The sequence below is a fragment of the Streptomyces sp. col6 genome, assembly GCF_008042035.1.
In the GTDB taxonomy this organism is placed as follows: Bacteria; Actinomycetota; Actinomycetes; order Streptomycetales; family Streptomycetaceae; genus Streptomyces.
The window spans coordinates 890,572-991,495 of sequence record NZ_RDBL01000006.1; the positions used below are offsets into that span (position 1 = coordinate 890,572).

General features: G+C 72.5%; 93 protein-coding genes, 2 tRNA genes and 1 pseudogene. 54 read left to right on the forward strand and 42 right to left on the reverse strand.

Annotated features, from left to right (window positions below):
* Positions 1–331: 331 nt before the first annotated feature.
* Positions 332–964, forward strand: coding sequence for a class I SAM-dependent DNA methyltransferase (locus EAO73_RS08125; protein ID WP_147970727.1), 633 nt, complete (start codon positions 332–334; stop codon positions 962–964).
* 65 nt (positions 965–1,029) lie between these two features.
* Here EAO73_RS08125 and EAO73_RS08130 read toward each other — a convergent pair whose 3' ends face one another.
* Both EAO73_RS08130 and EAO73_RS08135 read right to left on the reverse strand, forming a co-directional pair.
* Positions 1,030–1,572, reverse strand: coding sequence for a TetR/AcrR family transcriptional regulator (locus EAO73_RS08130; RefSeq protein ID WP_147970728.1), 543 nt, complete (start codon positions 1,570–1,572; stop codon positions 1,030–1,032).
* Between the two features lie 14 nt (positions 1,573–1,586).
* A complete protein-coding gene (locus EAO73_RS08135) occupies positions 1,587–2,165 on the reverse strand; it encodes a sugar O-acetyltransferase (protein WP_147970729.1) in 579 nt (192 codons plus the stop codon).
* Positions 2,166–2,249: 84 nt separating this feature from the next.
* On the opposite strand from EAO73_RS08135, the gene EAO73_RS08140 reads away from it, so the two are divergent.
* Complete coding sequence (locus tag EAO73_RS08140; RefSeq protein WP_147970730.1) at positions 2,250–3,467, forward strand: MFS transporter; 1,218 nt, start codon at positions 2,250–2,252, stop codon at positions 3,465–3,467.
* Positions 3,468–3,481: 14 nt separating this feature from the next.
* On the opposite strand, the gene thrS is transcribed toward EAO73_RS08140, so the two are convergent.
* From thrS to EAO73_RS08165, 5 genes are all read right to left on the reverse strand, one after another.
* Positions 3,482–4,789, reverse strand: a complete 1,308-nt coding sequence (gene thrS / locus EAO73_RS08145) for a threonine--tRNA ligase (protein ID WP_318153258.1) — start codon at positions 4,787–4,789, stop codon at positions 3,482–3,484.
* Between the two features lie 128 nt (positions 4,790–4,917).
* Positions 4,918–5,625 carry a class F sortase gene (locus EAO73_RS08150; RefSeq protein ID WP_147970732.1) on the reverse strand — a complete coding sequence of 236 codons (708 nt, stop codon included), beginning with the start codon at positions 5,623–5,625 and terminating at the stop codon, positions 4,918–4,920.
* A 119-nt stretch (positions 5,626–5,744) separates the two neighbouring features.
* On the reverse strand, positions 5,745–6,506 hold the full coding sequence (locus tag EAO73_RS08155; protein WP_147970733.1) for a hypothetical protein: 762 nt from the start codon (positions 6,504–6,506) through the stop codon (positions 5,745–5,747).
* A 231-nt stretch (positions 6,507–6,737) separates the two neighbouring features.
* A complete protein-coding gene (locus EAO73_RS08160; protein WP_147970734.1) occupies positions 6,738–7,577 on the reverse strand; it encodes a transglutaminase-like domain-containing protein in 840 nt (279 codons plus the stop codon).
* A gap of 3 nt (positions 7,578–7,580) precedes the next feature.
* A complete protein-coding gene (locus EAO73_RS08165) occupies positions 7,581–8,579 on the reverse strand; it encodes a GNAT family N-acetyltransferase (protein WP_191133968.1) in 999 nt (332 codons plus the stop codon).
* A 117-nt stretch (positions 8,580–8,696) separates the two neighbouring features.
* Here EAO73_RS08165 and fdxA point away from each other — a divergent pair, with 117 nt between their 5' ends.
* Both fdxA and EAO73_RS08175 read left to right on the forward strand, forming a co-directional pair.
* Positions 8,697–9,017, forward strand: a complete 321-nt coding sequence (gene fdxA / locus EAO73_RS08170; protein ID WP_018105475.1) for a ferredoxin — start codon at positions 8,697–8,699, stop codon at positions 9,015–9,017.
* 120 nt (positions 9,018–9,137) lie between these two features.
* On the forward strand, positions 9,138–10,232 hold the full coding sequence (locus EAO73_RS08175) for a bifunctional succinyldiaminopimelate transaminase/glutamate-prephenate aminotransferase (protein ID WP_147970736.1): 1,095 nt from the start codon (positions 9,138–9,140) through the stop codon (positions 10,230–10,232).
* A gap of 70 nt (positions 10,233–10,302) precedes the next feature.
* Here the strand turns inward: EAO73_RS08175 and EAO73_RS08180 are convergent, their stop codons facing one another.
* Both EAO73_RS08180 and EAO73_RS08185 read right to left on the reverse strand, forming a co-directional pair.
* The gene (locus EAO73_RS08180; RefSeq protein ID WP_147970737.1) at positions 10,303–10,716 is read right to left on the reverse strand and encodes an ATP-binding protein; all 414 of its coding nucleotides are present in this window, start codon (positions 10,714–10,716) and stop codon (positions 10,303–10,305) included.
* Between the two features lie 311 nt (positions 10,717–11,027).
* Entirely contained in the window at positions 11,028–11,894 is an 867-nt protein-coding gene (locus EAO73_RS08185; RefSeq protein ID WP_147971458.1) for a hypothetical protein, read from the reverse strand.
* 95 nt (positions 11,895–11,989) lie between these two features.
* Between EAO73_RS08185 and dapE the strand changes: the two genes are divergently transcribed.
* Together dapE and EAO73_RS08195 are read left to right on the forward strand one after the other, a co-directional pair.
* Complete coding sequence (gene dapE / locus EAO73_RS08190; protein WP_147970738.1) at positions 11,990–13,069, forward strand: succinyl-diaminopimelate desuccinylase; 1,080 nt, start codon at positions 11,990–11,992, stop codon at positions 13,067–13,069.
* Positions 13,070–13,165: 96 nt separating this feature from the next.
* Positions 13,166–13,951, forward strand: coding sequence for a TIGR00730 family Rossman fold protein (locus tag EAO73_RS08195; RefSeq protein ID WP_147970739.1), 786 nt, complete (start codon positions 13,166–13,168; stop codon positions 13,949–13,951).
* A gap of 148 nt (positions 13,952–14,099) precedes the next feature.
* Here EAO73_RS08195 and folP read toward each other — a convergent pair whose 3' ends face one another.
* Entirely contained in the window at positions 14,100–14,960 is an 861-nt protein-coding gene (folP, locus tag EAO73_RS08200; RefSeq protein WP_191134018.1) for a dihydropteroate synthase, read from the reverse strand.
* 133 nt (positions 14,961–15,093) lie between these two features.
* On the opposite strand from folP, the gene EAO73_RS08205 reads away from it, so the two are divergent.
* A complete protein-coding gene (locus EAO73_RS08205; protein WP_147970741.1) occupies positions 15,094–15,519 on the forward strand; it encodes a hypothetical protein in 426 nt (141 codons plus the stop codon).
* Positions 15,516–16,103, forward strand: a complete 588-nt coding sequence (locus EAO73_RS08210; protein ID WP_147970742.1) for a DNA-3-methyladenine glycosylase I — start codon at positions 15,516–15,518, stop codon at positions 16,101–16,103. Before EAO73_RS08205 ends, EAO73_RS08210 begins: the two co-directional genes overlap by 4 nt.
* Before the next feature lie 30 nt (positions 16,104–16,133).
* Here EAO73_RS08210 and EAO73_RS08215 read toward each other — a convergent pair whose 3' ends face one another.
* Complete coding sequence (locus EAO73_RS08215; protein ID WP_147970743.1) at positions 16,134–16,946, reverse strand: enoyl-CoA hydratase/isomerase family protein; 813 nt, start codon at positions 16,944–16,946, stop codon at positions 16,134–16,136.
* A 314-nt stretch (positions 16,947–17,260) separates the two neighbouring features.
* Between EAO73_RS08215 and EAO73_RS08220 the strand changes: the two genes are divergently transcribed.
* Positions 17,261–17,428 (forward strand): DUF3117 domain-containing protein, encoded by a 168-nt coding sequence (locus EAO73_RS08220; protein WP_018105485.1) that lies wholly within the window; start codon positions 17,261–17,263, stop codon positions 17,426–17,428.
* Between the two features lie 136 nt (positions 17,429–17,564).
* Here the strand turns inward: EAO73_RS08220 and EAO73_RS08225 are convergent, their stop codons facing one another.
* The gene (locus EAO73_RS08225) at positions 17,565–18,230 is read right to left on the reverse strand and encodes an O-methyltransferase (protein WP_147970744.1); all 666 of its coding nucleotides are present in this window, start codon (positions 18,228–18,230) and stop codon (positions 17,565–17,567) included.
* Positions 18,231–18,521: 291 nt separating this feature from the next.
* On the opposite strand from EAO73_RS08225, the gene sigE reads away from it, so the two are divergent.
* The 5 genes from sigE (at position 18,522) to EAO73_RS08250 (ending at position 23,510) form a co-directional block, all read left to right on the forward strand.
* Positions 18,522–19,169 carry an RNA polymerase sigma factor SigE gene (gene sigE / locus EAO73_RS08230; RefSeq protein ID WP_147970745.1) on the forward strand — a complete coding sequence of 216 codons (648 nt, stop codon included), beginning with the start codon at positions 18,522–18,524 and terminating at the stop codon, positions 19,167–19,169.
* On the forward strand, positions 19,166–20,182 hold the full coding sequence (locus tag EAO73_RS08235; RefSeq protein ID WP_147970746.1) for a zf-HC2 domain-containing protein: 1,017 nt from the start codon (positions 19,166–19,168) through the stop codon (positions 20,180–20,182). Before sigE ends, EAO73_RS08235 begins: the two co-directional genes overlap by 4 nt.
* A 122-nt stretch (positions 20,183–20,304) precedes the next feature.
* A complete protein-coding gene (locus tag EAO73_RS08240) occupies positions 20,305–22,161 on the forward strand; it encodes a S1C family serine protease (protein WP_147970747.1) in 1,857 nt (618 codons plus the stop codon).
* 99 nt (positions 22,162–22,260) lie between these two features.
* Positions 22,261–22,737 (forward strand): sec-independent translocase, encoded by a 477-nt coding sequence (locus EAO73_RS08245; RefSeq protein WP_147970748.1) that lies wholly within the window; start codon positions 22,261–22,263, stop codon positions 22,735–22,737.
* Positions 22,738–22,853: 116 nt separating this feature from the next.
* A complete protein-coding gene (locus tag EAO73_RS08250) occupies positions 22,854–23,510 on the forward strand; it encodes a hypothetical protein (RefSeq protein WP_191133969.1) in 657 nt (218 codons plus the stop codon).
* 64 nt (positions 23,511–23,574) lie between these two features.
* On the opposite strand, the gene EAO73_RS08255 is transcribed toward EAO73_RS08250, so the two are convergent.
* From EAO73_RS08255 to EAO73_RS08265, 3 genes are read right to left on the reverse strand one after another with little or no spacing between them, the layout of a single operon-like run.
* Complete coding sequence (locus EAO73_RS08255) at positions 23,575–24,708, reverse strand: Mrp/NBP35 family ATP-binding protein (RefSeq protein ID WP_191133970.1); 1,134 nt, start codon at positions 24,706–24,708, stop codon at positions 23,575–23,577.
* Positions 24,709–24,752: 44 nt separating this feature from the next.
* Positions 24,753–25,307, reverse strand: a complete 555-nt coding sequence (locus EAO73_RS08260) for a DUF1003 domain-containing protein (protein ID WP_147970749.1) — start codon at positions 25,305–25,307, stop codon at positions 24,753–24,755.
* Complete coding sequence (locus EAO73_RS08265) at positions 25,297–26,571, reverse strand: magnesium transporter MgtE N-terminal domain-containing protein (RefSeq protein ID WP_147970750.1); 1,275 nt, start codon at positions 26,569–26,571, stop codon at positions 25,297–25,299. Before EAO73_RS08265 ends, EAO73_RS08260 begins: the two co-directional genes overlap by 11 nt.
* Before the next feature lie 208 nt (positions 26,572–26,779).
* Here EAO73_RS08265 and EAO73_RS08270 point away from each other — a divergent pair, with 208 nt between their 5' ends.
* A complete protein-coding gene (locus tag EAO73_RS08270; RefSeq protein ID WP_147970751.1) occupies positions 26,780–27,547 on the forward strand; it encodes a hypothetical protein in 768 nt (255 codons plus the stop codon).
* Positions 27,548–27,604: 57 nt separating this feature from the next.
* Here the strand turns inward: EAO73_RS08270 and EAO73_RS08275 are convergent, their stop codons facing one another.
* Complete coding sequence (locus EAO73_RS08275; protein ID WP_147970752.1) at positions 27,605–28,120, reverse strand: hypothetical protein; 516 nt, start codon at positions 28,118–28,120, stop codon at positions 27,605–27,607.
* Between the two features lie 35 nt (positions 28,121–28,155).
* Complete coding sequence (locus tag EAO73_RS08280) at positions 28,156–29,277, reverse strand: magnesium and cobalt transport protein CorA (protein WP_147970753.1); 1,122 nt, start codon at positions 29,275–29,277, stop codon at positions 28,156–28,158.
* Between the two features lie 402 nt (positions 29,278–29,679).
* On the opposite strand from EAO73_RS08280, the gene EAO73_RS08285 reads away from it, so the two are divergent.
* The gene (locus EAO73_RS08285) at positions 29,680–30,315 is read left to right on the forward strand and encodes a suppressor of fused domain protein (RefSeq protein ID WP_147970754.1); all 636 of its coding nucleotides are present in this window, start codon (positions 29,680–29,682) and stop codon (positions 30,313–30,315) included.
* 5 nt (positions 30,316–30,320) lie between these two features.
* Here EAO73_RS08285 and EAO73_RS08290 read toward each other — a convergent pair whose 3' ends face one another.
* Positions 30,321–31,568, reverse strand: a complete 1,248-nt coding sequence (locus tag EAO73_RS08290; protein ID WP_147970755.1) for an MFS transporter — start codon at positions 31,566–31,568, stop codon at positions 30,321–30,323.
* A 197-nt stretch (positions 31,569–31,765) separates the two neighbouring features.
* Between EAO73_RS08290 and EAO73_RS08295 the strand changes: the two genes are divergently transcribed.
* The 3 genes from EAO73_RS08295 (at position 31,766) to EAO73_RS08305 (ending at position 34,103) form a co-directional block, all read left to right on the forward strand.
* Positions 31,766–32,410 (forward strand): DUF6758 family protein, encoded by a 645-nt coding sequence (locus EAO73_RS08295; protein WP_147970756.1) that lies wholly within the window; start codon positions 31,766–31,768, stop codon positions 32,408–32,410.
* 88 nt (positions 32,411–32,498) lie between these two features.
* On the forward strand, positions 32,499–33,365 hold the full coding sequence (locus tag EAO73_RS08300) for a PHP domain-containing protein (RefSeq protein WP_147970757.1): 867 nt from the start codon (positions 32,499–32,501) through the stop codon (positions 33,363–33,365).
* 132 nt (positions 33,366–33,497) lie between these two features.
* Positions 33,498–34,103 (forward strand): MarC family protein, encoded by a 606-nt coding sequence (locus tag EAO73_RS08305; RefSeq protein WP_147970758.1) that lies wholly within the window; start codon positions 33,498–33,500, stop codon positions 34,101–34,103.
* A gap of 91 nt (positions 34,104–34,194) precedes the next feature.
* Here EAO73_RS08305 and EAO73_RS35865 read toward each other — a convergent pair whose 3' ends face one another.
* Positions 34,195–34,347, reverse strand: coding sequence for a hypothetical protein (locus EAO73_RS35865; protein WP_018520873.1), 153 nt, complete (start codon positions 34,345–34,347; stop codon positions 34,195–34,197).
* 221 nt (positions 34,348–34,568) lie between these two features.
* Here EAO73_RS35865 and EAO73_RS08315 point away from each other — a divergent pair, with 221 nt between their 5' ends.
* Positions 34,569–35,456: an NYN domain-containing protein gene (locus tag EAO73_RS08315; RefSeq protein WP_147970759.1), complete on the forward strand. Its 888-nt coding sequence runs from the start codon at positions 34,569–34,571 to the stop codon at positions 35,454–35,456.
* A gap of 30 nt (positions 35,457–35,486) precedes the next feature.
* Here the strand turns inward: EAO73_RS08315 and EAO73_RS08320 are convergent, their stop codons facing one another.
* Positions 35,487–36,326 (reverse strand): alpha/beta fold hydrolase, encoded by an 840-nt coding sequence (locus EAO73_RS08320; protein ID WP_147970760.1) that lies wholly within the window; start codon positions 36,324–36,326, stop codon positions 35,487–35,489.
* Between the two features lie 137 nt (positions 36,327–36,463).
* A complete protein-coding gene (locus EAO73_RS08325; protein ID WP_191134019.1) occupies positions 36,464–38,389 on the reverse strand; it encodes a DEAD/DEAH box helicase in 1,926 nt (641 codons plus the stop codon).
* A 445-nt stretch (positions 38,390–38,834) separates the two neighbouring features.
* On the opposite strand from EAO73_RS08325, the gene EAO73_RS08330 reads away from it, so the two are divergent.
* On the forward strand, positions 38,835–39,569 hold the full coding sequence (locus tag EAO73_RS08330; RefSeq protein WP_147970762.1) for a ferritin-like fold-containing protein: 735 nt from the start codon (positions 38,835–38,837) through the stop codon (positions 39,567–39,569).
* Between the two features lie 12 nt (positions 39,570–39,581).
* Here the strand turns inward: EAO73_RS08330 and EAO73_RS08335 are convergent, their stop codons facing one another.
* The 4 genes from EAO73_RS08335 to EAO73_RS08355 form a co-directional block, all read right to left on the reverse strand.
* Positions 39,582–39,851, reverse strand: a complete 270-nt coding sequence (locus EAO73_RS08335; RefSeq protein WP_147970763.1) for a hypothetical protein — start codon at positions 39,849–39,851, stop codon at positions 39,582–39,584.
* Positions 39,852–40,053: 202 nt separating this feature from the next.
* Positions 40,054–40,281, reverse strand: coding sequence for a DUF3107 domain-containing protein (locus tag EAO73_RS08340; RefSeq protein WP_024490505.1), 228 nt, complete (start codon positions 40,279–40,281; stop codon positions 40,054–40,056).
* A 131-nt stretch (positions 40,282–40,412) separates the two neighbouring features.
* Entirely contained in the window at positions 40,413–41,054 is a 642-nt protein-coding gene (locus EAO73_RS08345) for a TetR/AcrR family transcriptional regulator (RefSeq protein WP_018105511.1), read from the reverse strand.
* A 168-nt stretch (positions 41,055–41,222) separates the two neighbouring features.
* Positions 41,223–41,438 (reverse strand): hypothetical protein, encoded by a 216-nt coding sequence (locus EAO73_RS08355; RefSeq protein ID WP_147970764.1) that lies wholly within the window; start codon positions 41,436–41,438, stop codon positions 41,223–41,225.
* Between the two features lie 110 nt (positions 41,439–41,548).
* Between EAO73_RS08355 and EAO73_RS08360 the strand changes: the two genes are divergently transcribed.
* From EAO73_RS08360 to moeZ, 7 genes are all read left to right on the forward strand, one after another.
* Positions 41,549–42,514: an alpha/beta fold hydrolase gene (locus tag EAO73_RS08360; protein ID WP_147970765.1), complete on the forward strand. Its 966-nt coding sequence runs from the start codon at positions 41,549–41,551 to the stop codon at positions 42,512–42,514.
* Positions 42,499–43,836, forward strand: coding sequence for a DUF3152 domain-containing protein (locus tag EAO73_RS08365; RefSeq protein ID WP_147970766.1), 1,338 nt, complete (start codon positions 42,499–42,501; stop codon positions 43,834–43,836). The genes EAO73_RS08360 and EAO73_RS08365 overlap by 16 nt, the downstream gene beginning before the upstream one ends.
* A gap of 220 nt (positions 43,837–44,056) precedes the next feature.
* Positions 44,057–45,799: a glycosyltransferase gene (locus tag EAO73_RS08370; RefSeq protein ID WP_147970767.1), complete on the forward strand. Its 1,743-nt coding sequence runs from the start codon at positions 44,057–44,059 to the stop codon at positions 45,797–45,799.
* 52 nt (positions 45,800–45,851) lie between these two features.
* A complete protein-coding gene (locus EAO73_RS08375) occupies positions 45,852–47,204 on the forward strand; it encodes a hypothetical protein (protein WP_412074583.1) in 1,353 nt (450 codons plus the stop codon).
* 151 nt (positions 47,205–47,355) lie between these two features.
* Positions 47,356–48,321 (forward strand): NAD-dependent epimerase/dehydratase family protein, encoded by a 966-nt coding sequence (locus EAO73_RS08380; protein ID WP_147970768.1) that lies wholly within the window; start codon positions 47,356–47,358, stop codon positions 48,319–48,321.
* Entirely contained in the window at positions 48,309–49,136 is an 828-nt protein-coding gene (locus EAO73_RS08385; RefSeq protein ID WP_147970769.1) for a spherulation-specific family 4 protein, read from the forward strand. Before EAO73_RS08380 ends, EAO73_RS08385 begins: the two co-directional genes overlap by 13 nt.
* Positions 49,137–49,221: 85 nt before the next feature.
* Positions 49,222–50,400 (forward strand): adenylyltransferase/sulfurtransferase MoeZ, encoded by a 1,179-nt coding sequence (moeZ, locus tag EAO73_RS08390; protein ID WP_147970770.1) that lies wholly within the window; start codon positions 49,222–49,224, stop codon positions 50,398–50,400.
* Positions 50,401–50,459: 59 nt separating this feature from the next.
* On the opposite strand, the gene EAO73_RS08395 is transcribed toward moeZ, so the two are convergent.
* The 3 genes from EAO73_RS08395 to EAO73_RS08405 all read right to left on the reverse strand — a co-directional run bounded on the left by EAO73_RS08395 (position 50,460) and on the right by EAO73_RS08405 (position 56,505).
* Positions 50,460–52,004, reverse strand: coding sequence for an alpha/beta hydrolase (locus tag EAO73_RS08395; RefSeq protein ID WP_147970771.1), 1,545 nt, complete (start codon positions 52,002–52,004; stop codon positions 50,460–50,462).
* A gap of 73 nt (positions 52,005–52,077) precedes the next feature.
* Positions 52,078–53,682 carry an alpha/beta hydrolase gene (locus EAO73_RS08400; RefSeq protein WP_147970772.1) on the reverse strand — a complete coding sequence of 535 codons (1,605 nt, stop codon included), beginning with the start codon at positions 53,680–53,682 and terminating at the stop codon, positions 52,078–52,080.
* Positions 53,683–53,778: 96 nt separating this feature from the next.
* Positions 53,779–56,505 (reverse strand): lysylphosphatidylglycerol synthase domain-containing protein, encoded by a 2,727-nt coding sequence (locus EAO73_RS08405; RefSeq protein ID WP_147970773.1) that lies wholly within the window; start codon positions 56,503–56,505, stop codon positions 53,779–53,781.
* Between the two features lie 221 nt (positions 56,506–56,726).
* Between EAO73_RS08405 and EAO73_RS08410 the strand changes: the two genes are divergently transcribed.
* Positions 56,727–57,116, forward strand: a complete 390-nt coding sequence (locus EAO73_RS08410; protein ID WP_147971463.1) for an MGMT family protein — start codon at positions 56,727–56,729, stop codon at positions 57,114–57,116.
* A gap of 300 nt (positions 57,117–57,416) precedes the next feature.
* Positions 57,417–60,743, forward strand: coding sequence for an ATP-dependent helicase (locus EAO73_RS08415; RefSeq protein WP_147970774.1), 3,327 nt, complete (start codon positions 57,417–57,419; stop codon positions 60,741–60,743).
* A gap of 9 nt (positions 60,744–60,752) precedes the next feature.
* Here the strand turns inward: EAO73_RS08415 and EAO73_RS08420 are convergent, their stop codons facing one another.
* On the reverse strand, positions 60,753–61,658 hold the full coding sequence (locus tag EAO73_RS08420; protein WP_147970775.1) for an SAM-dependent methyltransferase: 906 nt from the start codon (positions 61,656–61,658) through the stop codon (positions 60,753–60,755).
* A gap of 142 nt (positions 61,659–61,800) precedes the next feature.
* On the opposite strand from EAO73_RS08420, the pseudogene EAO73_RS08425 reads away from it, so the two are divergent.
* The 3 genes and pseudogenes from EAO73_RS08425 (at position 61,801) to nudC (ending at position 67,597) form a co-directional block, all read left to right on the forward strand.
* Positions 61,801–65,201 (forward strand): annotated as a pseudogene (locus EAO73_RS08425) (UvrD-helicase domain-containing protein).
* 10 nt (positions 65,202–65,211) lie between these two features.
* Positions 65,212–66,606, forward strand: a complete 1,395-nt coding sequence (locus EAO73_RS08430; protein WP_147970776.1) for a dipeptidase — start codon at positions 65,212–65,214, stop codon at positions 66,604–66,606.
* Between the two features lie 43 nt (positions 66,607–66,649).
* A complete protein-coding gene (gene nudC, locus EAO73_RS08435) occupies positions 66,650–67,597 on the forward strand; it encodes an NAD(+) diphosphatase (protein ID WP_147970777.1) in 948 nt (315 codons plus the stop codon).
* Positions 67,598–67,672: 75 nt separating this feature from the next.
* Here nudC and EAO73_RS08440 read toward each other — a convergent pair whose 3' ends face one another.
* Positions 67,673–67,930, reverse strand: coding sequence for a mycoredoxin (locus EAO73_RS08440; RefSeq protein WP_147970778.1), 258 nt, complete (start codon positions 67,928–67,930; stop codon positions 67,673–67,675).
* A 267-nt stretch (positions 67,931–68,197) separates the two neighbouring features.
* On the opposite strand from EAO73_RS08440, the gene EAO73_RS08445 reads away from it, so the two are divergent.
* The 4 genes from EAO73_RS08445 (at position 68,198) to EAO73_RS08460 (ending at position 71,852) form a co-directional block, all read left to right on the forward strand.
* Positions 68,198–70,450 (forward strand): ATP-dependent DNA helicase UvrD2, encoded by a 2,253-nt coding sequence (locus tag EAO73_RS08445; protein ID WP_147970779.1) that lies wholly within the window; start codon positions 68,198–68,200, stop codon positions 70,448–70,450.
* Between the two features lie 165 nt (positions 70,451–70,615).
* The gene (locus EAO73_RS08450; protein WP_147970780.1) at positions 70,616–70,954 is read left to right on the forward strand and encodes a hypothetical protein; all 339 of its coding nucleotides are present in this window, start codon (positions 70,616–70,618) and stop codon (positions 70,952–70,954) included.
* A 173-nt stretch (positions 70,955–71,127) separates the two neighbouring features.
* Positions 71,128–71,496 (forward strand): WhiB family transcriptional regulator, encoded by a 369-nt coding sequence (locus tag EAO73_RS08455; RefSeq protein WP_147970781.1) that lies wholly within the window; start codon positions 71,128–71,130, stop codon positions 71,494–71,496.
* Between the two features lie 32 nt (positions 71,497–71,528).
* Positions 71,529–71,852, forward strand: a complete 324-nt coding sequence (locus EAO73_RS08460; RefSeq protein WP_147971464.1) for a hypothetical protein — start codon at positions 71,529–71,531, stop codon at positions 71,850–71,852.
* A gap of 254 nt (positions 71,853–72,106) precedes the next feature.
* Here EAO73_RS08460 and EAO73_RS08465 read toward each other — a convergent pair whose 3' ends face one another.
* The gene (locus EAO73_RS08465) at positions 72,107–73,582 is read right to left on the reverse strand and encodes an ABC1 kinase family protein (RefSeq protein WP_147970782.1); all 1,476 of its coding nucleotides are present in this window, start codon (positions 73,580–73,582) and stop codon (positions 72,107–72,109) included.
* A 41-nt stretch (positions 73,583–73,623) separates the two neighbouring features.
* Positions 73,624–74,772 carry a ThiF family adenylyltransferase gene (locus EAO73_RS08470; protein ID WP_147970783.1) on the reverse strand — a complete coding sequence of 383 codons (1,149 nt, stop codon included), beginning with the start codon at positions 74,770–74,772 and terminating at the stop codon, positions 73,624–73,626.
* Between the two features lie 196 nt (positions 74,773–74,968).
* On the opposite strand from EAO73_RS08470, the gene EAO73_RS08475 reads away from it, so the two are divergent.
* The 4 genes from EAO73_RS08475 to EAO73_RS08490 all read left to right on the forward strand — a co-directional run bounded on the left by EAO73_RS08475 (position 74,969) and on the right by EAO73_RS08490 (position 78,815).
* Entirely contained in the window at positions 74,969–75,589 is a 621-nt protein-coding gene (locus EAO73_RS08475) for a M48 family metallopeptidase (protein ID WP_147970784.1), read from the forward strand.
* Positions 75,590–75,720: 131 nt separating this feature from the next.
* Positions 75,721–77,346 (forward strand): TerD family protein, encoded by a 1,626-nt coding sequence (locus tag EAO73_RS08480; protein ID WP_147970785.1) that lies wholly within the window; start codon positions 75,721–75,723, stop codon positions 77,344–77,346.
* An 11-nt stretch (positions 77,347–77,357) separates the two neighbouring features.
* A complete protein-coding gene (locus tag EAO73_RS08485; protein WP_093706427.1) occupies positions 77,358–78,038 on the forward strand; it encodes an AIM24 family protein in 681 nt (226 codons plus the stop codon).
* 21 nt (positions 78,039–78,059) lie between these two features.
* The gene (locus tag EAO73_RS08490; protein ID WP_147970786.1) at positions 78,060–78,815 is read left to right on the forward strand and encodes an AIM24 family protein; all 756 of its coding nucleotides are present in this window, start codon (positions 78,060–78,062) and stop codon (positions 78,813–78,815) included.
* A gap of 75 nt (positions 78,816–78,890) precedes the next feature.
* Here the strand turns inward: EAO73_RS08490 and EAO73_RS08495 are convergent, their stop codons facing one another.
* Together EAO73_RS08495 and EAO73_RS08500 are read right to left on the reverse strand one after the other, a co-directional pair.
* Positions 78,891–79,439 (reverse strand): NUDIX hydrolase, encoded by a 549-nt coding sequence (locus EAO73_RS08495; RefSeq protein ID WP_147970787.1) that lies wholly within the window; start codon positions 79,437–79,439, stop codon positions 78,891–78,893.
* Positions 79,436–80,884 (reverse strand): zinc-dependent metalloprotease, encoded by a 1,449-nt coding sequence (locus EAO73_RS08500; protein ID WP_147970788.1) that lies wholly within the window; start codon positions 80,882–80,884, stop codon positions 79,436–79,438. Before EAO73_RS08500 ends, EAO73_RS08495 begins: the two co-directional genes overlap by 4 nt.
* A gap of 190 nt (positions 80,885–81,074) precedes the next feature.
* Between EAO73_RS08500 and EAO73_RS08505 the strand changes: the two genes are divergently transcribed.
* The 4 genes from EAO73_RS08505 to EAO73_RS08520 all read left to right on the forward strand — a co-directional run bounded on the left by EAO73_RS08505 (position 81,075) and on the right by EAO73_RS08520 (position 84,305).
* On the forward strand, positions 81,075–82,217 hold the full coding sequence (locus EAO73_RS08505) for an SDR family oxidoreductase (RefSeq protein ID WP_147970789.1): 1,143 nt from the start codon (positions 81,075–81,077) through the stop codon (positions 82,215–82,217).
* Between the two features lie 126 nt (positions 82,218–82,343).
* Positions 82,344–82,805, forward strand: a complete 462-nt coding sequence (locus EAO73_RS08510) for a molybdenum cofactor biosynthesis protein MoaE (RefSeq protein ID WP_147970790.1) — start codon at positions 82,344–82,346, stop codon at positions 82,803–82,805.
* A gap of 128 nt (positions 82,806–82,933) precedes the next feature.
* On the forward strand, positions 82,934–83,122 hold the full coding sequence (locus tag EAO73_RS08515; protein WP_147970791.1) for a hypothetical protein: 189 nt from the start codon (positions 82,934–82,936) through the stop codon (positions 83,120–83,122).
* Positions 83,123–83,216: 94 nt separating this feature from the next.
* Positions 83,217–84,305: a PDZ domain-containing protein gene (locus tag EAO73_RS08520; protein WP_147970792.1), complete on the forward strand. Its 1,089-nt coding sequence runs from the start codon at positions 83,217–83,219 to the stop codon at positions 84,303–84,305.
* Positions 84,306–84,331: 26 nt separating this feature from the next.
* Here the strand turns inward: EAO73_RS08520 and EAO73_RS08525 are convergent, their stop codons facing one another.
* Entirely contained in the window at positions 84,332–84,898 is a 567-nt protein-coding gene (locus EAO73_RS08525; RefSeq protein ID WP_263576297.1) for a PPA1309 family protein, read from the reverse strand.
* 128 nt (positions 84,899–85,026) lie between these two features.
* Here EAO73_RS08525 and EAO73_RS08530 point away from each other — a divergent pair, with 128 nt between their 5' ends.
* The 4 genes from EAO73_RS08530 to EAO73_RS08555 all read left to right on the forward strand — a co-directional run bounded on the left by EAO73_RS08530 (position 85,027) and on the right by EAO73_RS08555 (position 90,825).
* Complete coding sequence (locus EAO73_RS08530) at positions 85,027–88,002, forward strand: UPF0182 family protein (protein ID WP_191134020.1); 2,976 nt, start codon at positions 85,027–85,029, stop codon at positions 88,000–88,002.
* Positions 88,003–88,054: 52 nt separating this feature from the next.
* Positions 88,055–88,128: transfer RNA gene (locus EAO73_RS08535), tRNA-Met, on the forward strand.
* Positions 88,129–88,419: 291 nt separating this feature from the next.
* On the forward strand, positions 88,420–90,543 hold the full coding sequence (locus EAO73_RS08540) for a tetratricopeptide repeat protein (RefSeq protein ID WP_224756212.1): 2,124 nt from the start codon (positions 88,420–88,422) through the stop codon (positions 90,541–90,543).
* Positions 90,544–90,751: 208 nt separating this feature from the next.
* A tRNA-Met gene (locus EAO73_RS08555) sits at positions 90,752–90,825 on the forward strand.
* A 100-nt stretch (positions 90,826–90,925) separates the two neighbouring features.
* Here EAO73_RS08555 and EAO73_RS08560 read toward each other — a convergent pair.
* Entirely contained in the window at positions 90,926–91,345 is a 420-nt protein-coding gene (locus EAO73_RS08560) for a Fur family transcriptional regulator (protein ID WP_147970794.1), read from the reverse strand.
* Positions 91,346–91,521: 176 nt separating this feature from the next.
* Here EAO73_RS08560 and EAO73_RS08565 point away from each other — a divergent pair, with 176 nt between their 5' ends.
* Positions 91,522–92,973, forward strand: a complete 1,452-nt coding sequence (locus EAO73_RS08565) for a catalase (RefSeq protein WP_147970795.1) — start codon at positions 91,522–91,524, stop codon at positions 92,971–92,973.
* A gap of 66 nt (positions 92,974–93,039) precedes the next feature.
* On the opposite strand, the gene EAO73_RS08570 is transcribed toward EAO73_RS08565, so the two are convergent.
* From EAO73_RS08570 to EAO73_RS08595, 6 genes are all read right to left on the reverse strand, one after another.
* The gene (locus tag EAO73_RS08570; protein WP_147970796.1) at positions 93,040–93,441 is read right to left on the reverse strand and encodes a cyclic nucleotide-binding/CBS domain-containing protein; all 402 of its coding nucleotides are present in this window, start codon (positions 93,439–93,441) and stop codon (positions 93,040–93,042) included.
* A gap of 185 nt (positions 93,442–93,626) precedes the next feature.
* On the reverse strand, positions 93,627–94,427 hold the full coding sequence (gene hisN, locus EAO73_RS08575; RefSeq protein ID WP_147970797.1) for a histidinol-phosphatase: 801 nt from the start codon (positions 94,425–94,427) through the stop codon (positions 93,627–93,629).
* A 53-nt stretch (positions 94,428–94,480) separates the two neighbouring features.
* Entirely contained in the window at positions 94,481–94,804 is a 324-nt protein-coding gene (locus tag EAO73_RS08580; protein ID WP_147970798.1) for a DMT family transporter, read from the reverse strand.
* Between the two features lie 138 nt (positions 94,805–94,942).
* The gene (gene rsgA / locus EAO73_RS08585; RefSeq protein WP_147970799.1) at positions 94,943–95,959 is read right to left on the reverse strand and encodes a ribosome small subunit-dependent GTPase A; all 1,017 of its coding nucleotides are present in this window, start codon (positions 95,957–95,959) and stop codon (positions 94,943–94,945) included.
* A gap of 3 nt (positions 95,960–95,962) precedes the next feature.
* Positions 95,963–97,312, reverse strand: coding sequence for a 3-phosphoshikimate 1-carboxyvinyltransferase (gene aroA / locus EAO73_RS08590; protein WP_147970800.1), 1,350 nt, complete (start codon positions 97,310–97,312; stop codon positions 95,963–95,965).
* A 37-nt stretch (positions 97,313–97,349) separates the two neighbouring features.
* Positions 97,350–98,063 (reverse strand): M50 family metallopeptidase, encoded by a 714-nt coding sequence (locus EAO73_RS08595; protein WP_147970801.1) that lies wholly within the window; start codon positions 98,061–98,063, stop codon positions 97,350–97,352.
* A gap of 65 nt (positions 98,064–98,128) precedes the next feature.
* Between EAO73_RS08595 and EAO73_RS08600 the strand changes: the two genes are divergently transcribed.
* From EAO73_RS08600 to rsrA, 4 genes are all read left to right on the forward strand, one after another.
* Complete coding sequence (locus EAO73_RS08600; RefSeq protein ID WP_147970802.1) at positions 98,129–98,944, forward strand: SOS response-associated peptidase; 816 nt, start codon at positions 98,129–98,131, stop codon at positions 98,942–98,944.
* Between the two features lie 50 nt (positions 98,945–98,994).
* A complete protein-coding gene (locus EAO73_RS08605) occupies positions 98,995–99,645 on the forward strand; it encodes an alpha/beta family hydrolase (protein ID WP_147970803.1) in 651 nt (216 codons plus the stop codon).
* A 284-nt stretch (positions 99,646–99,929) separates the two neighbouring features.
* A complete protein-coding gene (locus tag EAO73_RS08610) occupies positions 99,930–100,586 on the forward strand; it encodes a sigma-70 family RNA polymerase sigma factor (RefSeq protein WP_191133971.1) in 657 nt (218 codons plus the stop codon).
* Positions 100,583–100,903: a mycothiol system anti-sigma-R factor gene (gene rsrA / locus EAO73_RS08615; RefSeq protein WP_147970805.1), complete on the forward strand. Its 321-nt coding sequence runs from the start codon at positions 100,583–100,585 to the stop codon at positions 100,901–100,903. Before EAO73_RS08610 ends, rsrA begins: the two co-directional genes overlap by 4 nt.
* The last annotated feature ends 21 nt before the right edge of the window (positions 100,904–100,924 follow it).

Genomic DNA, 100,924 nt, shown 5'->3' on the forward strand with positions numbered 1-100,924 from the left:
AGTGGTGGGGTCTTCCGTGGGGGGAAGGTGCATGGACGTACGTCTCCTGAGTCGTGGTACGGGTGACACGACGTGCTGTCCGGCGAAACACTCAGAGAGCGCTCTCCGGTGGGTGTTGATGGTTCCGCCGTTACCCTGGACACGTCAAGAGGTGTGCATCAGAAGCCTCACCCGAACCGCCCCGAGCGCAATAATCAATGTCGGCCGGGCGGCAATTGGCCCCTTCTGTTGCTAGTTCGGGGTGCCCTTGAGTTCAGGATCTGACGGTGCGGGGTGGGACGTACCGGAGCGCCGGGGCCGGTCCGGCGGGCCCGGCCGTAAGCTCGTACGGATGACCGAACTCGCCGCCACCCGCGCCTATTACGACACCGTCGCCGAGGAGTACGCCGCGCGCGTCCCCGGTCTCTTCGCCGAGGACGTGCCGGGGCGGGCGCTGATCGGCGCGTTCGCGGAGGAGGTGCGCGCGGACGGCGGGCTGCCCGTCGCCGATCTCGGCTGCGGCCCAGGCCATGTGACGGCCCATCTGGCCGGCCTCGGACTCGACGCCCACGGCGTGGACGTGTCGCCGCGCATGGTGGAGCTCGCCCGGCGCCGCCACCCGGAACTCCGCTTCGCGGCCGGGGAGATGGACGCGCTCACCCTGCCGGACGGCGGTCTCGGCGGGATCGTCGCCTGGTGGTCGATCCTGCACACCCCGCCGGACCGTCTCCCGGCGCTCTTCGCGGAGTTCCGTCGTGTGCTGGCCCCCGGCGGCCGGCTGCTGCTGGGCTTCCACGCGGGGAACGGGGAGCCCTACACCTCACAGAAGCGTGCCGGCGGCTTCGCGTACGCCATCCATCTGCTCGCGCCGGACGAGGTCGGCCGGCAGCTGGAGCGGGCGGGCTTCGCCGTCACCGCCCGGCTGACCACCCCGGGCGCGCGATGGCCCCAGGTGTGCCTGCTGGCCCGTGCCGCCGGTGCGTGACGTGAGCAGTGTCCTGGCCGGCACCTTGGTCAGGTGGGGTGCCGGCCAGGAGCCGGGGGCGCGCCTCAGGCGCGCGTGATGCGGGCGATGGCCTCGACGGTCAGGGCGCGGTCGTGCGGTTCGGTTTCCAGGGCGCGGTGGATGGAAAGGCCCTCGATCAGCGCGTCCAGCTGACGGGCCGTCGCCGGGTCGAAGTGCCACTCCAGGGCGACCCGGCTGCGGCGCATCCACTCCCGGGTCAGCTCGCGGTAGACGGGTTTGCGGGCGGCGAGGGTGTACAGCTCGTGCGTGAGGACCAGTTCGCGCTGGTTGCCGCCGGACAGATGGTGCACCAGGTCGGCGACCGCCTCCCGGGCCTCGTCCTGCGTGGTGGCGGCGCCCAGCCTCTCCTCGAAGACGGCGACGATGCCGCTGGAGAAGCGGGTGAACGCCTCCCGCAGCAGCTCGTCCATGCCGGCGAAGTGGTACGTCATCGAGCCGAGCGGCACCCCGGCGCGGGCGGCGACCTTGCGGTGCGAGGTCCCGGCGACCCCCTCGGCCGCGATCAGGTCGAGCGCGGCGGTGATGATGCGCTCCCGCCGCTCGGGGTCGTTCTGTCCGGTCGCCACGCTGTGTCCCTCGTCTAGATCGAACGGATCACCCGGGCCGGATTGCCCACGGCGACCACATTGGCGGGGATGTCCTTGGTGACGACGGCTCCCGCGCCGATGACGCTGTTGTCCCCGATGGTCACCCCGGCCAGCACGATCGCCCCGCCGCCGAGCCAGACATTGTCGCCGATGGTGATGGGCCGCGCCGCCTCCAGCTTGTCCCGGCGCGGTTCCGGCTCCACCGGGTGGGTGGGCGTCAGCAGCTGGACGTTCGGCCCGATCTGGCAGTCGCGGCCGATGGTGATCGGCGCGACGTCCAGGGCGGTGAGGTTGTAGTTGATGAACGTGTCCTCGCCGACCGTGATGTACGAGCCGTAGTCGACGTACAGCGGCGGCCGGATGTGCGCCCCCGCGCCGAGCCCGCCGAGGAGTTCGGCGACGACCGGCTGTGCGGCGTCCGGGTCCTCGGCGTAGGCGGCGAGATAGCGGGCGGCCAGCCGCACAGCCCGCTTCTGGGCCTCGACGATCTGCGGGTCGTCCGCGATGTAGAGGTCTCCGGCGAGCATCCGCTCGTGGTTCGTACGCGGATCGCCCGCGAAGTAGTCCGTCATGGGTACGAGCGTACACTCTAGGCGTACGATCGTACGCTCGTGGCGTCCGCCACTTCTCCCGACCATCGGACGAGGCCCCACCGCATGGATGCCGTCACACGCCGCTGGCGTGCCGCCCTGTTCCTCTTCATGCTCGCCGCCGGTACCGGTATGGCCTCCTGGGTCGCGCGCACCCCGGCCGTCCGGGACGGGCTCGACGTGTCCACCGGCGCGATGGGCCTGGTCCTGTTCGGGCTGTCCACCGGTTCGATGGCCGGTGTCATGGCGTCCGGGCCGCTGGTGCGGCGCCGCGGCGGCCGGACGACGATCCTCGGCGGGGTGGCCCTGATCGTCGCCGGGCTGCTGGTCGTCGCCGCCGGCACCGCCCTCTCGCTCGCGGCCGTGGTCTTCGCCGGACTGGCCCTGTTCGGCGGCGGGATGGGGATGAGCGAGGTGGCGTTCAACATCGAGGGCGCCGCCGTCGAGAGCGCCATCGGCCGGCCCGTCCTGCCGGTGCTGCACGGCTGCTTCAGCCTGGGCACCGTCCTCGGGGCGCTCCTCGGCATGGCGCTGACGGCGGCCGCGTTCCCCGTCGGATGGCATCTGACACTCGTCGCGGGGCTGATAGCCGCGGCCGGCACGCGGGCGGTCCTTGCCATCCCGCACGGCACGGGCAAGGACGACGCCCCCGCCGCCGGGTCCGGGCAGGGCGGCCTGCGCGGCCAGCTGCACGTGTGGCGCGACCGGCAGCTCGTCCTCATCGGTGTGATCGTCCTTGCGATGGCCTTCGCGGAGGGCGCCGCCAACGACTGGCTGCCGCTGCTCATGGTCGACGGGTACGACGTGAGTCCCACGGCGGGCTCGCTGACCTTCCTGGTCTTCGCCGCCTCGATGACGCTGGGCCGGCTCGCCGGCGGCCCCTTCCTGGAGCGGTTCGGCCGGGCGAAGGTCGTGCGGATCAGCGGCCTGACCGCCGCACTGGGCCTGGCGGTGGTCATCGTCGCGCCGAGCCCGCTGATGGCCGGCGCCGCCACGGTGCTGTGGGGGCTCGGCGCCTCGCTCGGCTTCCCGGTCACCGTGTCCGCCGCCGGCGACCACCCGACCGACGCCGCCGCACGGGTGGCCGCGGTGTCCACGGCGGGCTACGGCGCCTTCCTGGTCGGCCCGCCCGCACTCGGCTTCCTCGCCGACCACATCGGCCTGCGGCTCACGATGACCGTGGTGCTCGCGCTGGTGGCCGTGGCGGCCCTGCTGGCCGGGGCGCTGGGCCCCGGCCCCGACCGCGACGCCACCGGTACGGAGGCGGCGCCGGCCGCGCCCTGAGGGGGCCCGCTCCCTCAGGCCTCCTCGTCCCACAGCGCGGTACTGTGCGCGGCGGTCAGCGCGGCGATCCGGGCCAGTGCCTCCCCGACGGGCATCGGGTCCAGGCGCCGGCCGTCGCGCAGCCGCAGGGCGACGAGCCCGTCGGCCGCCTCCTTCGCGCCGATCACCGCCTGGTACGGCACCAGCCTGGCCTCGCGGATGCGGGCCCCCAGGCTGCCGCGCTCCCGGCCGCTGATCTCCGCGCGCAGCCCCAGCCCGGCGCATCGCCCGGCCAGTGCCTCGGCGTCCGGCAGTTCGGCGCCGGACACCGGCAGGATCGCCAGCTGGTTCGGGGCGAGCCAGGCGGGGAAGGCGCCGCCGTGCTGCTCGATGAGATGGGCGACGGCCCGCTCGACGCTGCCGATGATGCTGCGGTGCACCATGACCGGGCGGTGCTTCGCCCCGTCGGCGCCGATGTAGTGGAGGTCGAAGCGCTCCGGCTGGTGGAAGTCGACCTGCACGGTCGACAGGGTGAACTCGCGGCCCGCCGCGTCCTCGACCTGGACGTCGATCTTCGGCCCGTAGAACGCGGCTTCGCCCTCCGCCGCCTCGTACGGCAGCCCCGACGCGTCCAGCACCTCGGTCAGCAGGGCGGTGGAGCGCCGCCACAGCTCCGGCGCGGCGACGTACTTCCCGCCCGCGCCCGGCAGCGAGAGCCGGAAGCGGGCCGGGCGGATGCCCAGTGCCTCGTACGCCCGCCGGATCATGTCCAGCGCGCCCCGCGCCTCACCGGCCACCTGGTCCACGGTGCAGAAGATGTGCGCGTCGTTCAGCTGGATGGAGCGCACCCGGGTCAGCCCGCCGAGGACCCCGGACAGCTCCGCGCGGTACATCCCGCCCAGCTCCGCCATCCGCAGCGGCAGTTCGCGGTAGCTGTGCGAGCGGGAGCGATAGATCACCGCGTGGTGCGGGCACAGGCTCGGCCGCAGCACCACCTGTCCGTCGCCCAGGTCCATCGGCGGGAACATGTCGTCGCTGTAGTGCGCCCAGTGCCCCGAGCGCTCGTAGAGCTCCCGTTTGCCGAGCACCGGGGAGTACACGTGGCGGTAGCCGGCCCGGCGCTCGGCGGCGCGGATGTACTCCTCCAGGGTGTGCCGCAGCTCGGCCCCGTCCGGCAGCCAGTAGGGCAGGCCCGCGCCGATCAGCGGGTCGGTGTCGAACAGTTCCAGCTCGCGGCCGAGTTTCCGGTGGTCGTGCATGGCGGTCTCCTCGCGTGGGAAGGGCGAGCGACCCCACGCGAAAGCCCCGGGGCACTCGCCCCGGGGCTTCGGACTGGTCAGCAGTCAGCGCGCCGGGACACTCTCCGGCGTCGTCGTGTTCATGGCGGCACGCTGCATGGCGCCGACGCTAACAGCGCCCCGCGCCCGTCCGCATCCGGTTTTCCCGCCCGCACGCGGCGGAAGACCGCTGCTCACCCCTTCTTCACCGAGTCCAGGTGGGCGAAGACCACCACGTTGTCCTCGTAGTCCTTCACCTTCCGGTCGTAGTTGCCGCCGCAGGTGATCAGCCGCAACTGGGCGTCCGGGGTGTCGGCGTACACCTTCTTGTCGGGGAAGTCCGCCTTGCTGAACGTCTCCACGGTGTCGACGGCGAACGAGGCCACCGTCCCGTCGGCACGGGTGATGTCGACGGTCGCGCCGGGTTTCAGGAAACGCAGCTGGAGGAAGACGGCCGGGCCGGTCGTGGTGTCGACATGGCCCGCCACGATCGACGCACCCCGCTCGCCGGGCGTCACCCCGTCCTTGAACCAGCCGACGAGGTTCTTGTCGTTCGGCGGCGGCGCGTCGAGCCGGCCCGAAGCGCCGATCGACAGCGGGGTGAACGGCGCGTCCACCGCGATGGCCGGGATGCGCAGCCGCGTCGGCACCGAGCGCGGCAGCGACGGCGAGGCGCTCGGGGTGGCCTTCGAGGTGGCCGCGGCCGACGGGGAGGCGGCAGCCGGCGCGGCGGCCGCGGGCGGGGCCGGGGGCTTGTCGTCGGCCGGCGAGCCGATGGAGTGGTAGATCAGGGTCATGCCGAGCCCGGCCGCCGCGAGGGGCCAGAACAGGGCCCGGCCGAGCGAGCCGGCGGGGGCCGCGGCCCCCTGGGAGGGGGTTTCGGTGGTCTGCGGGGCGGCCATGGGAAACGTGCCTTTCGTCCGTGCGGTGCGGTACGCGAGGGGGGCCCGGGGGGAAACGCGGGCGCCGCGGCCGCCGTCCGGAGGGACGGCGACCGCGACGACAGAGGGCCCGGGGCCGGTCAGGCCATCGCACCGCCGGACGCCTGGCGGCGGCGGAGCCGGTACGCGGCCACGCCGGCGCCACCGAGCAGCAGCAGCGAACCGGCCGCCAGACCGCTGCCGGTCATCGCCATCGCGCCGCCACCGGTGTGCATGCCACCGCTGGGCTTGTCCTTCTTCCAGCCCTCGTCCTCGGACTTCGACGCGGAGCCGGTCTTGTCGCTCTCGTCGCTGTCCGGCTGCCACTCCTTGGCGACCGTGTTGGCGAGGGCGCCACCGCCGGTGTGCACGCCGCCGTGGGGCTTGTCCTCGTCCTTGTACTTGCCGCCCTCGTCACCGGGCTGCCACTCCTTGGCGACCGTGCTCGCGAGCGCGCCGCCGCCGGTGTGGACGCCGCCGTGGGGCTTGTCCTCGTCCTTGTACTTGCCGCCCTCGTCACCGGGCTCCCAGCCCTCGGCGACCGACTTGGCGAGCGCGCCGCCGCCGGTGTGGACGCCGCCGTGGGGCTTGTCGGCGTCGTCCTTCTTGTACTTGCCGCCCTCGTCGCCCGGCTGCCACTCCTTGGCGACCGTGCTCGCGAGCGCGCCGCCGCCGGTGTGGACGCCGCCGTGCGGCTTGTCCTTCTTCCAGCCGTCGTCGGACGAGGAGTGCTCGTGGTCGGAGGCGGACGAGCCGCCGTGGTCCTGGTCGGCGGCCACGGTCATGGCGTAGGCCGAGGGAGCGGTGATGGTGAGGACCGCCGTGACGGCGGCCGAAGCGAACAGCGTGCGGGCAGAGCGCATCTGTACACATTTCCTTTCGTCGCCCCTGCGAGGAGTGACGGCGTGTCGGCTCCTGGTGACGCAGCGGCTACGTGATCCACCGTCAGTCCGAACCCGGCGGCGCGCCATCGGAGAGCCACGCATGGGGGCTACGGCATGGGCCCATCGAGTGGCGGGGCACGGATAATCACCCGTTGGACGGCATGCCACGCCCCCGCGAGGTTTGGGCGCCGCACGGAACCTCCCGCTCCGTCAGTTCAGGAGCGCCCGCGCCGCCCGCGCGCTGTGCCGCACCGCCTCCGCCACGGCCGGCTCCACGTCCTCGACGACCCGCGCGTACTCCTCCATCTCGGCCGCCCCACGCAGGAACTCACCGGCCCGCACCAGCAGCTGGGCGCGCTCGTAGCGCAGGGTGGCCGGGTGCGACGGCAGCAGCAGGGACAGCTCCACCGCCCACAGCGCCACAGCCATCTGCTCCGGGCGGGCCGCGGCCCAGGCCCGGATGTTGTTCAGGATGCGCAGCACGATCTCCAGCGGCCGCGCCGGCTCCAGCGACGAGGGCTCCCAGCGCTCCCCGGTCGCACTCGTCACCATCAGTTCCGCGTCCTGGTCCGTCAGCGGCCGCCCGCCCGCGAACGGATCGGCGAGCACCCGCTCGTCCGGGTCGCCGAAGCCGACCACGAAATGACCGGGCAGGGCCACCCCGTACACCGGGGCGCCCGCCCGCCGGGCGACCTCGATCCACACCACCGACAGCAGGATCGGCAGCCCGCGCCGCCGCCGCAGCACCTCGTGCAGCAGGGACGACTCCAGGCGCCGGTAGTCCGCCGTCGAGCCCTCGAACCCGCACCGCTCACCGAGCAGTTCGGCCAGCGCCGACGCCCAGGCGTGGCCGCCGCGCAGCCCGTACGGGAGCAGACCGGCCAGCCGGTCCAGCTCGATCTGGGCCTCGTCGATGCCCCGCGCGTCCAGCGCCGGGTCCGCCTCCGCCGCCACCAGCAGGCACAGCAGCGCCAGGTCGGGCCGCTCGGCCCTGGCCTCCTCCGCGAACCGGCGGCGCAGCTCCTCGCGGTCGTCGCTCTCCGGGGGCAACGGTCACACCGGCCGGAAGTGGTGGTAGAGGTGGTGCGTCGCGAAGCCCATCCCGTCGTACAGCGCGCGGGCGCCCTCGTTGTCCGCCTCCACCTGGAGCCAGGCGGCGGACGCGCCCTCGTCCATCGCCTGCCGGGCCAGTGCGGTCATCACGGCGGTCGCGAGGCCCCGGCGGCGGTGCTCGGGAGCCACCTCGACGGCCATGAAACCGGCCCACCGCCCGTCCACCACGCACCGCCCGATCGCGGCGGGCGCCTCGCCCGCCTCGCCGGGCACGGTCGCGAACCACACCGAAGGCCCACTGTGCAGCACCGACGACACCTCGGGGCCCGGGGTCCCGACGCGCTGGTAGCGGGAGAGCCACGCCGCGTCGGCCGCACGCTCCAGCCGGACCCGGGTCACCTCGGCCGGCAGGTCACCGACCGGGGCGAGCGCGGCGATCCGTACCTCCGCCGTCACCTCGCGCCGCCAGCCGTGCTCCTCCAGCGCCGCGCACAGCTCCTCCTGCGCGTCCTCGGCACCGGTCGCCGTCTGCACGTACGGGGGCAGGCCCCGGTCCGCGTACCACTGCCGGACACGCCCGAGCGCCACGCCGAGCGGGACGCCCGGATCGCCGAGCGGCAGCACCGAGTTGGCGCGCCGGGTGAATCCGCCGGCGGCGCGCAGCAGCCAGTCGCCCAGCGGCTCGCTCTCCACCGGCTGCCAGGCGCGCGCGTACACGGGGGCCAGTTCCTCGTAGGAGGCGGCGGGACCGCGCCGCCGGGCCGGAGCGGACGGCACGACCTTGCCCGCGACCAGCGAGGACTCCGCGATGCGCACGGACTCGCCGTTCTTGGGTGTGAGGGACAGCACACCGTCGTCCCACGATGTGAGAACACCGACCGTGTCGGTGAATTTCGGACCCTCGGCACCGTCTCCGGTCAAACGCCGGACTGATACCCGTTTGCCCACGTCAGCCGGTGCAATTCGGACCTCAAGCCGTCCGCCGATGGTGAATTCCACAGCTCTGTCCGCCCCTCCTGTTCGGTTCGTGCCCGCGAACGGAGATACTAGGGGCGGGCATCGACGACGCCGCGCTCCCGCGCGAGAGCCAACGCCCTACCGAGGAGGAACGACAGCGTGACCTACGTCATCGCGCAGCCTTGTGTCGACGTCAAGGACAAGGCCTGCATCGAAGAGTGCCCCGTCGACTGCATCTACGAGGGCCAGCGGTCCTTGTACATCCACCCGGACGAGTGCGTCGACTGCGGAGCCTGCGAGCCGGTCTGCCCGGTGGAAGCGATCTTCTACGAGGACGACACCCCGGACGAGTGGAAGGACTACTACAAGGCGAACGTCGAGTTCTTCGACGACCTCGGGTCGCCCGGTGGTGCCTCCAAGCTCGGCCTGATCGAGCGCGACCACGCGTTCATCGCCGCGCTGCCGCCGCAGAACCAGTAACAGCGCCCCGGCACGTGCGCCGCCCCGGTCCCGTACGGCTCGCCGCCGTGCGGGGCCGCGGTGTTTCCCGCGGTCCTTCCGGGCCGCCCGCGTGAACCCCGTACGAGAAAGCAGAGAGCCGTGTCCGCAGTCTCCTCCCGCCTCCCGGTCTTCCCCTGGGACAAGCTGGCGCCCTTCAAGTCGACGGCCGAGGCCCACCCGGACGGCATCGTGGACCTGTCCGTCGGCACGCCCGTCGACCCGGTGCCCGAGCTGATCCAGCAGGCGCTCGTCGCGGCCGCGGACAGCCCCGGCTATCCGACGGTGTGGGGGACGGCCGCCCTGCGGGACGCGCTCACCGGCTGGGTGGAGCGGCGCCTCGGCGCGGTCGCGCCGGCCCACGAGAACGTGCTGCCCGTCGTCGGCTCCAAGGAACTGGTGGCCTGGCTGCCGACCCAGCTCGGCCTCGGCGCCGGCGACAAGGTCGCCTACCCGCGCCTCGCCTACCCGACGTACGAGGTCGGCGCCCGGCTCTGCGGCGCGGAGCCCGTGGTCTACGACGACCCGACCGAGCTGGACCCGACGGGCCTCAAGCTGCTCTGGCTCAACTCCCCGTCCAACCCGACCGGCAAGGTGCTCTCCAAGGACGAGCTGATCCGGATCGTCGCCTGGGCGCGCGAGCACGGTGTGCTGGTCTTCAGCGACGAGTGCTACCTGGAGCTGGGCTGGGAGGCCGAGCCGGTCTCCGTGCTCCACCCGGACGTCTGCGGCGGTACGTACGAGGGCGTTGTCGCCGTCCACTCGCTGTCCAAGCGGTCCAACCTCGCCGGCTACCGCGCCGCGTTCATCGCGGGCGACGCGGCCGTGCTCGGCGAGCTGCTCCAGATCCGCAAGCACGGCGGGATGATGACGGCCGCACCCGTCCAGGCCGCGACCGTCGCCGCGCTCGGCGACGACACGCACGTGGCCGAGCAGCGCACCCGCTACGCAGGCCGGCGCGCCGCCCTGCGGACGGCCCTGGAGGCCCACGGCTTCCGCATCGAGCACAGCGAGGCGAGCCTCTACCTCTGGGCGACCCGTGACGAGCCGTGCTGGGACACCGTGGCGTACCTGGCGGAGCTGGGCATCCTGGTGGCGCCCGGCGACTTCTACGGGCCGGCCGGCGACCGCTTCGTCCGTGTGGCGTTCACGGCCACCGACGAGCGCGTGGCGGCGGCGGTCAAGCGCCTGGGCTGAGCATCCGCGTACGCGAGGGCCCCGGGGAGTGCGCACTCCCCGGGGCCCTCGCGCGTCACGACGGGGTGCGTCAGCCGAGCGGCAGGCCCTTGGTGAGGCCGTCGGTGGGCAGACCGCCCTTGGCCGCGCCGGTCAGAGTGCTGGTGACGTCGCCGCCCTTGGTCGCGCCCTTGGTGGTGCCGGAGACCTTCTTCGCCGCGGGGGCGGCCTTGCCGCCGACGTCGCTGAGCGTCTTGCCCGCCACCGGCAGCGTGGTGCCGACGACCTTGCCGCCGGTCTGGGCCGCCGTGGCGCCGGCCGGCTTGGCGGCGCCGTCGACCGTCTTGCCGAGACCGGAACCCTCGACGCTGGTGAGGCCGCCGAGGTCCGGGGTCTGCGGGAGCTCCGCGGCACCGGCGGCGCCGGCCGCACCGACCACGGGGGCCGCACCCGCCGCGATCAGCAGCGCGGTACGGGCGATCCGACGGGTCAGGGGGAGGGACATGATGCTCCTTCGACGGGAGAGGAAAACGGGCTGTCCGTGGGCCGGACGCCATGACAACCGTCCTGGGGGCGGGTGAGGTTGCGGTGCGACGACGTAAAGACTGAGCAATGCGTCGGATAATCCTCAGCGGAGGAACCCGGGCAAACGGTGCGCGCCACCGTGGTCCGCCGAACCGTCACTCCCCTTGTGGCGCAAGGCTTGCGGGAGGCGCGGAGAGGCCCCGTGACCTGCTGTTCAGGGGGCGCCGGGGGCGCACGACGGTACGCCTGTACGGGCGACTCCTCGCACGCGTGCGCGGTGCCGCCGGAGCCCTACCGCACGAGGCGGAGGCGTACCTCGTCCGTGTCGGACTCCTCGCGCCGCGCCCCCTCGCGTTCCGTGCTCCAGCCCGATCCGGCGGCCCACCGCCGGCCCCCGTACGCGACCTCGTCGATGCCCAGGGCCTCCGACTGGGCCACCGCCCAGTGCGCCAGCTCCCAGCCCCGCTGCGGCACCCCGTCCCGGTCGGCGCGGCGGTCCGCGCGCACGGGGACCGCGAGCGCGTCCGAGGACGCCGGGCCCGCGGAGGGGGCCGCCCCGGCCGGCAGCACGCCCTTGCCGAACGCGCCCACCAGCGCCGCCCGCACCTTCGCGGCATCGCCCGTCCCGGCCGTGGTCCGCGGCGGCTCGCAGTCCAGCGCACCGGGGGTGCGCCCGGTCAGCGCGGCGGCCAGCAGCGCCGCGTCCGGCTCGTGCTTCGCGTACGCCTGCGGGAAGCCGCTGCGCTGGACGCGCTGTGCGGCCTCGGTGAGCGGGAGCCGCGAGTAGCCGGGGATCTTCGCGAGGTGCGCGTAGAACTTCCCGGCCGCGTACACCGGGTCCATGACCTGCTTCGCGGTGCCCCAGCCCTGCGAGGGCCGCTGCTGGAACAGCCCCAGCGAATCCCGGTCCCCGTAGTCGATGTTGCGCAGCCCGGACTCCTGCAACGCCGTGGCCAGCGCGATGGTCACCGCGCGCTCCGGCATCCCGCGCGTGGTGCCGACCGCCGAGATCGTGGCGGCGTTCGCGGCCTGCTCGGGCGTCAGCCGGTACGAGCCGTCGGCCGACCGCACCGTGCACTGGTCGGACCCGCGCCCGCCCGAGACGTACTGGACGGTCAGATAGCCGGCCACCGCCGCGAGCACGCCGACGGCCGCCACGATCCGCAGCCGGCGACTGCGGCCGGGACGTCGGGGAGCAGCGGAAACGGTCTCGGGCACGGGGTCACCGTACGACAGGCACTAGGCTCCTAGCCATGGCCGAAAGCACGCTTGACCTCACCCTTGACGGGCCCGCCCTCACCGCCGCGCTGGTCGACTTCCCCTCGGTCAGCGGGGACGAGAAGGACCTCGCCGACGCCATCGAGTCGGCGCTGCGCGTGCTGCCGCACCTGACCGTCGAGCGGTACGGGAACAACGTCGTGGCCAGGACGGATCTCGGCCGCTCCGAACGCGTCATCCTGGCCGGGCACATCGACACCGTGCCGATCGCCGACAACGTGCCCTCCCGGCTCGACGCGGACGGCCTCCTCTGGGGCTGCGGCACCTCCGACATGAAGTCGGGCGTCGCCGTCCAGCTGCGCATCGCCGCCACCGTGCCCGAGCCCAACCGCGACCTCACCTTCGTCTTCTACGACCAGGAGGAGGTCGCCGCCCACCTCAACGGCCTCGGCCGCATCGCCGACGCCCACCCCGACTGGCTGAAGGGCGACTTCGCCATCCTGCTGGAGGGCTCCAACGGAGAGGTCGAGGGCGGCTGCCAGGGCACCCTGCGCGTCTTCCTGCACCTGGAGGGCGAGCGGGCGCACTCCGCGCGCAGCTGGATGGGGTCCAACGCCATCCACGCCGCCGCCCCGGTCCTCGCCCGCCTCGCCGCGTACGAACCGCGCCGGCCGGTGATCGACGGCCTGGAGTACCACGAGGGCCTGAACGCCGTACGCATCGAGGGCGGCGTCGCCAACAACGTCATCCCCGACGCCTGCACGGTCGTCGTCAACTACCGCTACGCGCCCGACCTCGGCCAGGAGGAGGCCCTGGCCCACGTCCGCGAGGTCTTCGCGGACTGCGGCGTCGCGGAGTTCACCGTCGACGACCACTCCGGAGCGGCCATGCCCGGCCTCTCCCACCCGGCGGCCAAGGCGTTCATGGACGCGGTCGGCGGCGTCGCCCGCCCCAAGTTCGGCTGGACGGACGTGGCCCGCTTCGGCCCGCTCGGCGTCCCCGCGGTCAACTACGGCCCCGGCGACCCGGTCCTCGCCCACAAGCGCGACGAGCACGTCAAGGTCGAGCGCATCACCCACTGCGAGGAGCGCCTGCGCTCCTGGCTCACGATCTGACCTCCCGCATTCCCCTGTCCGTAACCCGCGGCGATCTACGCTGGCGTAGACGGCGGCGTCGCAGGACGTCTCCGACGTCGGCGGAGGGAGCAGGACATGGGCAACCGCGAGGACGCGCGCATCCCCGAGGGTGCGGAGATTCCCGAAGGCGCGGTACGACCCGAGGAACAGCGCCTCGGACCCGTGCTGCGCCGCAGGGACCAGGTACAGCCCGGCACGACCGATCAGCGGCTGCTGGACTCCGAGGACGACTCCGAGTGGGTGCACACCGACCCGTGGCGGGTGATGCGCATCCAGTCGGAGTTCGTCGAGGGCTTCGGCGCCCTCGCCGAACTGCCGAGCGCCATCAGCGTCTTCGGCTCTGCCCGTACGGCCGCCGGGGCGCCGGAGTACGAGGCGGGCGTACGGATCGGCCGGGCGCTGGTCGACGCGGGCTTCGCGGTCATCACCGGGGGCGGCCCGGGAGCGATGGAGGCGGCGAACCGGGGGGCGCGCGAGGCGAAGGGCGTCTCGGTCGGCCTCGGCATCGAGCTGCCCTTCGAGTCCGGGCTCAACCCGCACGTCGACATCGGCGTCAACTTCCGCTACTTCTTCGTCCGCAAGACGATGTTCGTGAAGTACGCCCAGGGCTTCGTCGTCCTGCCCGGCGGCCTCGGCACGCTGGACGAACTCTTCGAGGCGCTGACCCTCGTCCAGACGGGCAAGGTCACCCGCTTCCCGATCGTCCTCTTCGGCACGGCGTACTGGGGCGGCCTGGTCGACTGGCTCCGCGACACGGTGGTGGCCCAGGGCAAGGCGTCGGCGAAGGACCTCCTGCTGTTCCACGTCACGGATGACGTGGACGAGGCGGTGGCGCTGGTGACGAAGGAAGTGGGCCGCTGAGGGGTGCGGGGCGCGGGCCTTGCGGGGGCGCTGCCCCCGTACCCCCGCTCCTCAATCGCCGGAGGGGCTCGATCCTGCCGCGCGGCCACTTCAGCCTCGCCGGCGTTTGAGGCGCGGGGTCCGGGGCGGAGCCCCGGAAACCTCACCCCTACGCCAGCCCCCGCCGCGCGACCGCCGGCGCCCGCCACCCCGCGACGGACGCCACCATGTCCAGGACATCCCGCGTCTCGGCCACCTCGTGCACCCGGTACACCCGCGCCCCCAGCCACGCCGACACCGCCGTCGTCGCCAGCGTCCCGAGCAACCGCTCCTTCACCGGCCGGTCCAGCGTCTCGCCCACGAAGTCCTTGTTGGAGAGCGAGACCAGCACCGGCCACCCCGTCTCCGCCATCTCGCCGAGCCGGCGCGTCGCCTCCAGCGAGTGCCGGGTGTTCTTCCCGAAGTCGTGCCCGGGGTCGATCATGATCCCGTCCGGCCGGACCCCCAGGGACACGGCCCGCTCGGCCAGCCCCACGGTCACCCGCAGGATGTCGGCCATCACGTCCTCGTACCCCACCCGGTGCGGCCGGGTCCGCGGCTCCGCGCCGCCGGCATGGGTGCACACGAGTCCCGCCCCGTACCGCGCGGCGACCTCCGCCAGCTTCGGGTCCACCCCGCCCCACGCGTCGTTCAGCACGTCCGCCCCGGCCTCGCAGACCGCCTCGCCGACCTCGTGGCGCCAGGTGTCGACGCTGATCACCACGTCCGGGTGACGGCGGCGCACCTCGGCGACGAACCCCACCGTGCGGCGGGCCTCCTCCTCGGCGGTGACCTCCTCGCCGGGACCGGCCTTGACGCCGCCGATGTCGATGATCGCCGCGCCGTCGGCCACGGCCCGCTCGACCCGGGCCAGCGCCGGCTCGTCCTGGAAGGTGGCGCCCCGGTCGTAGAAGGAGTCGGGGGTGCGGTTCACGATCGCCATGACCACCTGCTCGTGCGCCCCGAACTCACGCCGCCCCAGCCGGAGCACACCGCTTGCCATCCGTGTCCCTTCCTGTGAATCCGGCCCCCGCATCACCCGCCGAAGCCAACAGCCGACCCTAGCTGTCAGTACCTCATGGCACGATCGGACCCGGACGAATTCCGCTCCCGGGGAGATACGCGTGTTCTGGTTCTTGCTGCTGGCGATGGTGGTGGTGGTTGCCGCGGTCACCCTCGCGGTGGTCGGTGGAGGCAGGAGCGCCGTCCTGCAGGACGTGGCGCCCGAGCAGCTGACCGACCCGCTGCCCGTCTCGCGCCCGCTCGGCCGGGCGGACGTCGACGCGCTCCGGCTGCCCGTGGCCCCCCGGGGCTACCGGATGGCGGACGTGGACGACGCCCTGAGCCGGCTCGGCGCCGAGCTCGCCGAGCGGGACGCGCGGATCGCGGAGCTGGAGGCGGCGCTCGCCGGTGCGCAGGCGACCCGCCCCGGCCGCCCCGACCTGCTCAAGGCCGGGCAGGACCAGCAGGACCGTCCCTGGCAGCCGCCGCGGGAGAGCGACGGCCCGGCCGGCGAGCCGGCGGACCACGACGAGGAGCCCGGCCGATGACCGGCGACGCCGTGGCGGCGGCGGACGGCGGACTGCGCTGCCCGTGGGGCCTGTCCACCGAGGACTACCTCTGGTACCACGACACGGAGTGGGGCCGCCCGGTTCACGGCGACGACGCCCTGTTCGAGCGGCTGTGCCTGGAGGCGTTCCAGTCCGGTCTGTCCTGGCTGACGATCCTGCGCCGCCGCGAGGGCTTCCGCAGCGCCTTCGCCGGGTTCAGCATCCCCGCGGTGGCGGCGTTCACGGAGGCGGACCGGGAGCGGCTGCTGGCCGACGAGGGCATCATCCGCAACCGCGCGAAGGTCGACGCGACCATGGCCAACGCCCAGGTGCTGGCCGGCTGGGACCCCGGTGAGCTGGACGAGCTGATCTGGTCGTACGCCCCCGACCCGCTGGGCCGCCCGGCCCCGAAGACCCTCGGGGACGTACCGGCGGTCACCCCCGAGTCCACGGCCCTGGCGAAGGACCTGAAGAAGCGGGGGCTGCGGTTCATCGCGCCGACGACGGCCTACGCCCTGATGCAGGCGTGCGGCCTGGTCGACGACCACCTCGCCGACTGCGTCTCCCGTCCCACACCGGTGTAGCCATTCGGGGCCCGGTCCGCCACACGGGTCCTACCGCCCGAGGTACTTCGGCTTCTCCTTGGCGAGGAATGCCCGCACCGCGATCGCGTGGTCCTCGGAGGCGCCCGCCGCGGTCTGGAGCTCGTCCTCCTTCTCCAGGGCCTCGGCCAGGGTGTGCCCGGCCCCGAAGGCGAGCGACTCCTTGAGCGCCGCGTACGCCACGGTGGGCCCGTCGGCCAGGGTGCGGGCCACGGCGGCCGCCTCGGCGGCGAGGTCGGCGGCGGGCACCAGCTTGTTGACGATGCCCAGCTCATGGGCGTCCCGCGCCGAGATGGACCGCGGGAAGAGCAGCAGGTCCGCGGCGCGGCTCTGGCCGATGAGCCGGGGCAGCGTCCAGGAGACACCCGAGTCGGCGGTCAGGGCCACCCCGGCGAACGAGGTGTTGAAGGAGGCGGTGTCGGCGGCCACCCGGTAGTCGCAGGCCAGGGCGAAGCCGAAGCCCGCGCCGGCGGCGGCGCCGTTGATCCCGGCCACGACCGGCTTCGGCATCTCGGTGAGCGCCCGCACGATCGGGTTGTAGTGCTCCTGGACGGTGCTGAGCGCGTTGCCGCCGACCTGCTCCTGGGCCTCGGCGAGCTTGCCCAGGTGTTCCTTGAGGTCCTGCCCCACACAGAAGGCCCGCCCGCCGGCCGCGGTCAGCAGCACCGCCCGTACGTCGCTGTCGGCTGCGGCCGACCGCAGGGCGTCACGGAGCGCGACCTTGGCCGCGGTGTTCATGGCGTTCATCGCGTCGGGGCGGTTGATCGTGATCGTCGCGAGCCCGTCGCTGATGTCGTAGAGCACCGCGTCGTCGTGATCGGCCATGAATGGTCCCCTTTGCGTGTCGTTCACCAGCCCTGTCCACGCAAGCATGGCCGATTTCGCCGGAGGCGGACATGTGACCTGCGTCAAACATTTCCGGGCCGGGGAGGGGCCGAAGGGGCGGGAGTATCCCAGTGAGGTCCCCGAATTGGGTGGTTTTGAGTGAGCGCGTTGCCCAAGCGATGCAGAGCGATGTTGGTCATCGGGGTCGGTGATGCGGGATAATGACGTGGAAGCACTGTGTTCGATGCCGGTGAGGCAGCGCCTGTCATGGGGCCGCCGGTTGCGATGAGCTGGTTTCAGGAAGGGGAACGAGCATGGCGGCCATGAAGCCGCGGACGGGCGACGGCCCGCTCGAGGTGACAAAGGAGGGGCGGGGCATCGTCATGCGAGTTCCGCTCGAAGGCGGCGGTCGGCTTGTCGTGGAGCTGACGCCGGACGAGGCCGATGCCCTCGGCGACGCCCTCAAGCAGGTCGTCGGCTGAGCGGAGGCGCTCACTACTTCACCGCTGCCCCGGCATGGTTTCCATGCCGGGGCAGCGGTGCGTCCGGGACCGGTGCGTCCGGGACCGGTGCGGCCGCACGCAGGGGTGCGGTACGCGTACGGGGGAGGCGTATGCCTCAGCCGCGCCGGACCGCGCAGAGCAGACCGTCACCGACCGGCAGCAGAGTCGCCATCAGCTCCTGGCTCTCACGGACCGCGCGCAGCAGCTCGCGGACCCGCAGCACCTCGGCGGGCTGGGCCGCCGAGTCGACCGTACGGCCGTTCGCGAAGACGCCCTCGAAGCAGACGAGACCCCCAGGTCGCAGCAGGCGCAACGATTCAGCGAGACAGTCCAGGCTCTCCATCCGGTCGCCGTCGCAGAACACGAGGTCGTAGCCGCCGTCCGCCAGCCGGGGGAGCACATCGAGCGCGCGCCCGGGGATGAAACGGGACCGGTTGGCCGCGAAGCCGGCCGCCCGGAACGCCTCCCGCGCGAACTGCTGGCGCTCGGGCTCCGGGTCGACCGTGGTGAGTACCCCGTCCGGCCGCATGCCGTGCAGCAGATAGATGCCGGACACGCCGGTGCCGGTACCGATTTCCGCCACGGCCTTGGCGTCCGTGGTGGCAGCGAGCAGGCGCAGCGCTGCGCCGGTGCCTGGAGACACCGAGCGGAGCCCTGCCTCGCGGGCCCGGTCCCGGGCCCAGCGCAGTGCTTCGTCCTCGGCGACAAAGGCGTCGGCGAACGCCCAGCTCGTCTGCCGGTTGGCGGTAATGACCCTCTCCTGTCCCCTTAGTTGGCGCAACGGTGACTGTATCCGCTGGACCCGGGAACCCGCAGATGGGACCGGGCGTTGTGAGAGGGCGGGGGAAAGCCCGCGGACCAGGCCCGCCGATCGGGTCCGGTGCGCGGCCGAGGTTCCGGGGAGATCCCCGGCCCCAGCTGGAAAAAGGCTTATCCGGAGCTAACGGGCGAGGTGGCTATGGTAGGGGCTCCACTGGACACCACCAGAGCCGATAGGGGAGGTGCGGCTGCGCCTGTGGATCGGGGAGGAGTGCTGCGGCGCCTTCTCAGGTCGGCGGGTGAGCCGAAATCCGTGACCGACATCGCTGACCGTTCTTCCAACGACTCCGCACCGACCGCGACCTTCGCCTCAGATGCGGAATCCCAGGCGTGGACCCCGCCCACATGGGAAGAGATCGTCAGCACGCACAGCGGCCGCGTCTACCGCCTCGCCTACCGGCTGACGGGAAACCAGCACGACGCGGAGGACCTCACGCAGGAGGTCTTCGTCCGCGTCTTCCGTTCGCTGTCGACCTACACGCCCGGCACCTTCGAGGGCTGGCTGCACCGCATCACGACCAACCTCTTCCTGGACATGGTCCGCCGCAAGCAGCGCATCCGCTTCGACTCCCTCGGGGACGACGCCGCCGAGCGGCTGCCCAGCCGCGAGCCGTCGCCCCAGCAGGTCTTCAACGACACCCACTTCGACGCGGACGTCCAGCAGGCGCTGGACACCCTCGCGCCCGAGTTCCGGGCCGCCGTCGTGCTCTGCGACATCGAGGGACTCTCGTACGAGGAGATCGCCGCGACGCTCGGCGTGAAGCTCGGCACGGTGCGCAGCCGTATCCACCGCGGACGCTCGCACCTGCGCAAGGCGCTGCGGCACCGCTCGCCCGAGGCGCGCGCCGAGCAGCGCTCGCTGGCGGGCGCCCTCCTGACAGGGGAGGGCGGCACGGCGTGAGCCAAACGGATCCGACCCCCGCGGAACAACACCTGGGGGACCGACTCGCCGCGCTCGTCGACGGCGAGCTGAAGCACGACGCCCGCGACCGGGTGCTCGCCCATCTCGCGACCTGCGCCAGGTGCGCGGCCGAGGCGGCCGCCCAGCGGCGCCTGAAGAGCGTGTTCGCGACGGCCGCCCCTCCCTCGCCCTCCGAGGGCTTCCTGGCCCGTCTCCAGGGACTTCCGGGCGGACCTCCGGGGGGTGACGACGACCGGCAGGGAAGACCCGTGGGCGGCTCCGGACGGTTCGGTGACGGACTGTTCCCGGGGACGCGTCCGCCGGGCGGCCGGGCGGACCTCACCCTGGGCCCGGGGCCCCTCGACGGCTTCGGCTACCTCCCCACCGTGCACGGCGGGGCCACCGCGCTGCCCGCCTCCCCGGCCCGCTCGGGCTTCCGCATACACGAGGTGGGGCGCGAGGCCGACCGCTCGCCGTGGCGGGGCCGACGGTTCGCCTTCGCCGCCGCCAGCGCGGTCTCGCTGGCGGCCATCGCGCTCGGTGGCGCCCTGCCGACGAGTGCGGGCTCCGACGGGCCCAACCGCGCCTCCGGCTCGGGCAACAGCGTGACCCCGGTGGGCAGCGACGCGCGTACCGGCGGCGGCGCCACGGCCGGCCGCAGGAACGGATCCGGCCAGGGCTCGCGCGCCACGTCCGGCCAGGGGAACGGGAACGGACCGGTGGGGAACGGCACGGTCTCCCTCGCGGTGAACACGGCGTCGGCGGGGTTCGCCCCGGCCGCCTCGCTGCTCGGCACCGGCCGACTCACGGGCACTCCGTACGGCCTGTCCCTCCGCTCCGACGTCTCCGCGCCGATACGTCCCGGCGGGGCCGGTCCCCTGCTCGCCCGCAGCCTGGGCAGCGGACTCCACCCGGTCTCGGCCGCCGCCCCCGAGCCCTCCCTGCCGCCCACCTCGGCCGCCGCGAAGCCGGCTTCCGCCGACCACGGGCTGCCTCTCGCCCCCCGCCGCTGATCCAGCACCCCGCAGGGGCTGCGCAGCTCCGGCTCAAACCTGGTTGAATTCCGGCAGGATTTCGGGAGGGACGCCCCTGCGGGGGCGTGCGGAGGGCCGGTTGCGGCAGTTGCGGGGAGAGCATGGACGACGGGAAGCCGACCGGGCCGAAGGCGAAGTGGTGGAGCCGGCCCACACCGGGACGTGGCACACACACCGAGCCTTCGGTGCAGGACGCGGTCGAGCCTTCGCCGGCCTCGGACGAGGTGGCGGATGCTCCGGGCGAGGCCCCGGACCCCGCACCGGTGACCGACCGGACGCCCGCGGCGACTGAGCCCCCGGCGGAGCCCACGCCCCCGGCGGCGCCCGAGCACCCCGCGCCCGAGCCCCTCGCGGCACCCGACGATGCCGCCCCCGCCCCGCAGCCGCTGCACGAGCCGGACCCGTACGGCACCCCGCCCTACGGCGGCCCCGGCCCGTGGGCGCCCGCCCCTCCCGTACAGCGTCCGACGCCGGCGCACGGTACCCCCGTGCCCCCGGCGTACGCGGGGACCAACGGTGCGGGTCTGTCCGTGGTGCCCGAGCCCGGAGCATCCGCCACCTCGTCCGAGGCCGGCGAAGGCTCGACCGCGTCCTGCACCGAAGGCTCGGTGTGTGTGCCACGTCCCGGTGTGGGCCGGCTCCACCACTTCGCCTTCGGCCCGGTCGGCTTCCCGTCGTCCATGCTCTCCCCGCAACTGCCGCAACCGGCCCTCCGCACGCCGCCGCAGGAGAGCGCGCCCGCCCCCGCCGCGCACCCGCCGGCCCCGCAGTGGCAGAGCTATGACCCCTGGGGCGCGCCCCGGCAGCCCCTCGTCACCCAGCCGGGCCCGCCGCTCCCGGACGGACGGCGCGGGAAGCGGCGCGGCACCGCGCTGGTCGGCGCCCTGCTGCTGGCCCTGGTCGCCGGCGGCATCGGCGGCGGGATAGGCGCGTACATCGAGCGCAACGGCGGCCTCACCAGCGTCGAGCTGCCCCAGGACGAGCGGGACGGCGGCGGCCGCGCCCCGGACAGCGTGGCCGGCATAGCGGCCAGCGCCCTGCCCAGCGTGGTCACCCTGCACGTCAGCGGCTCCACCGAGTCCGGCACGGGCACCGGCTTCGTCCTCGACGACCGGGGCCACATCCTCACCAACAACCACGTGGTCGCCCCGGCGGGCTCCTCCGGCGAGATCACCGTCACGTTCAGCGGGGGCGAGACCGCCACCGCCGAGGTCGTCGGCAAGGACAGCGGATACGACCTGGCCGTGGTGAAGGTCAGCGGTGTCTCCGGCCTGAAGCCGTTGCCGCTGGGCAACTCCGACAACGTCCGGGTCGGCGACCCGGTCGTGGCCATCGGCGCGCCGTTCGACCTGTCCAACACCGTCACCTCCGGCATCATCAGCGCCAAGGACCGGCCGATCACCGCGGGCGGCGAGAAGGGCGACGGCAGCGACGTCAGCTACGTCAACGCGCTCCAGACCGACGCCCCGATCAACCCGGGCAACTCCGGCGGTCCGCTGGTGGACACCGACGCCCATGTCATCGGCATCAACAGCGCCATCCGCGCAGCCGACAGCGGCTCGGCCGCCGAGGGCGGGCAGTCCGGGTCGATCGGACTCGGCTTCGCCATCCCGATCAACCAGGGCAAGCTCGTCGCCGAGGAGCTGATCAACACCGGCAAGGCGACCCACCCCGTGATCGGCGTCACCCTCGACATGAAGTACACCGGTGACGGCGCCAAGGTCGGGTCGAGCGCCCAGGGCACCTCGCCCGTCACGGCGGACGGCCCGGCGGACAAGGCCGGTGTCGAGCCGGAGGACATCATCACCGAGGTGGACGGAGAACGGGTGCACAGCGGCGAGGAACTGATCGTCAAGATCCGCTCGCACCGGCCGGGGGACCGTCTCGAACTGACCGTGACCCGCGGTGGTAAAGACCTGTCCATAACTTTGACACTGGGCTCGGCAACCGGCACGTGAGCGCCACGGGAAGCTACCGTCCGGACAGATTCGCCGGGTACCGTGGTCGATGTCCGGACCTCATCCGAGCTGGTCGCGGAGAAGACGAGGAGCCGCAAGGTGTTCAACGACATAGGTGCACTCGAGCTGCTGACGCTCGCGATTCTCGGCGTGCTGGTCTTCGGCCCGGAGAAGCTGCCCAAGGTCATCCAGGACGCCTCCCGCTTCATCCGCAAGATCCGTGAGTTCTCGGAGAGCGCCAAGGAGGACATCCGCACGGAGCTGGGCCCGGATTTCAAGGACTTCGAGTTCGAGGACCTCAACCCCAAGACGTTCGTCCGCAAGCAGCTGATGGACGGCAACGACGACCTGGGGCTGAAGGAGATCCGCGAGAGCTTCGACCTCCGCAAGGAGGTCACGGAGATCACCGACGTGGTGAACGGGCGCGGCCCGGCGGCCGTCGAGGCGAAGACCGGCGTGTCGGGCGGCGCGGCGGTCACCGCCGCGAACGGCTCGAAGGGCGCTCCCGACCTGCTCAAGAAGGGCGAGCAGCCCCCGAAGGACACCCCGCCGCCGTTCGACGCGGACGCCACCTGAGGACCGCCAATCCCGGGTCGTCCGGACGGTATGGCTATTCTCCATCTGTCCGGTTGTGAGACGCCCGCGGGGGGCGGGCCGCTCCGGACCCATGGATCGAGGAGGCGGCCGGGCTGATGGAGACGACGAGTCGGGTGGGCGCACAGGACGCGCCGGACACGGTGGAGGCGGTCCCGGCGGCCCGGCTCATGGTGGTCGACGGCTACCTGAAGGCCCCGTTCCCCTGGTACGCGCTGGACGAGGCGTTCACCGGCCCGCGCCGGCTGATGCCCCTGGGCACCGCCGCCGACGGCGAGGTGCAGCACGGTTCCATCGGCCACGGCGACGAGCCCCTGGTACGGGGCGACGCCGCTGCCGACAAGCAGCGGTTCGCGGTCGTGGTGACCGTCGCCAGCAGCCCCGTACGGCGCAGCGGTGACGGCACGGGGGTCCTGGAGGCGACGACGGTCTCCTCGGCGGCCTGGCTGGCAGGTTCCGGCCTGCTGTCCTGCACCTGGCCCCCGCAGCTCGACCACACCCTGCGCGACGACTGGCTGGACCAGCAGACGGAGACGGCGTTCGAGCTCGCCGACGACCTGGAGGGCCCCGCCTGGTCGGCGCTGTCCCTGCCGGTCGACGGGGTGCCGGTGCCCTTCCACTACCGCGAGTCCGAGTTCGGCTGGGTGCTGGCCGGCTCCGCGCCCGGCGGGGTGCACATCGGGGCCTACGGGCGCGGGATGAGCGCGTACGGGCTGGGCTTCTCGGTGGTCAAGGACATCGAGTCGTACGCCTGACGCACGCGGATACGGGGAAGGCCGGGGCCCTCGGGCCCCGGCCTTCCCCGTATCCGCGCGGAGGTCAGAACTTGTTGCGCGGGGTGATGCCCAGCGACATGCCCGACAGGCCGCGCTGACGGCCGCTCAGCTTGCCCGCGATGGTGCGCAGCGCCTTGCCGGCGGGGGAGTCGGGGTCGGACAGCACGACGGGCTTGCCCTCGTCGCCGCCCTCGCGCAGCCGTACGTCGATCGGGATGGCGCCCAGCACCGGCACCTCGGCGCCGACCGTCCGGGTCAGCCCCTCGGCGACCTTGGCGCCGCCGCCCGAGCCGAAGACGTCGACCATCTCGTCGCAGTGCGGGCACGGCATGCCCGACATGTTCTCGACGACGCCGACGATCTTCTGGTGGGTCTGGACGGCGATGGAGCCGGCCCGCTCGGCGACCTCGGCGGCGGCCTGCTGCGGGGTCGTGACGACCAGGATCTCCGCGTTCGGCACCAGCTGGGCCACCGAGATCGCGATGTCACCGGTGCCCGGCGGCAGGTCGAGCAGCAGGACGTCCAGGTCGCCCCAGAACACGTCGGCCAGGAACTGCTGGAGCGCGCGGTGCAGCATCGGGCCGCGCCACACGACCGGGGCGTTGCCCGGGGTGAACATGCCGATGGAGATGACCTTCACGCCGTGCGAGGACGGCGGCATGATCATGTTCTCGACCTGGGTCGGCCGGCCGTCCACACCGAGCATCCGCGGCACGCTGTGACCGTAGATGTCCGCGTCCACGACACCGACCTTGAGCCCGTCCGCCGCCATCGCCGCGGCCAGGTTCACCGTCACCGAGGACTTGCCGACGCCGCCCTTGCCGGAGGCGACCGCGTACACCCGGGTCAGCGAGCCGGGCTTCGCGAAGGGCACCTCGCGCTCCGCCGTACCGCCGCGCAGCGACGCCGCGAGGTCCTTGCGCTGCTCGTCGCTCATGACGTCGAGGGTGACGTCGACCCGCGAGACGCCCTCGACGCGGGCCACCGCGTCGGTCACGTTCCGGGTGATGGTCTCGCGCATGGGACAGCCGGAGACGGTGAGGTACACCGTGACAGCGACCACACCGTCAGGATCGATGTCGACCGATTTTACCATGCCCAGCTCGGTGATCGGACGGTGGATCTCCGGGTCGTTCACTGTCGCCAGTGCCTCAAGCACCGCGTCTTCCGTAGCCATACGGACGATGGTACGGCGCCGTACCGTACGCGTGGGTAGCCCCGTCAGCGGTCTTCGTCACTCTCGGCGGACAGCAGCGCCCGCCGGTCGTCCAGGTCCTTCACCAGGTCCTCCAGCTCGGAGCGGATCCAGTCCCGGGTCGCGACCTCGCCGAGGCCCATCCGCAGCGCCGCGATCTCCCTGGTCAGGTACTCGGTGTCGGCGATGGAGCGCTCGTTCTGCTTGCGGTCCTGCTCGTGCGTGACCCGGTCCCGGTCGTCCTGCCGGTTCTGCGCGAGCAGGATCAGCGGGGCGGCGTACGAGGCCTGGAGCGAGAGCATCAGGGTCAGGAAGATGAAGGGGTACTCGTCGAAGCGCACGTTCGGCGGCGCGAAGATGTTCCACGCCACCCACACGATGATGATCAGCGTCATCCAGACGATGAACCGGCCGGTGCCCAGGAAGCGCGCGATGCGCTCCGAGAACCGGCCGAACGCCTCCGGGTCGTACTCGGGCAGCAGCCTGCGGCGCGGGGCCTTCGGCTGGTCCAGGCGGTTCCTCGGCGTGCGGGTCAGCGCCGTCGAGCCGTTCGACGCGCGGGCGCGGTCCTCACCGGTCACGAAGCACCCCCTCGCGGCCGTGGAAGTCGGTCTCCCGCCAGTCCTCCGGCAGCAGGTGGTCCAGCACGTCGTCGACGGTCACCGCACCGAGCAGCGACCCGCTCTCGTCCACCACCGGCACCGACACCAGGTTGTACGCCGCCAGGTAGCTGGTCACCACCGACAGCGGGGTGTCCGGCGGGAGCGGCACCAGATCGCTGTCCAGGAGCGAGCTGACCAGGGTGAACGGGGGGTCCCGCAGCAGCCGCTGGAAGTGCACGGTGCCCAGGTACTTGCCCGTCGGCGTCTCGTCGGGCGACCGGCACACGTACACCTGCGCGGCGAGCGCCGGTGACAGGTCCGACTGACGAACCCGGGCGAGCGCGTCGGCGACCGTGGCGTCCGGGCGCAGGATGACCGGCTCCGTCGTCATCAGGCCGCCCGCGGTGCGCTCCTCGTACGACATGAGCCGCCGCACGTCCGCCGCGTCGCCGGGGCGCATCAGCGTCAGCAGCCGTTCCTTGTCCTCCTCCGGCAGCTCGGAGAGCAGGTCGGCCGCGTCGTCCGGGTCCATCGCCTCCAGGACGTCCGCCGCGCGCTCCTCCTGGAGCTTGCCGATGATCTCCACCTGGTCGTCCTCGGGCAGCTCCTCCAGGACGTCGGCGAGCCGGTCGTCGTCCAGCGCGGCCGCGACCTCCGCCCGCCGCTTGGGCGTCAGATGGTGCAGGGCGTTGGCGACGTCGGCGGGGCGCAGCCGCTCGAAGGTCGCCACCAGGGACTCGGCGCCCTGGCCGTGCTCCTCCAGGGAGAACCCCGTCACCGCGGACCACTCGACGGTCAGCGTCTCGCCCTTGCGGCGCAGCGCCCCGCCCCGGCCCTTGCGGACGAAGTACTTGTCGATCTCCCAGTCCCGGCGGGCGGGCAGCTGCTGGATCGCCACGTCCAGGATGGTGACCTCCTCGTCCGTCTCCACCAGGCGCACCCGGCGGTCGAGGAACTCGCCGAGCACCAGGCGTTCGGTGGGCCGCTGCTCGAAGCGACGCATGTTGACCACGCCGGTGGTGATCACCTGCCCCGACTCGACGCCCGTCACCCGGGTCATCGGCAGGAAGATCCGCCGTCGGCTCACCACCTCGACGACCATGCCCAGCAGCCGGGGAGGACGGCCGCCCACGCGCAGCATCGCGACCAGGTCGCGCACGCGGCCCACCTGGTCGCCGTTGGGATCGAAGACCGGCACACCCGACAGGTGCGAGACGAAGACCCGGGGCGTGACCGGTGTCATCCCTGATCCTCCTCGCTGGACCCCCCGGACCGTGCCCGGCCGCCCGCTTCCGACAGTTATTGCACTGTTATGACGTGATCAGGCTAGCCCGTGCGGTCGCGGACCGCCCCGGCGGACCGTCCGTACGGCTCTGGGTCCATTGGCGTAGGCCACCCGGGTACGCTGCCGTCTGCCACCCCCCACCATGGAGACGAGAGGCAGTGCGCCTGTGACCTCTTCCGCCCCGGCCGTCCGCGCCCGCCGCCGGACCGCGTCCCTCGCCCTCGTGCTCTGCGCGGGGCTGACCGCGGCCCTGACCGCGTGCGGGGGCGAGGACCCGGACCAGGGAACCAACGGCGTCGGCAAGCTCTCGGCAGCGGAGATCGAGAAGAAGGCGCGGACCGCGGCGGACTCCGCCGACGCGGTGCACCTCGCCGGGACGCTGGTCAGCAAGGGCGGCACGTACAAGATCGACATGCGGCTCAGGAACAAGGGCGGCGCGGGCTCCGTCACCTCGAAGAACAGCACCTTCACGCTGCTGCGGATCGATGACGAGCTCTACCTCAAGGCCGACGCCGGCTTCTGGAGCCACGACGAGGGCAAGGCGGACACGGGCGAGGACGGCGCGGCGGCCGCGGACAAGCTGGAGGACAAGTACGTCAGGGTTCCCGAGGGCGACCCCACGTACAAGCAGCTCAGCGGCTTCACCGACAAGAAGGTGCTGCTCGGCGGGATGCTCACGCTGCACGGCGAGCTGACCAAGGGCGACCGCGACAAGGTCGCCGGGGTGCGCACCGTACGCATCATGGGCGGCGAGGGCACCGGCGGCGCGCTCGACGTGTCGCTGGAGGGCAAGCCGTATCCGCTGCGCTTCGCCCGGGGCGGCGGCGGGGGCGTGATCACGCTCGCCGACTGGGGCAAGGACTTCGCGCTGAAGGCCCCGTCCGAGGACGAGACCGTCGACTACGGCAAGCAGCTCCCGAGGACGTCTTCCTAGGGCGCGTCCGCGAAGTCCCGTCCGGCCGACGCCTGGCACACGCCCCAGCCGTGCCCGCTACGCGCGCAGCGAGCGCTTCAGGAGGCGCGGCAGGCCCGCCGGGACCGGCAGCCGGGTCGTCGCCGGAGTCGGCAGCGGCGCGGCCGCCCCGGAGGTGTCCGGCAGCTCGGTGCGCGCGTCGAGGGGCGTGAGCCGTACGACCCGGCACTCGCGCGCCCACCGCTCCGGCATCCGCTCCGCGTCCGGCGCGTTCAGCCGTTTGCCCTTCAGCTCGGCGACGGCGGCCTCCCACGCCTCGGAGTGCGGGGCGAGTACGGCCACCGCGGCCGACCAGGCGACGAGGCGGCCGCCCTTGTCCTTGCTGCGGACGGTCACCTCGGCGGTGGCCCCGTCGGTGAGACCGGCGGGCAGCGGCTGCTCGCCGGGGCCGTCGCCGACGAGGTGGGCGGCGCCCTCGTGCCATACGTGCCACAGTGCCCGCGCCGGACCGGTGCCGCGCACCCAGATGAGGCCCGACTTCTTCGTGGCCTCCTCGACGAGGGCCGGCCCGAGCAGCGTGTCAGCAGCAGTCATGGGGCAGAGCTTAGAACGTCCGTGAACGGGGAGCCTCAGAGCCAGCCGTTGCGCTTGAGCATGCGGTGGATGGAGAAGCAGACCACGCCGATGAAGCCCATCACCATCGGGTAGCCGTACGTCCAGCGCAGCTCCGGCATGTGCTTGAAGTTCATGCCGTAGACCCCGCAGATCATCGTCGGCACGGCCACGATCGCCGCCCAGGACGTGATCTTGCGCATGTCCTCGTTCTGAGCGACGGTCGCCTGCGCCAGGTTGGCCTGGAGGATGGAGTTCAGCAGCTCGTCGAAGCCGATGACCTCCTCCTGGACGCGTACGAGGTGGTCGGCGACGTCCCGGAAGTACTTCTGGATGTCCGGGTCGATCAGCCGCATCGGCCGCTCGCTCAGCAGCTGCATCGGACGCAGCAGCGGGGAGACGGCCCGCTTGAACTCCAGCACCTCGCGCTTGAGCTGGTAGATCCGTCCGGCGTCCGAGCCGCGCGAACTGCCCTTGTCCGGCGTGGAGAAGACCTCGATCTCCACCTCGTCGATGTCGTCCTGCACCGCGCCCGCCACCGCGATGTAGCCGTCGACGACGTGGTCGGCGATGGAGTGCAGCACCGCCGACGGGCCCTTCGCGAGCAGCTCCGGGTCGTCCTCCAGACGGTGGCGCAGGGCGCGCAGCGAGCCCTGGCCGCCGTGCCGCACGGTGATGACGAAGTCCCGGCCGGTGAAGCACATGACCTCGCCGGTCTCCACGACCTCGCTGGTCGCGGTCAGCTCGGCGTGCTCGACGTAGTGGATGGTCTTGAAGACGGTGAACAGCGTGTCGTCGTACCGCTCCAGCTTCGGGCGCTGGTGGGCGTGGACGGCGTCCTCCACGGCCAGCGGGTGCAGCCCGAACTCCCGGGCGATGCCCGCGAATTCCTCCTCGGTCGGCTCGTGCAGGCCGATCCAGGCGAACCCGCCGTCCTCGCGCACCCGGAGCATCGCCTCGCGCGGGGTGGCGCAGGTGCCCTCCACCTCGGCGAGGCGGCGGCCGTCGCGGTAGACCGCGCAGTCGACGACCGCGCTGGAGGCGGACGGGTCGCGGGTGGTGTCGTAGCTGTTGTGCAGGGCGGGGGTCTTGCGCAGGGACGGGCGCACCACGGCGCGCAGGTCACGGATCATCGACATGGCTGGCTCCTTCACGGAGGGCCGTCGTCGAGGGCCTGGAACAGCCCGGAATGGGGACGTGGTCTCACATCCGCAAAGCGGGCGGCACCGCGGCGGCACGATGACGGCGTTCGCTACAGACAGGCAAAAAGGTGTGCTCTTCCGCCGTGCGACATGCCGTGGCCTCGGCCGCGTGTCAGATCACGCGGAGAGGCGCCGAGCGGAGGAGCGGTTGGTACTGCACGGTCGACTTGGATCCACCGCAGCCCCACCTCCTCCGGTCGGTCCCCCGTGGGGGATGACGTTGCGCCGGGACTGAGAGCGACGCTTCTGCGTGCTGTCCCGGCCGGCACCCCAGGCTAGCAGCCGGTACAGGGCCAATCCCTTACTTTGCCCGTTCCATACGCGTCCTATGCTCGCCGCATGGCAGAAATTCTTGCTCTGGTCGAGGCGCGTCTGCGGACGGCCCTGGGTGAACCGGACGCACGCGCGGCAGTGACGTTTCTCGGGACGGACCGGATCGAGGTACTCCGGTTCATCGACGGCGACCTCGTGCGGTACGCCACGCTCGGCATGTCCGCCCAGCCGATGTCCGACCCGACCGCCGTCCTGGCCGACCCGGTGAAGGGCCCGCGCGCCGAGCTGGTGCTCTCGGTACGGGGCGGGCTCGCCGACACCGACCAGGTGCTGCGCAAGCTCGCCGTGCTGGCGGCCTCGCCCCAGGTGGAGGGGCTGGTCGTGGCCCCGGGGGCCTCGCTGGACGTGGGCGAACCGCTGTGGCCGGGTGCGCCGTTCACCTCGGTGCTGGTCGCGGAGAGCGGGGGGCTGGTGGAGGACCTGGAGCTGGATGAAGCTGTGCTGCGCAGCGGCTCCGTGGGGGGTGGCGGTCGGGAGACGGGCGGGCCCCTGGAGCCGGTGCGCTTTCTGCCGCTGCTGCCGATGACGCCCAACGAGGCCGCCTGGAAGCGGGTCCGGGGCGCGCAGGAACTCCAGGAGAAATGGCTGTCGCAGGGGACCGACCTGCGCGATCCCCTGCGGCATTCCGTGACGCTGGACTGACGGCGTCAGTTGGCGAAGACCGTGACGCCGTCCTCCGTCGCGTGCTTCGGCTCCAGCTCCTCCGCCTCGTGGGTCAGCGCGGAGCGCCGGACCCAGACCACGACCGCGCCCAGCAGCGAGGCGACGGCGGCGACCACGAACGGGATGTGGATGTCGCTCCACTCCTCGATCTTCGGGGCCAGGTAGGGCGCCGCGGCGGCGGCGAACCAGCGCACGAAGTTGTAGCCCGCGCTGGCCACCGGGCGCGGCGCGTCCGAGACGCCGAGCGCCAGCTCCGTGTACACGGTGTTGTTCATGCCGATGAGGGCGCCGGAGACGATCGTGCAGACGATGGCCGTGGTGTGGCTGCCGTAGCCCAGGACGACGAGGTCGGCGGCGAGCAGCACCAGGGAGGCGCCGAGCACCTTGAGCGAGCCGAACCGCTTCTGCAGCCGGGGCGCGACGAGCACCGAGAACACCGCGAGCAGCAGGCCCCAGGCGAAGAAGACGGCGCCGGACTTGTACGGCGTCATGTTCAGCACGAACGGGGTGAACGCCAGGATCGTGAAGAACGCGTAGTTGTAGAAGAACGCGGAGGCCGCGACGGAGGCGAGGCCGCCGTGTCCGAGCGCCTTGACCGGGTCGAGCAGTGACGTCTTGCGGGCGGGCTTCGGCTGCTCCTTCAGGAACGCCGTGATGCAGACGAAGCCGATCGCCATCAGCGCGGCCGTCCCGAAGAACGGGTAGCGCCAGCTGGCGTCACCCAGCAGGGCACCGAGCAGCGGTCCGCACGCCATACCGAGGCCGAGCGCCGACTCGTACAGCAGGATCGCCGCCGAGCTGCCGCCGGCTGCCGCGCCGACGATCACCGCGAGCGCGGTCGAGACGAACAGCGCGTTGCCGAGGCCCCAGCCGGCCCGGAAGCCGACCAGCTCGCCGACGGACGAGGAGGTGCCGGAGAGCGCCGCGAAGACCACCACCAGCGCGAGCCCGGCCAGCAGCGTCCTGCGGCCGCCGATGCGGCTGGAGACGAAGCCGGTCACCAGCATCGCGACGGCGGTGATCAGGAAGTACGAGGTGAAGAGCAGCGACACCTGGCTCGGCGTGGCCTCCAGGCCCTTGGCGATGGACGGCAGGATCGGGTCCACCAGGCCGATGCCCATGAACGCGACGACGGAAGCGCCCGCCGTGGCCCACACGGCCTTCGGCTGGCGCAGGATGCTGACCGGCTCCTGGTTGAACGGATCCTCTCCCGGTGCGGCCTCTGACGGCATGGGGCCTCTCCCTCTCCACTGGATCGATGTGTTATGCACATAATAAGTTAGAGAACCTAATGAATGCAAGTTACATCTAAATCGGCCGATGGGGCCCCGGTGGCCCGGACGGTACCGGGGTAGAGGGTTCTGGGTGCGCGCCGCGCGAGGGTGATCGTCCTTGACGCGGTGACGGCCGGAGAGGACCGTTGGAAGCTATGAGGGGCGAACCAAGTTGCCCGAAGTGCGGAGGCCGGGTCAGGGCACCCGGGCTCTTCGCCGACTCCTGGCAGTGCGATGTCCACGGCAGCGTGCATCCGCTCCAGCCGGTCGTCCCGCCGAGCGTCGAGGCGCTCGGCGTGGTGGTGCACCGCGCCCAGGTGCCCGTGTGGATGCCCTGGCCGCTGCCGGTGGGCTGGCTGTTCACGGGCGTGGCCTGCGCCGGAGACGACCGCACCGGCGGACGCGCCACCGCCGTCGCCTGCTCCGGACCCGGACCGCTCGGCGGCATGGGCGAGCTGCTGCTCGTGGCGGAGGAGCTGGGCGTCGGGCTCGGCGCGCGGTACGCCGGGATCGACGGGCCGGACCCGGGGCCCTCGCTGCGGGTGGACGGCCCCCCGGACTCCAAGGTGCTCGCCGCCGGCCGCCCCACGCCGCTCTGGCACGTCAAGGACGCCCCCGCCGACCGGGCCGTCTTCGCGGGCGAGGCGCGCGGACTGTGGCTCTGGGCCATCGTGTGGCCCGAGCAGTCCGGGCTCCTGATGTACGACGAGCTGGTGCTGACGGACCTGCGCGACGCCGGGGGAGAGGTCGACCTGGTGCCCTGCGGCGCGCTGACCCCCCGCCTGCTGACGGGCCCCTGACGGGGCCTCTCGCACCGTCCGGATCAAGCCCGCGCGCCGGTTATCCTTGGGTGTCCCCCCGTCCGCCGTGAGCACTGGAGTCCGTGTCGTGCGCATCGACCTGCACACCCACTCCACCGCGTCGGACGGCACGGACACCCCCGCCGAGCTGGTGCGCAATGCCGCCGCCGCGGGCCTGGACGTCGTCGCCCTCACCGATCACGACACCGTGCGCGGGCACGCCGAGGCCGCCGCCGCGCTCCCCGACGGGCTGACGCTCGTCACGGGCGCCGAACTCTCCTGCCGCATCGACGGCGTGGGCATGCACATGCTGGCGTACCTCTTCGACCCGGAGGAGCCCGCGTTCGCGGCCGAGCGCGAGCTGGTGCGCGACGACCGGGTGCCGCGCGCCCGGACCATGGTCCGCAAGCTCCGCGAGCTGGGCGTCCCGGTCACCTGGGAGCAGGTCGCCCGGATCGCCGGCGACGGCTCGGTCGGCCGGCCGCACGTCGCCACCGCCCTCGTCGAGCTCGGCGTCGTCGCGACCGTGTCCGACGCCTTCACGCCCGACTGGCTCGGTGACGGCGGACGCGCGTACGCCGACAAGCACGAGCTGGACCCCTTCGACGCGATCCGGCTCGTCAAGGCCGCCGGCGGCGTCACCGTCTTCGCCCACCCGGCCGCCGTCAAGCGCGGCCGTACGGTCCCCGAGGCCAGGATCGCCGAGCTGGCCGCCGCCGGGCTCGACGGCATCGAGGTCGACCACATGGACCACGACGAGCCCACCCGGACCCGGCTCCGCTCGCTCGCCCGCGAGCTGGGGCTGCTGACGACCGGCTCCAGCGATTACCACGGCAGCCGCAAGACCGTGGAGCTCGGCGCGTACACCACCGACCCCGAGATCTACGGCGAGATCACCCGGCGCGCCACGGGAGCCTTCCCGGTGCCGGGAGCCGGCGGACCCGCCGCGCTGTAACGGCACCGGGTCCTCACCCGCTCGTTTCCCTGTACATCCCACCGCCGTCCGGCACGTCCGGGCGGCGGTGCGGTGCGCCTCTTCCCCGCGGCCACCCACCGCATGCCCGCTCTCTCCCCGCAAGGCTCACCCGTGTTCGACGTCGCTGTCTTCGGATCCCTTTTTCTCACGCTTTTCGTGATTATGGATCCGCCCGGAATCACTCCGATCTTCCTCGCCCTCACCGCGGGCCGCCCCGCCAAGGTGCAGCGCCGGATGGCGCTCCAGGCCGTCGCCGTCGCCTTCGGCGTGATCGCCGTCTTCGGCGTGCTCGGCCAGCAGATCCTGGACTATCTGCACGTCTCCGTCCCGGCGCTGATGATCGCCGGCGGTCTGCTCCTGCTGCTCATCGCGCTCGACCTGCTGACCGGCAAGACCGACGAGCCGACGCAGACCAAGGACGTCAACGTCGCCCTCGTACCGCTCGGCATGCCGCTGCTGGCCGGTCCCGGCGCGATCGTCTCGGTGATCCTCGCCGTGCAGCACGCCGACAGCGTGGCGAGCCAGGTCTCCGTCTGGACGGCGATCGTCGCCATGCACGTCGTGCTCTGGCTGACCATGCGCTACTCGCTGCTGATCATCCGCGTCATCAAGGACGGCGGCGTCGTGCTCGTCACCAGGCTGGCGGGCATGATGCTGTCCGCCATCGCCGTGCAGCAGATCATCAACGGCGTCACCCAGGTCATCCAGGGCACCTGAGACCGGCCCGCACACCACAGCGCCCCCGCACGGATGTTCCGTGCGGGGGCGCTTCGTCTTCGTTACGTCGACAACTCACATCGGCAAGGTGTTATGAAGCCGGACTTTCGGCCGGTCGGATATAGATGCGCTGGCCCGTGGCGGCGGCCTGCTGCACGATCCGGTTGACGGAGGCGGCGTCCACGACGGTGCTGTCCACGGCGGTACCGTCGACATCGTCGAGTCGCATGATCTCGAAGCGCATAAGGCTTCCCTTCGTCTGATCCTCCTGCTGGAGAACTACTGGGAGGACGGTGTCCCGTCCGCAAGGATGAGGAGCGCCAGGCATGTCTGTCGTGCGCCCCACGAACGGTTCAACGGCTTGCCCCCTGCAAACATTCCCTACGCTAAGGAAATTTTTTGGATGTCTAAGTACCGGCTGGTAATCAAGGGTCCACGGACGACCGGCAGCGCGACGGGACGCGCATGAACGACGCGGAGATCGGCGAGCGGCTCGACCGCACCAACGCACTGCTCGAACGCGTACTCGCCGAGGTCTCGAAGACCCCCTCGACCCACGCGATCTTCGTGGACGCGGGCTATGTGTACGCCGCCGCGGGGCTGCTCGTCACCGGCACCGAGGACCGGCGCTCCTTCGACCTCGACGCCGAAGGGCTGATCGAGGCCTTCATCGACAAGGCCCGCACCATCTTCGCGGACAGCAGACTGCTGCGCGTGTACTGGTACGACGGGGCCAGGCGCCGCATCCACACCACCGAGCAGCAGACCATCGCCGAACTCCCCGACGTCAAGGTCAGACTCGGCAACCTCAACGCCAACAACCAGCAGAAGGGCGTCGACTCCCTCATCCGCACCGACCTGGAGTCGCTCGCCCGCCACCGGGCCATCAGCGACGCCGCGCTCGTCGGCGGCGACGAGGACCTGGTGTCGGCCGTCGAGGCCGCGCAGGGCTACGGCGCCCGGGTCCACCTGTGGGGCATCGAGGCGGGCGAGGGGCGCAACCAGGCGGAGCCGCTGCTCTGGGAGGTGGACAGCCAGCGCACCTTCGACCTGGACTTCTGCCGCCCGTACGTGACCAGACGCGCCGTCACCACCTACGAGGAGGACGGCCCCGCGCCCTCGCGCGAGGACGTCCGTTTCGTCGGCGCCCAGATCGCCGCCGCCTGGCTCGCCGCGCGCGGCCGCGAATCCCTGGCCGACCTGCTGCCCGGCCACCCGTACCTGCCGGGCTCGGTCGACCAGGACCTGCTGCACGAGGCCGAACGCCTCCTCCAGCGTTCCCTGCGCGGCCACCCACCGCTGCGGCGGGCGCTGCGCGACGGCTTCTGGCAGCACCTCCAGGCCCAGTACTGATACCGCTGTCGCGGGGGTTACGGGGAGCCGTTACAGGCCCTCCCAGAACGCGACGAGGGCCTCGGCGGTCTCCTGCGGCCGGTCCGTGTTGGGGGAGTGCTCGGCGCCCTCGATACGGGTCCGGAGCGCGCCGAGGCGTACGGCCATCTCGTCGAGCACCGGCACCGGCCAGACGTCGTCGGCCTCACCGGAGATGACGTGCACCGGCAGACCTGCCGCCACGACCTCGGCCACCCGGTCCGGCTCGGTGGCCAGCTGACGGCCCGTCGCGATCAGCTGGGCCGGATGGTGGAGAAGCCAGCGCCGCCGCAGGTCCTCGCCGTCCGTGTCCGCCTCGGCCGGCGGGTCGAAGGCGCGCATTGCGGCCCAGACGTCGGCCATGGTCATGGTCGCCAGCGCGTCACCGAGGATCTTCAGCTTGACCTGCTGCTCCTCGACGACCTCGGCGGGCCCCGAGGACATCAGAGTCAGGGAACGGAACGGCGCGGCGTCCAGCAGGACGGCCGCCCGGCCGATCTGCCCGCCGAGCGAGTGCCCCACCAGGTGCACCGCGCCCTCACCGAGCGCGGCCGCCTGGGAGAGCACGTCACGGGCCAGCTGGTCCTGGGCGTACACCCCGGGGTCGTCGCTCCCGGAGCTCTCGAACTGCCCGCGGCCGTCGACGGCGACGGCACGGTATCCGGCGTCCGCGAGCGGTTGCAGCAGGGCGATGAAGTCCTCCTTGCTGCCGGTGTATCCGGGCACCAGAAGGGCGGTGCCGCGCGGTGCCCCGGAAGGGGCGGCGTCCAGCACGGCGAACTCCCCGCGCGCGGTGGGCAGCGCACGCGCCCGTGCGCAGGAGGGCGGGATGAAGGTGGGTGGCCTGCTCATGGAACGAGGTTAAGTCGTGGCGCGGAGGACGGCGCTCGGGGATGCCTGGAGGACCGCACCGGCCCGGGACACGAACGACGGGCGGCCCCGGGGAAAGATCCCCGGGGCCGCCCGTCGGGTGGTGGTGCCTGGTCCGCTCAGCTCTCGGCCTTCGCGGCGGCGCGCGGCGCGCGGCGGCGGCGCGGCTTGGCCTCGCCCCCGTCGGTCGCGGTCTCCGCCACGGCCTCCGCCTTGGGCTTGGCGGCCGTACGCGTACGGCGGCGCACCGGCTCGGGCTCGGAGATCGGCGCGATCTGGAAGTCGACCTCGTCCTCTGCCGGCTTGATCACGCGGGGACGGCGGCGCGGCCGGGTGACGGCGGGCGCCTCCGGCTCGGCCACGGGCGCGGTCTGGAAGCCCGCGTCCTCGGTCACCGGCTTGGCCACCCGGGCGCGGCGGCGACGCGGCTTGGCCTCCTCGGTCACCGTCTCGGCCACGGCCTCGGCGGCGACGACCTCGGCGACGGCCTCCGTCTTCGGCTTGGCGGCCCGGCTCCGGGTGCGCTTCTTCGGCGCGGCCTCGGCCTCCGGCTCGCTCGCCACGGCCACGGGGGCCTCGGCCACGGCGACCGCGGCCTCGGCGGCGGCCTCCGCGGCGCCGACCCGGGTGCGACGGCGGCGGCGCGGGGTGCGCGGGCCGTCGGCCACCGGCTCGGAACCGGCCTCGGCGGCCGGCGCGGGCACGGTCGCCGCGTCCTCGGTGAGCGTCGTGCCACCACGGGTGCGCCGGCGCTGACGCGGGGTGCGCGGAGCACGCTCCTCACGGGCGGCGGGCGCCGGGGCGGCGGACCTGCGGCCACGGCCGCCCGTCTCGCCCAGGTCCTCGATCTCCTCGGCCCCCAGACCGGCACGGGTGCGCTCGGCACGCGGCAGGACACCCTTGGTGCCGGCCGGGATGGCGAGGTCCTCGTACAGGTGCGGGGAGGTCGAGTACGTCTCGACCGGGTCCGGGAAGTTCAGGTCCAGGGCCTTGTTGATCAGCTGCCAGCGCGGGATGTCGTCCCAGTCGACCAGCGTGATCGCGATGCCCTTGGCGCCCGCGCGGCCGGTCCGGCCGATGCGGTGCAGGTAGGTCTTCTCGTCCTCGGGCGACTGGTAGTTGATGACGTGGGTGACACCCTCGACATCGATACCGCGGGCGGCGACGTCGGTGCAGACCAGCACGTCGACCTTGCCGTTGCGGAAGGCCCGCAGCGCCTGCTCGCGGGCTCCCTGGCCGAGGTCGCCGTGGACGGCGCCGGAGGCGAAGCCGCGCCGCTCCAGCTGCTCGGCGATGTCGGCCGCGGTGCGCTTGGTGCGGCAGAAGATCATCGCGAGCCCGCGGCCCTCGGCCTGGAGGATGCGCGAGACCATCTCGGGCTTGTCCATCGAGTGGGCGCGGTACACGTACTGCGCCGTGTTCTTGACGGTCGTGCCCTCGTCGTCGGGCGAGGTGGCGTTGATGTGCGTCGGCTGCGACATGTAGCGGCGCGCGAGCGAGATGACCGCGCCCGGCATGGTGGCCGAGAACAGCATGGTCTGGCGCTTGGCCGGCAGCATCGTGATGATGCGCTCGACGTCGGGCAGGAAGCCCAGGTCCAGCATCTCGTCGGCCTCGTCGAGGACGAGCGCGCGGACCTTGGAGAGGTCCAGCTTGCGCTGGCCCGCGAGGTCGAGCAGCCGGCCGGGGGTGCCGACGATCACGTCGACGCCCTTCTTGAGGGCCTCGACCTGGGGCTCGTAGGCGCGGCCGCCGTAGATCGCGAGGACCCGGACGTTGCGCACCTTGCCGGCGGTGAGCAGGTCGTTGGTGACCTGCTGGCACAGCTCGCGGGTGGGAACGACGATCAGGGCCTGCGGGGAGTCCGTCAGCTCCTCCGGCTTCGCGCGGCCCGCCTCGACGTCGGCGAGGACGGTGACGCGCTCCAGCAGCGGGAGGCCGAAGCCGAGCGTCTTGCCGGTGCCGGTCTTGGCCTGGCCGATGACGTCGGACCCGGAGAGGGCGACGGGGAGCGTGAGCTCCTGGATGGGGAAGGGGGACGTGATGCCGACGGCCTCAAGGGCCTCGGCCGTCTCGGAAAGAATCCCGAGGTCTCGGAACGTAGTCAGGGTGCTGCCTCTTCTGTGAGACGCGGTCCGAGGCGAACGAAGGGGGTCGTACCGTGCCGGGGTTGGTCATCCGGCGGGATAAGCCGGGTGGCGCGGGACCACTGCCGTCGCTCGAGCGCTCGTGCCGCTGAGGGGGCCCCTCATCTGCGGTCGTACGTGTGCACGCACCGCGTGGAGGGCTGTCGGGTCGGAGCCGATCGGGCCACCGACCGGGCATCCTCATTCAATTTCGCGCTACGAGCAGATGCAAAGTGCTCAGTAAGCGCATTACCACTGTACCCCGGATCCGCGCATCTGTGTTGGGTGAATTCGTCGGATCGGTGTGACATGGGTCGACGGGCGGACCCTTCCGCCTCCGCTCGGGCGGGCTATTCTGCGCTGCATGGAGACGCCTGACAACGCCACTGACACCCCCGCGACGACCAGAATCGCCGACCAGGACTGGGCCACCGCGTCCGCGCAGCCGCAGTACCGGGCGGCCGTCGTCGATCTGCTGGGCGCACTCGCCTACGGGGAGCTCGCGGCCTTCGAGCGGCTCGCCGAGGACGCCAAGCTCGCGCCGACCCTGGCCGACAAGGCGGAGCTGGCGAAGATGGCGTCCGCCGAGTTCCACCACTTCGAGCAGCTCACCGAGCGGCTGACGGCCATCGAGGTCGAGCCGACCGCCGCCATGGAGCCGTTCGCCCGCGCGCTCGACGACTTCCACCGCCAGACCGCCCCCTCCGACTGGCTGGAGGGCCTGGTCAAGGCGTACGTCGGCGACTCGATCGCCAGCGACTTCTACCGGGAGGTCGCGGCCCGGCTCGACTCCGACACCCGCTCCCTGGTCCTCGCCGTGCTCGACGACACGGGCCACGGCAACTTCGCCGTCGAGAAGGTGCGCGCGGCGATCGAGGCGGAGCCGAGGGTCGGCGGCCGGCTGGCGCTGTGGGCGCGGCGGCTCATGGGCGAGGCGCTCTCGCAGGCGCAGCGCGTGGTCGCGGACCGTGACGCGCTGTCGACGATGCTGGTCGGCGGGGTCGCCGACGGCTTCGACCTGGCGGAGGTCGGCCGGATGTTCTCCCGGATCACCGAGGCGCACACCAAGCGCATGGCCGCCCTGGGGCTCGCGGCGTAGGGAGAGCCGGCGTCAGGCGGCGGCCGACCGGCTCAGCCGGCGGCTGCGCGGCCTGATCAGCAGCGACACCGTCACGGCGGCGATCAGCACGGCACCCACCACCGCGGCCGCCGCGTGGCCCCCGCCGAGCACCGAGTGCATGAGGGACGCGCCGAACACGGCGCCGAGCGTCCCCGTGCCGAACACGGTCCGGCGGGCCGGGAGGCGGCCCGGCAGCGAGCGCAGTGCCGCCCAGGAGAGGACTGCTCCGAGCACGACGGCGCTCAACGTTTCCAGGATCACGGACGATCACCTCGCAGATACGGAACGGACGCTTCGGTCCTGGTCGTACTACCCGTGAGCGGCCGGTCACAACCCTCCCGCGCACAGGCTTCGCCCAGCCGTCGCGCAGGGAAGCGGAATGCGCGGACGGGAGCAACGCGAAGCGGCCCGGCGGGGAATCCCCGACCGGGCCGCTTCGTGCGGTCTTCGCGTCCGTGCGCCTCTACAGCGCGCCGAACCCCACCCGTCGCGTGCTGGGCTCGCCGATCTCCACATAGGCGATCCGGTCGGCCGGCACGAGGACCTTGCGGCCCTTCTCGTCCGTGAGGCTGAGCAGCTGCGCCTTGCCGGCGAGAGCCTCGGACACCGCGCTCTCGACCTCTTCGGCGGAAAGCCCGCTCTCCAGAACGATCTCCCGGGGCGTGTGCTGCACCCCGATCTTGACCTCCACGGCTATGTCCCTCCGACGGTCAGTCCCTGCGCGGTGAACCGCGCCGTACGCAGCACACATTAGCCCGCTGAGGGGACTCGTCAGGGCGCCCCCGGCCACGCCCGCAGCGAACACGGGCGCCCGCCGGGCGGTCAGTGCTGATCGATGCCGTGCAGGGGGAAGCCCGCGATGCCCCGCCAGGCCAGCGAGGTGAGCAGCTGGACCGCCGTGTCGCGCGGAATGGCCGACCGGCTGGAGAGCCAGTACCGGGCGACCACCTGGGACACCCCGCCGAGGCCCACCGCGAGCAGCATGGACTCGTCCTTGGACAGGCCCGTGTCGCCCGCGATCACGTCGGAGATCGCCTCGGCGCACTGGAGCGAGACCCGGTCCACGCGCTCGCGCACGGCGGGCTCGTTGGTCAGGTCGGACTCGAAGACCAGCCGGAAGGCGCCGCCCTCGTCCTCGACGTACGCGAAGTACGCGTCCATCGTCGCGGCCACGCGCAGCTTGTTGTCGGTGGTCGACGCCAGGGCCGTACGCACCGCCTGCAGCAGCGACTCGCAGTGCTGGTCGAGAAGGGCCAGGTAGAGCTCCAGCTTGCCCGGGAAGTGCTGGTAGAGCACCGGCTTGCTGACGCCGGCGCGCTCCGCGATGTCGTCCATCGCCGCGGAGTGGTACCCCTGCGCGACGAACACCTCCTGCGCGGCTCCCAGCAGCTGGTTGCGTCGGGCGCGGCGGGGCAGGCGAGTGCCCCGCGGGCGCGCCGCCTCGGTCTGCTCGATGGCTGTCACGCCGCCTCCCAAATTCGTGGTCCGACACAGCCGTTCCGTACGTGCCGCGCCATACCGACATCGTACTTTTGGGTAACCCCGGTATGCGCGGCGCGGACGCAGAATTTCACGGACCGGACGGCTGCGGAAGCCGCAGGTTGTCCGGTCGGAGGCGCAGAGCGGGACGTATCAGCGGTAATCGTCCTCGTCCTGGGGGACGACGCGGGCCTGCTCCGCCGCGTCGGCCTCGCTGGCGTCGCCGCGTTCGAAGTCCGTGAGCGGTTCGTCGCTCTCCGGGCGCAGGTCCGTCCGCTGCTCGGCGGCGTCCGCGTCGGGCGTCTCCTGGTCGGGTTCGTCCGGCTGGACGTCCTCGAAGGTCTCCGGGTCCCTCGGGTCGACCGTCATGGTGACTCCCTTCCTCGGTTCGAGCCTATGAGGTACCCCGTAATGCCGCTATGCGATCGTGTGACGGCGAACACATGAACCCCGGTGTGATCATCTCGTAACATTGCCGCATGTCTTCGACCGAGCTGCCGGGAATCCGCGCCGCCGCCGCAGCGGTGGCACCCACGGTGAGCGCCGTCAGGGTCGCGGCGGGGGAGCGGCTGCGCTCCGTCGAGCTGGCCGGTCTGACGCTCACCCTCCGTTCGCGGCCGTCCCGGGGGCCCGGACTGCCTCCCGCGCTGTTCGTGCACGGCCTCGGCGGCTCCTCGCAGAACTGGACGGCCCTGATGCCGCTCCTGGAGGAGCTGGTCGACTGCGAGGCCGTCGACCTGCCCGGCTTCGGCGACTCGCCGCCCCCGGACGACGGCAACTACTCGGTCACCGGGCACGCCCGCGCGGTCATCCGGCTCCTGGACGCCCAGGAGCGCGGCCCCGTCCACCTGTTCGGCAACTCGCTGGGCGGCGCGGTGGCCACCAGGGTCGCCGCGGTCCGCCCCGACCTGGTGCGCACGCTCACCCTGGTCTCGCCGGCGCTCCCCGAGATCCGGGTGCAGCGCTCGGCCGCCCCGACCGCGCTGCTCGCACTCCCGGGCGTCGCCTCCCTGTTCGCCCGGCTGACCCGCGACTGGACCGCGGAGGAACGCACCCGCGGAGTCATGGCACTCTGTTACGGCGATCCGGCACGGGTCTCCGACACGGGCTTCCGCGACGCGGTGGCCGAAATGGAGCGACGGCTGGAACTGCCGTACTTCTGGGACGCCATGGCGCGTTCCGCCCGTGGCATCGTCGACGCGTACACGCTGGGCGGACAGCACGGGCTGTGGCGCCAGGCCGAGCGGGTGCTCGCGCCGACCCAGCTGGTGTACGGCGGACGGGACCAGCTCGTCTCGTTCCGGATGGCCCGCAGGGCGTCCGCGGCCTTCCGCGACGCGCGCCTGCTGACACTGCCCGACGCCGGGCACGTGGCGATGATGGAGTACCCGGAGGCGGTCGCCCAGGCGTTCCGGGAATTGCTCGACGAATGCGGCGGGAGCTGATCCAGGGCGTGGGACGACACAGCCGGAAGGGCCCTGCGCCCAGCGCGCCCGGGACCGGGCAGACCGAGGCGAACGAGGCGGGGCGCGAGGCCGCCCGGCCCGCCGCCGGCACCGGACGGCGCAGACGGCAGGCGGGGCCCGCGGGCCCCGGTCCGTTCCCGGGGGCGCCCGAGGCGCGCGGCGGCCACCCCGAACAGCGTGAACCCGGCGGCGGCTGGGGCACCGGCCCGATGCGCGCCCCCGGCGGACCCGGTCTCCGGGCGCCCGCTCCCGGCGCCCGCCCCGGCGTCCCGCACCCCGCGCACCAGCAGCAGGCCACCGGCGCACGGCCGTTCATACCGGGCCCCCGGCGCGAGTTCGTCGAGGCGTTCGACAACCCGCAGTCCGCACCGACCGCGCCGCGCCGGCGGAGCGCGGCGCCCTCCGACCCGTACGGCTCGGTCACCGACCGGGAGACGCGCGCGCCGGAGGTCCGGCGCGACGAGGACCCGGTCCCGGCCAAGGAACCCCGGGGCGGCAAGGGGAGGACGTTCACGGGTATCGCCGCCGCCGCGGTGACCACCGTGCTCGCGGTGGTCGTGGCCGGCCAGGTCGCCCACGACCGCACCTCCGGGAGCGGCGCCGCGCAGGCGGCGGGGGTCGACCGGGACGCGGCGGACGACGCCTCGCGTTCGGAGAGCCGGACGACGCCGTCCCCCGAGGCGGCGGCCGTCAAGCCTCTTACGTACGCACAGAAAATGGCCAAGCCCTATCCGCTGTCGCCGGCGCTGACGGGCTCGGGGAAGTTCGAGACCGTGCCCGGTTTCGCGAAGGCGCCCGGCAAGGGGACGAAGCACCGCTACCGGATCGATGTCGAGAAGGGGCTCGGGCTCGACGCGCAGTTGTTCGCGCAGGCCGTCCAGAAGACCCTCAACGACGACCGGAGCTGGGCGCACGACGGTGACATGACCTTCGAACGGATCTCCGAGGGCGAGCCGGACTTCGTCATCACGCTGGCCAGCCCCGGCACCACCGGCAAGTGGTGCGAGAAGTCGGGCCTGGACACCATGGAGGACAACGTCTCCTGCGACTCGGCCGCCACCGAGCGCGTGATGATCAACGCCTACCGCTGGGCCCAGGGCTCGGCCACCTTCGGTCCGGACAAGCTGTACGCGTACCGGCAGATGCTCATCAACCACGAGGTCGGCCACCGGCTCGGCCACAACCATGTGAGCTGCCGGACGAAGGGCGCCCTCGCGCCGGTCATGCAGCAGCAGACCAAGACGCTGGACCTCGACGGCATCAAGTGCCGTCCCAACCCCTGGGTGTATCCCGAGGGCTGAGTGGGTATCAGGCTCCCTTTCCGAGCCCCCGCGCGGTGACCCTCCGCCTCTATAGCGCGACAGAACGCTACAGAGGTGGGAAAGTTACGCCGGTTCACCCCTTTCGGTGGCGCGACGGACAACCGTCCGTCGCGCCACCGGCGTATCCGCTTACGGTCGTCCCGCCGCGAGTCGCCGAATCCAACGGCGGCCGCTCACAAGGGAGATCGGGGGTGCGCTCGTGCGGATCGGACTGCTCACCGACGGTGGCTATCCGTACGCGACCGGTGAGTCCAGACTCTGGTGCGACCGTCTGGTACGCGGGCTCGCGCAGCACGAGTTCGACCTCTTCGCGCTCAGCCGTTCCGCCGAGCAGGAGGCGCAGGGCTGGGTCCGGCTCCCCGACCAGGTCGGCAGCGTACGCACGGCACCCCTGTGGACCACCGACGAGGAGACCCTCGGCCTGCACGCGCCGCGGGGAGCGCTGGCCCGGCTGCTGACCGGAGGGGGCGCGCGGACCTACGCCCGGCGCGAACGACGCCTCTTCGCCACCCACTTCGCCGACCTCGCGGCGGCGGTCTGCGGTGCGGCGGGCCGCGAGCCGGGCGCCCGCGCGCAGGACGGCGCCGACGCCCGGCTCGCGGACGAGCGGTTCACGCGCGGCCTCTACGGCCTCGCCGAACTCGCCGCCGAGCACGGCGGACTGCCCGCCGCCCTGCGCTCCGAGACGGCCGTGCGCATCCTGGAGGCCGCCTGCCGCGCGCCCGGCACCGGACGCACCGTGCAGACGGCCACCGTTGCCGACCTCCTCGCCTTCACCGCCGAGCTGGACCGGGTGCTGCGTCCCCTCTCCGTCGACTGGTACGACGAGGACGGCCTCGGCGCCGTGGACCTCTGCCACGCCACGGCGGGCGGTGTCGCCGCCCTGCCGGGGCTGCTGGCCAAACGCTTCTTCGGGGTGCCACTGCTGGTCACCGAGCACGCCGTACGGGTCCGGGCGCACTACCTCGCGTCGGGCGGTGCGCCGGTCAGCGCGCCGGTGCGCGCGCTCCTCGCGCACTTCCACGGGCTGCTCGCCTCCGAGGTGTACCGGCAGGCCGCGCTCATCACCCCGGGCAACACCCACGCCCGCCGCTGGCAGGAGCGGTGCGGCGCCGACCCCGCGAAGCTGCGGACCGTGTACCCGGGGATGGAGTCGGCCCGGTTCGCCGCGCTCGGCGAGAGCGAGGACGACGGCGGTCCGGACACGCTCGTCTGGGTCGGCCGCATCGAGCCCGCCAAGGACCTGGTCGCCCTCCTGCACGCCTTCGCCGAGGTGCGCCTCGCCGAGCCGGAGGCCCGGCTGCGGATCATCGGCGCCCCGGCCCCGGGCCCGGCGGGCGCCGCCTATCTGGCGCGCTGCCGGACCCTGGCCGCCCAGCTCCTCCCCGACGAGGGCGCCGTCTCCTTCGAAGAGATCGGCGGCCCCGAGGTCCCCGACCTCGCCCAGGCGTACGCGGCCGGCGGTGTCGTGGTGCTCTCCAGCGTGGTCGAGGGCTTCCCGATCAGCCTGGTCGAGGCGATGTTCTGCGGCCGGGCCACCGTGTCGACGGACGTCGGCGCGGTCGTCGAGGTCATCGGCGGTACGGGACTCGTGGTCCCACCGCGCAACCACCGGGCGCTCGCGGACGCCTGCCTTGCGCTCCTGCGCGACCCGGAGCGCCGTGCGCGCCTGGGTGCGGCGGCGCGCGCCCGAGCGCTCGAACTCTTCACCGTCGAACAGAACCTCGCGGCGTTCCACGGGATCTACCTGGAGCTGATCGCGCGGGCGCCGCTGCGCGAGAGGCCGCTGCCGGCCGGCAGCGACGGGCCGCGCCCCTTCGCCACCCCGCCGGAGGCCCATGTCCTGGGCCACTGGCCGGACTCGGTGCCGCCGTCGTCCCCCGCACCGGAGCGCGCCGACCGCACCCCGAGCTGGGTGGGCGCGGGAGGCGGCGATGCGTAACCACGGGACGGCGGGCCCCTTCCCGGCCGAACAGCAGCACGGAGGACCGACGATGAGGCGCGAGGGCCACCAGGGGGACGCCACCGCGGCGGCCGACGCCGGGGTGCGGGGCGCGCCGGGCGAACCCGTGCCCGGGTCCGGAGGGCTCGCGCCCACGGACGCGCCCGTACCCGCCGCGGGCGTACCGGACGCTCCCGCGCACGCCCCGGAGCCGGCACCGGCCGAGGCGCCCGCGCCCGCCCTCGCTCCCGAGGGCCCCGCACGCCCCCCCGAGGTCGCGCACACCGCGCATCCGTACCCGGCCCGCAACGCCGCCGTCCGCAAGGCCGTCGCCGGGCGGCGGGGGACCGCCGACCCGGTGCGCTCGCTCATGCACCGCCACCGCGAGCTGTGCGAACGGGCCGTCGACCCGCTGGAGATCGCCGCAGGTCTGGAGGCCCACGGGGTCACCGACCGCACCGCCGCCCGCTACCGGCACCGCGATGTGTTCTCGCTCGCCGAGGAACTCTTCGCACGGGTACCGGCGGTCGCACGGGAGCCCTTCACGCCGGGGCCCGCTCCGGCGCGCGACAGCGGAACGCGCGCCGCCTGGTCGCTGCGGGCCCTGCTGCCGGGCGCCGCCTGCGTGGCGACCCTGGTCACGCTGCGGCTCACCGACGGGGTGCTCGGCGGCGACACCCGGCTCGCCATCGGCGCCGGCGGCTCGCTGCTCACCCTCGTCGCCCTTCTCCTCGCCCTGCGCACCGGCCCGCTCGCCACCGAGGTCCGCTCCTCCGGCGCCACCGCCCTCTGCGTCTGCTGGCTGCTCGGCTACGTCCTGTACGGCGACGCCCTGCTCCACCAGGTGCTCAGCGGCGGCCCCGAGGGCCCCTGGACGCTGACCCCGGGCCCCCTGTCGGCGCTCGCCCTCGCGGTGCTGCCCGCCGCCTGGTGCGCCCACCTCTTCGCCCGGTACGCGCACCGCAGGCTGCACGGCAGCCACGCGCTGGAGGAGTTCGCCGCCGGTGCGCGCCCCCTGGTGTTCGGCGTCGTCGCCCTCTTCGTCTGCGCCCTCGCCGCGCTGCTGTTCCTGACCCGGCCGCTGTTCGGCACCGGCGGCGCACCGGCCGGGACCGCCGCCCTCGGGGTGCTGCTCCTGCTGGCCCGGCTCCTGACCGTCCACGGCTTCCCCGAACCCGCCGCCACCGGACTCGCCGCCGCCTGCGCCGTCGAGGCCGCAGCCCCCGCCCTGATCCTGGCCGGCCGGCTGCCCGGACTCCATCCGGTGGCCCGCCCCGTCGACGCCCTCGTCGAGGCGGCGGGGGCCGGGGCGGTGCCCGCGCTCGCCTGCGGCGCGGCCGCGCTCGGCCTGCTGATCACCGCCACCCTCGCCCTCTCCCGGGCGTCCGCCCACACCGCCCCCTGAGGCGGCGGCCCCCAGAGCCCGCCCACGGAGCCGACGCCGTGGGCCGTCACCACCCGAACCGTACGAACCTTCCCCAAGGAGACACCGACATGACCCGCCAATCCCCCGCACCGGCAGCCCGCCGTCGGCCCTCAGGCCTGGGCGGTGCGCGATGAGGGTGCTGCTGCTCGGAGCCAACGGATTCATCGGCCGGTTCGTGGCCGACCGGCTGCTCGCCGACCCCGCCGTCCACCTCACGGCACTCGGCCGCGGCGACGACGCCGACGTACGGTTCGACCTCGCGAACGGCAGCCCCGGAGCGCTCACCCGCTTCCTGGACGCCGTCCACCCCGGGGTCGTCGTCAACTGCGCCGGCGCGACCCGGGGCGGCGCCCGCGACCTCACCCGGCACAACACCGTCGCCGTCGCCACCGTGTGCGAGGCGATGCGCCGCAGCCGCTGCACCGCCCGCCTGGTCCAGGTCGGCTGCGCCTCGGAGTACGGGCCCTCACAGCCCGGTTCCTCCACCGCCGAGGACGCCATTCCGCGCCCCGGCGGCCCGTACGGCGTCAGCAAGCTCGCCGCCACCGAGCTCGTCCTCGGCTCCGGCCTCGACGCGGTCGTGCTGCGGGTCTTCTCGCCGGTCGGCCCCGGCACCCCGGCCGGCTCACCGCTCGGCCGGCTCGCCGAGGCCATGCGCCGCACCATGCAGTCCGGCGACGGCGAGCTGAAGCTCAGCGGCCTCGGCGTGCAGCGCGACTTCGTCGACGTACGCGATGTGGCGCGGGCCGTCCACGCCGCCTCGCTCTCCGCCGCGCAGGGCGTCGTCAACATCGGCACCGGCCGGGCCGTCCGGCTGCGCGACGCGGCGGCCGTCCTCGCCAAGGTCGCCGGATACGCCGGCGCGCTCCACGAGCTGGACACGCCTCCCGCACGCCTCCCCATCGGCGCCCCCCGCACCTCCTCCGAGTCGGTCATCGAGCACCTCTCGGCCACTCCGTCCCCGTACCCGGACGGCTGCGGTGCCTGGCAGCAGGCCGACGTCCGCACCGCCCGCGACCGGCTCGGCTGGCGTCCACGGATCAACCTGGAGGAGTCCCTCGCCGACATCTGGATGGAGGCGGCGTGCCGTATCTGACCAGTACCGGCACCGCCCGGCGCACCAGCGGCGCCGACCGGCTCGGCTTCGGCGTCCCCGGCTACGCGCACCCGCTGCTCGCTCCGGCCGAGTGGGCCGAGCTGTCCCGCCCCGGCACCCCGCTGCACTGGGCGGTCCTCAACATCGACAACGGCCCCGGCAGCAGGCCCGACCCGCACTGCCTGGAGGCGGCGGGCCGACTGCGCAACGCCCGCGTCCGCGCGCTGCACGGCGGGGAGCCCATCGACACCGTGCGGGCGGCGGGCGGCCGATTGCTCGGGCAGCTCGACCTCGCCCACGGCGAGCGGCCCTTCGGGGAACTGCTCGCCGACGCCCGGTCCTTCCTGGAGTGGTACCGGGTGGACGGCTTCTACCTCGACCGCTGTCCGGCCGGCCGTGCCGAGCTGCCGGCCGTCCGCCGTCTCACCGGCACCCTGCGGGCCTTCCTGGGCCAGGACGACGGGCACCTCGTCCTGGGGCACGACACCCATCCGTACCCCGGGTACGCGGAGACGGGCGACCAGCTCGTCACGTTCCGCGGCGCGTGGAGCGACTACCGCTGGTCGCAGGTGGCCGAGTGGACCGCGGCCTACCCGCCAGGCCGGTTCGCCCACTTCGTGCACGGCGTCCCGCGCACCCATCTGGAGGAGGCGATGCGCATCGCCCGCTGGCAGGGCGCGGGGACGATCTTCTTCACCGACCGCGGCGGGCGGTCGGGGCCGGGGAACGGTCGCGGACAAAGCGACCCATTCGCGGCACTGCCCAGGTACTGGGACGAAATCGTCTCGCGGATCGGACCTGGTATCTCGGAATGAGAGGGGGCGTGGCAGTGTTACGGCAAGAACAACCGTACGTAGTCGAAGTACGTAGAAACCGACCACCTGCATTGTTGAGGTTCCTGTGTCGCTGCCACCCCTGGTCGAGCCAGCTGCTGAGCTCACCGTCGACGAGGTCCGCAGGTACTCCCGCCACCTGATCATCCCGGATGTCGGGATGGACGGGCAGAAGCGGCTGAAGAACGCGAAGGTGCTCGTCGTGGGCGCCGGCGGCCTCGGTTCGCCGGCCCTGATGTACCTGGCCGCAGCCGGTGTCGGCACGCTCGGCATCGTGGAGTTCGACGAGGTCGACGAGTCGAACCTGCAGCGCCAGATCATCCACAGCCAGTCCGACATCGGCAAGTCCAAGGCCCTGTCGGCCAAGGAGACCGTCGAGGGCATCAACCCCCTGGTCAACGTGGTCCTTCACGAGGAGCGGCTCGAAGCCGAGAACGTGAAGGAGATCTTCGCCGCGTACGACCTGATCGTGGACGGCACGGACAACTTCGCCACCCGCTATCTCGTCAACGACGCCGCGGTCCTGCTGAACAAGCCGTACGTCTGGGGCTCGATCTACCGCTTCGACGGCCAGGCGTCCGTGTTCTGGTCCGAGCACGGCCCCTGCTACCGCTGCCTGTACCCGGAGCCGCCCCCGCCGGGCATGGTTCCGTCCTGCGCCGAGGGCGGCGTCCTCGGCGTGCTCTGCGCCTCCATCGGCTCGATCCAGGTCAACGAGGCCATCAAGCTGCTCGCCGGCATCGGCGACCCGCTGGTCGGCCGGCTGATGATCTACGACGCCCTGGAGATGCAGTACCGCCAGGTCAAGGTCCGCAAGGACCCCGACTGCGCGGTCTGCGGCGAGAACCCCACCGTCACCGAGCTCATCGACTACGAGGCCTTCTGCGGCGTCGTGTCCGAGGAGGCCCAGGAGGCGGCGGCCGGTTCGACGATCACTCCGAAGCAGCTCAAGGAGTGGATCGACGCCGACGAGAAGATCGAGATCATCGACGTCCGCGAGCCGAACGAGTACGAGATCGTGTCGATCCCGGGCTCCCGGCTGGTCCCGAAGAACGAGTTCCTGATGGGCAACGCCCTCCAGGACCTCCCGCAGGACCGTCGCATCGTCCTGAACTGCAAGACGGGTGTCCGCAGTGCGGAAGTCCTCGCGGTCCTCAAGTCGGCGGGCTTCGCCGACGCGGTCCACGTGGGCGGCGGCGTGATCGGCTGGGTCAACCAGATCGAGCCCGAGAAGCCGGTCTACTAGAACCACACGCCGAAGGGGCCGGTCCGCAGCGCGCGGGCCGGCCCCTTCGGCGTGCCGGGCTACGAGCAGGTCTTGCCGTCCGCCGGGACCTCGCCGTCCAGGAAGTACGAGTCCACGGTCGACGTCACACAGGAATTGCCCCCGTACGCGCCGTGCCCCTCGCCCTTGTTGGAGAGCAGCACACCGACGCCGTCGCCCAGCTCGTCCGCCATCCTGCGGGCGCCCTCGTACGGCGTGGCCGGGTCTCCCGTCGTCCCCACGACCAGGATCGGACCGGCGCCCGGGGCGCTCGCCTCCGGATGGTCGTGCTCGCCCTCCACCGGCCAGCCGGAGCACCAGCCCGCCGTGTCCCAGGCCAGGAACGGCCCGAAGACGGGGGACAGCTTCTCGAACTCGGGCAGCAGCGCCCTCGCGTCGGCGGCCGAGGGCCTCGCCCTGCCGTCCGCGCAGGAGATGGCCCGCTGGGAGTGGTTCTGGGTGTCGTAGTGGCCGCTGTCGTCCCGGCCGTTGTACGAGTCGGCGAGCCGGAGCAGCGCGGCGCCGCTGCCCTTCTCGGCCTCGTCCAGGGCCTGGGTGAGGGCGGGCCAGCTGTCCTTGGAGTAGAGGGGGAGCACGATACCGGTGATCGCCAGCGACTCGTTGAGCTGGCGGTCCGTGCCCGTCGGCAGCGGTTCGGCGTCGATCCGCTTCAGCAGGGCGGTGATGCGCCGGGTTCCGGCCTTCGGGTCCTGGCCGCGGTCCTTGAAGTAGTTGTCCAGGGCCCGCTGGAAGCCGGTCGCCTGGTTCCGCGCGTGCCCGATGGAGTCGGCGGTCGGGTCGACGACCGCGTCGAAGACCGTACGCCCCACGTTCTCCGGGAAGAGGTGGGCGTACGTGCCGCCCAGCTCGGTGCCGTACGACATCCCGAAGTACGTCAGCTTCTCGTCCCCGAGCACCTGGCGGATCAGGTCCATGTCGCGGGCGGCGTTCGTCGTACCGACGTACAGGAGGACGTCGCCGGACAGGCGATCGCAGCCGGCCCCGAAGTCGGCGCCGTCCTTCATGAACGCCGCCTCCTCGGCCGGCGTGTCCGGGGTCATGTCGACGTCCTGGTACGCCTCGTCCTGCGTCTCGTCGTCGCGGCACCGCACCCCGGCGCTGCGCGCCACCCCGCGCGGGTCGAAGCCCACCAGGTCGTAACGGGTGTTGAGGGTGGCGTACGAGCTGCCGGCGCGCGGGAGTATCGAGACGCCCGAGCCGCCGGGCCCGCCGAAGTTGAACAGCATCGAGCCCAGGCGCTTGCTCCGGTCCGTCGCCTCCTTGCGGACCAGGGCGATGCCGATCGTGTCGCCCCTCGGCTTCTCGTAGTCCAGCGGCACCTTCACCGTCGCGCAGCGCCACTCGGAGCCCGGCGTCTCACCGCCCTCGGGCGCCTCGCAGCGGGACCAGTCCGGGCGCTGCGAGGTCAGCGACGCGGGCAGCCCGTTCGCTTCGGAGGACGAGGAGGCGGGCGACGAGGCCGCCCCGCCTCCCTTGTCGTCCGTACCGTCCTCGCAGCCCGCGAGTACCCCCGTCAGCAGCAGTGCCGCTGCGGCCAGCGCTCCGGCCCGTGCGTGTGCGACCACGTTGTGCGTACCTCCCCGTCGAGCCCTGCCCGTACGGCAGTTCGCCCATCGTAGGGGGCGCGCCGAGGGGTGCTCAGCCGCAGACCGTGCCGGCCGCCGGGACCTTGCCGTCGAGCAGATAGCCGCCGACCGCCTTCTGCACGCAGGCGTTGCCGCTGTTGTACGCGCCGTGCCCCTGGCCCTTGTACGTCATCTGCACGCCGACGCCCTCGCCCAGTTCCTCGGCCATCGCCTTCGCGCCCTCGTACGGCGTCGCGGGGTCGCCGGTGTTGCCGATCACGAGGATGGGGGCGGAGCCGGGGGCGCTGACGTCGGGGGTCTTCCAGGTGCCCTTCACCGGCCAGTCCGTGCAGCCCATCAGGCCCCAGCCCAGGTAGTTGCCGAAGACGGCCGAGGCGTCACGGAATTCGGGGAGCTTCGCCTTCGTCTGCTCCAGGGTGAACCGCTCGCGCGAGTCGGCGCAGCTGATCGCGGTGTAGGCGGCGGCCGAGTTGTCGTAGCGGCCGTCCTCGGAGCGGCCGTTGAGGGAGTCGGCGAGCGCGAGGAGCAGAGCGCCGTTCCCGCCGTCGGCCTCGTCCACACCCTGTTCCAGCAGGGGCCAGGTCTCCTTGGAGTAGAGGGCCGCCGCGATGCCGGTGGTGGCCTGGGTCTCCGTCAGCTTGCGGGTTCCCATGCCCTGGATGGGCTTCTTCTCCAGCCGGTCGAGGAGGCCGGAGATGCCCTGTTCGATCTCCTCGGCGTCGGACCCGGGCAGCTTGCAGGCGTCGCCCCGGTCCGCGCAGTCCTTCGCGAAGTTGTCCAGGGCGAGCTGGAAGCCCTTGGCCTGGCCGAGCGAGGACTCCTCGGCGTTCTGGTTCGGGTCGACGACCGCGTCCAGCACCGACCGGCCGACGTTCTTGGGGAACAGGTGCGCGTAGACGCCGCCCAGCTCGGTGCCGTACGAGATGCCGAAGTAGTACAGCTTCTCGTCGCCGAGCACCTGGCGCATCAGGTCCATGTCGCGGGCGGCGTTGGTGGTGCCGACGTAGGGCAGCTGCTCGCCGGAGCGCTTCTCGCAGGCGGCGGCGAACGCCTTGGTGTCCTGGACGAACGCCTTCTCCTCCGCCGCGTCGTCGGGGGTGCCGTCCTCCTGGTAGCGCGCGTCCAGCTGCTTGTCGGTCTCACACTCGACCCCGTCGCTGTTCCCCACGCCGCGCGGGTCGAAGCTCACCAGGTCGTAGCGGGCGCGCAGTTTGTCGTAGTCGCTGCCGAACGCGGGCAGGGTGGCGACGCCCGAGCCGCCGGGACCGCCGAAGTTGAAGATGAGCGAGCCGATCCGCTTCTTCGCACTGACAGCCTTGGCGCGGATCAGCGCCAGCTCGATGGTGTCGCCGTCGGGCTTCGCGTAGTCCAGGGGGGCCTTCATGGAGGCGCACTCCCAGCTCGCCCCGCCGGGCAGCGGCGACGGCGGTTTGCCGCCCCCCTGCGCCTGGGAAGGGGCCGGGCACTTCTTCCACGTCAGCTTCTGGGCGGCGAGGCCGGACGGGGTGCCGGTGGCGGCGTTCGCCGCGCGGGGCGGGCTCGTCGTCGAGCGGTCGGCCGCTTCCTTGTCACCGCCGTCCGCACAGCCGGCGAGGGGGAACAGCACGGTCACGGTGGCGGCGAGGGCCGCGGCGCGCAGGGCAGGGGAGGTCCTCATCGCTCCATGCTGCGGTGGCGCGCGAGCGGGTGCACGGGGTACCGGTCCAAGTGGGTGGCCGGTGCAGCCAGTGCCTCCGTCAGCAACCGGCGGGGGTCACAGCTCGCCCTTGCGCGTGAGGTGGTTGAAGCACAGCCAGCCGGGAAGGACCGGCAGCCACAGGGTCATCAGCCGGAACAGCAGCACCGCCGGAGCCGCGACCTCCTTCGGCAGCCCGACCGCGATCAGACCCAGCGTCAGCGCACCCTCGACGGCGCCCATGCCGCCCGGGGTCGGCGCGGCCGAACCGAGCGCGTTGCCGGCGAGGAAGACGACCGCGATGCTCGCGTAGCTGAGGTGCGGGGTGTCCGGCCCGCTGAACGCCCGGATCGAGGCGTCCAGGCACATCACGAACACACCGGTCAGCAGCAGCATCCCGCCGATGCCGGTGAGCAGCTTCTGCGGCCGCTGCACCACGTCGAGCATGCGGGGGATCACTCCGGCGAACAGCGACCGCACCCGGGTCACCACGAACTTCCGCAGGAACGGGATCGCGGTGACCACCAGCACCAGCACGGCGACCGTCAGCAGCCCGGCGATCACGGTCCTGGACGGGGTGAGCGAGGACGGGGTCTTCTCGGTGCCGGTCAGATAGCCGAAGGCGCCCAGCAGCAGGATGTGGCAGCCCAGGCCGAACAGCTGCGAGGCGCCCACACTGGCCACCGCGAGACCGGGCCGGACCCCGGAGCGCTGGAGGAACCGGGTGTTCAGCGCGACCCCGCCGACCGCCGCCGGCGCCACGATCTTCACGAACGACCCGGCGACCTGCGCGAGGACCGTCCGGCCGAACGAAACCCGCTCGGGCACGAAGCCCAGCAGGCTCATCGCGGCGGCCACGTAACTGAGCGCCGAGAAGCCGAGCGCGGCGGCGACCCAGCCCCACTCCGCCTGCTCGACCACCGCGCCGAAGTCGGCCTGGGTGACCTGCGAGATCAGGAAGTACGCGGCGATGGCACCGGCAATGAAGCTGAACAGGGTGCGCGGCTTGATGCGTTCCAGGCGGACCGGCTCGACCGGGGCCTGCGGGCGGATCAGCAGGACCTCCCGGCGGATCTGGGAGAGCAGGTCCTCCTCGCGCGCCTCGTCGAGGGCGTCGTCCATGGCCCGCTTCTCGGCCTGCTTCTCGTTGCGCAGCGACTTGCGGGCGGCCTTGCGGTCACCACTGCGGGACAACAGCTCGGCGTCCTCGGCCCTGGCCCGCTTGGCCTCGTCCGACGCTTCGAGCACGGCCTCGCGCTCGCGCTGCGACCGCTCCCGGGCGAGCCGGCGCAGGTGCGCCCGGGTGGAGCGGCTGAGCGCGATCGGCTGGAGCAGCGGCAGACAGTCGGCGACCGCGTCGGGGCCGAGCACGGCGAGTGCGGCGGCCACGGCCCGCTCGGGGCCCACCCGCAGACCGGTCGTGGTGAGGAGCTGCGCGACGTCCATCCGCAGCACCAGATCACCGGCCGCGATCTCGCCGCCGCGCAGGTCCGTGACGAACACCTTGCCGAAACGATCCACCAGGATGGCGTCGCCCGTGAGCCTGCGGTGCGCGATCCGGCGCGACTGGAGGGCCTTGACCTGCTGCCAGGCGCCGCGCACCACGTCGTCGGTGATCTCGGCGTCCTCCAGGGCGTCCAGGGACCGGCCGCCGATGTGCTCGTAGACCAGCATCACGGCGTCCGGGCCCAGCTCGGAGGTGGCGATGAGCTTGGGGGCGTTGGCACCGGCGGCGATCGCCGCGTACGCGAGCAGCGCCTCCTGCTCCAGTGCCTGGCGCAGCGACTGGATGGACCGCCGCTGGGTGATGCCGCGCAGGGTGAGCCGGCGCCACACCCGGTAGAAGAAGCCCTGGGCCTGCTGCTCGCGGTCGACGACGGTCACATCGAGCGGTGGCCCGTCCTCCAGGGAGACCAGATAGCGGCGCCCCCGGTCGCTCTGGTCGCCGGCGTCGGGCGCCTCGTCGGCCCGCATCGCGGTGACCGGCCGGAAGCCGACGTGCCGCAGCCCGGCCATCAGGTGCTGGCCGGTCGGACGGACGTTCGGCGAGCCGACCGCGTACAGCGTGCCGTACGCCACCGTCCAGCCGATCAGCACCGTCAGCACGATGGAGAACGGGGTCGTGTAGCCGCCGACCAGCATGGCGAAGGCGTCCAGCAGCAGCACCACCCACAGCACGACCCGCCAGCGCGGCCGTCTCGCCATGCCGACCGCCGTCATGTACGCGATCACGGGGGCGAGGTAACCGTGCACGGGATCGGTGACCGCGTCACCGGGCTGCGGCTGGGTCAGCGCGTCCTGCAGGGTGCCGGACGCGTACTTGGCGACCCACAGATCCGTGGCGAGCGTCACGCCGTGGGCCAGCACCGCGGCCAGCACCCCGTCCGCGATCCGCAGCCCGTCGCGTTTGATCAGCCGCTCGATGGCGAAGGCGACCGGAACGAGCAGCACCGCGATGCTGGACACCAGCCCGGCGAGCTTGATGAGCAGATCGGGGGCTTGCCCGGTGCCCTTGGTGATGTCCTGTTCGAGGCCGGTGGTCGTGCCGTGGGCGAAGGCGGCGACGGAGAACAGCACGACGACCGCCAGCACCCCGATGAGCAGGCGCATCAGGTCGGAGGGGCGGTGCACCCGGGCGGGCAGCAGGGGCTCGTCCCCCGAGACGCGCTCGGTCAGCGCCTCCTCGGATGAGGCGAGCGTCGAGCCGGCCGGGCGCGCGGAGGGCTGCTCCGTGTCCGGCTCCTGCCGGTCCCCGTCCGAGCGTGGCTCGGCATCGGAGGCGTCGGCCGCCTTCGGTGGCTGCACGCCCTGCTCCTTCGTCGCCTCTGAGTGGTCTTCGTGTTCTCGTATCACCGGTCACCGCCCGCATGATGGTGGCACGGCCGACGGACGCAAGGGGGCATCAGGGTGCGATGAGGGGGCGTGCGAAGCGCAACATACGCAACTTTCCCGCCGTGCGCACGCTGCGTGTGCGGGCGGACACGGACCCCGCCGCCCTGTCGGTGGCGTACGGCAGGATGGGGCGGATGAGCGAACACCCGACGGGCGACGCGCTGCCGGAGTACGCGGAACGCGTGCTCGACGTCGCCGACATGGTCCCGCCCGGCCGCGTCATGACCTACGGCGATGTCGCGGAGTGGCTGGGCGAGGGCGGCCCGCGCCAGGTCGGCCGGGTCATGGCGCTGTACGGGAGCGCGGTGCCGTGGTGGCGCGTGGTGCGCGCCGACGGCAGGCTGCTGCCCGGCCACGAGCTGCGCGCCCTCGACCACTACCGCGAGGAGAACACCCCGCTGCGGGAGGCCCCCGCGAGCGCGGAGGGCCACCTCCCGCGCCTGGACATGCGGCGCGCGCGGTGGGACGGCGTGACGGGCGGCCCGGCGGAGGCGCCCGGCGGCGGTGGGGGAGCTCACACCTGACAGCTTCGGCCATCGGACGGCGGATCGGGCGTAGCCGGGGCGGCGCGGGCGCCGACGCGCTGCGGGGGCCGGCCGGTCCGGCGGCGGCGCCGGGGCGCCCGGAGCCCGGTCGTCCGGATCTCGGTGCTGCGGAGCCCGGTCGTCCGGAGTCCGGCCGTCCGGAGCCCCGTGCCGAGGAGAACGTGACGCGCTCCGCAGTCGTCCCGGCGCATTCGAGGGGCACGCCGGAGTAGCGTCTTCAGTTCGCGGGCGACACCGCACCCGCACCACCCGAACACCCACCAGGACCGGCGATCCCACGTGAGCACCTCCTCCACCACCCGGCACAGTCCTCACCGTCACGCACGGCCGGGGACCACGGGCCCGTACCGGCTGGTGCGCACCCTGCCGGGTTCGGTGGAGCCCCCTCTCCTGGACGCGGCGCAGCGCTCGGTGGTTGATCACCCCGGCGGCCCGCTCCTGGTCCTCGCCGGCCCCGGTACGGGCAAGACCACCACGCTCGTCGAAGCCGTCGCGGCGCGGATCGCCCGGGGCGCCGACCCGGCCCGCCTGCTGATCCTCACCTTCAGCCGCAAGGCCGCCGTCGAACTGCGCGACCGGATGGCCGCCCGGCTCGGCGCCGCCCGGGGCCCGCAGGCCACCACCTTCCACTCCTTCTGTTACGCGCTCGTCCGCGCCCACCAGGACGCCGACCTCTTCGCGGACCCGCTGCGGCTGCTCTCCGGGCCGGAACAGGACGTGACCGTCCGCGACCTGCTGGCCGGCCAGCTCGACCTGGAGAAGGAGGGGCGCCCGCACATCCGCTGGCCCGACGAGCTGCGCGCCTGCCTGACCACGCGCGGCTTCGCCGACGAGGTGCGCGCGGTGCTCGCCCGCAGCCGCGAGCTGGGCCTCGCCCCGGACGCCCTCGCCGACTTCGCCCGGCGCACCGGCCGGCCCGACTGGGGAGCGGCCGCCCGCTTCCTCGCGGAGTACCTCGACGTGCTGGACGCCCAGGGCGTGCTGGACTATGCCGAGCTGGTCCACCGCGCGGTGCTGCTCGCGGAGCGCCCCGAGGTGTCGGCGCAGCTGGCCGGGGCGTACGACGCGGTGTTCGTCGACGAGTACCAGGACACCGACCCGGCCCAGGTCCGGCTGCTGCACGCGCTGGCCGGCAACCGGGGCCGCGCACCGGGGGGTGGCGGCGGGCGCGACCTGATCGCCTTCGGTGACCCGGACCAGTCGATCTACGCGTTCCGGGGCGCCGACGTGAACGGCATCCTCGACTTCCCCGAGATGTTCCGCCGCGCGGACGGCGCCCCGGCCCCGGTCGGCGTTCTCACCACCTCGCGCCGCTCCGGGGACCGGCTGCTCGCCGCCACCCGGCTGCTCACCCGGCGGATGCCGCTCACCCGGCTGCCCTCGGCGAAGGTCCGCGCCCACCGCGAGCTGCGCGCGGTCCGCGAGGGCGGCAGCGTGGAGACGTACACCTATCCGACCGCCTCCACCGAGCTGGAGAACATCGCCGACCTGCTGCGCCGCGCGCATCTGGAGGACGGGGTGCCGTGGTCGGAGATGGCGGTGCTCGTCCGGGCCGGCGGCCGCACGCTTCCCTCCCTGCGCCGGGCCCTGACCTCGGCGGGCGTCCCGCTGGAGGTCGACGGCGACGACCTGGCCCTGCGCCACGAACCGGCGGTGGGCCCCCTCCTGACAGCCCTGCGCGCGGTGGCGACGGCGGCGCTGCGGGGTGGGGCGGCCGACGGGGAGGAGGCGTCCTGGCTCGACACCGAGACCGCGCTCACCCTGCTCTCCTCCCCGCTCGGGGCGATGGACGCCGCCGATCTGCGCCGGCTCGGCCGCGCGCTGCGGGACGAGGAGCGCGCCGCCGGCAGCCGGGTGCCCGCGCCCTCCGGCGCGCTGCTGGCCCGCGCGCTCGCCGAACCGGAGCGGCTGGTGACGCACGACCCGGCGTACGCCCGGGGCGCCCAGCGCCTGGGCGCGCTGCTGCGCACGGCGCGCGAGCTGCTGGAGGCCGGAGGGACCGCCGAGGAGGCCCTGTGGGCGCTGTGGTCCGGCACCCCGTGGCCGGACCGGCTGGAGCGCGCGGCCCTGCGCGGGGGTGCCGCCGGGCGCAACGCGGACCGGGACCTCGACGCGGTCTGCGCCCTGTTCGAGACGGCCGCCCGCGCCGAGGAACGCACCGGCGGCCGGGGCGCGCTCAACTTTCTGGAGGAGGTCGACGCCCAGGACATCGCGGCCGACACCCTCTCCCGGCGCGCGGTCCGCCCCGACGCCGTCCGGCTGATGACCGCCCACCGCTCCAAGGGCCTGGAGTGGCGGCTGGTCGTCGTCGCGGGCGTGCAGGAAGGGCTCTGGCCGGACCTGCGCCGCCGGGGCTCGCTGCTCGAAGCGGACCGGATCGGCCGCGACGGCCTCGCCGAACCCCTCACGCCCGGCGCCCTTCTCGCGGAGGAGCGGCGGCTGTTCTACGTGGCGGCGACCCGCGCCCGCGAGCGCCTGGTCGTCACCGCGGTCAAGGCCCCCGCCGACGACGGCGACCAGCCCTCCCGCTTCCTCGCCGAGCTGGGCGTCGAACCCCGGGACGTCACCGGCCGTCCGCGCCGCCCGCTGTCCGTCGCCGCGCTCGTCGCCGAGCTGCGCGCCACCACCGTCGACCCCGCCGCGTCCGACGCGCTGCGCGAGGAGGCCGCCCGCCGCCTCGCCCGGCTGGCGGCGCTCACGGACGAGGAGGACCGGCCGCTCGTGCCCTCCGCGCACCCGTACCGCTGGTGGGGCCTGTACGAGCCGACCCGCTCAGCCGTACCGCTGCGCGACCGGGACCTGCCCGTCACCCTCTCCGGCAGCGCGCTCGACCAGCTCGCCAACACCTGCGCGCTCCAGTGGTTCCTGGGCCGCGAGGTCAAGGCCGACGAGCCCGCGACCGCCGCCCAGGGCTTCGGCAACGTCGTCCACGTCCTGGCCGACGAGGTGGCCTCCGGCCGTACGCCCGCCGATCTGGCCGTCCTCATGGAACGGCTCGACTCGGTCTGGGACGGGCTCGTCTTCGACGCCCCCTGGAAGTCGCACCAGGAGAAGGAGCAGGCGCGCGCCGCCCTCGAACGCTTCCTGCGCTGGCACGTCATGGACCGGGCCGGCCGCACACCCGTCGCCAGTGAGCACGACTTCGACGTGACGCTGGAGGCGGGGGAGTACGAGGTGCGCATCCGGGGCTCGATGGACCGCGTCGAGCGGGACGCCGAGGGCCGGGCCTACGTCGTCGACTTCAAGACCGGCAAGCAGGCCCCGACGAAGGACGAGGTCCAGCGTCACCCCCAGCTCGCCGTTTACCAGGTGGCGGTGCGGGAAGGCGCGGTCGACGACGCCTTCGGCGGTACGCGGCCCGAGCCGGGCGGCGCCGAACTCGTACAGCTGCGCCAGGCCGCCCCCAAGAAGGAGGGCGGCGACACCGCGCCCAAGGTGCAGGCGCAGGCGCCGCCCGACTCGGAGTGGGTCTCCGGCCTGCTGGCGACCGCCGCGGGCCGGGTCCTGGACGAGCGGTTCACCCCCACGACCGGCCAGCACTGCGGGCACTGCGCCTTCAAGGCGTCGTGCAGCGCGCAGCCGGAGGGGCGGCACGTCCTGGAGTAGCCCAGGAGATCAGTGCTTGCGGGCCACCAGGCCATAGACACTGACATCGGCGTCGGTGACGTCGTTGATGTCCTGGTAGCGCGTACGGTCCAGCTCGTCCAGGCCCGCCACGAACTCGGGGTCGGGGTTGTGGGCCTCCGGCAGGTCGACGACCCGCTCGGGACGCCAGCGGTGCACGGCGACGATGCCGGGGTCGAGCAGTTCCAGGCCGTTGTCGGTGACGAAGCGTTCCATCTGGGCGTACGACCGGCGCACCATGGCGAAGCCGCGCTCCTTGAAACCCTTCGTGATGCTGCCGACCTGCTCCGGGTTGAGGTCCGAGCTGACGTTGCTCAGGACGAGGACGCTGCCGGGGGCCAGCGCGTCCACAAGCTTCTTCACGACCGGGTACGCCGTCTCGTCCTCGATGAAGTGCGTCACGGCCGCGAGGACCAGGGTGACCGGGCGGTCGAAGTCGAGGGTGCGGCGGGCGGCCTCCAGGATGCGGTCCGGGTCGCGCAGATCCGCCTCGATGTAGTCGGTACGGCCCTCGGGACCGCTGGTGAGCAGGGCCTGCGCGTGGACGAGGACCACGGGGTCGTTGTCCACGTAGACCACGCGCGACTCGGGCGCGATGCCCTGCGCGATCTGGTGCACGTTCGCCTGCGTCGGCAGTCCGGTGCCGATGTCCAGGAACTGCCGGATGCCGTCGTTGGCCGCGAGGGTCACCGCGCGCCGCATGAAGTCCCGGTTGTGCCGCACGGTGAGGTAGCCGCGCGGATTGGCGGCCAGCGCCATGGCGGCGGCCTCGCGGTCGGCCGGGTAGTTGTCCTTGCCGCCGAGGAAGACGTCGTAGACCCGTGCCGGGTGCGCCTTCGTCGTGTCGATGCGCTTCCTGAGCCCGGTGGCGTCAGGGGCGGGTGCGTCGGCGCTCATATGACCGTCCTCGTAAGGCTGTTGGTGCGACAAGCAGACAATTTAGACCTGTTCCGGTGTGACGTGTGCCACCGGGAGAGGGAGGCGGATGCGGGATCCGCGGCTTCGTGGGTTGTCGGTGGCGCCGGTTAGCCTCTGTGGAGTGTCCCCGCGCCTCACCGATCCCGAGCAGCTCAAGGAGCTTCTGGGCATCCCCTTCACCCCGGAGCAGACGGCCTGCATCACCGCGCCGCCCGCCCCGCAGGTGATCGTGGCCGGAGCCGGTTCGGGGAAGACCACGGTGATGGCCGCCCGCGTGGTGTGGCTGGTCGGCACCGGCCAGGTGGCCCCCGAGCAGGTCCTCGGACTCACCTTCACCAACAAGGCGGCCGGTGAGCTGGCCGAGCGCGTACGCAAGGCACTCGTCGCCGCCGGAGTCACCGACCCGGACGTGATCGACCCGGACAACCCCCCGGGCGAGCCCGGCATCTCCACGTACCACGCCTTCGCCGGGCGGCTGCTGACCGAGCACGGGCTGCGCATCGGGCTCGAACCGGGCGTCCGCCTCCTCGCCGACGCCACCCGCTACCAGCTCGCCGCCCGCGTGCTGCGCGAGGCCCCCGGCCCCTACCCCGCACTGACCAGGTCCTTCCCCACCCTCGTCAGCGACCTGCTCGCGCTCGACGCCGAGCTGGCCGAACACCTCGTACGCCCCGAACAGCTCGACGCGCACGACACCGAGCTGCTGCGCACGCTGGAGACGGCCCGGCTCAGCAACGCCGAACTGCGCAAGATCCCCGAGGCCGCCGGGGCCCGCCGCGAACTGCTCGCGCTGACCCGGCGCTACCGCGAGGCGAAGCGGAGCCGCGACCTCCTCGACTTCGGCGACCAGATCGCCCGCTCCGCAGAGCTGGCCCTCACCCGCCCCGAGGTCGGCGCGATCCTGCGCGACGAGTACCGCGTCGTCCTGCTCGACGAGTACCAGGACACCTCCGTCGCCCAGCGGCTCCTGCTCTCCGCCCTCTTCGGCAGCGGCCCCGGTACCGGCCCGACCGGGCACGCCGTCACCGCCGTCGGTGACCCCTGCCAGGCCATCTACGGCTGGCGCGGTGCCTCCGTCGCCAACCTCGACGACTTCCCGCACCACTTCCCGCACGCCGACGGCACCCCCGCCACCCGCTACGCGCTGAGCGAGAACCGCCGCAGCGGAGGCCGCCTCCTCCACCTCGCCAACGGGCTCGCCGCGCCCCTGCGCGCCATGCACGAGGGCGTCGAGGCCCTGCGCCCCGCCCCCGGCGCCGAGCGCGACGGCCTCGTCCGCTGCGCACTGCTGCCCACCCACACCGAGGAGATCGCCTGGCTCGCGGACTCGATCGCCCACCTCGTGCGCACCGGCAAGGCACCCGGCGAGATCGCCGTCCTGTGCCGCACCGCCGGTGACTTCCCGGAGATCCAGGCCGCGCTGGTCGCCCGCGACATCCCGGTCGAGGTCGTCGGCCTCTCCGGGCTGCTCCACCTCCCCGAGGTCGCGGACCTCGTCGCCGTCTGCGAAGTGCTCCAGGACCCGGGGGCCAACGCCGCCCTCGTCCGCCTGCTCACCGGCCCCCGCTGGCGGATCGGCCCCCGCGACCTGGCCCTGCTCGGCCGCCGGGCCCGCCTCCTCGTCCACCGCGCCGCCCACGGCGACGACGAGGACTTCGACCCCGACCGCAGGCTCGCCGAGGCCGTCGAGGGGGTCGACCCGGCCGAGGTGATCTCCCTCGCCGACGCCCTGGACACCTTCCTGGACGCGGGCGGCGAGGAGGACGACCGGCTTCCGTTCTCCGCCGAGGCCCGGATCCGCTTCGCCCGCCTCGCCGCCGAACTGCGCGACCTGCGCCGCTCGCTCGCCGACCCCCTGATGGACGTCCTGCACCGGGTCCTGGCCACCACCGGCCTGGAGGTCGAGCTCTCCGCGTCCCCGCAGGCGCTCGCCGCCCGCCGTCGCGAGACGCTGGGCAACTTCCTCGACGTCGCCGCCCGCTTCGCCGCCGTCGACGGCGAGGCCACACTGCTCGCCTTCCTCGGCTTCCTGCGCACCGCCGCCCAGTACGAGAAGGGCCTCGACAACGCGCTGCCCGGCGGCGAGAACACCGTCAAGGTCCTCACCGCCCACAAGTCCAAGGGCCTGGAATGGGACGTCGTCGCGGTGCCCGGACTGGTCACCGGCCAGTTCCCCAGCGGCCAGTCCCGCGACGCCTGGACCTCCCAGGCCAAGGTCCTCCCGCACGCCCTGCGCGGCGACACCGCCACGCTGCCCGCCCTGCACACCTACGACGCCAAGGGCCTCAAGGGCTTCAAGGAGGAGATGAAGGAGCACCAGCACACGGAGGAGCTGCGCCTCGGCTACGTCACCTTCACCCGCCCCCGCACGCTGCTGCTCGGCTCCGGCCACTGGTGGGGCCCCAGCCAGAAGAAGCCGCGGGGCCCGTCCCCCTTCCTGCACGCGCTGTACGAGCACTGCGCCGCCGGGTACGGGGAGATCGACGCGTGGGCGGACGAGCCCGCCGAGACCGACGAGAACCCCGCCCTGGCCGAGGCGTCCGCCGATCACGCCTGGCCGCTCCCGCTGGACGACACCGCCCTGGCCCGCCGCAGGGCCGCCGCGGACACGGTGCTGCGACTGCTGGCGGAGGGGGAGACGCCGGTCCCGGACGCCGAGCCTCTTGCCGACGACGCGCTGTTCCCCGACGACGCGCCGTTCCCCGACGAGGACCCCTTCTCCGACGAGCCGCCCTTCCCCGACGAGGCTCCATTCGGCGACGACGCGCCGCCCCCGGCGGCGCAGTGCTCGTACAGCGCGTGCAGGAAGCCCCCGCCCGGCTCACCCCCGAGGAGGCCCGCACCCTCGCCTCCTGGGACCGGGACCTGGACGCGCTGGCCGGGGAGCTGCGCCGGGCCCGCGCCACCGTGCGCGACGTGCTCGTCCCCGCCTCGCTCTCCGCCACCCAGCTGCTGCGCCTCGCCGACGACCCCGACGGCTTCGCCCGGGAGCTGGCCCGGCCCATGCCCCGCCCGCCGCAGCCGGCCGCCCGCCGGGGCACCCGCTTCCACGCCTGGGTGGAGTCCCGCTTCGAGGAACTGCCGCTGCCCATGCTCGGCCCCGACGAGCTGCCCGGCGGCGACGAGAGCGACGCCGACATCGCGGACGAACAGGATCTCGCCGCGCTGAAGGAAGCCTTCGAGCGGACCCCGTACGCCCGCCGCACCCCGCACCGCGTGGAGACGCCGTTCCAGATCACGCTGGCCGGCCGGGTGATCCGGGGCCGTATCGACGCTGTGTACCGCACCGGGGACACGTACGAGATCGTCGACTGGAAGACCAGCCGCACCCACACCGCCGACCCGCTCCAGCTCGCCGTCTACCGGCTGGCCTGGGCCGAACTGCACGGGCTGCCACTCTCCGACGTCACGGCCACCTTCCTCTTCGTGCGCAGTGGCGAGGCTGTGCGCCCCGCCTCCCTGCCGGGCCGCCCGGAGCTGGAGCGCATCCTCCTGGACGAGCCACCTCCGTCGGACGGATAAGCTGAAGGTCATGAGCGACACCCCGGACAGCGCTGTCCGTACGTACACCGAGCAGCACCGCACAGCCTTCCTCGACGACCTTTCCGAGTGGCTGCGCATCCCCTCCGTATCCGCTCAGCCGGAGCACGAGGGCGACGTACGGCGCAGCGCCGAGTGGCTGTCGGCCAAGCTGAAGGAGACCGGCTTCCCGGTCACCGAGATCTGGGAGACGGACGGGGCACCCACCGTCTTCGCCGAGTGGCCGTCCGAGGACCCCGCCGCCCCCACCGTCCTGGTGTACGGACACCACGACGTGCAGCCCGCGGCCCGCGAGGACGGCTGGAGCACCGAGCCGTTCGAGCCGGTGATCCGCGACGGCCGGATGTACGGGCGCGGCGCGGCCGACGACAAGGGGCAGGTGTTCTTCCACACCCTCGGCGTCCGGGCCCACCTCGCCGCCACCGGCCGCAGCACCCCCGCCGTGCACCTCAAGCTGGTCGTCGAGGGCGAGGAGGAGTCGGGCTCGCCGCACTTCCGCGAGCTGGTCGAGCGGCACGCCGACCGCCTCGCCGCCGACGTCGTGATCGTCTCCGACACCGGCATGTGGAACGAGACCACGCCGACCGTCTGCACCGGGATGCGCGGCCTCGCCGAGTGCGAGATCGAGCTGCACGGACCCGCGCAGGACATCCACTCGGGCTCGTTCGGCGGCGCCGTGCCCAACCCGGCGACCGAGATCGCTCGCCTCGTCGCGGCGCTCCACGACACGGACGGACGGGTCGCGGTCCCCGGCTTCTACGACGGCGTGGCCGAACTCACCGACACCGAACGCGTCCTCTTCGCCGAGCTGCCGTTCGACGAGGCCGACTGGCTGCGCACCGCCAAGTCCCGGGTCGCCTCCGGCGAGGCGGGGTACTCCACACTGGAGCGGATCTGGGCCCGCCCGACCGCCGAGGTCAACGGCATCGGCGGCGGCTACCAGGGCGCCGGCAGCAAGACGATCATCCCCTCGTCCGCCCGCGCCAAGATCAGCTTCCGCCTGGTGGCCGGCCAGGACCCCGACCACATCCAGCAGGTCGTACGGGCCTGGGCCGAGGCCCGTATCCCGGCCGGAATCAGCCACCGGATCACCTTCCTGCCCGCCACCCGGCCCTGTCTGACGCCCCTGGACCACCCGGCGCTCCAGGCCGTGGTCCGGGCCATGGGCCGGGCGTTCGGCCGGAAGGTCCTGTTCACCCGGGAAGGAGGCTCGGGACCCGCCGCCGACCTCCAGGACGTGCTCGGCGCGCCCGTCCTCTTCCTCGGCATCTCCGTACCGTCCGACGGCTGGCACGCCCCCGACGAGAAGGTCGAACTGGACCTGCTGTTCAAGGGCGTCGAGACAGCCGCCCACCTCTGGAGCGACCTGGCGGCCGCCCTCCGCTGAATTCTCTGACGCCCGATCCATCCCGGGGGAGTAGGAAGCACCTGTGAGCACCTTCGACAACGCCACCACGGACCGGCCCATCGGTCTGACCGCGCCGAGCGGCATCGACCGCGCGGCGCACCACCGCCTCGACGAGGCATGGCTGTCCGCCGCGTGGAGCCACCCGACGACCCGGGTCTTCGTGGTCTCCGGGGGCCAGGTGCTGATCGACGACACCGACGACGGCACCGAACTCGTGATGACGCCCGCCTTCGAGGCACCCGTCACCGAGACCCACCGCTACTTCCTCGGCACCGACGCGGACGGCGTCAGCTACTTCGCGCTCCAGAAGGACACGCTGCCGGGCCGCATGGACCAGTCGGCGCGCCCGGCCGGGCTGCGTGAGGCGGGCCTGCTGCTCGGCCCCCGCGACGCCGGCCTGATGGTGCACGCGGTGGCCCTGGAGAACTGGCAGCGGCTGCACCGCTTCTGCTCCCGCTGCGGCGAGCGCACGGTCATCGCGGCGGCCGGCCACATCCGCCGCTGCCCGGCCTGCGGCGCCGAGCACTACCCGCGCACCGACCCGGCGGTCATCATGCTCGTCACCGACGACCAGGACCGCGCGCTGCTCGGCCGCCAGGTCCACTGGCCCGAGGGCCGCTTCTCCACGCTCGCCGGATTCGTCGAGCCGGGTGAGTCGATCGAGCAGTCCGTGGCGCGCGAGGTCTTCGAGGAGGCGGGCGTCACGGTCGGCGAGGTCGAGTACGTCGCCAGCCAGCCCTGGCCCTTCCCGTCGAGCCTGATGCTGGGCTTCATGGCCCGTGCCACGACGTTCGACATCAACGTGGACGGCGAGGAGATCGAGGAGGCGCGCTGGTTCTCCCGCGAGGAGCTGACCACCGCCTTCGAGTCGGGCGAGATCCTGCCGCCGTTCGGCATCTCGATCGCCTCCCGGCTGATCGAGCTCTGGTACGGCAAGCCGCTTCCGAAGCCGGTGCGCGCGGCCGTCTGACCGGGCCCGGACACACCGCCGCCCCCTCCGGTGCGCTGACCGGAGAGGGCGGGCGGATGCGGGGCGCGGGCAGGATCAGACCGCGAGGGCCTGCTTCACCTGGGCCAGGCTCGGGTTCGTCATGACGACGTCCTCGCCGCCGCCGGCGGGGACGACCAGCACGGTCGGGACCGTCTGGTTTCCGCCATTGGCCTTCTCGACGAAGGCCGCCGACTCCGGGTCCTGCTCGATGTTGATCTCGGTGTAGGCGATGCCCTCGCGGTCCATCTGCCCCTTCAGCCGACGGCAGTAGCCGCACCACGTGGTGCTGTACATCGTCACAGTGCCCGGCATGTCTTCGCGCTCCTCTGTCTCATCGGTCCCGGCAGATCCCGTCACGCCCGGGGGCCCGTGTCACGTCTCGTGTGTCACACAGGGGCCTGGCGTGCGGTGCCGCACGTCAGGTGAACGTACGGGGTCCGGCCGCCATTCCCGGCGCCGGGGCCCTTGCGGGACGGGGCCCGCGCGCCCCGGACGGCGCCCCCGGCATTAGTACGACGGATACCTCACCCCTGTGGACAACCACCGCGCCCGTCCTCTGCGACCTGGCAGCATGGCGGGGTGACATCAGCGACGCACTCCACCCTCTTCCCCCGGGTCCCCGACTCAGCGGACGCCGTCCTCGACGGGCTCGACCCCGAGCAGCGCGAGGTCGCCACGGCCCTGCGGGGCCCGGTGTGCGTGCTGGCCGGGGCCGGTACGGGCAAGACGCGGGCGATCACGCACCGCATCGCCTACGGAGTGCGTGCGGGGATACTCCAGCCGGCCAGCGTCCTGGCCGTCACGTTCACCAACCGGGCGGCCGGCGAGATGCGCGGCCGGCTGCGCCAGCTGGGCGCGGGCGGCGTGCAGGCACGGACGTTCCACTCCGCCGCACTGCGCCAGCTTCAGTACTTCTGGCCGAAAGCAGTCGGTGGCCAGCTGCCCAGGCTCGTGGAGCGCAAGGTCCAGCTGGTGGCCGAGGCGGCGGCCCGCTGCGGCATCCGGCTCGACCGCAACGAGCTGCGCGACGTGACGGGCGAGATCGAGTGGGCCAAGGTCACCCAGACCGTCCCCGCCGACTACCCGGCCGTGGTCGCCAAGGCCCAGCGGGACGCCCCGCGCGATCCGGCGGAGATCGCCAAGGTCTACGAGACCTACGAGGAGCTGAAGCGCGAGCGCACGGTGATCGACTTCGAGGACGTGCTGCTCCTGACCGTCGGCATCCTCCAGGACCGGCACGACATCGCCGACCACATCCGCCGCCAGTACCAGCACTTCGTGGTCGACGAGTACCAGGACGTGAGCCCGCTCCAGCAGCGGCTTCTCGACCTCTGGCTCGGCGACCGGGACAGCCTCTGCGTCGTCGGCGACGCCGGCCAGACGATCTACTCCTTCACCGGGGCCACCCCCGACCACCTCCTCAACTTCCGCGCCCGCCACCCCGGCGCCACGGTCGTCAAGCTCGTCCGCGACTACCGCTCCACGCCGCAGGTGGTCCACCTGGCCAACGGGCTGCTCTCCCAGGCCACCGGCCGGGCCGCCGAGCACCGCCTCGACCTGGTCTCCCAGCGCGAGGGCGGCCCCGAGCCCGCCTTCGTGGAGTACGCGGACGAGCCCGCCGAGGCCGAGGGCACCGCCCGCCGTATCCGCGATCTGATCGCCGCGGGCGTCCCGGCCGGCGAGATCGCGGTGCTCTACCGGATCAACGCCCAGTCCGAGGTCTACGAGCAGGCCCTCGCGGACGCGGGCGTCCCCTACCAACTGCGGGGAGCCGAGCGGTTCTTCGAGCGCGCCGAGGTCCGGGAGGCGGGCATCGCCCTGCGCGGCGCGGCCCGCGCGGGGGGCAACGACTCCCTGCTGGACCAGGCGGAGGGCCTGCCCGCCGAGGTGCGTGCGGTGCTCTCCACGAAGGGCTGGCGCAGCGAGCCGCCCGCCGGCTCCGGAGCGGTGCGCGACCGCTGGGAGTCCCTGGCCGCCCTCGTCAGGCTCGCGGAGGACTTCGAACGGGCCAAGCCCGGGGCGACCCTCTCCGACCTGGTCGCCGAGCTCGACGAGCGGGCCGCCGCCCAGCACGCCCCCACGGTCCAGGGCGTCACACTGGCCTCGCTCCACTCGGCGAAGGGCCTGGAGTGGGACGCCGTGTTCCTGGTCGGGCTGACCGAGGGCATGATGCCGATCACCTACGCCAAGACGGAGGAGCAGATCGAGGAGGAGCGCCGGCTGCTGTACGTCGGCGTCACCCGGGCCCGCTTCCACCTCGCGCTCTCGTGGGCACTGTCCCGGTCGCCCGGCAGCCGGCCCGGACGGCGGCCGACCCGCTTCCTGAACGGGCTCCGCCCCGGCTCCACGGCCCCCGGCGGCCGGAGCGCGTCGGGTGGGCCGGGCGGCTCGCAGGCTCAGGGCTCCGCGGGCTCCTGGAGCGGCCGGGGCGGCGCGGCCGGCCCGGGGGGCGACGGCCGTCCGGGCGCGGCCGGGCGGAAGCCCCGGGGGCCCGCCCGGTGCCGGGTCTGCGGCAGGACGCTGACGGACGCGGGCGAGATGAAGCTGATGCGCTGCGACGGCTGCCCGTCCGACATGGACGAGGCGCTGTACGAGCGCCTCCACGACTGGCGGGCGGTCCGCGCGCGGGAGATCGGCCAGCCCGCCTACTGCGTGTTCACCGACCGGACGCTGACGGCCATCGCGGAGGCGGTGCCCGGCTCCGAGGGCGAACTGGCCGGGATCCCCGGGGTCGGCGCGCGGAAGCTGGGCCGCTTCGGCGCCGCCGTTCTCGACATCTGTGCAGGTGGGGACGGGTACGGAGGCGACGAGGACACCGCCGGAGAGATGTGAGAAAAACTCGTCGAAAAAATAGTTTGCGCCCGCCCCAGTCATCACCATAGGTTCTTAACCACGGAAACAGCGGCTTCTCTGAAGCCCTGGCTCCGTGCTGTACTTATCCGAATACGCAGGACCGGCTTGCCGGTCCCCCCGAGACGCCGAGAGGAGGCGATTGAAGTGATCAGCATCATCGAGACCAACAAAATGACCGATCTCTCGGTCGTCTCCGCCTGCTCGCTCGGCCTTCTCGCCCGCTCCCCGAAGTCCTCCCTGCGTGCCACCGGTGTGTCCGGCGTCTCCGCCGTCATTCCGATGTCCCTGGCCGGTCTTCCCGTGCGGGAGCGCAATGAGCGACCGACCCAGGCACCGGCAGCAGCAGTAGCGAAGGGACAGGCCCAGGCCTATGCCTTTGCGGCCGTCGGTGCGGGAGCGGAAGCCGGCGTCACCGAGCAGACGAAGCACCACCACACGATGTGGGCCTTCCGTGGGCCTGAACCCTGGAGTGATCCAGCCTGATCCAGCATCAGGCCGGCGCCTTCAGGGCCGCGGAACCCCACTCGGGATCCGCGGCCCTTTTGTTTTGTCCCAACGGACGAGACAGCGCGAAGGAGCCTCGGGACAAGCAGGACCTGGTACCAGCCGCCCCCCGGCCAACAGGCCGGAAACGACCAGACGAGGACACCACCACCGTGCAACTCGAAACGCACGCCCCGTCCGTACCGCCTTCCGACACGATCTCCCCGCCCGGCCTCACGGAGGACTCCGCCTTGACCCCCCTTACCGCGCTCACCGCGCTCGACGACGCCATCGAGAACCTCGGTGTGCCCGTCCCCTGCCGTGCCTATGACCCGGAGGTCTTCTTCGCCGAGTCGCCGGCCGACGTCGAGTACGCCAAGTCCCTCTGCCGCACCTGCCCGCTCGTCGAGGCCTGCCTCGCCGGCGCCAAGGAGCGCCGCGAGCCGTGGGGCGTCTGGGGTGGCGAGCTCTTCATCCAGGGCGTCGTCGTGGCCCGGAAGCGGCCGCGTGGCCGTCCGCGCAAGAACCCGGTCGCGGCGTGACCGCCGATCTGGGGGTCATGGCCCCCAAGCCCATGAAGCGCATCGGAACCATCGACCGTCCCCTGACCCACGACCCCCGAAACCAGGCTCCAATGACCATCCCCACGTCCGAGCCCGTCGGCTCCGCGACCCAAGACGTCACCACCATCGGCGCGAACGACTCGCGTCAGAACAGGACCCGCGAAATGCAACTCATCCCAGAAGCCCTGGCCCGTGCGCATATGCACGACCGCATGCGTGAAGCCGACGCGGAACGTCAGGCCGTGCGCCTGATCTCCGCCCGGCGGATGCAGCGCCGGGCGGAGCGCGCCTCGATGCGCGCCCGCCGCGCGCTGGCCATGGCCGTCATGCACTGAGCCACCGGCCGGCCACGGAGGCCTCCACCCGGACGCGGCCGCTCTCCGCGTCCGGGCACACCCGCCTCGGCGCAGCCGCTCTCCGCGCCCGGCGGGAAGCGCCTTCCCGCAGCACCCCGCGCAGCGGTACCCCCGCCAGCAGGACCCCTACCCCGGGGCCGGTCCGTCCGACGGACCGGCCCCGGGGTCGTTCCGGAACCACCTCGGGATTCGTTCCGGATCACCCCCGGAGTCGTTCCGGCTGTATGCCTCGGCTATCCGGCGTCCACCGTCGTGGAGGCCGCCTGCTCCGCCTCGGCGTCCTGCTGCTCCGGCAGGAGATCCCGCGCCTCCGCCTCGTCCTCCGGCGGGAGGAACCCCGGCAGCCAGGACTCGAGTTCGTCGCGGAGCCGGACCGTGGCGCCGAGCTGGCACAGCACCCCGATCGTGCTCAGCGTCACCCGGTGTATCAGCAGATAGGAGGGCGGCAGGTTCAACTGCTTGCCCAACTGGTGGGCGGGGGAGCGCGGATCGGCTATCCGGGCGGCCTGCCGCCGCAGCCAGCTCCGGCTGAACGCGAACTCCTCCACCTCGGCCGGCTCGATGATCGGCAGGAGGTAGTCGAGCACCGCGTCCGGCTCCAGGTCGATGGAATCCTTGACGAACCCCTCCGCCCGCAGCATCTCGTAGACCGCGTCGGCGTCACCTTGCAGTGTCAGCCGCAACGCGTCCCCGATGGTCTGCGGCAGCCCGCCCGGCAGCCGGTCCACCGTCCCGAAGTCGAGTACACCCAGCCGCCATGGGGCCGTGTCCGCGACCTCGCCGGGCTCGTCCGGAGCGGCCTCCTGGGCAGGGTCCAGGTCCGCGTTCGCGGCCGGGGGCAGCAGCCGGAAGTTTCCCGGATGCGGGTCGGCGTGCAGCAGCCCCGTGCGCGCCGGGCCTGAGAAGAGGAACCGGGCGAGCAACTGGCCGGCCCGGTCGCGCTGCCCGTCCGTGCCGTCGGCGATCACATCGGCCAGCGGGACACCGCCGATCCACTCGGTGACCAGCACCTGCGCGGACTGGTGGACCACCCCGGGGACCACGACATCGGGATCGTCGGCGAACTCCTCGGCGTGCGCCCGCTGGGAACGCGCCTCCTGCTCGTAGTCCAGCTCCTCCGAGACCCGGTCGCGCAGCTCCGTGATGAGCGGCTTGATGTCCATGCCCGGGATCAGCGGGCCCAGCAGCCGGGCGAACCGGCTGAGCTGGGTCAGGTCCGAGAGCAGCGCCTCGCCCGCGCCCGGGTACTGCACCTTGACGGCCACGTCCCGGCCGTCGTGCCACACCGCCCGGTGCACCTGGCCGATCGAGGCGGCGGCCGACGGCGTGTCCTCGAACGTCAGGAACAGCTCCCGCCAGTCCTCGCCGAGCCGCTCCGCCAGCACCGCGTGCACCGTGGCGCTCGGCATGGGCGGGGCCGCCTCCTGGAGTTTGGTGAGGGCCGCGCGATAGGGGCCCGCCACCTCCTCGGGAAGCGCCGACTCGAAGACGGACAGGGCCTGGCCGAGCTTCATCGCCCCGCCCTTCAGCTCCCCGAGGACCTTGAAGAGCTGATCGGCGGTGCGCTGCTGCACCTCGCGCGCCACCAGCTCCGCCGACTTCCCGCCGATGCGCTTGCCCAGGCCCCAGGTGGCACGGCCGGCGAACCCCAAAGGCAGCGCGGCCAGCTTGGCGGTACGGGTGACCGCCTTCCGGGGAAGATCAGACATAAGCCCCTCCAATTCCCAGACTGCCGCGCTGCGTGCGGCGGTTACCCGGCCATTGTGTCGTGCGCCGTGCCGGCCCCGGAGGCGCGGACCCCTTCAGTGTGACCGGCGGCCCCACAGGAACAGTCGAGGTGCGCCCCGATCCGTTCCGACCTCCAGTCCAACAGCGGCAGCGCCGCTTCCCACCGGGCGCCGGTACTCGCGGGCAGCTCGCCGTCCAGGAATGCCAGCGCGTGCGCCGCCGCGAGACCCGCCACCGCCGTCGCCAGCCCCAGGTCGCACGCCTGCACGGCGCCCCGCCGTCCGGACTGCCACTGCGCCAGCATGCGCGGCCACTGCGCGTCCCGGTCCAGCCGGTTCAGGTGCAGGCAGCCCGCGCAGGCCGTGCCTCCTGGCAGGACCAGAGGCCCGACGAACCCGGTGGCCTCGATCACGCCCGCGTACAGATGTGGGGTGCCCGAGGTGATCCAGGGCTCGGCGGTGCCCGGATCGGGGACGTATCCGCAGAAGCCGTCGCGCGGGGCGACCACGATGAGGGACAGCCCCGGCTCCCGCCCGGCCGGACCGGCACCCGCCGCCCCGGGCGCCCGCGGGCCCGGACCGGGCGCGGAGCGGCGGACCAGCTGCCGGGCCGCCATGTCCCTGCGCTCCCCGACGGCGGAGGCGGGCAGCCCGCCCGGCGCCACGTCACCCGGCTCCGCGCACCCTCCGTCCAGCACCTCGACCCGCCCCACCCCGGCTCCGGAGAGCACCGCCGCGACGGCCGCGCCGACCCGCCCCGCGCCCCGGACCTGCACACGCATCGAGCGACGGGCGGCGAGCCTGCGCAGGGCGCCGCCTGGTTCGGGGTGAACGACCGAGAGCGACGCCAGATCGGGGCGGTGACGCTCCAGGACGTCCGTCCGGCTGCGCAGCGCTTCGGCCTCGGCGCCGCCCGCCCGTACGTCGTCGACCAGACCGGCGTTCATCAGCCGCCTCACCAGCGCGTCCGCATGACGTTCGCTCAGGTCCAGCGCCCTGGCCTCCTCGTGCAGCAGAGGCATGCCTCTGGTGCCGTCGAGCAGTTCCATGAAACAGCCCGTGGCGATATCCATCGGGCCGACCTTCACCGCATGTGCGGGCGTCACTCCGAATTGCACGGTGCCCCGGCCCCGCCAAGCGCGGCGCAGTGCGGGCTTCAACATCGGATGCACGGCTTCCCCCGGTCTGTGTCGCTGTGTGACTGCTGTGCGAGTTCCTTTGCCAGAATGCAGCGGCCCGCCGAGGCGTGCGAAAAGTTATCCACAGGCGTGGGTATTAGTCGTTCAAATGGTGCAAGGCATGGAGCCGATCATGGAGAACCGTCCCGGAGGCGGGACTTCCCGTACACACAGCGGGTAACGTCGGGGCGTGCCCGCCGACACGTCGCCCGGCTTCGCCGGGGACCCTCCCGTGCCCGGCGCCGGATCCCGCCGGCGCGGCGCGAATCCTGCCCGCCGCGCCCCGGCGACGAGCGCGGTCGAGGTCCGCAGAAGCGCGCGCCGCAGCAGAACGGTCTCCGCCTACCGCGAGGGCGACCGCACGATCGTGCTCATCCCCGCCCGGATGTCCGAGGCCGAGGAGCAGCGCTGGGTGAGTGTGATGCTCGACAAGCTCGCCGCCCAGGAGAACCGGCGCGTCCTCGGTGACACCGAGCTGGCCGAGCGGGCGGAGCGGCTGTCCGCCCAGTACTTCGAGGGCCGGGCCCGGCCCGTGTCGGTGCGGTGGGTGACCAACCAGAACACCCGGTGGGGCTCCTGCACCCCGGCGGAGGGCAGCATCCGGCTGTCGCACCGGCTGCAGGGCATGCCGGAGTACGTCGTGGACTACGTGCTCGTCCATGAACTGGCGCATCTCCTGGTGCCCGGCCACGGACCGCGGTTCTGGCGGCTGCTGGAGGCCTACCCCCGTACCGAGCGGGCCCGCGGCTATCTGGAGGGAGTGGTGGCGGCCGACCGGCTGCCGCACCTGCCGGCCGCGCGCGGCGAGTGACACCTGGTGGCACCGGGTGAGCGGAGTCCGGTGTTTCTGTACCGGGTCTGTACCGGCTTCGCTCAATGCCGGAGTTTGCGGATAGCCTGACGCGACGCATTCACCTTCCGGATGGGGGACGGTCGTTACGCATGGCCAGGGAATTCCAACGCGGCCACAAGGCCAAGATCAGCGATCTCACGCCGGGGACGGACCTGTACGTAGGTGTGCAGATCGCCGGCCCGGGGCTGAGCTTTGACATCAGCTGCTTCGGGCTCGATGCCAATGAGCAGCTCTCCGACGACCGTTATTTCATCTTCTTCAATCAGCCGAAATCTCCCGAGGAGTCCATTCAGCTCCTCGGTGCCCAGGCCGGTGACTCCGAGTCGTTCCGCGTCACCCTGGACCGCATTCCGGCGAACATCCACAAGCTCTCCTTCACCGCGACGGTGGACGGTGCCGGACAGATGTCGCAGGTCGGGCCCGGGTACATCCGGATCGTCGCGGGCGGCGAGGAAGTCGTCAGGTACGCGTTCAACGGCTCGGAGTTCAGCACCGAGCGCGCGGTCATGCTGGGCGACTTCTATCTGAAGGACGTCTGGCGCTTCGCCGCGGTGGGCCAGGGCTTCGACGGAGGCCTGGAGGCGCTGCTGAAGAACTTCGGCGGCGAGGTCGCCGAGGAGACGCCGGCCGCCGCGCCGCAGCAGACCGGAGCCCCGTCGTTCGCGCCGCCCGCCCAGGCGGCCCCGTCGTTCGGCGCCCCGGCCGCACCGCAGGCTCCCCAGGCGCCGCAGCCCACGCCGTCCTTCGGGACCCCGCCGCCCGCCCCCGCGCCGGCGCCCACGCCGCAGCAGCAGATGCACGCCGCGCCGACGATCGTCGCCCCGATGACCCCGCCGGGCGGCACCGTGCCTCCGCCGCCCGCCCCGGCCCCGTACGGGCAGCCGGGCCAGCAGCCGCAGTTCGGGCAGCAGCCCCAGCAGCCCCAGTTCGGTCAGGTGCCGGGCCAGGCGCCCGCGCCCTACGGACAGCAGGCGCCGTCCCCGTACGGCCAGCAGCCCCCCGGCATGCCGCCGGTGGGCGGAGGCATGCCCGGCGGTGCTCCGCAGGCCGCCGGCGCAGGGCTGCAGGCCGCGCTCCAGCCGTACAAGGAGACCGCGACCGGCCAGCGCTGGACCCCGCAGAACCAGCAGCTCATGCGCGTCGACCTGACCATGGGCGGCACGGGCGTGCTGGCCCGGCAGGGCAGCATGGTGATGTACCAGGGCAAGGTCGACTTCGGCTACAAGGGCGCGGGTTTCGCCGGCCGCATGGTGGGCAACGCCACCGGCCAGGAGATGCAGCTGATGCGCTGTACCGGCCGGGGACAGGTCTTCCTCGCCGAGGAAGCCTCCCATCTGCACTCCATCGAACTGCAGGGCGACGGCATCTGCGTCTCCGCGGAGAACGTGCTCGCCTTCGACGAGTCGCTCCAGTACGAGGTCCGCCGGATCGAGGGCCACGGCATCCCCGGCGGCGCCCTGTTCACCATGCAGTTCCAGGGCACCGGCACCATCGTCGTCAAGACGCACGGTGTCCCGGTCGTCCTGCCGGTCACCCCGACCACCTTCGCCGACTGCAACGCCGTCGTCGCGTGGTCGTCCGCGTCCCAGGTGATCATCTCCAGCCAGGTCCGGCTGCGCCGCAACGCCTACCCCGGACACAGCGGGGAGACCGTGAACCTGCAGTTCCGGGGTGCGCCCGGCAACTTCATCGTCGTCCAGCCCTACGAGGTCTGAGGGAGCCCGTCATGAACCAGCAACTCGCGGGCTACGCCCCGACACCCGTCACGGCACGGATGGAGAACCACGGCCATTCCATGCTGAAGGTCGCCATGGCGACCGGCCAGGACCTCTACGCGCGCACCGGCTCGATGGTCGCGTACGAGGGCTTCATCCAGTACGAGCCCAACCCGCCCGCCGTCCGCCAGATCGCCTCGCAGTGGATCACCGGCGAGGGCGCGCCCCTGATGAAGTGCACCGGCGACGGACTGCTCTACCTCGCCGACTACGGCGCCGACGTCGTCGTCGTCAACCTCAACAACGACTCCCTCTCGGTCAACGGCACCAACGTCCTCGCCTTCGACGGCCACCTCACCTGGGGCGTCGAGCGGGTCAAGGGCCTGGCCAAGTTCGCGGGCCAGGGCCTGTGGAACGTCTGCATCTCCGGCACCGGCTGGGTCGCGATCACCTCGCGCGGCACGCCGATCGTCGTGGACTGCGGGCGTGGCGAGGACGAGACGTACGTCGACCCGGACGCGCTCGTCGCCTGGTCCCCGAACCTCAAGGTGAAGGGCAAGCGCAGCTTCAAGGCGTCCTCGCTCATCGGGCGGGGCAGCGGCGAGGCGTTCCAGATGGCCTTCTCCGGTCAGGGGATCGTCGTCGTCCAGCCGAGCGAGGACAGCACCGACCGGCTGCGCGTCCGGCACTGACGGGGAGGGAGAAAACACATCATGCAGAGTTCGCTTTTCGGCCTCACGGAACAGCAGTCCCAGGAGCGCTACACCATCCAGAACCCGCAGCTCCTGCGGGTCGCGCTGACCGGCCACGACGACGTCCTCGCCCGCAAGGGCGCCATGGTCGCCTACCAGGGGCTGATGGAGTTCGACGGCGAGTACCAGTCGAACAGCCAGCGCCGCGCCCGCGCCCACACCGGTGAGGGCCTGGACCTGATGCGCTGCTCCGGGCAGGGCACGGTCTACCTCGCCAACCTGGCGCAGTACATCCATGTCGTGGACGTCGACCGCGACGGCCTGACGGTGGACAGCTCCTACGTCCTGGCGCTCGACTCCTCGCTGCACACCGAGGTCATCGCCGTGGACAGCCAGTACGGCATCTCGGGCACCGGCAAGTACCAGCTCAACATCTCCGGCACCGGCAAGGTCGCCCTGATGACCTCCGGCCAGCCGCTGATGATGCAGGTCACGCCCGACAAGTACGTCAGCGCCGACGCCGACGCCATCGTCGCCTGGTCCACCTCGCTGCGGGTGCAGATGCAGGCCCAGACGCACTCCTCGGGCGTTTTCCGCCGGCGTGGCAACACCGGTGAGGGCTGGGAGCTCAGCTTCCTCGGGCAGGGCTTCGCCCTGGTGCAGCCGAGCGAGCTGATGCCGCCGCAGAACGCCCAGATCGGACAGGGCCTCGCCGCCCAGTACGGCATGGGTCAGCACGGCGCGCACAGCCAGAACCAGAACAACGCCTGGAACTGAGCCACACAGCGACGGCAAACGGTAAGGGGCGGCCTCTCAGGAGGCCGCCCCTTACCGCTGCGCTCGTACGGGCGGCTACCGGCCGCCGTCGAGCGCCGCGCGCGTACGCTCCACCAGCCGGATCACCGAGGCGTCGGCGACCCCGGCCACCTCGTCGTACGTGAACCAGCGCAGGTCGAGGGACTCCTCGCTGATGCTCTCCGTCGCGCCCGACGGTGCCAGCGCCGCGTACTGGACGTCCAGGTGCCAGTGGCACGGCGCGGGAATCGCGTGGCGGTCCAGGACCACCGGCCCGCCCGCCGGCAGCGTCAGCCCGGGAATACCGGACTCCTCCGTCGCCTCCCGCAGCGCGGCGGCCGCCAGCGAGGCGTCACCGGGCTCGCAGTGGCCGCCCATCTGCAGCCACATCCGCAGCTTCCGGTGCAGCGTGAGCAGCACCCGCCCGCGCTCCGGGTCCACCACCAGGGCGCTCGCCGTCAGATGCCCGGCCCCGCAGGACTTCCACATGCCGTCCGGGTGGCGCGCCAGGTGCTCCAGATACGTGTCGCGCAGCTCCTCCTGGGCGGAGCCGGCCCCCGCCCCGTAACCCTTCAGCACGTGGACGGCGTCGTCGTGCAGGCTCACTTGTCGGTGTCGTCCTTGCCGTCGCCCTTGTCCTCGGTATCGCCGTCGTCCGCGCTCTCCGCGCCGGGCGCCGGCTTCTGCGGGCCGTTCGCCGCCTCGCCGAGCATCTTGTCCAGCTCGGAGAAGTCCAGCTGCTCGTGGTGGACGAAGCCGTCCGGGTCGTCCAGGTCGTGAGCGGTCGGGAGCATGTCGGGGTGCTCCCACAGCGCGTCGCGTCCTTCGAGCCCGCGCGCGTCCGTGAGCGAGGCCCACAGCCGCGAGGCGTCCCGCAGCCGGCGCGGACGCAGCTGGAGACCGATCAGCGTGGCGAACGTCTGCTCCGCGGGTCCGCCGGAGGCACGCCGCCTGCGCATCGTCTCGCGCAGCGCGTCGGCCGAGGTCAGCCGGGACTTCGCAGCCGCGTGCACCACCGCGTCCACCCAGCCCTCGACCAGCGCGAGGGCCGTCTCCAGGCGGGCCAGGGCCGCCTTCTGCTCCGGGGTCTCCTCCGGCTGGAACATGCCCTGCTGAAGGGCCTCCTGCAGCTGCTCGGGCTGCGAGGGGTCGAACTGGCCGACCACATCCTCCAGCTTGCTGGTGTCGACCTTGATGCCGCGCGCGTAGCCCTCGACGGCACCGAAGAGGTGCGAGCGGAGCCACGGCACATGGGCGAAGAGCCGCTGGTGGGCGGCCTCGCGCAGGGCCAGGTACAGCCGCACCTCGTCCTGCGGGACGCTCAGGTCCTTGCCGAACCGCTCCACGTTCAGCGGGAGGAGCGCGGCGCGACCCGCCGGGCCCAGCGGAAGGCCGATGTCGGTCGAGCCGACCACCTCGCCCGCCAGCACACCGACGGCCTGCCCGATCTGCTGGCCGAACATGGCGCCGCCCATCGACCGCATCATGCCGATCAGCGGGCCCGCCATCGCCTGCATCTCCTCGGGCAGCACATCGCCCATGGCGAGGCCGACGCGCTCGGCGACCGGGTCCACCAGCTGCTGCCACGCGGGCAGCGTCGCCTCGACCCACTCCGCGCGGCTCCACGCCACGCTGGAGATGGCGCCGGAGGGCATCGACGTCACCCCGTCCAGCCAGAGGTCGGCCAGGCGCAGCGCCTCGTCGACCGCCGAGCGCTCGGCCGGGCCCACGCTTGCGTCCTTGGAGCCGTCCGGGGTGCCCTGCGACACCGTCTGGCGGGCGATCTGCTTGGCCATGTCCCAGTTCACGGGACCGCCCTCGTAGCTCAGCATCTGGCCCAGCTGCTGGAACGCGGCGCCCAGGTCGTTCGGGTTCATCGAGCCGAACATGGCGGCGAAGGGGTTGTCACCGCCCGCACCGGGGCCGAAGCCGAACGGGTTCGCCGGACCGCCCGAACCCTGCCCACCTCCGGTGGGGTCGTTCTTCTTGCCCTGGTCGCCGTCGTCCGGCTCCTCCGGCGGAAGGCCGAATCCGAATGGGGTGTCACTCACGGGTTTCCTCGGCTCGTAGGGCCGCCGGTGGGAACCGACGGCGACTGCCCGACATCACCATCCAGCGTAGACACCAAGTCCGCTCAGGGCCTCAGTGCTCCGCCCGCCCCGGCCCTGCGGCAGGATGGACGCCACCTGGTACGTACGTGTCACGCGGGTACGTACTGAAGACAACCGCTGGAGACGCCCGGTGAGTTCCCCAGATCCGCAGGTTCGCGCAGCGCGAAACCTGGCCGACCCGTCCCCCGAGAACAAGTCCGTCCCCGGCCGCCCCAGAGGCCGCGGCCCCGTCGTGGCCGTCACCGGAGCCGCGACGGGCGTCGGTGAGCTGCTCACCGCCCGTCTCGCGGTCTCCGAGGAGATCAAGCAGGTCATCGCCATCGACGAGCGCCGGGGCGAGGTCTCCGACGCGACCTGGCACCTCCTCGACGTCCGCGATCCCGCCATCGCCGAGAAGCTGCGCGGTGCCGACGTCGTGGTCCACCTGGCGCTCGACCTCGACCTGGAGACCGATCCCGCCGCGCGCACCGCCTACAACGTGCGCGGCACCCAGACCGTGCTGACCGCCGCCGCGGCCGCCGGCGTCCACCGCGTCGTCCTGTGCACCTCCGCCATGGTCTACGGGGCGCTGCCCGACAACGACCTGCCGCTCGCCGAGGACGCCGAGCTGCGGGCCACCGCCGAGGCCACCGGCGTCGGCGACCTGCTGGAGATCGAACGGCTGGGCCGCCGCGCCCCGCGCGCCCACCCCGGGCTCCAGGTCACCGTCGTACGCCCCGCCGTGCTCGTCGGCGGCACGGACACCGCGCTGACCCGCTACTTCGAGTCGCCCCGGCTGCTCGTGGTCGCCGGTTCCCGGCCCGCCTGGCAGTTCTGCCACGTCGAGGACCTGGTCACGGCGCTGGAGTACGCGGCGCTGGAGAAGATCGACGGGGAGTTCGCGGTCGGCTGCGACGGCTGGCTGGAACAGGAGGAGGTCGAGGAGCTGAGCGGGGTGCGCCGGATGGAGCTGCCCTCCGCGGTCGCCCTCGGCGCCGCCGCCCGGCTGCACCGGATCGGTCTGACCCCCTCGCCCGCGGGCGACCTGGCCTACACGATGCACCCCTGGGTGGTCAGCGTGAGCCGGCTGCACGACGCGGGCTGGCGTCCGGGCTGGACCAACGAGGAGGTGCTCGCCGCGCTCCTGGAGGAGGTGGAGGGACGCCACACCGTCGCGGGCCGCCGGCTCGGCCGAAAGGACGCCACCGCGGCCGGTGCCGCCGGCGCGACCGTCGCCCTCCTCGGCACCGCAGCCCTGGTGCGCCGCGCCCGCAAGGCCCGCCGCCGCATCTGAGCGCCCACGCGGCTGCCGGGACCCGGGCGGGCGGCCTGCGGCTGTAGGAGGCTCCAAGGCGCGGCGCGCCCCGCCGGGTGAATCGGCAATTCCGTCCTGTCGGCGCGGTACGGCACGATGGGAGTCATGGCACTCACGTACGACCACCCCGGCGAGCAGACGGCGCAGGACCCGATCCGGCTGCTGGACATCCGTGACACGCCGCTGTCGGTGGACGAGGTCTTCCGGGCGGTCGGCGACGACGCCGCGGGCGGCACCGTGCTCTTCGTCGGCGCCGTGCGCGACCACGACGGCGGGCAGGACGTCGACGGCCTCGGCTACTCGTGCCATCCCTCGGCCGGTGACGAGCTGCGCCGGGTGGCGGAGAAGGTCGTCGCCGACTTCCCGGTCCGGGCGCTGGCCGCCGTCCACCGGGTGGGTGAACTGCGGGTGGGCGATCTCGCCGTGGTCGTGGCGGTCTCCTGCCCCCACCGCGCGGAGGCCTTCGCGGCCTGCCGCAAGCTCATCGACGACCTCAAGCACGAGGTTCCGATCTGGAAGCACCAGCGCTTCTCGGACGGCACGGAGGAATGGGTCGGAGCCTGCTGACCGCGAACCGGAACGGCGGTCATCCGCCCCGATTTGCGTAACCGCACCCCTGCCACGAGCGTTGTTTTTCCGGATGGTTAATCTGCTGATCGGTCAGCTGTGACCGCTCAGGGGGTAGGGAGGTCGACATGGCAGCGCTCGCCTGGTTGTTGATTCCGCTTTTCGCCGCGTTCGGCGCGGCGATATGGGGAAGCTGGGCCGCCCGCAACCGCACGACCGGCGACGTCACCGAACTCGCCGGGTACGCGCGGTTCCGCGAAGCCATGGAGAAGTCGCACTCCGATCCCGAGCCGGTCGAGCAGATATCGAACGCCTGAGGCCGCGTCCCGCCGCCCTCGGCGCACCCGCCCCGGCCCCCGTACGGACCGGCCCCGACGGTGCACGGACAGACCCTTCCCGTACTGTCGTTCCATGCCACGCCGCACCGCGACGATGCTCGCCTCCACGCTGATCCTGATCGCGCTGCTCTGCGCAGGCGTGCTGATCAAAGTGCCGTACTCGGAGATGTCTCCCGGCCCGACCGTGAACACGCTCGGCGACGTCGAGGGCGAGCCCGTCCTGCGGATCACCGGCCACAAGACGTACAAGACGTCCGGCAACCTCAACATGACCACGGTCCGGGTGACCGGCGCCGACTACAACATGAACCTCGTCGAGGCCGTCGCCGGATGGCTGGGCCACGACAGCGTCGTCGTACCGCACGACACCCTCTACCCGGACGGCAAGACGGAGGAGCAGTCGACGCAGGAGAACGCCGAGGAGTTCAGCCAGTCGCAGGAGAGTGCCAAGGTCGCGGCGCTCGAGGAACTGAACATCCCCGTCACCTCGCACGTCGTGGTCTCCACCGTCGTCAAGGACAGCCCCTCCCAGGGCAGGCTGCACGCGGGCGACATCATCAAGAACGTCGACGGCACCGCGGTCGAGAAGCCCGAGGACGTCGCGAAGCTCGTCACCCGGCACAAGCCCGGCGAGAAGGTCACCTTCACGGTCGTCCCGGCCAAGACCGCCGCGGCGGCGGAGAAGGCCGGCAAGGAGCCGAAGGGCACCGAGAAGGTCACCCTCACCACCGTGAAGGCTCCCAAGGACGACCGCGCGATCGTCGGCATCCAGGCGGGGACGGACCACACCTTCCCGTTCGACATCGACATCAAGCTGGCCGACGTGGGCGGTCCGAGCGCGGGGCTGATGTTCTCCCTGGGCATCGTCGACAAGCTGACCCCGGGGAAGCTGACGGGCGGCAAGTTCATCGCCGGCACCGGCACCATCGACGACGCCGGCAAGGTCGGCCCCATCGGCGGGATCACCATGAAGCTGGTCGGCGCCCGCGAAGCCGGCGCCCGCTACTTCCTCACGCCCGACGACAACTGCTCGGCCGCCGCCTCCGACACCCCCGACGGGCTCACCCTGATCCGCGTCAAGACCATCGACGACGCCAGGAAGTCGCTGGAGAAGCTCCGCACGGGGGACACGGCCGGGCTGCCGAGCTGCTCGGCAGGCTGACCGCACCCCCGGGCGGAGCGGGCGGGTCAGGACTCGAAGGTGGCGGCCAGCGCCTCGGCCAGACCCGGGACCAGACCGGCACCGGTCAGCACCTCGCTCGCCGAGTCCTTCTCCCGCAGGCGTACGGCCGACTCGCGCGCCCCGTCCCGCAGGACGGCCACCGTCATCCGCACCTCCTGCCGGTCCGGGTGCTGGGCGACCCACTTGGTGAGCCGCTTGTCGTCGAGCCCGTCCGGCACGGACGCCTCGGCGGACGGCGGCAGCATCAGCCGCTCCACCGTCATCGCGCAGCCGACGACCGCGTCGGGCCAGGCGATCGTGGCGAGGAACTCGTCCAGCGCCGTGCCGGCCGGCAGCTCCTCCTGCTCGACCGGGGTCAGCGCGGCACCCTTCGCACCGTCGTCGAGGCCGAGCTGGGAGGCGAGACCGGGCTCCTGGGCCCGCAGCCGCGCCGTGTCGACCAGGGCGAAGAGCCGGGCGGGCTGGTCCCAGCCGAGGGTGGAGACGTACTCGTCGATTTCGAGCACCGCGACGGTGAGCGGGCTCGCGGCCATCGGGGGGCCTGAGGGGGAAACGTTGGACATGGACAACATCCTGCCTCCTTCCGCCCCGGGAACGGGAACTAGGTAAAGCATCAGTAAGTTGAAGGGATGGGCTCTACGATCGCTGGGCCCGCTCCACACGACCCGCGAACTTCGAGGTGCGCACGTTGGCTTTCCAGATGCCGGACCGCGGCGGAGGCCCGACCGGGCCACGGATCAGAGTCGGCCGCCCGTCCCGGCGCGCCCGAACCCTGCTCATGACACTCGGCGTCCTGGCGATTCTCGCCATGGCGTTCGTCATGTTCGCCGGGTTCTGGACGGACTGGCTCTGGTACAGGTCGGTCGCGTATTCGTCCGTCTTCACCACCACTCTGTGGACCAAGATCGGACTGTTCCTCGTCTTCGGACTGCTGATGGCCGTGGCCGTCGGTCTGAACATCTGGCTCGCGCACCGGCTCCGGCCGCCGCTGAGCGCGATGTCGCTGGAGCAGCAGAGCCTGGACCGCTACCGGATGAGCCTCGCCCCGTACAAGAAGTGGGTGCTGCTCGCGGTCACCGCGCTGGTCGGTCTGATCGCCGGCGCCTCCGCCTCGGGTCAGTGGCGCACCTGGCTGATGTACGTGAACGGCGTGTCGTTCGGCCAGAAGGACCCCCAGTTCCATCTGGACGTGTCCTTCTACGCCTTCGACCTGCCCTGGTACCGCTTCCTGCTGGGCTTCGGCTTCGCGGCGACGGTGCTCTCCCTGATCGCCGCCGCGCTGACGCACTACCTGTACGGCGGGCTGCGCGTCACGAGCCCCGGCGCGCGTGCGACGGGTGCGGCCACCGGCCACCTGTCGGTGCTGCTCGGCGTCTTCGTCACGCTGAAGGCGGTGGCGTACTGGCTGGACCGCTACGGACTGGCGGTGAAGTCCAGTGACTTCAAGGCCACGGACAACTGGACGGGTCTGCGGTACGTCGACGCCAACGCCTACCTCCCGGCGAAGACGATCCTGTTCTGCATCGCCGCGATCTGCGCCGTGCTGTTCTTCGCGACGCTGTGGCGGCGCACCTGGCAGCTGCCGGTCATCGGCTTCGGACTCATGGTCCTCTCGGCCATCCTGATCGGCGGTCTCTACCCGGCGATCGTGCAGAAGTTCCAGGTCCAGCCGAACGAGCAGGCCAAGGAAGCCCCGTTCATCCGGAAGAACATCGAGGCCACGCGCGACGCCTACGACATCGACGACGCGCAGGTCTCGGACTACACCGGCAAGTCCACCGAGGACGACGACGCCAAGCTCCGGGCGGCGGCCAACGACGCGGCGAGCTACCGCGTGATGGACCCCAACGTCGTCTCGCCGGCCTTCCAGCAGCTCCAGCAGAAGAGGAACTACTACCAGTTCCCCAAGACGCTGGACGTCGACCGGTACGAGGACGCCTCCGGCAAGGAGCAGGACACGGTCATCGGTCTGCGCGAGCTCAACATCCAGGGCATCCCCAAGCGCAACTGGATCAACGACCACTTCACCTACACCCACGGCTACGGCGCCATTGCCGCCCGGGGGACCACGACCGGCAAGAACCCGAAGGGATCTCCCGACTTCACGGAGTCCGGACTGCCGACCACCGGCGACCTGGGCACGTACCAGCAGGAGATCTACTACGGCGAGAAGACCGAGCAGTACTCCATCGTCGGCGGGCCCCAGAAGGAGCTCGACTACGAGGAGGACGGCGAGAAGACCACCAGCTACAAGGGCAAGAGCGGGGTCAGCCTCTCCAACGCGTTCAACCGCGCCGCGTACGCCGTGGCGTTCAGCGAGCCGCAGATCCTGTACTCGGGCGCCATCGGCGACGGTTCGCGGATCCTCTACAACCGCACGCCCAAGGAGCGCGTCGAGGCGGTGGCCCCCTGGCTCACCATCGACGGCGACGCCTACCCGGCCGTGGTGAACAAGCGGATCCAGTGGGTCGTCGACGCCTACACGACGACCAACGGCTACCCGTACGCCTCGCGGACCACGCTCGGTGACACCACGGCCGACTCGCTGACCACCAACCAGCGCGCGGTCGTCGCCCAGCAGAACCAGGTCAACTACATCCGCAACTCGGTGAAGGCCACCGTCGACGCGTACGACGGCACGGTCACGCTGTACGAGTGGGACACCAAGGACCCGGTCCTCAAGACCTGGCGCAAGGCGTTCCCCGGGACCGTGAAGCCCCGGGCGGACATCCCGCAGGACCTGATGGACCACCTGCGCTACCCGCAGGACCTGTTCAAGGTGCAGCGCGAGCTGCTGACCCGTTACCACGTCACGAGCCCCGCCCAGTTCTACAGCGGCAGTGACGCCTGGCAGGTCCCGGACGACCCGACCAACAAGGAGTCCGGCTCCGTCCCGCCGTACTACCTGAGCATAAAGATGCCGGGACAGACGGCCCAGAAGTTCTCGCTGACCACGACGTTCACCCCGAAGGGACGGCCCGACCTCGGGGCGTTCATGGCGGTGGACGCCGACGCGGCCAGCAAGGACTACGGGACGATAAGACTCCTGAGAGTCACCGGCGCGGTGAAGGGCCCCGGCCAGGTACAGAGTGAGCTCAACGGCAACGACGACGTCGCCGAGTTCGTGAGAAACCTCAAGGGCACCGACTCCGACATCGAGTACGGCAACCTGCTGACCGTGCCGCTCGAAGGGGGCTTCCTCTACATCGAGCCGGTCTACACGCGCGGTGGCACGCAGAACTATCCGCTGCTGCGCAAGGTCGCCGCCTCGTACGGCTCGAAGATCGTTTTCGAGAACAGTCTCGGTGAGGCACTCAACGCCGTCTTCGGGGCCGAGGGTTCGGATACGAGCGAGCCACCGGGCGACACGACGGAGCCGCCGGACACCAGTCAGCCGCCGGCCACCGGTGACGCCGCGCTCAAGAAGGCCATCGCCGACGCGCAGAAGGCGTACGACGAAGGCGAGGCGGCCCTGAAGAAGCAGGACTGGGCTGCCTACGGCAAGGCGCAGACCGATCTCCAGGACGCTCTGGAGCGGGCGGCCGCCGCCCAGTCCAAGGCCGCCGACGACGGCAAGGCCGACGGTGGCGGCAAGAAGACCGACAGCGGCGACAAGGAAGACAAGGCCGACAAGGCCGGTGCTACGGACAAAGCGAGCGATGAGGGCGGGGGCTGAGTAACCCGGTAAAGCTCCACCCCCGCGTCGTGATACGGTTTGAACACAACGACGCGGGGTGGAGCAGCTCGGTAGCTCGCTGGGCTCATAACCCAGAGGTCGCAGGTTCAAATCCTGTCCCCGCTACTGAAAGACGAAGGCCCGGATCCTCCAGGGGATCCGGGCCTTCGTCGTGCCGTGGCGACTTTCTCGCGAGGTGGGCGTGAAGTGCGGTTCGGGGGGCACGAGTTGGCCGGGGACGTGTTTGACTTGTCTCTCTGTGGGCATGTCGACAAAACGCTGTAGTGACCTCACTGACCGCGATATACCAGGTGTACGCGGGTTACAGGTGGTGCGACGATGGTATTTATGGGGGACAGGGCAACTCTGTTGAAGACAGGGCGGTTTGCGCGGGGTCACGTCCATCCGGCGGAAAAGATGGCGGATGTGGTGTTTGCCGCTGCCGCCGCGCAGTACAAAGACACCATCGAGAGCCCCCAGCCCTCCGAGACCGCCCAGCCTTCCGAGACCACCGAGATCTTCGAGAACGCGGAGAGTGCCGCGACCGCCGAGACCGCAGAGACCATCGAATCCGCCGACGGCGTGGAGAACGCCGAGGGGGCGGAGACCGCGGCGAGCGCGGACAGCGCCGAGAGCGAGGCCCGCCACCGTCGCGCCGCCGACGCCGGAGACACCGCCTCGATGAGCGTGCTCGGCGCGCTGCTCCTGCGCCGCGGTGACCTCGCGGGCGCCGAGCCCTACCTGCGCGGCGCCACCGCCGACGGGGACCGGGCCGCCGCCAACAACCTGGGCGTTCTGCTGCACCAGCGCGGCTACCCCGACGAGGCGGCCGGCTGGTGGCGGACCGCCGCCGTGGCCGGCTCCGCCGCCGCCGCGCACGCCCTGGGCCGCCACTTCCGCGAGCGCGGGGACGAGCCCGCCGCCGAGTACTGGCTGCGTCAGTCCGCCGAGCAGGGCCACGCGCTGGGCGCGTACGCCCTCGCCGACCTCCTGGAGCACCGCAGCGACGTCGGCGCCGAGCGCTGGCTGCGCGCCGCCGCCGAGCAGGGCCACCGCGAGGCGGCCTACCGGCTGGCCCGGCTGCTCGAACGCAACGCCGCCGACGCCGCCCACGACGCGTTCGGCCGCCCCGGCCTGGGCCCCCGCACCGGTGCGGAGCACGCCGGGCCCCGCCGCACCGCCAAGGGCGACGGCCCCGTCGCGGGCCCCGACGCCTCGCGCACCGGCGAGGCCGAGCAGTGGTACCGGCAGGCCGCCGCGCGCGGACACCGGCGCGCCGCCCTGCACCTCGGCGCCATCCTCGAACAGCGCGGCGAGCTCAAGGAGGCCGGCCGCTGGTACCTCATCTCGGCCAAGGCCGGCGAGGCGCGGGCCGCCTGCGCGCTCGGCTTCCTGCTGCGCGACGCGGGGGACCGGGAGAGTGCCGCCGTGTGGTGGCTGCGCGCGGCCCAGGACGGCGACGGCAACGCCGCGAACGCCCTGGGCGCGCTGCACGCGGCCCGGGGCGAGCAGCAGACCGCCGAGCGGTGGTACCGCGCGGCCATGGACGCGGGCGACGTCAACGGCGCCTACAACCTCGGGCTGCTCTGCGCCGCCCAGGACCGCACCGCCCAGGCCGAGCAGTGGTACCGCCGCGCCGCCTACGCGGGCCACCGCGAGGCCGCCAACGCGCTGGCCGTGCTCCTGCTCCAGGCCGGCGACCCGGCGGGTGCCGAGCCCTGGTTCTCCAAGGCGGCCGAGGCGGGCAGCGTCGACGCCGCCTTCAACCTCGGCATCCTCTACGCCGGCCGCGACGAGGACCGCACGGCCCTGCTCTGGTACGAGCGGGCCGCGGCGGCCGGGCACACCGAGGCGGCGCTCCAGGTCGGCATGGCGCTCCTGCACCACGGCGAGGAGCAGGAGGCCGAGCGGCATCTGCGCTGCGCGGCGGGCGGCGGCAGCGCGGAGGCCGCCTTCCGGCTGGCCGGGCTGCTCGACGCACGGCAACCGCCGCCCGGCCCGCTCGTACCACTCCTCGCACTCGGTCTTCTCCGGCAGCGGCTCGCCCAGGGCGGGCGGGCCGCTGCCGGCGCGCGCACACCACCGCTGCCCCTCGGTCAGCTCACCGCGGCGCGGCGGCGCGCGGCGAGCAGGGCCAGCCGCAGCGCGGCCCGTCCGTGCCCGTCGGCGGCGGCGCGGGTCCACGGCCTCGCGCTCGCTGCCCTCGCGGGCGAGGAGCAGGCCGAGGTTGAACGCGCCGTTGCGGCTGCCGGAGAAGACCGAGTGCGAGGAGTGGTACGAGCGGGCCGCCGAGCAGGGGCACCGCCGTGCCCAGGTCCGCGTCGGCATGCTCGCCGCGACCCGCGGGGACGTGGAGAGCGCCGGCCGCTGGTACCGGGAGGCGGCCGAGTCCGGCAGCCGCAACGGCGCGTTCAACCTCGGCCTGCTCCTCGCCCGCGAGGGCAGCGAGCGCGAGGCCGCCCTGTGGTGGACCCGCGCCGCCGCCGACGGGCACGGACGGGCCGCGCTGCGGCTGGCCCTGCTCGCCGCGCGCCGCGGTGAGCTGACCGAGGGGCAGCGGTGGTGTGCGCGCGCGGTCGAGCTGGGGCCGGCGGAGGTCGCGGAGCGCGCGGCGCGGCTGCGCGAGGCGCTGCACCAGGAGCTGACGGCGTAGGACGCGCGACGCCGTGCGCCGGGCCGGCCCGCTTCGGCGGGCCCGTAATGAATTTGCGCTGGTCCGGGCCGTCCCGTAGGGTTGTGAACACAACGACGCGGGGTGGAGCAGCTCGGTAGCTCGCTGGGCTCATAACCCAGAGGTCGCAGGTTCAAATCCTGTCCCCGCTACTGAATACAGAGGGCCGGATCTTTTCGAAGATCCGGCCCTCTGTCGTATCCGGCTGTGGTGCCACATGCGGAAACCGCCCCCGAAGGGGCGGTTCGGCGTTCAGGCCGCCGTGGCGCAGTCCGGGCAGATGCCCCGGTAGGTCAGTTCGACGCCGGAGATGGTGAAGCCGAAACGCTCACCGGCCGGCAGGTCCGCCAGCGGGTCGCCCGACGGGTGCACGTCGCGGATGGCGCCGCACCGTGCGCAGACCAGGTGGTGATGGGCGCGGTGTGCGTTGGGGTCGTAGCGCTTGGCGCGGCGGTCGGTGGAGACCTCGATGACCTCGCCGAGGCTCACCATCTCGCCCAGCGTGTTGTAGACGGTGGCCCGGGAGATCTCGGGCAGCTTGGCCACCGCGCGTGCGTGGACCTCGTCGGCCGTCAGGTGCACGTGGTCGCCGTCGAGGACCTCGGCCACGACGCGCCGCTGCGCGGTCATGCGCCAGCCGCGTCCTCGAAGTCGTTCCAGCAGGTCACTCATGGGCGCCATTCTAGCAGCGCACGAGCCATGTCTTGAATAGGTGCGACTTTGGATGTTCATTTGACTTAGACTTTGTCCAATGTAGGATCGTTTACGGCATCGACCGGAGGACAGGAAGGTCGGACGCCGTGCACGCCATGAAGGCATGACGTGCGGAAACGACGCAGGAGGCGCACGTGACGCAGGGACCGCTCACCACGGAGGCCGGCGCACCGGTCGCCGACAACCAGCAGAGCGAGACCGCCGGTCCGGGCGGCCCGGTCCTGGTGCAGGACCAGTCGCTGCTGGAGAAGCTGGCGCACTTCAACCGCGAGCGCATTCCGGAGCGTGTGGTGCACGCCCGCGGCGCCGGCGCGTACGGGACGTTCACGGTGACCCGTGACGTGTCGCAGTGGACGCGGGCGAAGTTCCTCTCCGAGGTCGGCAAGCAGACCGAGACGTTCCTGCGCTTCTCCACCGTCGCGGGCAACCTCGGTGCGGCCGACGCCGTACGGGACCCGCGCGGCTTCGCGCTGAAGTTCTACACCGAGGAGGGCAACTACGACCTCGTCGGCAACAACACCCCGGTGTTCTTCATCAGGGACGCCATCAAGTTTCCCGACTTCATCCACACCCAGAAGCGCGACCCGTACACCGGCTCCCAGGAGGCGGACAACGTCTGGGACTTCTGGGGTCTGTCGCCCGAGTCCACCCACCAGGTGACCTGGCTGTTCGGCGACCGGGGCATCCCCGCCTCGTACCGCCACATGGACGGCTTCGGCTCGCACACCTACCAGTGGAGCAACGAGGCCGGCGAAGTCTTCTGGGTCAAGTACCACTTCAAGACCGACCAGGGCATCAAGACCCTCACCACCGACGAGGCCAACCGCCTCTCCGGTGTGGACCCGGACAGCCACCAGCGGGACCTGCGCGAGTCCATCGAGCGCGGCGACTTCCCGTCGTGGAGCGTGCAGGTGCAGATCATGCCGGCGGCCGACGCGGCGACGTACCGGTTCAACCCGTTCGACCTCACCAAGGTGTGGCCGCACGCGGACTACCCGCCGGTCGAGATCGGCAGGCTGGAGCTGAACCGGAACCCGGAGAACATCTTCGCCGAGGTCGAGCAGTCGGTCTTCAGCCCGGCGCACTTCGTGCCCGGCATCGGGCCGTCCCCGGACAAGATGCTCCAGGGCCGCCTGTTCGCGTACGGCGACGCGCACCGCTATCGCGTCGGCATCAACGCCGACCACCTGCCGGTGAACCGCCCGCACGCCACCGAGGCGCGGACCAACAGCCGTGACGGCTACCTGTACGACGGCCGCCACCAGGGTGCGAAGAACTACGAGCCGAACAGCTTCGGCGGTCCCGCCGAGACGGGCCGGCCGCTGTGGGAGCCCACCCCCGTCGCGGGGCCCACGGGCACCCACGAGACCCCCCGGCACGCCGAGGACGACGACTTCGTGCAGGCCGGGAACCTCTACCGGCTGATGACCGAGGACGAGAAGGCCCGGCTGATCGACAACCTCTCCGGGTTCATCGCCAAGGTCTCGCGCGACGCCATCGCCGAGCGCGCGATCGGGAACTTCCGCCGTGCCGACGAGGACTTCGGCAAGCGGCTGGAGGCGGCCGTGCAGGCGCTGCGCGCCTGAGTCCCCTCGGTCGTACCGGCCCGGCCCCGCACCCGGGGGCCGGGCCGGTCGTGTGCGCGGGGCGGGTCAGCCGACCAGTTCGGCCGGGCGGCGGGGGGACGGGGTCCAGCAGCGGATGATGTCGCGTACCGAGACGATGCCGACCGGGCCGTCGTCTTCCAGCACGATCAGATGGCGGAAGCCGCCGTGGGTCATGGCCGCCGCGGCCTCTTCGAGCGTCCAGGCGGGCGCGGCGAAGACGACGTCGGTGGTGGTGTGGGCGGACGCGGTCTCGGTGTCGGGGTCCTGGCCCGATCCGACGGCGTTGAGGATGTCGCGCTCGGTGAGGATGCCGAGCCCGCAGGTGTCCGGGTCGTGCACGACGGCCGCGCCGATGCGGCGGGCCGCCATCAGCCGGGCGGCCTGGCGCAGGGTATGGGCCGGGCCGATGGTCAGGACCATCGTGCTCATGGCGTCACGGACGAGCATGAAGAGAGCCACCTCCTCGGTGAAGCGGCTGCGTGAGCCGATTCACAAGTTCACAAGTGGGGGAAGTGTCAGGGTTGCACCGATGCGGCGGTACGGCAAGGGGTCGCGCGGATCGGCGAAGGGGCGTGCGGACATGCCGCACGCCCCTCGGGCGCCCCTGCGCCGCCCGGCCGGCGGCACCGCGCTCAGTAACGCTGGTTCAGATAGCCCAGCAGCTCGTGGTGGAGCACTCCGTTCGACGCCGCGCCGTTCCCGCCGCCCGGCCCGTCCACACCGTCCAGACTGGTGAACCTGCCCCCCGCCTCCTGGACGATGATCGCGTTCGCCGCCATGTCCCACAGCGAGAGCTCCGGCTCCGCGCAGATGTCCACCGACCCCTCGGCGACCATCATGTACGGCCAGAAGTCGCCGTAACCCCGGGTGCGCCAGCAGGCCCGCGTCAGGTCCATGAACCCGTCGAGCCGGCCCTGCTCCTCCCAGCCGGTGAGTGAGGAGTACGCGAACGAGGCGTCCGCGATCCGCTCCACCTGGGACACCCGCAGCCGGGTCGCGGAGGTCAGACTGCGGCCGGTGTACGCCCCCGCGCCCTTCGCCGCCCACCAGCGCCGGTTCAGCGCGGGCGCCGACACCACCCCCATGACCGGCTGGAAGCCGTCCTCGCCCGCCTCCATCAGCGAGATCAGCGTCGCCCAGACCGGCACGCCCCGCACGTAGTTCTTGGTGCCGTCGATCGGGTCGATCACCCAGCGCCGCGGCCCCGAGCCCTCGATCCCGTACTCCTCGCCCAGGATCGCGTCGCGCGGGCGCGCCCGCTGGAGGTGACCCCGGATGAGCTCCTCGGCGGCCTTGTCGGCCTCGCTCACCGGCGTCATGTCCGGCTTGGTCTCGACCTTGAGGTCCAGAGCCTTGAACCGGTCCATCGTCACCGCGTCGGCGGCGTCCGCCAGTACATGGGCCAGGCGCAGATCATCGTGGTAATCGGGCATGCCGTCACAGTATCGACCCGCCGGTGAGCCGGACCACACGGGCCCGGGGGCGGCTACTGCGCGGAGCCGGAGAGCTGGAGCCCGATCACGCCGAGGATCACCAGCGAGATCGACACCAGCTTGAGCGTGGAGACCACGTCGTCGAGGAACACCATGCCGTAGATCGCCGTGCCCGCAGCGCCGATGCCGGTCCACACGGCGTACGCGGGCCCCACGTCGAGTTTCTTCAGCGACAGGGTCAGCAGACCGAAGCTGCCGAGCGCGAAGACGCAGAACGCGATGGTCGGCCAGAGCCGGCTGAAGCCGTGCGAGAGCTTCAGGCAGACCGCGAAACCGGTCTCCAGGAGCCCCGCGACCACGACCAGCAGCCACGCCATCGTCCGCACCCTCCGCGTTGGTCGCCCTGCACCAGCCGGTGCCGCTGGGCGTGATTATGCACTTACCGCAACCGAGTGATCGCAAACGTGCCCGGCCCGGTCGCCGCGCGTTCGTACGGCGTCCGGGCCGATGACCCGTCAGTCGCCCTCGCGCCGGTTGCGGGTGGACAGCAGCCGGCGCAGCGAGTCCAGCCGCGCCGGATCCGCGTGCCCCGCCGCCACCCAGGCGTCGAGCGCGCATTCCGGTTCGTGGCTGTCGTGGGTGCAGCCGCGTGGGCACTCCTCCGTACCGGGCTGGAGGTCCGGGAAGGCGTTGATGACCCGCGACGGGTCGATGTGGTTCAGCCCGAACGAGCGCACGCCCGGGGTGTCGATCACCCAGCCCCGGTAGCCCGGCAGCGGCAGGGCGAGCGCCGAGGTGGTGGTGTGCCGGCCCCGTCCGGTGACCGCGTTGACGACCCCCGTGGTGCGCCGCTTCTCCTTCGGCACCAGCGCGTTGACCAGCGTGGTCTTGCCGACGCCCGAGTGCCCGACGAAGGCGGTCACCCGGTCGTTGAGCTGTTCGCGGACCCGGTCGGCCGCGTCCCCGTTCTCCAGCTCCTCGCGGCTGGTCACGACGAACGGCACCCCCAGCGGGGTGTACGCGCTCAACAGCTTGTCCGGGGACGCCAGGTCGGACTTGGTCAGCACCAGGAGGGGGGAGAGGCCCCCGTCGTACGCGGCGACCAGGCAGCGGTCGATCATGCGCGGACGGGGTTCCGGATCGGCCAGCGCCGTGACGATCGCCAGCTGGTCCGCGTTGGCCACGACCACCCGCTCGAACGGGTCGTCGTCGTCCGCCGTCCGGCGCAGCACCGAGCGCCGCTCACCGATGCGGACGATCCGGGCGAGGGTGTCCTTGTCGCCGGACAGGTCGCCGACGAGGGAGACCGTGTCGCCCACCACCGCGGCCTTGCGGCCCAGCTCGCGGGCCTTCATGGCGACGATCGTGCGGTCACCGACGAGGACGGTGAGGCGGCCCCGGTCCACGGTGAGGACCATGCCGTCCTCGGCGTCCTCGTGCTTGGGCCGGATGTGGGTGCGCGGGCGGTTGCCCTTGCGGTTGGGGCGGACGCGGATGTCGTCCTCGTCGGGGTTCTTGCCGTAGCGGCGCATGTCTCAGGCCCCGAGCATTCCGGTCCACATCTGCGGGAAGTCGGGCAGGGTCTTGGCGGTCGTCGCCACGTTCTCGATCTCCACTCCGGGGACGGCAAGGCCGATGATCGACCCCGCGGTGGCCATCCGGTGGTCGTCGTACGTATGGAAGGTACCGCCGTGCAGCGGGCGCGGGCGGATGTGCAGGCCGTCCGCGGTCTCGGTGACATCGCCGCCGAGCTCGTTGATCTCCTTGGTGAGCGCGGCGAGCCGGTCCGTCTCGTGCAGCCGGAGGTGGGCGACGCCGCTCAGCGTGGAGGGGGAGTCGGCCAGGGCCGCGACGGCGGCGATGCCGGGGGTCAGCTCGCCGACCTCGCCGAGGTCCACGTCGATGCCGTGGATGCGGCCCGAGCCGGTGAAGGTCAGCCCGTGCTCGGTCAGTTCGCAGCTGCCGCCCATCGCGGTGAAGATCTGGCGCAGCGCGTCACCGGGCTGCGTGGTGCGCAGCGGCCAGTCCGGGATGGTCACCCGGCCGCCGGTGACCAGCGCCGCCGCCAGGAACGGCTGGGCGTTGGACAGGTCCGGCTCGATGGTCAGGTCGCGGCCGAGGAGGGCGGAGGGGGAGACCCGCCACACGTTCGGCTCGCCGCCCGTCTCCGGCTCGTCCACCTGCGCGCCGACGGCCCGGAGCATGTCGACGGTCATCCGGATGTGCGGCATCGAGGGGAGCCGGTCGCCGGTGTGGCGGACCTCCACCCCCTGGTTGAAGCGCGGCGCGGACAGCAGCAGCGCCGAGACGAACTGGGAGGACGAGGACGCGTCGATCGCGACCGGGCCGCCGTCCAGCGCCCCGCCGCCGTGCACGGTCATCGGCAGCGAGCCCCGGGAGTCGTCGTCGATCCGGGCACCGAGGACCCGCAGGGCGTCGATCACCCCGGTCAGCGGGCGCTCGTAGGAGCGCGGGTCGCCGTCGAAGCGGACGGGGCCGTCGGCGAGCGCGGCGACGGGGGGCAGGAAGCGCATGACCGTACCGGCGTTGCCGACGTCGACGGTGACCGGGCCGTGCAGGGGCGCGGGAATGACCCGCCAGGCCTCGCCCGCGAGCTCCGGACCGCCGGCCGCGCCGGTCGCCGAGGAGCTGGAGGAGACCGTCTCCTCGATGCGTACGCCCATCGCGCGCAGCGCGTCCGCCATCAGCAGGGTGTCGCGGGAGCGCAGCGGGCGGCGCAGCCAGCCCGGCTCCGACGAGAGCGCGGCGAGCACCAGCGCGCGGTTGGTGACCGACTTGGAACCGGGCACGGTGACGGTCGCGTCGACGGCTCCGCTCGCGACGGGGGCGGGCCAGAGGACGGGGTGCACGGCGCTTTCGGTCATGCGCTCACTTTAGAGGTTTGGCCCGGGGTGAGCCCGGTCACAGCCCCAGCAGCCAGCGCCCGCCGCCGATCAGGGAGCACAGCGACACCGCGTGGAAGAGGAACAGCCACAGCGCCGCCGGGACGTCGGTCAGCCGGGACAGCTGGTCCGCGTCCGAGTCCGGCGCCCCGCCGTGCCGCCGCTTCGACTGGAGCTCGAAGACCGGGCGCACCCCGCCCAGCAGCAGGAACCACACCGCGCTGTACGCGAACAGCGACTGCCAGGCGGGCGAGGCCAGCCACGACACCAGCAGGAACACCGAACCGGTGAGGATCACCGTCAGCGCCCCGTACACGTTGCGGATCATCACCAGCATCGCCGCGAGCAGGGCCGTGGCCACCCACAGCAGCAGTGTGATCCGGCCGTCCACCAGCAGCCAGGCGCCGCCGAGCCCCAGCAGCGAGGGCGCGGTGTAGCCCGCCGCGGCGGTCAGGACCATGCCGATACCCGTCGGCTTGCCCCGGCTCACGGTGAGCCCGCTGGTGTCCGAGTGGAGCCGGATGCCCGAGAGCTGCCGGCCGGTGAGCAGCGCGACCAGCCCGTGGCCGCCCTCGTGGGCGATGGTGATCGTGTTCCGGGACAGCCGCCATATGACGTTGGGGACGACCGCGATGAGCGCCGCCGTCGCGGTCACCACCACCAGCCACTGCTCCGGTGCGGGCTGGGTGCCGACGACGCGGTCCCACAGGTTGCCGAGATCGGTGCTGTCCATGAGGTGGGCGGCTCCTTGCGGAAGTGGGGTCCGGTCGGGACGGCGGTCGTGGCAGTCTGGCACTTATGTGCGGACGGTATGCAGCGAGTCGGCGGCCCGAGGATCTGACCGGACTCTTCCAGGTGGAGAAGTGGGAACCGGCCGAGACGCTGGAGGCCGATTACAACGTGGCGCCGACCAAGGAGGTCTACGCCGTACTGGAACGTCCTGTGAAAGACGCGGACGACCAGCGTCCGGTTCGCCAGATGCGCGCACTGAAATGGGGTCTCGTCCCGTCCTGGGCCAAGAACCCGGAGGGCGCCGCCCGGATGATCAACGCGCGGGCCGAGACCGTGCACGAGAAGCCCTCCTTCCGCCGCCCCTTCCTCTCCCGGCGCTGCATCCTGCCCGCCGACGGCTATTACGAGTGGGTGACCGGCGCCGAGGAACGGCAGCTGGAGGAGAAGGGCCGCCGCAAGCGCCCCCGCAAGCAGCCCTACTTCGTGACCCCGGCCGACGGGTCGGTCTTCGCCATGGCCGGTCTGTACGAGTTCTGGCGCGACCGCACCCTGCCCGACGACCACCCGCAGGCCTGGTGGGTCACGTGCTCGGTGATCACCACCGAGGCGGAGACCACCCCGCTCGCCGTCGCCCCCGCCGAAGGGCCGTCCTCGCTCGCCGACATCCACCCCCGGATGCCGCTGATGCTCACCCCGGACCGCTGGGACGACTGGCTGGACCCCTCGCACACCGACCCGGAGGAGCTGCGCGCCCTGCTCGCACCGCCGCCGCCCGGCCTGATGCGCGCCTACCCGGTGGCGACCGCCGTCAGCAACGTCCGCAACAACGGCCCCGAGCTGAAGGACGAGCTGGCCGAGCCCGAGGTGAGCACCCTCTTCTGAGCCCCCGCGCCCTCCGCGTACCGCACACCGGGTGTTGGTTGGATGGGCCCGTGAACACCGACGCCGTGACACCCCGCACCGAAACGGTCGATACCGAGGCCGGAACCGCCCGGATCACCTGGCTCGCGGCCTGTGCCCCCCGCCTCCTGCTCGCCCTCGGCCACGGCGCCGGCGGCGGCATCGAGGCCCGCGACCTCAAGGCCCTCGGCGCCGCCCTGCCCGCGCACGGGGTGAGCGTCGCACTCGTGGAGCAGCCCTGGCGGGTCGCCGGCAAGAAGCTCGCGCCCGCCCCGAAGACCCTGGACACCGGCTGGCGCGGAGTCTGGCCGGTCCTCGCCGCCTCCGGGCTCCCGGTCGTCGCCGGCGGGCGCAGTGCCGGCGCCCGGGTGGCCTGCCGCACCGCCGCCGGGCTCGGCGCGCGGGCGGTCCTCGCGCTCAGCTTCCCGCTGCACCCGCCGGGGCGCCCCGAGAAGACCCGCGCCGACGAACTGCTGGGCTCCGGAGTGCCCACCCTCGTCGTCCAGGGCGGCAACGACCCCTTCGGGAAGCCCGCCGAATTCCCGCCGGGCGACTACCGGATCACCGAGGTGCCGTACGGCGACCACGGCTTCGCCGTACCCAGGAAGTCCGGGCTCACCGAGGAGCGGGCGATGGAGATCCTCACCACATCGGTCACCGGGTGGCTGGCCGGAATCGGCTGAACCGGAACGGGCGCGGGGCCCGGGAATGCCCGGCACAGGGGCGCTGTTGTTCCGGACATCGGTACGCCAACGTCGTAAGTGGAGAGGGAGTCCGTCGCATGGGTTCGACCATCTGCCCGCGTCGCACAGACGCCGCTGACCTGGAGTGGACGGTCCTGCATGCGGCCAAGACCACTCCCGAGCGCTCACTCGGCGGAACGGATCGACAGCCCGCGCCGGACCAAGGTCGACTATTCTCCGATTCGAGCGGGTCCGGTTTCGGCTCCGCCCCAGCGTTGGAGGAGGTGGGTCCGGTCACAGGGACCGACACAGGGACCGACGACGGCCGCCCGCAGGAGACGACGGCCGAGCGCAACTCGCGTTTCGAGCGCGACGCCCTCGGTTTCCTCGACCAGATGTACTCGGCCGCCCTGCGCATGACGCGCAACCCCGCGGACGCCGAGGACCTGGTCCAGGAGACGTATGCCAAGGCGTACGGCTCCTTCCATCAGTTCCGTGAGGGCACCAACCTCAAGGCGTGGATGTACCGCATCCTCACGAACACCTTCATCAACTCGTACCGCAAGAAGCAGCGCGAACCCCAGCGCAGCGCCGCCGAGGAGATCGAGGACTGGCAGCTGGCCCGCGCCGAGTCGCACATGTCGACCGGGCTGCGCTCCGCCGAGTCGCAGGCGCTCGACCACCTGCCCGACTCGGACGTGAAGTCCGCGCTGCAGGCGATCCCGGAGGAGTTCCGCATCGCGGTCTATCTCGCCGATGTCGAGGGCTTTGCCTACAAGGAGATCGCGGACATCATGGGGACTCCCATCGGTACGGTGATGTCCCGACTGCACCGGGGCCGCCGTCAGCTGCGCGGCATGCTGGAGGACTACGCCCGTGACCGCGGGCTCGTCCCCGCCGGCGCCGGTGAGTCGGACGATCGGAAAGGCTCGGGCTCATGAGCTGCGGAGAGCCGCACGAGACGGAGTGCGCAGAGGTCCTCGATCACCTCTACGAGTTTCTCGACCGGGAGATGCCCGACAGCGACTGCACCAAGTTCGAGGCGCATTTCGTCGAGTGTTCCCCCTGCCTGGAGAAGTACGGCCTGGAGAAGGCCGTGAAGAAGCTGGTCAAGCGCTGCTGCGGTCAGGACGACGTACCGGCCGACCTGCGCTCGAAGGTGATGGGCCGCATCGACCTCATCCGCTCGGGACAGGCGGTGCCGGAACAGGACGTCACGGTCTCCGGCACCGAGGTGCCGACCGCCGCCAAGGAATGACCCGCCCCTAGGGCCCTAGGG

What these genes read in the sequence shown, in the direction of transcription:
- EAO73_RS08180 (WP_147970737.1), bottom strand. Translation starts at nt 10,716, where the DNA reads ATGTCCCTCCCCCTGACCCGTCGGATCGCCCGTACCGCGCTGCTGATC.
- dapE (WP_147970738.1), top strand. Translation starts at nt 11,990, where the DNA reads ATGGCCGAAAGCACGCTTGACCTCACCCTTGACGGGCCCGCCCTCACC.
- EAO73_RS08600 (WP_147970802.1), top strand. Translation starts at nt 98,129, where the DNA reads ATGTGCGGACGGTATGCAGCGAGTCGGCGGCCCGAGGATCTGACCGGA.
- EAO73_RS08380 (WP_147970768.1), top strand. Translation starts at nt 47,356, where the DNA reads ATGAGGGTGCTGCTGCTCGGAGCCAACGGATTCATCGGCCGGTTCGTG.
- EAO73_RS08540 (WP_224756212.1), top strand. Translation starts at nt 88,420, where the DNA reads ATGGCGGATGTGGTGTTTGCCGCTGCCGCCGCGCAGTACAAAGACACC.
- EAO73_RS08560 (WP_147970794.1), bottom strand. Translation starts at nt 91,345, where the DNA reads ATGAGTGACCTGCTGGAACGACTTCGAGGACGCGGCTGGCGCATGACC.
- EAO73_RS08315 (WP_147970759.1), top strand. Translation starts at nt 34,569, where the DNA reads ATGAACGACGCGGAGATCGGCGAGCGGCTCGACCGCACCAACGCACTG.
- EAO73_RS08255 (WP_191133970.1), bottom strand. Translation starts at nt 24,708, where the DNA reads ATGGCTACGGAAGACGCGGTGCTTGAGGCACTGGCGACAGTGAACGAC.
- EAO73_RS08360 (WP_147970765.1), top strand. Translation starts at nt 41,549, where the DNA reads ATGTCTTCGACCGAGCTGCCGGGAATCCGCGCCGCCGCCGCAGCGGTG.
- EAO73_RS08135 (WP_147970729.1), bottom strand. Translation starts at nt 2,165, where the DNA reads ATGACGGACTACTTCGCGGGCGATCCGCGTACGAACCACGAGCGGATG.
- EAO73_RS08595 (WP_147970801.1), bottom strand. Translation starts at nt 98,063, where the DNA reads ATGGACAGCACCGATCTCGGCAACCTGTGGGACCGCGTCGTCGGCACC.
- EAO73_RS08515 (WP_147970791.1), top strand. Translation starts at nt 82,934, where the DNA reads ATGGCAGCGCTCGCCTGGTTGTTGATTCCGCTTTTCGCCGCGTTCGGC.
- EAO73_RS08155 (WP_147970733.1), bottom strand. Translation starts at nt 6,506, where the DNA reads ATGCGCTCTGCCCGCACGCTGTTCGCTTCGGCCGCCGTCACGGCGGTC.
- hisN (WP_147970797.1), bottom strand. Translation starts at nt 94,427, where the DNA reads ATGCCCGATTACCACGATGATCTGCGCCTGGCCCATGTACTGGCGGAC.
- EAO73_RS08280 (WP_147970753.1), bottom strand. Translation starts at nt 29,277, where the DNA reads ATGTCGATGATCCGTGACCTGCGCGCCGTGGTGCGCCCGTCCCTGCGC.
- EAO73_RS08320 (WP_147970760.1), bottom strand. Translation starts at nt 36,326, where the DNA reads ATGAGCAGGCCACCCACCTTCATCCCGCCCTCCTGCGCACGGGCGCGT.
- EAO73_RS08285 (WP_147970754.1), top strand. Translation starts at nt 29,680, where the DNA reads ATGGCAGAAATTCTTGCTCTGGTCGAGGCGCGTCTGCGGACGGCCCTG.
- EAO73_RS08195 (WP_147970739.1), top strand. Translation starts at nt 13,166, where the DNA reads ATGGGCAACCGCGAGGACGCGCGCATCCCCGAGGGTGCGGAGATTCCC.
- EAO73_RS08290 (WP_147970755.1), bottom strand. Translation starts at nt 31,568, where the DNA reads ATGCCGTCAGAGGCCGCACCGGGAGAGGATCCGTTCAACCAGGAGCCG.
- EAO73_RS08140 (WP_147970730.1), top strand. Translation starts at nt 2,250, where the DNA reads ATGGATGCCGTCACACGCCGCTGGCGTGCCGCCCTGTTCCTCTTCATG.
- EAO73_RS08355 (WP_147970764.1), bottom strand. Translation starts at nt 41,438, where the DNA reads ATGACGGTCGACCCGAGGGACCCGGAGACCTTCGAGGACGTCCAGCCG.
- EAO73_RS08410 (WP_147971463.1), top strand. Translation starts at nt 56,727, where the DNA reads ATGAGCGAACACCCGACGGGCGACGCGCTGCCGGAGTACGCGGAACGC.
- EAO73_RS08400 (WP_147970772.1), bottom strand. Translation starts at nt 53,682, where the DNA reads ATGAGGACCTCCCCTGCCCTGCGCGCCGCGGCCCTCGCCGCCACCGTG.
- EAO73_RS08210 (WP_147970742.1), top strand. Translation starts at nt 15,516, where the DNA reads ATGACCGGCGACGCCGTGGCGGCGGCGGACGGCGGACTGCGCTGCCCG.
- EAO73_RS08330 (WP_147970762.1), top strand. Translation starts at nt 38,835, where the DNA reads ATGGAGACGCCTGACAACGCCACTGACACCCCCGCGACGACCAGAATC.
- EAO73_RS08480 (WP_147970785.1), top strand. Translation starts at nt 75,721, where the DNA reads ATGGCCAGGGAATTCCAACGCGGCCACAAGGCCAAGATCAGCGATCTC.
- EAO73_RS08275 (WP_147970752.1), bottom strand. Translation starts at nt 28,120, where the DNA reads ATGACTGCTGCTGACACGCTGCTCGGGCCGGCCCTCGTCGAGGAGGCC.
- aroA (WP_147970800.1), bottom strand. Translation starts at nt 97,312, where the DNA reads ATGACCGAAAGCGCCGTGCACCCCGTCCTCTGGCCCGCCCCCGTCGCG.
- rsrA (WP_147970805.1), top strand. Translation starts at nt 100,583, where the DNA reads ATGAGCTGCGGAGAGCCGCACGAGACGGAGTGCGCAGAGGTCCTCGAT.
- EAO73_RS08220 (WP_018105485.1), top strand. Translation starts at nt 17,261, where the DNA reads ATGGCGGCCATGAAGCCGCGGACGGGCGACGGCCCGCTCGAGGTGACA.
- EAO73_RS08460 (WP_147971464.1), top strand. Translation starts at nt 71,529, where the DNA reads ATGAAGCGCATCGGAACCATCGACCGTCCCCTGACCCACGACCCCCGA.
- EAO73_RS08490 (WP_147970786.1), top strand. Translation starts at nt 78,060, where the DNA reads ATGCAGAGTTCGCTTTTCGGCCTCACGGAACAGCAGTCCCAGGAGCGC.
- EAO73_RS08150 (WP_147970732.1), bottom strand. Translation starts at nt 5,625, where the DNA reads ATGGCCGCCCCGCAGACCACCGAAACCCCCTCCCAGGGGGCCGCGGCC.
- EAO73_RS35865 (WP_018520873.1), bottom strand. Translation starts at nt 34,347, where the DNA reads ATGCGCTTCGAGATCATGCGACTCGACGATGTCGACGGTACCGCCGTG.
- EAO73_RS08420 (WP_147970775.1), bottom strand. Translation starts at nt 61,658, where the DNA reads ATGAGCGCCGACGCACCCGCCCCTGACGCCACCGGGCTCAGGAAGCGC.
- EAO73_RS08440 (WP_147970778.1), bottom strand. Translation starts at nt 67,930, where the DNA reads ATGCCGGGCACTGTGACGATGTACAGCACCACGTGGTGCGGCTACTGC.
- EAO73_RS08570 (WP_147970796.1), bottom strand. Translation starts at nt 93,441, where the DNA reads ATGCTCGTCCGTGACGCCATGAGCACGATGGTCCTGACCATCGGCCCG.
- EAO73_RS08375 (WP_412074583.1), top strand. Translation starts at nt 45,852, where the DNA reads ATGAGGCGCGAGGGCCACCAGGGGGACGCCACCGCGGCGGCCGACGCC.
- EAO73_RS08510 (WP_147970790.1), top strand. Translation starts at nt 82,344, where the DNA reads ATGGCACTCACGTACGACCACCCCGGCGAGCAGACGGCGCAGGACCCG.
- EAO73_RS08525 (WP_263576297.1), bottom strand. Translation starts at nt 84,898, where the DNA reads ATGTTGTCCATGTCCAACGTTTCCCCCTCAGGCCCCCCGATGGCCGCG.
- rsgA (WP_147970799.1), bottom strand. Translation starts at nt 95,959, where the DNA reads ATGCGCCGCTACGGCAAGAACCCCGACGAGGACGACATCCGCGTCCGC.
- EAO73_RS08485 (WP_093706427.1), top strand. Translation starts at nt 77,358, where the DNA reads ATGAACCAGCAACTCGCGGGCTACGCCCCGACACCCGTCACGGCACGG.
- EAO73_RS08520 (WP_147970792.1), top strand. Translation starts at nt 83,217, where the DNA reads ATGCCACGCCGCACCGCGACGATGCTCGCCTCCACGCTGATCCTGATC.
- EAO73_RS08240 (WP_147970747.1), top strand. Translation starts at nt 20,305, where the DNA reads ATGGACGACGGGAAGCCGACCGGGCCGAAGGCGAAGTGGTGGAGCCGG.
- EAO73_RS08465 (WP_147970782.1), bottom strand. Translation starts at nt 73,582, where the DNA reads ATGTCTGATCTTCCCCGGAAGGCGGTCACCCGTACCGCCAAGCTGGCC.
- EAO73_RS08250 (WP_191133969.1), top strand. Translation starts at nt 22,854, where the DNA reads ATGGAGACGACGAGTCGGGTGGGCGCACAGGACGCGCCGGACACGGTG.
- EAO73_RS08265 (WP_147970750.1), bottom strand. Translation starts at nt 26,571, where the DNA reads ATGACACCGGTCACGCCCCGGGTCTTCGTCTCGCACCTGTCGGGTGTG.
- EAO73_RS08295 (WP_147970756.1), top strand. Translation starts at nt 31,766, where the DNA reads ATGAGGGGCGAACCAAGTTGCCCGAAGTGCGGAGGCCGGGTCAGGGCA.
- EAO73_RS08530 (WP_191134020.1), top strand. Translation starts at nt 85,027, where the DNA reads ATGCCGGACCGCGGCGGAGGCCCGACCGGGCCACGGATCAGAGTCGGC.
- EAO73_RS08365 (WP_147970766.1), top strand. Translation starts at nt 42,499, where the DNA reads ATGCGGCGGGAGCTGATCCAGGGCGTGGGACGACACAGCCGGAAGGGC.
- EAO73_RS08580 (WP_147970798.1), bottom strand. Translation starts at nt 94,804, where the DNA reads ATGGCGTGGCTGCTGGTCGTGGTCGCGGGGCTCCTGGAGACCGGTTTC.
- EAO73_RS08125 (WP_147970727.1), top strand. Translation starts at nt 332, where the DNA reads ATGACCGAACTCGCCGCCACCCGCGCCTATTACGACACCGTCGCCGAG.
- EAO73_RS08430 (WP_147970776.1), top strand. Translation starts at nt 65,212, where the DNA reads ATGAGCGACACCCCGGACAGCGCTGTCCGTACGTACACCGAGCAGCAC.
- EAO73_RS08215 (WP_147970743.1), bottom strand. Translation starts at nt 16,946, where the DNA reads ATGGCCGATCACGACGACGCGGTGCTCTACGACATCAGCGACGGGCTC.